Source organism: Amycolatopsis heterodermiae (assembly GCF_034929455.1).
Classification (GTDB): Bacteria; Actinomycetota; Actinomycetes; order Mycobacteriales; family Pseudonocardiaceae; genus Amycolatopsis; species Amycolatopsis heterodermiae.
This window is the reverse complement of record NZ_JAYFSI010000001.1, coordinates 1,799,314-1,912,099: the sequence shown is the minus strand read 5'-3', so window position 1 is coordinate 1,912,099 and position 112,786 is coordinate 1,799,314. Positions and strand designations below refer to the sequence as shown.

General features: G+C 69.8%; 111 protein-coding genes and 1 tRNA gene (2 of these 112 running past the window's edge). 57 read left to right on the top strand and 55 right to left on the bottom strand.

What is annotated here, in order from left to right; translation table 11 throughout:
• From VA596_RS09420 to VA596_RS09410, 3 genes are all read left to right on the top strand, one after another.
• Positions 1-66, top strand: partial view of a PhoX family protein gene (locus VA596_RS09420; protein ID WP_323325100.1) — the end only. It extends 2,004 nt beyond the left edge of the window; the window shows 66 of its 2,070 coding nt (coding positions 2,005-2,070); its start codon lies beyond the left edge, outside the window; its stop codon occupies positions 64-66.
• Between the two features lie 87 nt (positions 67-153).
• Positions 154-1,761, top strand: coding sequence for a DUF7850 domain-containing protein (locus tag VA596_RS09415; RefSeq protein ID WP_323325098.1), 1,608 nt, complete (start codon positions 154-156; stop codon positions 1,759-1,761).
• Positions 1,758-2,435: an SDR family oxidoreductase gene (locus VA596_RS09410; protein WP_323325096.1), complete on the top strand. Its 678-nt coding sequence runs from the start codon at positions 1,758-1,760 to the stop codon at positions 2,433-2,435. Before VA596_RS09415 ends, VA596_RS09410 begins: the two co-directional genes overlap by 4 nt.
• Here VA596_RS09410 and VA596_RS09405 read toward each other — a convergent pair.
• From VA596_RS09405 to VA596_RS09395, 3 genes are read right to left on the bottom strand one after another with little or no spacing between them, the layout of a single operon-like run.
• Positions 2,432-3,739 (bottom strand): amidohydrolase family protein, encoded by a 1,308-nt coding sequence (locus tag VA596_RS09405; protein ID WP_323325094.1) that lies wholly within the window; start codon positions 3,737-3,739, stop codon positions 2,432-2,434. The two genes, VA596_RS09410 and VA596_RS09405, sit on opposite strands and share 4 nt — an antisense overlap.
• A gap of 23 nt (positions 3,740-3,762) precedes the next feature.
• On the bottom strand, positions 3,763-4,416 hold the full coding sequence (locus VA596_RS09400) for a response regulator transcription factor (protein ID WP_323325092.1): 654 nt from the start codon (positions 4,414-4,416) through the stop codon (positions 3,763-3,765).
• A complete protein-coding gene (locus VA596_RS09395; RefSeq protein WP_323325090.1) occupies positions 4,413-6,212 on the bottom strand; it encodes a sensor histidine kinase in 1,800 nt (599 codons plus the stop codon). Before VA596_RS09395 ends, VA596_RS09400 begins: the two co-directional genes overlap by 4 nt.
• A 174-nt stretch (positions 6,213-6,386) precedes the next feature.
• Here VA596_RS09395 and VA596_RS09390 point away from each other — a divergent pair, with 174 nt between their 5' ends.
• Together VA596_RS09390 and VA596_RS09385 are read left to right on the top strand one after the other, a co-directional pair.
• On the top strand, positions 6,387-7,088 hold the full coding sequence (locus tag VA596_RS09390; RefSeq protein ID WP_247059524.1) for an ABC transporter ATP-binding protein: 702 nt from the start codon (positions 6,387-6,389) through the stop codon (positions 7,086-7,088).
• Complete coding sequence (locus VA596_RS09385) at positions 7,085-9,334, top strand: FtsX-like permease family protein (RefSeq protein ID WP_323325088.1); 2,250 nt, start codon at positions 7,085-7,087, stop codon at positions 9,332-9,334. The genes VA596_RS09390 and VA596_RS09385 overlap by 4 nt, the downstream gene beginning before the upstream one ends.
• Positions 9,335-9,426: 92 nt before the next feature.
• Here the strand turns inward: VA596_RS09385 and trmB are convergent, their stop codons facing one another.
• The 6 genes from trmB to VA596_RS09355 form a co-directional block, all read right to left on the bottom strand.
• Entirely contained in the window at positions 9,427-10,068 is a 642-nt protein-coding gene (gene trmB, locus VA596_RS09380) for a tRNA (guanosine(46)-N7)-methyltransferase TrmB (RefSeq protein WP_458364008.1), read from the bottom strand.
• Positions 10,069-10,140: 72 nt separating this feature from the next.
• Complete coding sequence (locus VA596_RS09375; protein ID WP_323325752.1) at positions 10,141-10,692, bottom strand: hypothetical protein; 552 nt, start codon at positions 10,690-10,692, stop codon at positions 10,141-10,143.
• Positions 10,693-10,868: 176 nt separating this feature from the next.
• Positions 10,869-11,627, bottom strand: coding sequence for a hypothetical protein (locus tag VA596_RS09370; protein ID WP_323325084.1), 759 nt, complete (start codon positions 11,625-11,627; stop codon positions 10,869-10,871).
• Entirely contained in the window at positions 11,624-12,535 is a 912-nt protein-coding gene (locus VA596_RS09365; RefSeq protein WP_323325082.1) for an ABC transporter ATP-binding protein, read from the bottom strand. The genes VA596_RS09370 and VA596_RS09365 overlap by 4 nt, the downstream gene beginning before the upstream one ends.
• A 99-nt stretch (positions 12,536-12,634) precedes the next feature.
• Positions 12,635-13,387, bottom strand: coding sequence for an ABC transporter permease (locus tag VA596_RS09360; protein WP_323325080.1), 753 nt, complete (start codon positions 13,385-13,387; stop codon positions 12,635-12,637).
• Positions 13,388-13,415: 28 nt separating this feature from the next.
• Positions 13,416-14,354, bottom strand: coding sequence for an ABC transporter ATP-binding protein (locus tag VA596_RS09355; protein WP_323325078.1), 939 nt, complete (start codon positions 14,352-14,354; stop codon positions 13,416-13,418).
• 208 nt (positions 14,355-14,562) lie between these two features.
• On the opposite strand from VA596_RS09355, the gene VA596_RS09350 reads away from it, so the two are divergent.
• Together VA596_RS09350 and VA596_RS09345 are read left to right on the top strand one after the other, a co-directional pair.
• Entirely contained in the window at positions 14,563-15,150 is a 588-nt protein-coding gene (locus tag VA596_RS09350) for a TetR/AcrR family transcriptional regulator (protein ID WP_323325076.1), read from the top strand.
• Positions 15,147-16,058, top strand: coding sequence for an SDR family NAD(P)-dependent oxidoreductase (locus tag VA596_RS09345; RefSeq protein ID WP_323325074.1), 912 nt, complete (start codon positions 15,147-15,149; stop codon positions 16,056-16,058). Before VA596_RS09350 ends, VA596_RS09345 begins: the two co-directional genes overlap by 4 nt.
• Here the strand turns inward: VA596_RS09345 and VA596_RS09340 are convergent.
• Together VA596_RS09340 and VA596_RS09335 are read right to left on the bottom strand one after the other, a co-directional pair.
• On the bottom strand, positions 16,055-16,711 hold the full coding sequence (locus tag VA596_RS09340; protein ID WP_323325072.1) for a response regulator transcription factor: 657 nt from the start codon (positions 16,709-16,711) through the stop codon (positions 16,055-16,057). The genes VA596_RS09345 and VA596_RS09340 overlap by 4 nt on opposite strands.
• Positions 16,708-17,877, bottom strand: a complete 1,170-nt coding sequence (locus tag VA596_RS09335; RefSeq protein WP_458364007.1) for a sensor histidine kinase — start codon at positions 17,875-17,877, stop codon at positions 16,708-16,710. The genes VA596_RS09340 and VA596_RS09335 overlap by 4 nt, the downstream gene beginning before the upstream one ends.
• A 194-nt stretch (positions 17,878-18,071) precedes the next feature.
• Between VA596_RS09335 and VA596_RS09330 the strand changes: the two genes are divergently transcribed.
• The 13 genes from VA596_RS09330 to VA596_RS09270 all read left to right on the top strand — a co-directional run bounded on the left by VA596_RS09330 (position 18,072) and on the right by VA596_RS09270 (position 31,048).
• The gene (locus VA596_RS09330; protein WP_323325747.1) at positions 18,072-19,586 is read left to right on the top strand and encodes a dynamin family protein; all 1,515 of its coding nucleotides are present in this window, start codon (positions 18,072-18,074) and stop codon (positions 19,584-19,586) included.
• A gap of 61 nt (positions 19,587-19,647) precedes the next feature.
• Positions 19,648-20,295, top strand: a complete 648-nt coding sequence (locus VA596_RS09325) for a hypothetical protein (RefSeq protein ID WP_323325070.1) — start codon at positions 19,648-19,650, stop codon at positions 20,293-20,295.
• A gap of 43 nt (positions 20,296-20,338) precedes the next feature.
• Positions 20,339-20,818, top strand: coding sequence for a YqeB family protein (locus VA596_RS09320; protein WP_323325068.1), 480 nt, complete (start codon positions 20,339-20,341; stop codon positions 20,816-20,818).
• A complete protein-coding gene (locus tag VA596_RS09315) occupies positions 20,815-21,429 on the top strand; it encodes a TetR/AcrR family transcriptional regulator (RefSeq protein WP_323325066.1) in 615 nt (204 codons plus the stop codon). The genes VA596_RS09320 and VA596_RS09315 overlap by 4 nt, the downstream gene beginning before the upstream one ends.
• Before the next feature lie 47 nt (positions 21,430-21,476).
• A complete protein-coding gene (locus VA596_RS09310) occupies positions 21,477-21,950 on the top strand; it encodes a nucleotide exchange factor GrpE (protein WP_410171853.1) in 474 nt (157 codons plus the stop codon).
• Positions 21,947-23,785: a dynamin family protein gene (locus VA596_RS09305; RefSeq protein ID WP_323325064.1), complete on the top strand. Its 1,839-nt coding sequence runs from the start codon at positions 21,947-21,949 to the stop codon at positions 23,783-23,785. Before VA596_RS09310 ends, VA596_RS09305 begins: the two co-directional genes overlap by 4 nt.
• Positions 23,786-23,888: 103 nt before the next feature.
• Positions 23,889-24,602: a hypothetical protein gene (locus VA596_RS09300; protein WP_323325062.1), complete on the top strand. Its 714-nt coding sequence runs from the start codon at positions 23,889-23,891 to the stop codon at positions 24,600-24,602.
• 350 nt (positions 24,603-24,952) lie between these two features.
• The gene (locus VA596_RS09295) at positions 24,953-26,776 is read left to right on the top strand and encodes a phosphoenolpyruvate carboxykinase (GTP) (RefSeq protein ID WP_323325060.1); all 1,824 of its coding nucleotides are present in this window, start codon (positions 24,953-24,955) and stop codon (positions 26,774-26,776) included.
• 58 nt (positions 26,777-26,834) lie between these two features.
• Positions 26,835-27,677, top strand: coding sequence for a TIGR03621 family F420-dependent LLM class oxidoreductase (locus VA596_RS09290; protein WP_323325058.1), 843 nt, complete (start codon positions 26,835-26,837; stop codon positions 27,675-27,677).
• Between the two features lie 13 nt (positions 27,678-27,690).
• Positions 27,691-28,566, top strand: coding sequence for a TIGR03621 family F420-dependent LLM class oxidoreductase (locus tag VA596_RS09285; protein ID WP_323325056.1), 876 nt, complete (start codon positions 27,691-27,693; stop codon positions 28,564-28,566).
• Positions 28,563-29,168: an ABC transporter ATP-binding protein gene (locus VA596_RS09280; protein WP_323325054.1), complete on the top strand. Its 606-nt coding sequence runs from the start codon at positions 28,563-28,565 to the stop codon at positions 29,166-29,168. The genes VA596_RS09285 and VA596_RS09280 overlap by 4 nt, the downstream gene beginning before the upstream one ends.
• Positions 29,162-30,442, top strand: coding sequence for a DUF6297 family protein (locus VA596_RS09275; RefSeq protein ID WP_323325052.1), 1,281 nt, complete (start codon positions 29,162-29,164; stop codon positions 30,440-30,442). Before VA596_RS09280 ends, VA596_RS09275 begins: the two co-directional genes overlap by 7 nt.
• Before the next feature lie 30 nt (positions 30,443-30,472).
• Positions 30,473-31,048, top strand: coding sequence for an EndoU domain-containing protein (locus VA596_RS09270; protein WP_323325050.1), 576 nt, complete (start codon positions 30,473-30,475; stop codon positions 31,046-31,048).
• Here VA596_RS09270 and VA596_RS09265 read toward each other — a convergent pair.
• The 3 genes from VA596_RS09265 to VA596_RS09255 form a co-directional block, all read right to left on the bottom strand.
• Entirely contained in the window at positions 31,045-31,845 is an 801-nt protein-coding gene (locus tag VA596_RS09265; protein ID WP_323325048.1) for a GNAT family N-acetyltransferase, read from the bottom strand. The genes VA596_RS09270 and VA596_RS09265 overlap by 4 nt on opposite strands.
• Positions 31,846-32,118 carry a helix-turn-helix domain-containing protein gene (locus VA596_RS09260; RefSeq protein ID WP_323325046.1) on the bottom strand — a complete coding sequence of 91 codons (273 nt, stop codon included), beginning with the start codon at positions 32,116-32,118 and terminating at the stop codon, positions 31,846-31,848.
• Positions 32,119-32,232: 114 nt separating this feature from the next.
• Positions 32,233-33,852 carry an alpha/beta hydrolase gene (locus tag VA596_RS09255; RefSeq protein ID WP_323325044.1) on the bottom strand — a complete coding sequence of 540 codons (1,620 nt, stop codon included), beginning with the start codon at positions 33,850-33,852 and terminating at the stop codon, positions 32,233-32,235.
• Between the two features lie 188 nt (positions 33,853-34,040).
• Between VA596_RS09255 and VA596_RS09250 the strand changes: the two genes are divergently transcribed.
• Complete coding sequence (locus VA596_RS09250; RefSeq protein WP_323325042.1) at positions 34,041-34,322, top strand: DUF3311 domain-containing protein; 282 nt, start codon at positions 34,041-34,043, stop codon at positions 34,320-34,322.
• A complete protein-coding gene (gene mctP / locus VA596_RS09245; RefSeq protein WP_323325040.1) occupies positions 34,319-35,977 on the top strand; it encodes a monocarboxylate uptake permease MctP in 1,659 nt (552 codons plus the stop codon). The genes VA596_RS09250 and mctP overlap by 4 nt, the downstream gene beginning before the upstream one ends.
• On the opposite strand, the gene VA596_RS09240 is transcribed toward mctP, so the two are convergent.
• Positions 35,971-36,576, bottom strand: a complete 606-nt coding sequence (locus VA596_RS09240; RefSeq protein WP_323325038.1) for a hypothetical protein — start codon at positions 36,574-36,576, stop codon at positions 35,971-35,973. The two genes, mctP and VA596_RS09240, sit on opposite strands and share 7 nt — an antisense overlap.
• A 32-nt stretch (positions 36,577-36,608) precedes the next feature.
• Here VA596_RS09240 and VA596_RS09235 point away from each other — a divergent pair, with 32 nt between their 5' ends.
• Complete coding sequence (locus VA596_RS09235; protein WP_323325036.1) at positions 36,609-37,184, top strand: peroxidase-related enzyme; 576 nt, start codon at positions 36,609-36,611, stop codon at positions 37,182-37,184.
• On the opposite strand, the gene VA596_RS09230 is transcribed toward VA596_RS09235, so the two are convergent.
• The 3 genes from VA596_RS09230 to VA596_RS09220 form a co-directional block, all read right to left on the bottom strand.
• Complete coding sequence (locus VA596_RS09230; RefSeq protein ID WP_323325034.1) at positions 37,181-38,107, bottom strand: bifunctional helix-turn-helix transcriptional regulator/GNAT family N-acetyltransferase; 927 nt, start codon at positions 38,105-38,107, stop codon at positions 37,181-37,183. The genes VA596_RS09235 and VA596_RS09230 overlap by 4 nt on opposite strands.
• Before the next feature lie 220 nt (positions 38,108-38,327).
• Positions 38,328-38,477: a hypothetical protein gene (locus VA596_RS09225; RefSeq protein ID WP_323325032.1), complete on the bottom strand. Its 150-nt coding sequence runs from the start codon at positions 38,475-38,477 to the stop codon at positions 38,328-38,330.
• A 236-nt stretch (positions 38,478-38,713) separates the two neighbouring features.
• Complete coding sequence (locus VA596_RS09220) at positions 38,714-39,904, bottom strand: ATP-binding protein (RefSeq protein WP_323325030.1); 1,191 nt, start codon at positions 39,902-39,904, stop codon at positions 38,714-38,716.
• 246 nt (positions 39,905-40,150) lie between these two features.
• Here VA596_RS09220 and VA596_RS09215 point away from each other — a divergent pair, with 246 nt between their 5' ends.
• The gene (locus VA596_RS09215) at positions 40,151-40,693 is read left to right on the top strand and encodes a hypothetical protein (protein ID WP_323325028.1); all 543 of its coding nucleotides are present in this window, start codon (positions 40,151-40,153) and stop codon (positions 40,691-40,693) included.
• Between the two features lie 59 nt (positions 40,694-40,752).
• Here the strand turns inward: VA596_RS09215 and VA596_RS09210 are convergent, their stop codons facing one another.
• On the bottom strand, positions 40,753-41,487 hold the full coding sequence (locus VA596_RS09210; RefSeq protein WP_323325026.1) for a MerR family transcriptional regulator: 735 nt from the start codon (positions 41,485-41,487) through the stop codon (positions 40,753-40,755).
• 176 nt (positions 41,488-41,663) lie between these two features.
• On the opposite strand from VA596_RS09210, the gene VA596_RS09205 reads away from it, so the two are divergent.
• Complete coding sequence (locus tag VA596_RS09205) at positions 41,664-42,203, top strand: DoxX family protein (protein ID WP_323325024.1); 540 nt, start codon at positions 41,664-41,666, stop codon at positions 42,201-42,203.
• Positions 42,204-42,252: 49 nt separating this feature from the next.
• Here VA596_RS09205 and VA596_RS09200 read toward each other — a convergent pair whose 3' ends face one another.
• A complete protein-coding gene (locus VA596_RS09200; protein WP_323325022.1) occupies positions 42,253-43,542 on the bottom strand; it encodes an acetyl-CoA C-acetyltransferase in 1,290 nt (429 codons plus the stop codon).
• Between the two features lie 93 nt (positions 43,543-43,635).
• Between VA596_RS09200 and VA596_RS09195 the strand changes: the two genes are divergently transcribed.
• Both VA596_RS09195 and VA596_RS09190 read left to right on the top strand, forming a co-directional pair.
• Positions 43,636-44,970 carry a 3-oxoacyl-ACP reductase gene (locus VA596_RS09195; RefSeq protein ID WP_323325020.1) on the top strand — a complete coding sequence of 445 codons (1,335 nt, stop codon included), beginning with the start codon at positions 43,636-43,638 and terminating at the stop codon, positions 44,968-44,970.
• A 1-nt stretch (position 44,971) separates the two neighbouring features.
• On the top strand, positions 44,972-45,805 hold the full coding sequence (locus VA596_RS09190; RefSeq protein WP_323325018.1) for a MaoC family dehydratase: 834 nt from the start codon (positions 44,972-44,974) through the stop codon (positions 45,803-45,805).
• Here the strand turns inward: VA596_RS09190 and VA596_RS09185 are convergent.
• Positions 45,797-46,453 carry a TetR/AcrR family transcriptional regulator gene (locus tag VA596_RS09185; RefSeq protein WP_285477575.1) on the bottom strand — a complete coding sequence of 219 codons (657 nt, stop codon included), beginning with the start codon at positions 46,451-46,453 and terminating at the stop codon, positions 45,797-45,799. The two genes, VA596_RS09190 and VA596_RS09185, sit on opposite strands and share 9 nt — an antisense overlap.
• A 127-nt stretch (positions 46,454-46,580) precedes the next feature.
• Here VA596_RS09185 and VA596_RS09180 point away from each other — a divergent pair, with 127 nt between their 5' ends.
• Positions 46,581-47,243: an SCP2 sterol-binding domain-containing protein gene (locus tag VA596_RS09180; RefSeq protein ID WP_323325016.1), complete on the top strand. Its 663-nt coding sequence runs from the start codon at positions 46,581-46,583 to the stop codon at positions 47,241-47,243.
• Between the two features lie 93 nt (positions 47,244-47,336).
• Positions 47,337-47,888, top strand: coding sequence for an SCP2 sterol-binding domain-containing protein (locus tag VA596_RS09175; protein WP_323325743.1), 552 nt, complete (start codon positions 47,337-47,339; stop codon positions 47,886-47,888).
• Positions 47,889-47,913: 25 nt separating this feature from the next.
• Here the strand turns inward: VA596_RS09175 and VA596_RS09170 are convergent, their stop codons facing one another.
• The 7 genes from VA596_RS09170 to VA596_RS09140 form a co-directional block, all read right to left on the bottom strand.
• Positions 47,914-49,050, bottom strand: coding sequence for a DNA cytosine methyltransferase (locus VA596_RS09170; protein ID WP_323325014.1), 1,137 nt, complete (start codon positions 49,048-49,050; stop codon positions 47,914-47,916).
• A gap of 46 nt (positions 49,051-49,096) precedes the next feature.
• Positions 49,097-50,113: a DNA cytosine methyltransferase gene (locus tag VA596_RS09165; RefSeq protein ID WP_323325012.1), complete on the bottom strand. Its 1,017-nt coding sequence runs from the start codon at positions 50,111-50,113 to the stop codon at positions 49,097-49,099.
• Positions 50,114-50,152: 39 nt separating this feature from the next.
• The gene (locus VA596_RS09160; protein WP_323325010.1) at positions 50,153-51,037 is read right to left on the bottom strand and encodes a DUF6339 family protein; all 885 of its coding nucleotides are present in this window, start codon (positions 51,035-51,037) and stop codon (positions 50,153-50,155) included.
• A complete protein-coding gene (locus VA596_RS09155) occupies positions 51,034-52,014 on the bottom strand; it encodes a hypothetical protein (protein WP_323325008.1) in 981 nt (326 codons plus the stop codon). The genes VA596_RS09160 and VA596_RS09155 overlap by 4 nt, the downstream gene beginning before the upstream one ends.
• Positions 52,011-54,104, bottom strand: a complete 2,094-nt coding sequence (locus tag VA596_RS09150; RefSeq protein WP_323325006.1) for a helix-turn-helix transcriptional regulator — start codon at positions 54,102-54,104, stop codon at positions 52,011-52,013. The genes VA596_RS09155 and VA596_RS09150 overlap by 4 nt, the downstream gene beginning before the upstream one ends.
• Before the next feature lie 122 nt (positions 54,105-54,226).
• Positions 54,227-54,607, bottom strand: a complete 381-nt coding sequence (locus VA596_RS09145) for a very short patch repair endonuclease (RefSeq protein WP_323325741.1) — start codon at positions 54,605-54,607, stop codon at positions 54,227-54,229.
• A 143-nt stretch (positions 54,608-54,750) separates the two neighbouring features.
• On the bottom strand, positions 54,751-55,221 hold the full coding sequence (locus VA596_RS09140; protein WP_323325739.1) for an FxsA family protein: 471 nt from the start codon (positions 55,219-55,221) through the stop codon (positions 54,751-54,753).
• 68 nt (positions 55,222-55,289) lie between these two features.
• Here VA596_RS09140 and VA596_RS09135 point away from each other — a divergent pair, with 68 nt between their 5' ends.
• Positions 55,290-56,597, top strand: a complete 1,308-nt coding sequence (locus VA596_RS09135; RefSeq protein WP_323325004.1) for a pentapeptide repeat-containing protein — start codon at positions 55,290-55,292, stop codon at positions 56,595-56,597.
• Here the strand turns inward: VA596_RS09135 and VA596_RS09130 are convergent.
• Positions 56,571-57,122 carry a TetR/AcrR family transcriptional regulator gene (locus VA596_RS09130; protein ID WP_323325002.1) on the bottom strand — a complete coding sequence of 184 codons (552 nt, stop codon included), beginning with the start codon at positions 57,120-57,122 and terminating at the stop codon, positions 56,571-56,573. The two genes, VA596_RS09135 and VA596_RS09130, sit on opposite strands and share 27 nt — an antisense overlap.
• Positions 57,123-57,202: 80 nt before the next feature.
• On the opposite strand from VA596_RS09130, the gene VA596_RS09125 reads away from it, so the two are divergent.
• Entirely contained in the window at positions 57,203-58,111 is a 909-nt protein-coding gene (locus tag VA596_RS09125; protein WP_323325000.1) for a quinone oxidoreductase family protein, read from the top strand.
• On the opposite strand, the gene VA596_RS09120 is transcribed toward VA596_RS09125, so the two are convergent.
• The 5 genes from VA596_RS09120 to pdhA all read right to left on the bottom strand — a co-directional run bounded on the left by VA596_RS09120 (position 58,108) and on the right by pdhA (position 64,360).
• Positions 58,108-60,054, bottom strand: coding sequence for an ABC transporter ATP-binding protein (locus VA596_RS09120; protein ID WP_323325737.1), 1,947 nt, complete (start codon positions 60,052-60,054; stop codon positions 58,108-58,110). The genes VA596_RS09125 and VA596_RS09120 overlap by 4 nt on opposite strands.
• Before the next feature lie 20 nt (positions 60,055-60,074).
• On the bottom strand, positions 60,075-60,656 hold the full coding sequence (locus VA596_RS09115; protein ID WP_323324998.1) for a TetR/AcrR family transcriptional regulator: 582 nt from the start codon (positions 60,654-60,656) through the stop codon (positions 60,075-60,077).
• Positions 60,657-60,817: 161 nt separating this feature from the next.
• Positions 60,818-62,146: a dihydrolipoamide acetyltransferase family protein gene (locus VA596_RS09110; RefSeq protein ID WP_323324996.1), complete on the bottom strand. Its 1,329-nt coding sequence runs from the start codon at positions 62,144-62,146 to the stop codon at positions 60,818-60,820.
• 16 nt (positions 62,147-62,162) lie between these two features.
• Positions 62,163-63,155 (bottom strand): alpha-ketoacid dehydrogenase subunit beta, encoded by a 993-nt coding sequence (locus VA596_RS09105; protein WP_323324994.1) that lies wholly within the window; start codon positions 63,153-63,155, stop codon positions 62,163-62,165.
• Entirely contained in the window at positions 63,155-64,360 is a 1,206-nt protein-coding gene (gene pdhA, locus VA596_RS09100; RefSeq protein WP_323324992.1) for a pyruvate dehydrogenase (acetyl-transferring) E1 component subunit alpha, read from the bottom strand. Before pdhA ends, VA596_RS09105 begins: the two co-directional genes overlap by 1 nt.
• 373 nt (positions 64,361-64,733) lie before the next feature.
• Between pdhA and VA596_RS09095 the strand changes: the two genes are divergently transcribed.
• Positions 64,734-66,155, top strand: a complete 1,422-nt coding sequence (locus tag VA596_RS09095) for a M20/M25/M40 family metallo-hydrolase (protein WP_323324990.1) — start codon at positions 64,734-64,736, stop codon at positions 66,153-66,155.
• A 446-nt stretch (positions 66,156-66,601) separates the two neighbouring features.
• Complete coding sequence (locus tag VA596_RS09090) at positions 66,602-66,940, top strand: hypothetical protein (RefSeq protein ID WP_323324988.1); 339 nt, start codon at positions 66,602-66,604, stop codon at positions 66,938-66,940.
• Here the strand turns inward: VA596_RS09090 and VA596_RS09085 are convergent.
• The 3 genes from VA596_RS09085 to VA596_RS09075 are packed head-to-tail and all read right to left on the bottom strand — an operon-like array spanning position 66,937 to position 70,394.
• On the bottom strand, positions 66,937-67,779 hold the full coding sequence (locus VA596_RS09085; protein WP_323324987.1) for a transglutaminase family protein: 843 nt from the start codon (positions 67,777-67,779) through the stop codon (positions 66,937-66,939). The two genes, VA596_RS09090 and VA596_RS09085, sit on opposite strands and share 4 nt — an antisense overlap.
• The gene (locus VA596_RS09080) at positions 67,776-68,723 is read right to left on the bottom strand and encodes an alpha-E domain-containing protein (protein ID WP_323324985.1); all 948 of its coding nucleotides are present in this window, start codon (positions 68,721-68,723) and stop codon (positions 67,776-67,778) included. Before VA596_RS09080 ends, VA596_RS09085 begins: the two co-directional genes overlap by 4 nt.
• 12 nt (positions 68,724-68,735) lie before the next feature.
• Positions 68,736-70,394, bottom strand: a complete 1,659-nt coding sequence (locus VA596_RS09075) for a circularly permuted type 2 ATP-grasp protein (RefSeq protein ID WP_323324983.1) — start codon at positions 70,392-70,394, stop codon at positions 68,736-68,738.
• 148 nt (positions 70,395-70,542) lie between these two features.
• Between VA596_RS09075 and VA596_RS09070 the strand changes: the two genes are divergently transcribed.
• The 5 genes from VA596_RS09070 (at position 70,543) to VA596_RS09050 (ending at position 76,364) form a co-directional block, all read left to right on the top strand.
• Positions 70,543-71,478, top strand: coding sequence for an ABC transporter substrate-binding protein (locus VA596_RS09070; protein ID WP_323324981.1), 936 nt, complete (start codon positions 70,543-70,545; stop codon positions 71,476-71,478).
• A gap of 17 nt (positions 71,479-71,495) precedes the next feature.
• Positions 71,496-72,431, top strand: a complete 936-nt coding sequence (locus VA596_RS09065; protein ID WP_323324979.1) for an amino acid ABC transporter permease — start codon at positions 71,496-71,498, stop codon at positions 72,429-72,431.
• Positions 72,428-73,201, top strand: a complete 774-nt coding sequence (locus VA596_RS09060) for an amino acid ABC transporter ATP-binding protein (protein ID WP_323324977.1) — start codon at positions 72,428-72,430, stop codon at positions 73,199-73,201. Before VA596_RS09065 ends, VA596_RS09060 begins: the two co-directional genes overlap by 4 nt.
• A gap of 82 nt (positions 73,202-73,283) precedes the next feature.
• A complete protein-coding gene (locus tag VA596_RS09055) occupies positions 73,284-75,599 on the top strand; it encodes an oxidoreductase (protein ID WP_323324975.1) in 2,316 nt (771 codons plus the stop codon).
• Positions 75,600-75,896: 297 nt separating this feature from the next.
• The gene (locus tag VA596_RS09050; protein WP_323324973.1) at positions 75,897-76,364 is read left to right on the top strand and encodes an SRPBCC family protein; all 468 of its coding nucleotides are present in this window, start codon (positions 75,897-75,899) and stop codon (positions 76,362-76,364) included.
• Here the strand turns inward: VA596_RS09050 and VA596_RS09045 are convergent.
• A complete protein-coding gene (locus VA596_RS09045; protein WP_323324970.1) occupies positions 76,354-76,929 on the bottom strand; it encodes a hypothetical protein in 576 nt (191 codons plus the stop codon). The genes VA596_RS09050 and VA596_RS09045 overlap by 11 nt on opposite strands.
• A gap of 177 nt (positions 76,930-77,106) precedes the next feature.
• Between VA596_RS09045 and VA596_RS09040 the strand changes: the two genes are divergently transcribed.
• The 3 genes from VA596_RS09040 (at position 77,107) to VA596_RS09030 (ending at position 82,025) form a co-directional block, all read left to right on the top strand.
• Positions 77,107-78,924, top strand: a complete 1,818-nt coding sequence (locus tag VA596_RS09040; protein WP_323325735.1) for an NHL domain-containing thioredoxin family protein — start codon at positions 77,107-77,109, stop codon at positions 78,922-78,924.
• Position 78,925: 1 nt separating this feature from the next.
• Positions 78,926-79,258 (top strand): GroES family chaperonin, encoded by a 333-nt coding sequence (locus tag VA596_RS09035; RefSeq protein ID WP_323324968.1) that lies wholly within the window; start codon positions 78,926-78,928, stop codon positions 79,256-79,258.
• Between the two features lie 1,003 nt (positions 79,259-80,261).
• Positions 80,262-82,025: a VanW family protein gene (locus VA596_RS09030; RefSeq protein WP_323325733.1), complete on the top strand. Its 1,764-nt coding sequence runs from the start codon at positions 80,262-80,264 to the stop codon at positions 82,023-82,025.
• A gap of 4 nt (positions 82,026-82,029) precedes the next feature.
• Here VA596_RS09030 and VA596_RS09025 read toward each other — a convergent pair whose 3' ends face one another.
• Both VA596_RS09025 and VA596_RS09020 read right to left on the bottom strand, forming a co-directional pair.
• Positions 82,030-82,794 carry a leucine-rich repeat domain-containing protein gene (locus VA596_RS09025; RefSeq protein ID WP_323324966.1) on the bottom strand — a complete coding sequence of 255 codons (765 nt, stop codon included), beginning with the start codon at positions 82,792-82,794 and terminating at the stop codon, positions 82,030-82,032.
• Positions 82,791-83,633 (bottom strand): helix-turn-helix transcriptional regulator, encoded by an 843-nt coding sequence (locus tag VA596_RS09020; protein ID WP_323324964.1) that lies wholly within the window; start codon positions 83,631-83,633, stop codon positions 82,791-82,793. The genes VA596_RS09025 and VA596_RS09020 overlap by 4 nt, the downstream gene beginning before the upstream one ends.
• Positions 83,634-83,743: 110 nt before the next feature.
• Here VA596_RS09020 and VA596_RS09015 point away from each other — a divergent pair, with 110 nt between their 5' ends.
• Positions 83,744-85,147 (top strand): MFS transporter, encoded by a 1,404-nt coding sequence (locus tag VA596_RS09015; protein ID WP_323324962.1) that lies wholly within the window; start codon positions 83,744-83,746, stop codon positions 85,145-85,147.
• Here the strand turns inward: VA596_RS09015 and VA596_RS09010 are convergent.
• From VA596_RS09010 to mug, 5 genes are all read right to left on the bottom strand, one after another.
• The gene (locus tag VA596_RS09010) at positions 85,137-85,430 is read right to left on the bottom strand and encodes a GlsB/YeaQ/YmgE family stress response membrane protein (protein WP_323324960.1); all 294 of its coding nucleotides are present in this window, start codon (positions 85,428-85,430) and stop codon (positions 85,137-85,139) included. The genes VA596_RS09015 and VA596_RS09010 overlap by 11 nt on opposite strands.
• Positions 85,431-85,577: 147 nt before the next feature.
• On the bottom strand, positions 85,578-85,853 hold the full coding sequence (locus tag VA596_RS09005; protein ID WP_323324958.1) for a GlsB/YeaQ/YmgE family stress response membrane protein: 276 nt from the start codon (positions 85,851-85,853) through the stop codon (positions 85,578-85,580).
• A 195-nt stretch (positions 85,854-86,048) separates the two neighbouring features.
• Entirely contained in the window at positions 86,049-87,884 is a 1,836-nt protein-coding gene (locus VA596_RS09000; protein WP_323324956.1) for an acyl-CoA dehydrogenase, read from the bottom strand.
• Positions 87,885-88,043: 159 nt separating this feature from the next.
• A complete protein-coding gene (locus VA596_RS08995) occupies positions 88,044-88,829 on the bottom strand; it encodes a response regulator transcription factor (protein ID WP_323324954.1) in 786 nt (261 codons plus the stop codon).
• A 369-nt stretch (positions 88,830-89,198) separates the two neighbouring features.
• On the bottom strand, positions 89,199-89,750 hold the full coding sequence (gene mug, locus VA596_RS08990) for a G/U mismatch-specific DNA glycosylase (protein WP_323324952.1): 552 nt from the start codon (positions 89,748-89,750) through the stop codon (positions 89,199-89,201).
• Positions 89,751-89,918: 168 nt separating this feature from the next.
• Here mug and VA596_RS08985 point away from each other — a divergent pair, with 168 nt between their 5' ends.
• Entirely contained in the window at positions 89,919-90,095 is a 177-nt protein-coding gene (locus VA596_RS08985; RefSeq protein WP_003058066.1) for a hypothetical protein, read from the top strand.
• On the opposite strand, the gene VA596_RS08980 is transcribed toward VA596_RS08985, so the two are convergent.
• Together VA596_RS08980 and VA596_RS08975 are read right to left on the bottom strand one after the other, a co-directional pair.
• A complete protein-coding gene (locus VA596_RS08980; RefSeq protein WP_323324950.1) occupies positions 90,036-90,680 on the bottom strand; it encodes a VanZ family protein in 645 nt (214 codons plus the stop codon). The genes VA596_RS08985 and VA596_RS08980 overlap by 60 nt on opposite strands.
• A gap of 118 nt (positions 90,681-90,798) precedes the next feature.
• Positions 90,799-90,948: a hypothetical protein gene (locus VA596_RS08975; RefSeq protein ID WP_323324948.1), complete on the bottom strand. Its 150-nt coding sequence runs from the start codon at positions 90,946-90,948 to the stop codon at positions 90,799-90,801.
• Between the two features lie 86 nt (positions 90,949-91,034).
• Here VA596_RS08975 and VA596_RS08970 point away from each other — a divergent pair, with 86 nt between their 5' ends.
• From VA596_RS08970 to VA596_RS08950, 5 genes are all read left to right on the top strand, one after another.
• The gene (locus VA596_RS08970) at positions 91,035-91,508 is read left to right on the top strand and encodes a GNAT family N-acetyltransferase (RefSeq protein WP_323324946.1); all 474 of its coding nucleotides are present in this window, start codon (positions 91,035-91,037) and stop codon (positions 91,506-91,508) included.
• A gap of 49 nt (positions 91,509-91,557) precedes the next feature.
• The gene (locus tag VA596_RS08965) at positions 91,558-92,637 is read left to right on the top strand and encodes a Gfo/Idh/MocA family protein (protein WP_323324944.1); all 1,080 of its coding nucleotides are present in this window, start codon (positions 91,558-91,560) and stop codon (positions 92,635-92,637) included.
• A 51-nt stretch (positions 92,638-92,688) separates the two neighbouring features.
• Entirely contained in the window at positions 92,689-93,468 is a 780-nt protein-coding gene (locus VA596_RS08960) for an alpha/beta fold hydrolase (RefSeq protein WP_323324942.1), read from the top strand.
• A gap of 113 nt (positions 93,469-93,581) precedes the next feature.
• Positions 93,582-95,276, top strand: coding sequence for a bifunctional metallophosphatase/5'-nucleotidase (locus tag VA596_RS08955; RefSeq protein ID WP_323324940.1), 1,695 nt, complete (start codon positions 93,582-93,584; stop codon positions 95,274-95,276).
• A 38-nt stretch (positions 95,277-95,314) separates the two neighbouring features.
• Positions 95,315-95,641, top strand: coding sequence for an MmcQ/YjbR family DNA-binding protein (locus VA596_RS08950; protein ID WP_323324938.1), 327 nt, complete (start codon positions 95,315-95,317; stop codon positions 95,639-95,641).
• Here the strand turns inward: VA596_RS08950 and VA596_RS08945 are convergent.
• Together VA596_RS08945 and VA596_RS08940 are read right to left on the bottom strand one after the other, a co-directional pair.
• A complete protein-coding gene (locus VA596_RS08945) occupies positions 95,631-96,164 on the bottom strand; it encodes a GNAT family N-acetyltransferase (protein WP_323324936.1) in 534 nt (177 codons plus the stop codon). The two genes, VA596_RS08950 and VA596_RS08945, sit on opposite strands and share 11 nt — an antisense overlap.
• 8 nt (positions 96,165-96,172) lie before the next feature.
• Entirely contained in the window at positions 96,173-96,550 is a 378-nt protein-coding gene (locus VA596_RS08940; protein ID WP_323324934.1) for a nitroreductase family deazaflavin-dependent oxidoreductase, read from the bottom strand.
• A gap of 88 nt (positions 96,551-96,638) precedes the next feature.
• Between VA596_RS08940 and VA596_RS08935 the strand changes: the two genes are divergently transcribed.
• The 4 genes from VA596_RS08935 to VA596_RS08920 all read left to right on the top strand — a co-directional run bounded on the left by VA596_RS08935 (position 96,639) and on the right by VA596_RS08920 (position 99,209).
• Entirely contained in the window at positions 96,639-97,289 is a 651-nt protein-coding gene (locus VA596_RS08935; RefSeq protein ID WP_323324932.1) for a hypothetical protein, read from the top strand.
• 98 nt (positions 97,290-97,387) lie between these two features.
• Entirely contained in the window at positions 97,388-97,738 is a 351-nt protein-coding gene (locus tag VA596_RS08930; RefSeq protein ID WP_323324930.1) for a YciI family protein, read from the top strand.
• On the top strand, positions 97,735-98,952 hold the full coding sequence (locus VA596_RS08925; protein ID WP_323324928.1) for an RNA polymerase sigma factor: 1,218 nt from the start codon (positions 97,735-97,737) through the stop codon (positions 98,950-98,952). Before VA596_RS08930 ends, VA596_RS08925 begins: the two co-directional genes overlap by 4 nt.
• Positions 98,943-99,209 carry a hypothetical protein gene (locus VA596_RS08920; RefSeq protein ID WP_323324926.1) on the top strand — a complete coding sequence of 89 codons (267 nt, stop codon included), beginning with the start codon at positions 98,943-98,945 and terminating at the stop codon, positions 99,207-99,209. Before VA596_RS08925 ends, VA596_RS08920 begins: the two co-directional genes overlap by 10 nt.
• A 21-nt stretch (positions 99,210-99,230) precedes the next feature.
• On the opposite strand, the gene VA596_RS08915 is transcribed toward VA596_RS08920, so the two are convergent.
• Positions 99,231-99,301 (bottom strand) — tRNA-Gly (locus tag VA596_RS08915).
• 110 nt (positions 99,302-99,411) lie between these two features.
• On the opposite strand from VA596_RS08915, the gene VA596_RS08910 reads away from it, so the two are divergent.
• Together VA596_RS08910 and dcd are read left to right on the top strand one after the other, a co-directional pair.
• A complete protein-coding gene (locus VA596_RS08910) occupies positions 99,412-100,605 on the top strand; it encodes an oxygenase MpaB family protein (protein WP_323324924.1) in 1,194 nt (397 codons plus the stop codon).
• A gap of 23 nt (positions 100,606-100,628) precedes the next feature.
• A complete protein-coding gene (gene dcd, locus VA596_RS08905) occupies positions 100,629-101,210 on the top strand; it encodes a dCTP deaminase (RefSeq protein ID WP_323324922.1) in 582 nt (193 codons plus the stop codon).
• Here dcd and VA596_RS08900 read toward each other — a convergent pair.
• The gene (locus VA596_RS08900) at positions 101,207-102,400 is read right to left on the bottom strand and encodes an FAD-dependent oxidoreductase (RefSeq protein ID WP_323324920.1); all 1,194 of its coding nucleotides are present in this window, start codon (positions 102,398-102,400) and stop codon (positions 101,207-101,209) included. The genes dcd and VA596_RS08900 overlap by 4 nt on opposite strands.
• A 73-nt stretch (positions 102,401-102,473) precedes the next feature.
• On the opposite strand from VA596_RS08900, the gene VA596_RS08895 reads away from it, so the two are divergent.
• From VA596_RS08895 to VA596_RS08885, 3 genes are all read left to right on the top strand, one after another.
• Positions 102,474-102,944, top strand: a complete 471-nt coding sequence (locus tag VA596_RS08895; RefSeq protein WP_323324918.1) for a MarR family winged helix-turn-helix transcriptional regulator — start codon at positions 102,474-102,476, stop codon at positions 102,942-102,944.
• Between the two features lie 78 nt (positions 102,945-103,022).
• Positions 103,023-108,875, top strand: coding sequence for a DUF7507 domain-containing protein (locus tag VA596_RS08890; RefSeq protein WP_323324916.1), 5,853 nt, complete (start codon positions 103,023-103,025; stop codon positions 108,873-108,875).
• Between the two features lie 127 nt (positions 108,876-109,002).
• A complete protein-coding gene (locus VA596_RS08885; protein ID WP_323324914.1) occupies positions 109,003-109,695 on the top strand; it encodes a CAP domain-containing protein in 693 nt (230 codons plus the stop codon).
• A gap of 1 nt (position 109,696) precedes the next feature.
• Here VA596_RS08885 and VA596_RS08880 read toward each other — a convergent pair whose 3' ends face one another.
• From VA596_RS08880 to VA596_RS08865, 4 genes are all read right to left on the bottom strand, one after another.
• Entirely contained in the window at positions 109,697-110,701 is a 1,005-nt protein-coding gene (locus tag VA596_RS08880) for a cation diffusion facilitator family transporter (RefSeq protein WP_323324912.1), read from the bottom strand.
• 17 nt (positions 110,702-110,718) lie between these two features.
• Positions 110,719-111,339, bottom strand: coding sequence for a DUF742 domain-containing protein (locus VA596_RS08875; protein ID WP_323324910.1), 621 nt, complete (start codon positions 111,337-111,339; stop codon positions 110,719-110,721).
• Between the two features lie 217 nt (positions 111,340-111,556).
• Positions 111,557-112,492: a hypothetical protein gene (locus VA596_RS08870; protein WP_323324908.1), complete on the bottom strand. Its 936-nt coding sequence runs from the start codon at positions 112,490-112,492 to the stop codon at positions 111,557-111,559.
• 90 nt (positions 112,493-112,582) lie between these two features.
• Positions 112,583-112,786: the final stretch of a (Fe-S)-binding protein gene (locus tag VA596_RS08865; protein WP_323324906.1), read on the bottom strand. Its footprint extends 2,022 nt past the window's final position; only the last 204 of its 2,226 coding nucleotides appear in the window; the start codon falls outside the window, past its right edge — the gene reads right to left on this strand; its stop codon occupies positions 112,583-112,585.

Here is a 112,786-nt window from a genome sequence, read left to right as displayed (position 1 = left end):
CCGTCGATCGTCTCGGTGTGGAAGAAGGGCCGCTTCGGGCTGCCCGGCCGCATCGGCGAGCGTTGACGCGGCGGGCCCCCACCGGCGGAGGTTCACCCTGAAGGGGACCGCTCTCGGCCGGTGCGGGCCCGGGCCGCGCGCCATAGTCGGGGGGTGATCACTTCGGCGCGCGCGATGGCAGTGGCGGTGGTGGCGGCATCCGGGGTGGTGGTGCCCGGTGCGGCCGCCGCAGATCCGCCTCCGGCTTGCGGCGGCGTCGCGGCGAACCCGAGCGTCGAGCAGGCGGCGGCGAACGGCGCGCCGGACGGGTACGTCTTCACCCCGGCCGCGCCGGTGCCACCCGGCACGCCGCCGGCGAAGCAGCCGAAGCTGCTGACCGAGCAGGCGTACGCCGTCGACGGGCAGCGCTCCGCCGTGATCCAGACCCCGGACGGCAAGACCAGCACCGCCTACCAGACCGAGAAGTTCGTGCCCGGCGGCGTTTACACGCTCAGCGTGTCCACCGGCTCCGCGCTGCCGAGTGGGAATCCGGCCACCGGCCTGCGGTTCTACGACGCGAACGGCGCCCAGGTGCAGGAGACCAAGCTGGTCGCCGACCACAACGTGGCCGACGGGCACCTGGTCAAGCAGGACTTCCCCGCGGCGACGGCCCCGGCGAAGGCGACCACGGTCAAGTTCTTCGCCACGACCGCCGCGGAGCGGCTCCGCTGGGACTGCGTCGGCCTGCAGCTCGCGGCGTACTCGGTGAAGGAGGAAGTGCAGAACCCGGCGACCGGCGCGTGGGGCCCGTTCGCGACGGTCACGGCGGGCGAGACCGCGCACTACCGCGTCACCGTGACGAACGAGGGCACGCAGGACCTGACCGGGATCACCGTCCAGGACCCGTGGTGCGCCGCGCCGTTCGCGCCGTTCACGCTGGCCGCGGCCGCGAGCAAGCAGCTGACCTGCGACCACCCGAACCTCACGGTGGCCGACACCGGGCACGTCGACACGGCGAAGGTCACCGGCGTCCACTACGCGGGCGGCACGCTGGGCGACAAGACGTCGTCCGCGACGATCACCGTCGTCCCGCCGCCCGCGATCGCCAAGATCGGCGACTTCGTCTGGGCCGACCGCAACCGCGACGGGCTGCAGGACCCGGGTGAGCCCGGCGTCGCGGACGTCAAGGTGACGCTGAAGGACGGCGCGGGCGGCACGGTCGGCACCGCGACGACGGACGCGAGCGGCAAGTACGGCTTCGAGAAGCTGAAGGACGGCACCTACCAGCTCTGTTTCGCCGTTCCGGCGGACTTCACGGTGACGCGCAAGGACGCCGGCGCCGACGACAAGGACTCCGACGCGGACCCGGACGGCTGCACCGCACCGCGCACCCTCGGCGGCTCGAACCGCGAGGACTTCACGGTGGACCTCGGCCTCGCCCCGCCGACCAACCGGATCGGCGACTTCGCCTGGACCGACACCGACGGCAACGGCCTGCAGGACGCGGGCGAGCCGGGCCTCGCCGGGGTGAAGGTGACGCTGAACAACGGTCCGAGCGTCGTCACCGGCCCGGACGGCGCGTACGCCTTCACCGGCCTCGAAGACGGCAGCTACCAGGTCTGCTTCACCGCGGACGGCCGCAAGCCGACCAAGAAGGACGCCGGTGACGACGCCCGCGACTCGGACGTGGACCCGTCAGGCTGCGCTTCGACCACGCTCGGGCCGGGCCAGCGCGACGACCGCACGGTGGACGCCGGGTTCGCCGTTACGGTGGGGGCATGACGGATCTCCCCCTCGCCCTCGTCACCGGTGCTTCGCGCGGAATCGGCGCGGCGGTCGCCCACCAGCTCGCCCCGACGCACCGCCTGCTCCTCGGCGGCCGCGACGCGGACGCGCTGGCCGCACTGGCGAAGGAACTGCCGGGCGCGCAGCCGTGGCCGGTGGACCTGACCGACCCGGCCTCCCTCGAACGCGCCGCCGCGGACATCGCGTCCCTGGACGTCCTGGTCCACTCGGCCGGCGTGGCCCGCCTCGGCCGGATCGAGGAGGCTTCGGCCGCAGCCTGGCGGGAGAACTTCGAGGTCAACACCCTCGCGGTGGTCGAGCTGACCCGCCTCCTGCTCCCGGCCCTGCGCACGGCCCACGGCCACGTCGTGGTGATCAACTCAGGCGCGGGCCTGAACGCCCGCCCCGGCTGGTCCCCGTACGCGGCGAGCAAGTTCGCCGTCCGAGCCTTCGCCGACGCCCTCCGCGAGGAGGAACCGGCCATCCGCGTGACGTCGATCTACCCGGGCCGCACGGACACGGAGATGCAGCAGACGATCTTCAAGGGCGAAGGCCGCGAGTACGACACGACCCACCTGCTGAAGGCGGACTCGGTGGCCACCGCGGTGGTGACGGCGGTGTCAGCCACCCCGGACGCCCACCTGACCGAGCTGATGCTGAAGCCCCGTTAAGCCCGCAGCCGGGCCGCGGTCTCCGCCACCCCGGCCTGGACCTTCGCCCGGTCCACCTTGACCGACTCGCCGTCCGCGACCACCTGCTCGCCCGCGACCCACACGTCCCGGACCCGCCGGGAACCCGCGGCCCAGACCAGGTTCGACAGCAGCTGGACGTCCGGGACGTCCAAACCGCACGCGAACGCCGGGTCGTCCAGATCCACGTGCACCAGATCCGCCCAGCGGCCCGGCTCCAACGCACCGATGTCCGAGCGGCCCAGCGCGGCCGCGCCGCCTCGGGTGGCCAGCAGGAAGGCGTCCGCCGCGGTCAGTACCGTCGAGTCGCCCGTGGAGAGGCGGGCGACCATCGCCGAGAGCTGCAGCTCTTCCCAGAGGTCGATGTCGTCGTTGGACGCCGGGCCGTCGGTGCCGAGGCCGACCGCGACGCCGGCCGCGCGCAGCTCGGCGATCCGCGCGATGCCCGAAGCCAGCTTCGCGTTCGAGCCCGGGCAGTGCCCGACGCCCACACCGTGGGCGGCGAACAGCGCGATGTCGGAATCCGACAGGTGGATCGCGTGCGCGGCGAGCACCCGGCCGTCGAGCATGCCGAGCTCGGCCAGCAGCGCGGGCACCGAACCGTGCGACGAACGAACGTCGGTGTCCTCCGCGGCCGCCTCGGCCACGTGGATCTGGATCAGTGCACCCCGCGAAGCCGCCGACTCGGCCGTCGCGCGCAGGCCCGCTTCGGACAGCATGTACGCCGAGTGCGGGCCGTAGCCGAGCTCGACGCGGTCGCCGTGGCCGAAGCGCAGGCCGTCCGTGTCGATCCAGCGCTCGATCGCGGCCAGCTGCGCGCGCCAGTCGAGGCCCGGCAGCTCCATCACCGGCGGCGCGACCAGCACGCGGCCGCCCGTCGTGAGGACCGCGTCGACCAGCTGCTCGCCTTCGAAGTACATCTCCGCGCTGGTCGTGACGCCGTGGCGCAGCATCTCGACCGAGCCCAGCAGCATGCCGGTGCGGACGTCCTCGGGCCGCAGCTTCGCTTCGGCGGGCCAGATGATCTCGTTGAGCCACGGCAGCAGCGGCAGGTCGCCGCCCATGCCGCGCAGCAGCGTCATCGGGCTGTGCGCGTGCGTGTTGATCAGGCCGGGCAGCAGGATGCCGGTCAGGGTGGTGACCGGAGCAGTGGACTCGGGGGCGGTGGCCGCCGGTCCGCAGTACGAAATTCGCCCATCGGTGTCGACATCGACGACCGCGTCGCGCAGGAGTGAACAGGACGGGTCGGCGGGGAGAACGACAGGAGCGTGGAAACGGCGTTGCATGTCGGGATACTACGCACCCGGAATTACGAGACGACTCCACTCCGCCACGCCCAGGCCGCGATTTCGACGCGGTTGCGGGCGCCGATCTTGCCCTGCACCGACGCGAGGTGCGTTTTCACCGTCGAGAGCGACAGGTAGAGCTCGGACCCGATCTCGGTGTTCGTCAGCCCGCGCGCGGCCGCCTTCACGACGTCCATCTCGCGTGCGGTCAGCGGCTCGGAAGGCGGTTTGACCTGTGGTTTTGCCGGGCCGCTGCCGTCGAAGTGCTTGAGCAGCCGGACGGTGATCTGCGGCGACACCAGCGCGTCGCCGCGGTCGGCCGCGCGGACCGCTTCGATCAGCAACGCTGGTCCGGCGTCCTTCAGCAGGAAGCCGGACGCGCCGTTGCGCAACGCCGTGTGCACGTACTCGTCGAGGTCGAAGGTGGTGACCACCACCACCTTCAGCGGGTCGGTGACGTCCGGGCCGGCCAGCTGCCGGGTGACCTCGAGGCCGTCGAGGCCGGGCATGCGGATGTCGAGCAGGCAGACGTCCGGGCGCAGTTCGCGGGCCTTCGCGACCGCCGAGACGCCGTCCGCGACGTCGGCGACGACCTCGATGTCGTCCTGCGCGTCCAGGATCATGCGGAACCCCATCCGCACCATCTCCTGGTCGTCGGCGATCAGTACCCGGATCACTCGTCCCCTTCCGCTTCTTCCGTGGCCGCCAGCGGCAGCCAAGCTTCGACGCGCCAGCCGCCGTCCGGGCCGCGCCCGGCCGAGAGCCGGCCCTTCAGCAGCGCGACGCGTTCACGCATGCCGACCAGACCGTAACCGCCCGATCCCCCGGCGGGCCGCTGCGTGCGCTCGCGCCCGTTGTCGGTCACCCGCAGGTGCAGTTCGGGGCCGCTCACCTCGGCGAGCACGAACGCGTCGGTCGCGCCCGAGGCGTGCTTGCCGACGTTCGTCAGCGACTCCTGCACCAGCCGCAGCGCCGAGCGGCCGACCTCGTGCGGCAGGTCCGGCGGCAGGTCGAGGTGCATGGACGTCGGTACGCCGTGGTTGGCGCCGTCGACCAGCTTCCGCAGGTCGGCGCCGAGATCCGTGGTGGCCTGCTCGCTGAACTCGCTCGACCCGGCGGGCGCGTCACCGCGCATCGAGCGGACCAGCCGCCGCATCGCCGCGAGGGCCTCGACGCCGGCGTTCTCGATCCGGCCCATCGCCTCGACCGCGATCTGCGGGTCCCGCTCGGCCATCATCCGCGCGGCCTGCGCCTGCACCACGATCCCGGTCACGTGGTGGGCGACGATGTCGTGCAGCTCGCGGGCCAGCGCCATCCGTTCGGCGGTCTGCGCCTCGGACACCGCGGACTGGACGACCGTCGTGCGCTCGGAGTCCCGCGACCGCAGCATCAGGCCGACGGCGATCGAGATGCCCAGCATCAGTGCCGCGGCGAAGGCCAGTATCGAAAGCGTTTGCGGGTCGGTCTGCAGGTTGCCGGCGGGCTGGTTCGAGTTGACGATCGCCCCGAGCGCGACGACGGCCGACAGCACGGCCACCCGTGGCCACGAGGCGCTCAACCCCCGGGCGCGGGTCAGGTTCACCACCACGCCCATCCCGGCGATGACCTGCACGAACGGCACCCCGCCGGGCATCGGGTAGGAGCTGCGCAGCTGCAGCAACGGCGTGATGACCGCGGAGAGCAGCAGGACCCCGGCGAGGGCGAGGACCGCGTCCGCGGGCCGCCGCGGCGACAGCACCGCGATGACGGACGCGACGAGCGAGAAGAACAGGATCGGGAAGCCGCGGGCGGTGCTCGAGTACGTGTAGCCGAACTCGAAGATGAGCGCGAACCCGAGCAGCCCGATCAGCGGCCACTGCCCCATCGCCAGCTCGTTGACCCGGCGCAGCTTGCGCGTCCGCGGATCGGCCTTCGGGCCGCGGTCGCGGATCGCGATGGCGGGCACCACCGCCCCGGCGAGCAGCAGCACGCCGAACAGCAGGGCCTGGTAGAGCGATCCGCCGTCCAGGTCGCCGACGCCCCGGTAGCGGCCGAAGACGGCGACGAGGCACCCCACGACCAGGGCGCTGACCACGCAGAACGCCACGCCCGCCCGCGCCCGGCGGGTCACGTAGTAGAGCATCAGCTCCCCCGCCACGATCTCGGTGATCGTCACCTTCGGCAGCACGCTCGAGTACGGCGGGATGTGGAACGCGTGGATGAAGAGGGTGGAGAACACCAGCACGGCGGCACCGGCCGCACCGGCGACGGCGGCCCGCTTCTGGGCCCAGAGGGCGCAGGCCACCATCGCGAACATGCCGGGTAGCAGCCCGAAGTCGACGAAGCGCGGACCGGCGTCGTCGAGCGCGGCCTGCGTCGTGTAAACGAGGTCGAACAGCAGCGCGGCGAACAGCACGGCCGCGGGCACGCCGATGCGCCGCACCAGGGCGGCGGTGCGGGTGTAGAGCGTGTTCGGTGGAGACGCGGCGGGCACAACGTGACGTTAGAGGATCCGCGGGCGTCCGCACCTTGGCCGAGTGGCTCGCGCTCCCTCGGCCGATCGGCCGATGCGGGTGGCCCCGTGACTGGCCGTCTGCCCGAAGTGGACACCCCCTGCCCTCGGCGAAGCTCATCGGCATCAAGATCCCGACCGACAGGGGAGAACCTCGTGGACCCGAACACTCCACAGTGGACCGATGGGCCGGTGCTGTCCGGCCGTGGGCTCGTGAAGCGCTACGGCGCGCAGTACGCCCTGGCCGGCATCGACATCGACATCCAGCCGCGTGACGCCGTCGCCATCGTCGGGCCGTCCGGCTCGGGCAAGACGTCGCTGCTGCACGTGCTGGCCGGCATCCTCCGCGCCGACGACGGGCAGATCTTCCTGGCTGGGCAGCGGATCGACCACCTCGGCGAGAAGAAGCGCAGCGAGCTGCGCCGCACCGAGTTCGGTTTCGTCTTCCAGTCCGGGATGCTCGTCGCCGAGCTGTCGGCGGAGGAGAACGTCGCGCTGCCGTCGCTGCTGGCCGGCCTCGGCCGCAAGGAAGCCATCGACGCCGGGCGCCAGTGGCTTTCGCGCCTCGGCCTGGCCGGCAAGGAGCGCCGCCGTCCCGGTGAGCTCTCCGGCGGCGAGGCCCAGCGCGTCGCGATCGCCCGGGCGCTGACCCACCGGCCGAAGGTGATCTTCGCCGACGAGCCGACCGGCGCGCTCGACACCCGCACCGGCCGCGACACGATGGACGCCCTGCTCGGCGCCGCCCACGAGACGGGCGCCGCGGTGATCGTCGTGACGCACGACCGCGAACTGGCCGAGTCGATGCCGAAGACCGTCGCCATCCGCGACGGCCTGATCGCCACGAGGCTCGCGGCATGAACTCGCTCCAGATCGCCCTGCGGGTGCTGAAGGTCGACCGGCGGACCCGGACGTCGGCGATCCTCACCGCGGTCGGGGTGGCCGTCGCGACCGGGCTGGTGCTGCTGCTGGCGACGCTGCCGTTCGCCACGCAGAACCGCGAGCAGCGCGCCATCTGGCAGGGGGAACACTTCTACAGCCGCGGCGCCGACACCCCGGCCAAGCTGGTGTTCGCCGAGTCGAAGGACTACTTCGACGGCAAGCAGATCATGCGGGTCGACGTCGCGCTGGCGCCCGGCGCCACCGCCGCCGACGTCCGGCTGCCGGCGGGGGTGCCGCAGCTGCCCGGACCCGGCGAGACCGTCGTTTCGCCCGCGCTCGGCCGCCTGCTGCAGGGCAATCCCGCCGCGCAGCTCGGCGACCGGTTCGGCAAGCCCGTCGGCGCGCTCGGCGACGACGCCCTGCGCTTCCCGGAGCAGCTCGTCGCGCTGAGCGGGCACACCCCGGACGCGATGCCGGAGTCGTCGTCGGCGATCGCGGGCTTCCCGAGCGGGCGAGCCAGCGCGGACGCTCTGCTGGTGCTGCTGTCCTGGGTCGGGATCGTCGTGCTGCTGGTGCCGAGCCTGGTGCTGGTCGCGTCGTCGGCGCGGCTGACGGCGGCCCGGCGCGAGCGGCGGCTGGCCGCGCTCCGGCTGGCCGGCGCGACACCGGGGCAGGTCACGAACATGGTGGCCGCCGAGACGACGCTGTCCGCGGGCATCGGCGCCCTGCTCGGCCTGCTGCTCAGCCCGGCACTGCACGGCCTCGCGTCGTTCGTGCCCTGGGCCGGCGGCACCTGGCAGGCGGCCGACTTCACGCTGCCGGTCGGCCTGACGGTGTTCATCGTCGTGGCGATCCCGGTGCTCGTGGTCCTGGCCGGTGTCCTCGGCCTGCGGCGGGTGCTGAAGAACCCGCTGTTCGCCACCGGCGGTCACACGAAGAAGCCGTTGCGCTGGTGGCGCCTGCTCGCGCTCCCCGCGGCCGGCCTGTTCTTCCTCTACGCGGTGTCGACCTCGGGCGACTCCGGCGGCATCGGCATGGTCATGGTGGGGCTGTTCCTGCTGGTCGGCTCGGCCGCGATCGTCGGGCCGTGGGTGACGTCGGCGGTGGGCGGCACGTTCGTCCGGATCTGGCGGCGGCCGTCGTCGCTGCTCGCCGGGCGCCGTCTGCGTGACGACCCGAAGAGCGCCTACCGCGCGTCCGCCGGGATCGTGCTCGCGGTGTTCGCCGGGTCGATGGCCCTGACGCTGCTGCCGACGTTCGAGTCGATGGCCGGTGGCGGGCGGTCCTTCCAGGACTCCGTGCTCTACGTCGACACCGACGGGCAGCATGCGAGCAAGATCGTCGAGCAGGCCAACGCCTCGCTGCGGAAGTACGGCCAGTCCGAGAAGGCCGTCGCGGTCGGCGAGGTCTACCTGGTCCAGGGCGACGGCTCGCACCGCACCGGCCACCGCGCGCTGGTCATGAGCTGTGCGGACGCGGTCAAGCTGACCCGGTTCGGGCTCACCGCGGAGAACTGCACGGGCGGGCCGGCCGTCTTCGGCGACTCGGCGCTCGACCTGGCGCAGTACAAGATCGCCGACAACTGGGAAGGGCCGGCTGTGGCCGTCAAGTCGGGGACGCGGGCGGAAGCCGTCCGCCTGCCGGACTCCGACCTGTCCGGCACGTCGATCATCGACCCGGCCGCGCTGCCGGACGGCCTGGCGCCGAAGTACGTCACCGTGGTCGCGCCGAGCACCGACGCGAACCGCGAGATCGTCCGGACGGCGCTGGCCGGCCCGGCCGCCGGTGAGGAGATCGGCAGCCGCGACCAGTACCTGTTCAACCAGCAGACCGAGCTCGGCGACCTGCGCCGGGTCACGGTGATCGGGCTGATCGCGGCCGGGGTCCTGGCCGGCTGCAGCGCCGCCGTCGCGACCGCGGGCTCGGTGATGGACCGCCGCCGGACGTTCGGGGCGCTGATGGCCGCCGGCACGCCGGTGCGGGTGCTCGCGAGGGCGCTGCGGATGGAGGCCGCGCTGCCCGCGCTGGTCGCCACCATCGGTGCGGGAATCGTCGGGGTACTGGTCGGTGTTGGGCTCTACAGCATGGTCGACCCACGCGGAATCGTGGTGAGTCCGTGGCTCCTGGCGCCGGTGGTGCTGGGGGTCGGCGTGGCCCTGCTCGGCGCGTCGGTCTGCACGCCCGCCCTCAAGCGGGTCCAGGCCGAGCCGCTGGCCGAGGAATAGGACGTTCGCCCCTCTGTCGGGGGAGGGGCGAGCACCGGGGGTAGTGAGCTGAAGGGGACCTTTCTCCGCGGGGATCCGGGGAGAGGTCCCCTTCAGCGTTTCTGGCGCTTCTCGAAGATCAGGTCGTGCGAGACGCGGCCGTCGACGTCGGCGCGCTGCTCGAACTTGGTCACCGGCCGCCACTCCGGCCGCGGCGCCCAGCCGTCGTACCGGTTCTTCAACGCCGGCTCGGCGGAGCAGACCTCGAGCATCTGCTCGGCGTAGTTCTCCCAGTCGGTCGCCATGTGGAACGTCCCGCCGGGCGCGAGCCGCGACGCCACGAGCGCGGCGAACGACGGCGACACGATCCGCCGCTTGTGGTGCTTCTTCTTCGGCCACGGGTCCGGGAAGAACAGCCGGACGCCGTGCAGCGTCCCGGGCTCGACGTGCTCGGTGAGCAGCACGACGGCGTCACCGTGCAGCAGCCGGAGGTTCTCGACGCCCAGCTTTTCGGCGCGCAGCATCAGCTGCCCGAGACCCGGGTCGTAGACCTCGACCGCCACGTAGTTCAGCTCCGGCGCCGCGGCGGCCAGCTGCGACGTCGTCTCGCCCATGCCGGAGCCGATCTCGACCAGCACCGGCGCCTCGCGGCCGAACCACGCGCCGAAGTCCAGCTTCCCGTCGGGCAGCTCGCCGACCGTGCGGCCGAGGTCCGGCCAGAGTTCGTCCCACGCGCGCTGCTGCCCGACGGTCATCCGGCCACCGCGTTTGACGTAACTGACCACGCTGCGCAGCCGTCGACTGTCCTCGTTTTCCACTCAGCGAGGTTAACGACCGGCTTCGAACTCTCCGAGCCGGGACCGCAGCCCGGCCAGTCCGGCGACCGGGATCGGGTCCGGCGTCGCCCCGGTGTGCGCCGGGAGGACGTCGATCCAGCCGTCGTGCCGGTCGGTGTTCATCACGGTCGTGGGAATCGCGTGTCCCGATTTCCCGCGTTCGGACGGCATGAACTCCCAGTAGCCCGATTCGCCGTCCGCCGCCCACGGGACGAATTCCCAGCCCGGCCGCCGGCCGAGCAGTTGCGCGATGCGGTCCTCGACGCGGAAACCCTGTTCCCGGGAATCGAGCCTGCCGTCCGCGACCGCGCGCAGCCACCAGGGCGCGGGGATCGGCCCGGCCATCCCGGCCGACGCGCGGAACAGGGCCAGGACGCTGTCTTCGGGCGCGCGATGCACCCAAGCACGGCGAAGTTCGGCCGGCGTCGCCGCCGCCATGGCGTTCTGCGGGAGTTCGATGGCCCGCGACCATTCAAGATCCAACATGGGTTCGAGCCGTGGTGCGTCGTCTTCGACGCGGGCTCGGGGAATCGTGCTGCCCAATTCTTGACCGGTGTCCACCGCCAAGGATCACCTCCAGGGGAGCTCAGACGGGTCCGGTTCGCTCTCTTACGAATATTGCCTGGTCATAACATTATGTCCGGCGCCTGTGAGAGAAGCCACAACGTTTTCATCTTCTCTTAACACAGTTTTGTGGAGTAGTGAGACCGCGATCACGCTCAGGCGTCACGCCTCGCCGTGACGAGCACGCCGGCCACGAACAGGGCAACGCTGATCGCCGCGAAGTAACCGAGGTAGCCCCACGGGCTCAGCGGCGCGGGCGGCAGCTGCACCGGCGCGCCGGCCAGCCCGCCGGCACCGACGAACGAGTCGGCGGCGTGGAACGGCATCCACTGGTAGATGTGCTTCCCGGCGCCCGGGATGAACACAACCAGCCCCTCCAGCAGCTGCGTCCAGACGAGCACCGCGGTCAGCGCGAACGCCACGCTGCGCAGCAGCAGCGCGACGCCGACCCCGGCGACCGCGGTGAGCAGGAAGACCAGGCTCTGGCCGAGCACCGAGCGCCACTCGGCGCCCGAGTGCAGCGCGAGGTCGGCGTCCGACTGCACCAGCGTCGCCATCCCCCACGAGCCGAAGCCGACGACCAGGCCGAGCCCGGCACCCACCGCGCCGAGGACCGTCACCTTCGCCAGCAGCGCGGGCACCCGGCTCGGGACCGCCTGGAAGGTCAGCCGCATCGTGCCCCAGCCGAACTCCGACGCGGTCGCGAGCACGGCGAGCACGAGCAGCACGGTCCGGCCGTTGCCGCTCGCAAGTTGCGTGTTGCCGACGGTCGCCGGGATCTCCGGCCCGGCGAGTGCGAAGAACAACGCGGTGAAGCCGAGCGGCGCGACGAAGGCGAGCGCCAGGCACCACCACGGCGCCCGGGTGCTGAAGAGCTTGATGCGCTCGGCCCGGAGCAGGTTCGACGTCGTCATCGCGCGACCTCCGGAGCGGCACCGAACTCGACGGCCTCGCGGGTGAGGTCGAGGTAGGACTGCTCGAGCGAGCCGGCGATCGGGCTCAGCTCGTGCAGCGTCGCGCCGGCGTCGAAGGCGAGCTGCCCGATCCGGTCACTGTCCACTCCGGACACCACGAAGGCCCCGTCCTCCTCGGTGAACTCCACCTGCCCGGTGAGGGCGGTGCGCAGCTCGTCGGCGTGCGGGGTGCGCACGCGCACGCCGTGGCGGCTCGTGCGCGCCACGAACTCGTCCATCGTGCCCTGGTAGATCAGCCGGCCCCGGCCGATCACCACCAGGTCCTGCGCGGTCTGCGCCATCTCCGGCAGCAGGTGGCTCGAGACGAACACGGTCCGGCCCTCGGCGGCCAGCGAGTGCAGCAGCTGCCGGATCCAGGCCATGCCCTCGGGGTCGAGGCCGTTCACCGGCTCGTCGAACAGCAGCACGCGCGGGTCGCCGAGCAGCGCGGCGGCGATCCCCAGCCGCTGCAGCATGCCGAGCGAGTACCGCCCGGCCCGCGTCTTCCCGACGCTCGTCAGTCCGACCAGCGCCAGCACCTCGTCGACGCGCTTGTCGGGGATGCCGTTGGTCGCGGCCAGCCAGCGCAGGTGGTCGCGCCCGCCGCGGCCGGGGTGGCGCCAGGCGGCGTCCAGCATCGTGCCGACCGTCCTCAGTGGATCTTCGAGCTCCCGGTACGGGACGCCGTCGACGAGCACGGTGCCCGCGTCCGGGGTGTCGAGGCCGACGACGAGCCGCATCGTCGTGGACTTGCCGGCGCCGTTCGGCCCCAGGAAGCCGGTGACGCGCCCGGAGCGCGCGGTGAAGGTCAGCTCGTTCACCGCGGTCGTGTCGCCGTACGCCTTGGTCAGTGCCGTCGCTTCGATCATCTGCCCACCCGTCCCATCCCGGTGAGCCTAGCGAGAACGAGAAATCCGGGTCGCCCCCCGACAGCGCGACCCGGATTTCCCGTTTTCCCCTGTTTCCCCTCAGGCGTCCCGCTTCTTCGCGACCCCGAGCGCGACGAGCAGGAACACGATCGAAATCCCGGCGAAGTACGCCAGGGCCCAGCCGGGGCTCAGCGGCGAGTCCGACGGCGGCGGGCCGTTCTGCGCCGGCGCCGAGCCGACGAGGAACTTGTTGACCACGTTGAACGGCATCCACTGGTGGATGTTGTCGCCGATCTTCGGGATCAGCTGCACCAGGCTCTCGACGGCCAGCGTGTAGATCAGCAGCAGGGCGATCGCGCCCGCGCTGTGCCGGATCAGGATGCCGACGGCGACGGCGAGCACCGCGCTGAAGGCGAAGACCAGGCCGAGGCCGGCGACGTTCGCCCAGTCCTGGCCGGTGGCCAGCGCGAGGTTGTCGTTCGGCCGCATCAGCTTCGCGAGGCCCCACGAGCCGAACCCGGCGATCTCGCCGAGGACCAGCGACATCAGGCCGACGACGACGGCCTTGGCGACCAGCGCCGGCGAGCGGTGCGGCACCGCCTGGAACGTGGTGCGGATGGTGTTGAAGCGGTATTCGGTGGTCACCGCGAGCGCGGCGAGCACCATGACGACGGCGATGCCGAACTGCGAGCCACCGAACTGGGTGGCCGAGACGGTCAGCGAGTCGTTGGCGTCGGTGGCGCCGGCCAGGATGGCGGCGAAGCCGACGGACAGGCCGATGGTGATGAGCGCGCACCACCACGGCGATCGGGTGGTGAACAGCTTGATGCGTTCGACCGCGAGCAGGTTCATGACTGTGGTTTCCCCGTGTGGTGTGCGGTTACTTGGCTGACTCGAGGACGTGCTGCGCCTCGGCTTCGAGACCGGTGTGGTACTCGACGGAGTCGCCGGTGATCTGCATGAAGGCCTGCTCGAGCGAGCCGGTCTGCGGGCTCAGCTCGTGCAGCACGATCCGGTGCTCGGCGGCGATCTCACCGATCTTGTCGCTGTCCATCCCGGACACGATGAGGGCCTTCTCGTCACCGGTGACGCCGGCGCTCGCGCGCTGGAGGGCGTCACGCAGCTCGGTCAGCTGCGGCGAGCGGACCTTGACCGTGTTCTCCGCGGCGCGGGAGACGAAGTCTTCGGTCGACGACTGCGAGATCAGCTGCCCGCGGCCGATCACCACGAGGTTGCTGGCGGTCAGCGCCATCTCCGAGAGCAGGTGGCTCGACACGAAGACCGTGCGGCCCTCCTCGGCCAGCCGGTGCATGAACTTCCGGATCCAGAGGATGCCCTCCGGGTCGAGGCCGTTCACCGGCTCGTCGAACAGCAGCACCTCGGGGTCGCCCAGCAGGGCGGCGGCGATGCCGAGCCGCTGCGACATGCCGAGCGAGAACCCGCCGGCGCGCTTGTTCGCGACGTTGCTCAGGCCGACGGTGTCGAGCACCTCGTCGACGCGGGAGTTCGGGATCTTGTTGGACTTCGCCATCCACTGCAGGTGGGCGCGCGCCGAGCGGTTGGGGTGCACCCACTTCGCGTCGAGGAGGGCCCCGACGGTGCGCAGCGGCTGCTTGAGGTCGTGGTACTTCTTGCCCCCGATGGTGACCTGGCCCCCGGTGGGGTTGTCCAGGCCCAGGATCATGCGCATGGTGGTGGACTTGCCCGCCCCGTTGGGGCCGAGGAAGCCGGTGACCTGACCCGCGGCCACGGAGAACGACAGGTTGTTCACCGCCAGCGTCTTTCCGTACCGTTTGGTGAGGCCCGTTGCCTCGATCATGGCTTGCTCCTCTTGTCCCCTCGCTTACGACGCACTCATCGTCGCGGGTGGAGGCCTGTTCGCGCGTCACCCTGTAGACCGAACCGGTCCCCCCTACCTGAGTAGTACCTTCCTGGCTTTTCGGCCGATGCGCGATCGGTGAAGACCCTGACCCGACCCTGATCCGGCCCCGGGTGACAGCATTAATGAACTATGGTTCAATAATGCTGTGGCCCGGCCGAGGAGCATCACCGACGAGCGGCTGCTGGCCGCCGCGGAGACCGTCATCGGCCGCTGCGGCCCGGGGTTCACCCTGGCCCAGGTGGCCGCCGAGGCCGGCGTGGCGGTCGGCACGGCCGGCCAGCGGTTCGGCTCGAAGGCCGGGTTGCTGCAGGCGCTGAGCCGGCGCGCGACCGCCCACGCGATCGAGCAGATGCGGGCGTGCGCGGACTCCTCGGATGACCCGATCGTGGGACTGCGTTCCGCGGCAGTGACGGTCTACGCGTCGCTCGGCGACGCCGAAGAGGCGGCCAACCACCTCGGTCAGCTCGGCGTGGACATCGGTGACCCGGTGCTGCGGTCGCTGCTGGGCGAGCACTACGCGGCGGTGGAAGCGGAGCTGGCCCGGCTGGTCGCCGTGGCGGCGAGCGAGCTGCCGCACGCACCGAGTGTGCCCCGCGCGGCGCGGGCCCTGGTGGCGGTGCTCAACGGGGCGTCGCTGGACTGGTCGATCCGGCCGGAGGGGCGGCTGGCCGACCGGCTGGCCGAAGACGTCGACGCGGTGCTGACCGCGTGGCGGGGACGGGAGGGTTCATGAGCTTGCAGGGCAAGGTCGCGGTGGTCACGGGAGCGACCAGGGGATGCGGCCGCGCGATCGCGGTGGAACTGGGCCGTGCGGGGGCGAAGGTGTACGTCACGGGCCGGTCGACGCGCGAAACGGCGTCACCGATGAAGCGCCCGGAGACGATCGAAGACACGGCGGAGCTGGTCGAGGCGGCGGGCGGCCAGGCCGTCGCGGTGCGCTGCGACTTCACATCGGTGTCCGATGTGGACGCTCTGAAAGCGCGTATCGAGTCCGAAGTGGACGGAGTCGACATCCTGGTCGACGACGTCTGGGGCGGCGACATGTACTTCCACTTCGACGCCCCGTTCTGGGAGACGCCGCTGGAGGACGCGCTGACGCTGACGCACAACGCACTCGACACGCACCTCATCGCGCTGCACCGGCTGCTGCCGCTGGTGGTCGCCCGCCGCGGCCTGGTGCTGGAGGTGACCGACGGCGACAACGACGACTACGTCGGCGCGGGCCTGCCCTACTACCTGGCCAAGTGCGGTATCCGCGCCCTCGGCCGCGCGCTGGGCGTCGAGCTGAAGAAGAACGACTGCGTCGGCCTGGCCGTGACCCCGGGCTTCCTGCGCTCGGAGTCGATGCTGGACCACTTCGAGGTCACCGAGGAGAACTGGCGCGACGCGGTCGGCAAGCTCGCCCCAGTCGATTTCAAGATCTCCGAGACGCCGTACCTGCTGGCCCGCGGCGTCACGGCCCTGGCCCAAGACCCGGACGTCGCCCGCTTCGCCGGCCAAACCCTGGCGTCCTGGACCCTGATGAAGGAGTACGACTACACGGACACCGACGGCGACCGCCCGGACTTCGGCCGCTGGCTCACCGAAGTCCGCCACGCCGGCAAGGACCCGGCCACCACCCCGCCCGACGACTACCGCTAAGCGAGGCCGGGGCGGGCGAGGCCGGTTTCGTAGGCCAGCACCACCGCCTGCACCCGGTCTCGCAGGTCCAGCTTCGCGAGGATCCGGCCGACGTGCGTCTTCACCGTCGCCTCCGAGAGGAACAGGGCCTCCGCGATCTCCAGGTTCGACATGCCCTTGGCGATCAGCACGAGCACCTCGCGCTCGCGGTCGGTGAGGACGTCCAGCTCGGCCGTGTCCCGCATCGGCGAGCCGCCCGCGCCGACGAAGCGGTCCAGCAGCCGGCGCGTCACCGAGGGCGACACCACCGCGTCGCCGGAAGCGACCGCGCGCAGCGCCGAGACCAGGTGGCCGGGCTGGGTGTCCTTCAGCAGGAACCCGCTCGCGCCGCCCTGCAACGCCGCGTAGACGTACTCGTCGAGGTCGAACGTCGTCATCACGAGGACCCGCGCGGTGCCGTCGGCGACGATCTTCTTCGTCGCCTCCACCCCGTCGAGCACCGGCATCCGGACGTCCATCAGCACGACGTCGGGGCGCAGCTCCTCGGCCATCCGGATGGCCTGGGCGCCGTCGCCCGCCTCGCCGACGACGTCGATGTCCTCCTGCGCGCCCAGCACCATCCGGAACCCGACACGCATCAGTTCCTGGTCGTCGACGACCACCACACGGATCACTGCGCCAACCTAACCGGCAGGGCCGCGCGGACCTGCCACCCACCACCCGGAGCCGGGCCGACCTCGAGGGTCCCGCCGTAGACGTGCGCGCGCTCGCGCATCCCGATCAGCCCGTTGCCGCCCGGGACGGACAGCCGGCCGCCGGCCGGGGTCAGCTGGGGCAGTCGGCCCGCGCCGTCGTCCGAGACCAGGACCTCGACCAGGTCGCCGGTCCGGTGCACCCGCACGGACGCGGTCGCGCCGCGCCCGGCGTGCTTGAGCGTGTTGGTCAGCGACTCCTGCACGATCCGGTACACCCCGAGCGAAACGCCGGCGGGCAGGTCGCCGAGCTCGTCGGCCTCCAGCTCCACCGGCACGCCCGCCGCGCGCATCCGCTCGGCGAGGTCGGCGATCGCGTGCGCGTCCGGCTGCGGGACGCGCGGCTCGCCCTCGGCGCGTTCGTTGCGCAGGACGTCGAGCAGCGCGCGCAGCTCGCCGAGCGCGCCGCGGCCGGTCTCGGAAATCGTTTGCAGGGCCCGCTGGGCGAGCTCGGGGTTGCTGCGGATCGCGTACGACGCGCCGTCGGCCTGCACCACCATCACGCTGACCGCGTGTGCGACGACGTCGTGCAGCTCGCGCGCGATGCGGCCGCGTTCCTCCGCCACCGCGATCCGGGTGGCCTGGTCGCGTTCCGTTTCGAGCAGGTGCAACCTCGCCTCCACTTCCACGTCGTAGGCGCGGCGCGCCCCGACGAACTCGCCGAGCGTCCAGCAGAGTGCGATGCCGAACGCCAGGAACAGCACCGAGACCAGCAGGCCGCCCGGGGTGTCGACCAGCATTTCCACCGCCGACGCGGCGACCACCGCGACGACGTAGACCAGCCCCTGCCGCCGTCCGGCGTAGACGACGACGGAGTAGATGCTCATCGCCAGCCCGGCCACGCTGCCGATGCCGAGCAGCAGCGTCGCGTGGATGATGCTGATGACCAGCACGACGTAAGCCGACCAGAGCGGTGCCTTCCGCCGGAAGACCAGCGGCGCCACCATCGCGATGATCACCGGCACGCCGACGTACCAGGGCGGCAGCTCGGGCACCTCGGCGAAACCGTCGGCGGCGAAGAGCAACAGGTCGATCAGGCCGAGCAGGACGGCGAGCACCGAGTCGCCCGCCATGGGGTGGGCACGCATCCAGAGACTCAGCCGTCGCACCACACAACACTAGGTCCCGGTCCGGGGCCCGCGCGTCGGTCGCCGGTACCACCTTCGGTGCGACCCGAGGATGACGGACATGGCACGATTCACCGGGTCGTGTCCGTTCGACCGGGGAGGGACTGGGGGTCGTGACGTCACCCGAGCAGCACCGGCTCGCGGGACCGCTGTCGATGTCGGTGGCCAACCTGTGCCACCGCCTGCAGTCGCAGGTGTCCGCGCGGACCGCCGCCGGGTTCGCCGAGGTGCTGCGCCGGCTCGGTGCGCCGCTTCAGGTGGCCGTCGCCGGGCGGATCAAGTCGGGCAAGTCGACGCTGGTCAACGCGCTGATCGGGCGCCGGGTCGCACCGACCGACATCGGTGAGTGCACCCGGCTGGTGACCCGCTTCCAGTACGGCACGGTCGACCGCGTCGAGATCGTCTTCACCGACGGCCGCAAGCAGGTGCTCCCGTTCGCCTCGGACGGGATGATCCCGGCCGAGCTCGGCGTCGACATCACCAAGGTCTCGCACATCGAGGCCTACCTGACCAACGCCGTGTTGCAGGGCATGACGGTGATCGACACCCCCGGCCTCGGCTCGCTCGACGCCGCGTCGGTGTCCCGCACCGAGCTGCTCCTCGGCGCGGCGAAGCAGAGCAAGGACGAAGAAGGCTCGGACGAGCTCGACGACACCTCGCGCAACGCCGTCGCCGGCGCCGAAGCCGTCCTCTACGTCGTCACGCAGGGCGTCCGCGCCGACGACCAGCAGGCCCTCGCCGCCTTCACCGCCGCGACCGCGAGCCGCGAGGCCGGCCCGGTCAACGCCATCGCCGTGCTGAACAAGGCGGACACCATCGCACCCGAGTCGGTCGACGGCTCGGACGGCGACATCTGGAAGGCCGCGACGATCCTGTCGGAGAAGCAGGCCTCGACGCTCAAGCCGCGCGTCGCCGATGTGCTGCCGGTGATCGGGCTGATCGCCGAGTCCGCCGAGTCGGGCGGCTTCACCTCCGCCGACGCCGAGGCGCTGCGGCAGCTGGCCGAGCTCGACGACGACGTCCTGCAGACCATGCTGATCTCGGCAGACATCTTCACGAGCTGGGAGTGCGACGTCCCGGCCGGCACCCGGCTGCGGCTGCTGGAGAAGCTCGACCTGTTCGGCATCTCGCACGCCGTCGACGCCGTCCGCAAGGAACCGGAGATCACCGCGGGCGCGCTGCGGCGCTCCCTGCTGGACGCGTCCGGCCTGGAAGCCGTGCGGCACCGGCTGTCGATCGTGTTCGCCGCCCGTGCCGACGGGATCAAGGCGGCCGCCGCGCTCGCGTCGGTCACCGCGCTGGCCCACGCCTCCGGTGACCCGGGCGAGCGCCAGCGCGTCCACGACGCCATCGAGGTGCTGCTCGCCAAGCCCGAGGCCCACCAGCTGCGGCTGCTCGAAGCGTTGACGCTGGTCGCCTCCGGCGCCGTCGACATGCCCGAGGACCTCTCCGAAGAGGTGCTGCGGGTGGGCAGCAACGCCGACATCGGCGCCCAGCTCGGCAAACCGGGTGCGAACCGGCCGGAACTGGCCGCGCACGCCCTGGAACGTGCGGGCTGGTGGCGGTCCTTCGCGTCCTTCGGCGCGACACCCGCGCAGAGCCGCGTCGCGCACGTCGTGCACCGCGCGTACTTCCTGATCTGGCAGCAGCTGCGCGAGCAACCGGCCTGAGGCTTGTTTCGGGTTGCCGACTTTCCCGGAGCGAGCGGGTTTCCCGCGTACTGTGGGAAACGTGCAGCTGGAGAACACGACATCCTGGCGAGCGAGGTGGAGCAGCGAGGCCGAGATCGACGTCGCGCTGTTCATCCGTGACGCCCTGGCGCTGTCCGTTTCCGAAGGACAGGTCCTGCCGCCGGTGGAGCCGCAGGTTCCGGTGCACATCCCGCCGGAGGTTGACCGCACCGCCGTCCAGGCGCAGTGGGCCGACTGGTGGAACGACCTGCTCGCGTTCCTCCGCAGCCGCGAGGACCCGGATCCACGCAGCCCGCGCAACCGCTACGGCCGGCCCGCGCTCGCCCACGACTCGGCGATGCGGCAGGCGATCGAGTACTTCACGCCGGCCGCCGCCCGGCACTTCGCCAACGCGCGCGGCCCGGCGCTGCGCGGCGCGGGCGTCCCGGCGGGCGGAACGCCGTGGGCTCCCGGCTTCTACCGGCGCCAGATCGTCGCCGGTGAACGGCTCGGCCAGCTGGTGCGCGAGGCCGAGGTGCGGCAGGGGCGCCGCGCGTACCCGTTCCGGCTGACCGTCATCGAGATCTCCGTGGCCGGCTCGATCTGCCTGCGCACGGCCGACGACCAGCTGCTGGTCTCCTCCCGGCTCGCCGAAGACGGCCCGGGGCTGGAGGCCAAGCTGCGCGAGGTGATCACCGAGCTGGTCTGACCCGGCTTTCATAAACCGAGCGCGCGGTCTGATAATGGGCGGTATGGAGACGACCGTCGACGAGCCGCCGTGGCTGCGCACCGGGTCCTGGATCGGCTGCCCGCTGGTCGGCGGCGCCCTGGGGGTCGGGGTGTGGGCCATCGCCGCGTGGGTCACCGACCTGCCCGCCTTCCCGTTCCAGGGTGTGTTCAAGGTGCTCACGAAGCTGCCGCAGCCCTGGGCGACGCTCGCCGCCGTCGCCGGCGGCCTGGTGCTCGGGTTCGTGTTCGCGGTGATCTGGGCGCACGACCGGCTGGTCGTCACGGTGGCGCCGGACCGCGTCACGCTGGTCCGCGGCGAAAAGACCCGCCGCATCGAGGCCGAGCTCGACGCCGTCTACCTCGACGGCAAGGAGCTCGTCCTGCACACCGCCGACGGCCGCGAGATCGCCCGCGAGAAGACCGATCTCGGCGGCCCCGAGCTGGCCAGGGCGTTCGCCGAGCACGGGTACCCCTGGCGCGACGAGCCGCCGGTCGAGCGATGAGGACCGTCGACCCCGCCAAGTACGCGGCCAAGCGCCGCGCGATCGTCGACGCCGCGGCCGGGTGCTTCGCCGAGAAGGGCTTCGAGCGGACGACGACCGCGGACCTCTGCCGCGCCGCGGGCATCAGCTCCGGCAGCCTCTTCCACTACTTCCCGAACAAGCGCGCGGTGTTCATGGCGATCTTCACCGACGACGCCCGCGACACGGCCGAGCGGCTCGCCGCGGCCGCCGACGCCGCCGACCCGTGGACCGCGCTGCTCGACGTCGTCACGGACCTGGCCGCCGAGGTCGCCCACCCCGCCATCGCCCGGCTGGTGCTGGAGGCCGCCGCGCAGGCCGCGCGCGACGACGAGTTCGCCGAGCTGATCCGGCGCAACGAACGCGCGCTGGCCGACGGCCTGGCCGTGCTGATCGAGCGGGCCGCCGACGCCGGCCTGATCGACCCCGGCGTCCCGTCGCACGCCGCGGCCGGCTGGGTCGCCGCCCTCGCCGACGCGCTGATCACCCGGGCGGCCTTCGACCCGGACGTGGATACCGCGGCCGAGCTGGCGATCCTCCGGACGATCCTGATCCGGTTCCTTCGCCCGGTTTCGGCCCCGGATGGCGCTTGAGTGCTCCAAACTGGTGGAATCTCTGCGAGCCGGACGGGGTGGTGCGGGTGGCGTGGTTTCGGAAGGACGGCGTGGTGGATGCCGATGAGACGCCCACCGGCCAGATCCCGGCGCAGATCATCCAGGAAGCCGACGCCGGGAGGGGAACCGACGGCGGCAAACCCACGTCGGACACCGATGTGCACCCCTTGCAGCCGGTCACCACGATGCCTGTCGGCCTCGAGCGCGCACTCGCCGACCGCGAGGCGCTGATCCAGATGTGCCTGTACGCACTGGATCGCGCCCGCAGCGGCGGTGTTGTCGAACGACTCGAAGAGGGGCTGGCCGCGATCGGCGTCCAGGCTCTGCGGCCGGACGGCGAGCGGTTCGACCCGGCCCGCCACGAAGCCGGCGGCGCGGTCCCGACCGAGGACCCGGCGCTGGACGGTGTGGTCGCGGAAACCGAGGTCACCGGTTTCGCCGACCACGACCGCCTGCTGCGCGCCCCGATCGTCATGGTCTACGCGAAGAAGACACCGTGAGCGCACCCACCGCGCCGAGCCTGCCCGCGCAGGTCCAGGCGGCCCGCGACCAGCTGCTGACGGTCGTCCGCGACGCCGATCCGGACGCCGCCCGGTGGGTCGACGACATCCGGAAGGCGCGGCCGAAGAAACCCGCCGTCGTGGTCGTCGGCGAGACGAACCGCGGCAAGAGCTCCCTGGTCAACGCGCTGCTCGCGCGACCGGGACTGTCCCCTGTGGACGCCGACGTCGCCACCGCCACCTACCTCGTGTTCGACCACGCGGAGACCTGGGGCGCGCAGGCCTGCTACCCCGGCCAGCTGGCGCCGGTGCCGATCGACCTCGGCCAGCTGATCAACTGGGTGTCGGCCGCGCACGAGCTGCCGCCGGGCCAGATCCCGCCGCGCTACGTCGAGGTCACCGGGCCGGTGCCGCTGCTCGAACGCATTTCCCTGGTCGACACCCCCGGCGTCGGCGGACTCGACTCGATGCACGGCGAGCTGGCCAAGGAGGCGGCCGCGGGCGCGACGGCGCTGCTGTTCGTCGTCGACGCGTCGGCGCCGTTCACCTCGACCGAGCTGCAGTTCCTGCGTGACGTCGGCGAGCGCGTCGAGACCGTGGTGTTCGCGCTGACCAAGGTGGACATGTTCCGCGGCTGGCGTGAGGTGCTCGAGGCCGACCGGCGGCTGCTGGCCGAGCACGCGCCCCGCTTCGCCGACGCGGTGTTCCACCCGGTGTCGGCGCGGATGTTCGAGACCGCGTCCAAGGCGCCCAACGAGCAGATGGCCGCGATGCTGCGGGAGAAGTCCGGCGTCGCCGCGATCCAGACCGCGTTGCAGGAACTGCTGGTCGGCCGCTCGGCGATGCTCGGCGAGGCCAACACGCTGCGCGCGCTGTCCACCGCGCTCGGCGGGCTCAAGGCGAAGCTGCAGGCCGAGAGCCGCGCGCTGTCCGCGGGCGAAGCCGAGGCCGAGCAGCTGCGCGAACGCCGTGACCAGCTCACCGCCGAGCGCCGGACGTCCACCCGCGGCTGGCAGCTGAAGCTGCGCGGCGAGGTCCAGCGCACCCGCGTCGAGGTGCTGCACGAGAGCAGCCGCCAGATGCGGGACGCCCAGACGCACTTCCGCCAGCTCATCGACGGCGCGAAGCGGGACGCGCTGGCCGCGCTGCCGCAGCAGGTCGACATCGCGTTGCAGACGACGTCGCAGCGGATCTCGATGCTGCTGTCCCAGCGGCTCAACCACGTCACGAACGTCTCGCTGTCCGAGCTGTTCTCGCCGGAAGAGCTGGACGTCATCCGCGCGCAGTTCGCGCGGGCCGGCGGCCCGCCGGTGGTGCTGCGCCCGCCGGACAAGAAACCGCCGACGGCCGAGGACAAACTGCTCGTCTTCATGGGCATCTCGGGTGGCGTCGGGGCGGGCAAGGTGGCCGCGCTGCCGCTGGCCGGTGTCGCGATCCTCAACCCGGTCGTGCTGCCGGCGACGATCATCATCGGCCTCGGCGCCGGCTGGTGGATGGCCCGCACGCGCAAGCACGCGGCCGACAAGCAGCACATGAAGCAGTGGCTCGTCGAAGCCATCGCGGACGCCCGCTCGACGCTCGACCAGCTCGTCGCCGAACAGCTCATCGAGGCCGAGCAGCAGCTGTCGATGGCCCTCGACGAGGCACTCGGCCGCCGCATCGACGCGATCGAGGCCGAGCTCAAGGAAGTCGACAAGACGATCAAGATGGGCGCCCAGGAGCGGGCCAAGAAGATCGCCATCGTCTCGAAGCGCCTGAAAGAGGTCAGCGACGGCCGCGACCGGGCCGAAGCCTTCCTGACCCGGATCCGGGCATTGCGGGACAAGACGGCCTGAGCGCGCGTCCGGTTGTGGTGGGGAACCGAACCGGCCTACGGTGAGTCATACCCTCAGACAGCAGGTCGGAGACGGCGTTACCCGGTTCGAAGGGGGAAGTCCCATGTGGGTCGACGAGAGTGGCGGCAGCGACACCGACGCCAACGGTGCCGAGGCGATGACCGTGCACGTCGACGGCCAGGAGTACCAGGCCGAGGTCAACTACGACGTGAACGACGACGGGGTCAACGACACCGCGATCGTCGAGCACGACGACGGCACGGCCCAGGCCTTCATCGACTCGAACCACGACGGCCAGGCCGACCAGTACGCCGTCCTGGACGAGACGGGACACGTCGTCGAGCAGGCCGTCTACGACGAGGCCAGCGGTGAGTGGGTCCAGTCGGGCGGCGGCGGCCACGACGGCTCGGACACCGGCCCCGGCCACGAGGACAGCTCCGGCGGCCACATCCACGCGGACATGCCGGACGGCGAGGTCGACGCGGGTGTCGCGACCATCGACACCGACCACGACGGGCACAACGACACCGCCGTCGTCGAGACGAAGAGCGGCGGCACCATCGCCTTCACCGACAAGGACGGCGACGGCGAAGCGGACGTCGCGGTGCAGGTCGAGGCGGACGGCACGACCACGACGTTCGAGCACAGCGGCCCCGGCCAGTGGACCGAGGTCTCGAGTGGACTGATGGATTCGGGGAGTGACCAGCAGCTCGGCGACCCGGCGGCGGACGCGGAGTGGGGCGGCGCCGGCACGCAGACGCTCGAGGGTGTCGCGCACATCGATTCCGGCACCGGGCAGTGGATCTCGCCCAACTGAAACGTAACCCAGGTCACAGTTTGAAAGCCCGGCGCACCCGTGCCGGGCTTTTTTCATGTCGCAAATGAAAACGGCCAGGTCACAGGTGTGACACCGGGCACCGCAAGATTTACTGCGAATGCACCGATCCGGTGACGTCTGAATCGATTCCCTTATCGTTCTTGTGAGAGAACGTACACGTCAGCTCTCGGTTACCTGCCGGTCATGCGGCTACTCTCGGGGAATCCCAAAAAACGCACACCGGCTTCGCCAGCCGGTGTGCGAAGCCATTCGGTCGCCGGCAACGAAGCCCGCCCGGAACACCGTCGTTCCGAGCGGGCTCGTTTTGTCGTCGGAAGTCAGGAGTAGAGATGACCGCAGTCGCCATCCCCGGACTGGACACCGCGCCGACGACGCACAGTGGCGTGCTGTCCTTCGTCCGGGAGGTCGCCGAACTGACCACCCCGGACCGCGTGGTGTGGGTCGACGGGTCTGACGAAGAAGCCGCCCGGATCAACCAGGAGCTCGTCGAAGCCGGCACGTTCGTGCAGCTCAAGTCGAAGCCGAACTCCTTCTGGGCCACCTCCGACCCCAACGACGTCGCCCGCGTCGAAGACCGGACCTTCATCTGTTCGGAGCGTCCCGAGGACGCCGGTCCGACCAACAACTGGACCGACCCGGCCGAGATGAAGGCCACCATGACCGAGCTCTTCCGGGGCTCGATGCGCGGCCGCACGATGTACGTCATCCCCTTCTGCATGGGCCCGCTCGCCGACGAGAATCCCAAGCTGGGTATCGAAATCACCGATTTCGCCTACGTTGTCGCATCGATGCGCGTGATGACCCGCGCGGGTCGCGCCGCGCTCGACAAGTTCGTCGGACCGGACGGCAGCGAGCGCGAATTCGTGCCCGCGCTCCACTCCGTCGGTGCGCCGCTCGAGCCCGGCCAGAAGGACGTTTCCTGGCCGTGCAACGAAACCAAGTACATTTCGCACTTCCCCGAAGAGCGCGCGATCTGGAGCTACGGCTCGGGGTACGGCGGCAACTCGCTGCTCGGCAAGAAGTGCTACTCGCTGCGCATCGCCTCGGTGATGGCGCGCGACGAGGGCTGGCTCGCCGAGCACATGCTGATCCTCAAGCTGATCTCGCCCGAGGACAAGGTCCACTACGTCGCGGCGGCGTTCCCGAGCGCCTGCGGCAAGACCAACCTCGCGATGCTGCAGCCGACCATCCCGGGCTGGCGCGCCGAGACCCTCGGCGACGACATCGCCTGGATGCGCTTCGGTGAGGACGGCCGTCTCTACGCCGTGAACCCGGAGTTCGGCTTCTTCGGCGTCGCGCCGGGCACCGACTGGCACACCAACCCGAACGCCATGCGCACCATCGAGCAGGGCAACACGGTCTTCACGAACGTCGCCCTGACCGACGACGGCGACATCTGGTGGGAGGGCATGGAGAACCAGCCCGAGCACGCCACCTCCTGGAAGGGCCAGGAGTGGACGCCGGAGTCGAGCGAGAAGGCCGCGCACCCGAACTCGCGCTACTGCACGCCGATGTCGCAGTGCCCGATCCTCGCCGACGAGTGGGACGACCCGAAGGGCGTGCCGATCTCGGCGATCCTGTTCGGCGGCCGCCGCAAGACGACGGTGCCGCTGGTCAACGAGGCCCGCGACTGGCAGCACGGCGTGTTCATGGGCGCCACGATGTCGTCGGAGACGACGGCCGCGGCCGCCGGCGCGGTCGGCAACGTGCGCCGCGACCCGATGGCGATGCTGCCGTTCCTCGGCTACCACGCCGCCGACTACTTCAAGCACTGGCTGACGCTGGGCAAGAACGCCGACGCGAACAAGCTGCCGAAGATCTTCTACGTCAACTGGTTCCGCCGCGGCGACGACGGCCGCTTCCTGTGGCCGGGCTTCGGCGAGAACTCGCGGATCCTGAAGTGGGTCGTCGAGCGCGTCGAGGGCAAGGGCAACGCCGTCGAGACGCCGATCGGCTTCGTGCCGCGCGCCGAGGACCTCGACACCGAGGGCCTCACCGAGCCGCTCGCGGACATCCAGGCCGCCCTGGACGTCAAGCCCGAGGAGTGGCGCGCGGAGCTGCCGCTGATCGAGGAGTGGTTCGACAAGATCGGCGAGACGGTGCCGACGTCGCTGCGTGACGAGCTGGACGCGCTGGCCCAGCGCCTCGCCTGAGTTCTGCACCGAGAAGGGGACGTCCCGTGTGGACGTCCCCTTCTTGTAGGTTCGGCCCATGAGACCGTTCCGCTTCGGCGTGGCGCTGGTGGCACCCGGCTCACGGGCCGAGTGGGCGGCGAAGTGCCGCCGGGCCGAGGACCTCGGTTACGACGTCGTCGGCGTGGTCGACCACCTCGGGCGGGTCGCGCCGCTGACGGCGCTGCTGCTGGCGGCCGAAGCGACCGAGCGCATCAAGCTGAACACCTACGTGCTCAACGCGAGCTTCCACAACCCGGTGCTGCTGGCCCGTGACCTCACCGGCCTCGACGAGTTCACCGGCGGCCGCCTCGAGATCGGGATCGGCGCGGGGTACGTCCGCGCGGAGTTCGAGGCCGCCGGGATCGAGTGGGGCACCCCCGGGCAGCGGTTCGCGCGGCTGAAGGGCGTGGTCGCCGAGATCGAGCGCGCGTACGCGGGTCGTCCCCGGCCGCCGCTGCTGCTCGGCGGCCGCGGCGACCGGATGCTGACGTTCGCCGCCGAGCACGCCGACACCATCGCCTTCACCGGCACCGCGCCCGGCGCGGCGGAGGGACGGCTGGCGCTGGCCGGGCCAGCCGCCGTCGCCGAACGCGTCGACTTCGTGAAACGGGCGCTCGGCGATCGGGACACCGAGCTCAACCTGATGGTCCACCTCGTCCGGATCACCGACGACCGGCAGACGGCGCTCGAAGCGGCCCACCAGCTCGTGCCGCACCTCGGCGTCGACGAGCTGGCCGAGCTGCCCACCGTCCTCATCGGCTCGGCGGAAGCGGCGGCCGAGCAGCTGCTGCGCACCCGGGAGACCCTCGGCGTCAGCTACTTCACGGTGATCGAAGAGGACCTGACCAGGCTGGCCTCGGTGATCGAGAAGCTCCGCTGAGTACCTTGTCGGTATGACTGGGGATTTCCGCTTCGGCGTGAACATGGTCGTGCCGGACAGCCGTGCCGCGTGGGTCGGGAAGTGCCGCCAAGCCGAGGACCTCGGCTACGACGTCGTGTCCGCGGCCGACCACCTGGGGATGGCGCCGCCGTTCCCGGCGCTCGTGCTGGCCGGCGAGGTCACTTCGCGCGTCAAGCTGAACACCTTCGTGCTCAACGCGCCGTTCTACAACCCGGTGCTGCTAGCCCGCGACGTCACGGGCACCGACCAGTTCACCGAAGGACGGCTCGAGCTGGGGCTGGGCGCGGGGTACGTCAAGGAGGAGTTCGAGGCCGCCGGGATGCCGTTCCCGGCCGCCCGCGAGCGGGTCGACCACCTCGAACGCACCATTCTCGAACTCAAGCGCCTGTACGCCGACCCGGAGCACAAGCCCGCGCCGGTGCGCCCGGAAGGTCCGCCGCTGCTGCTCGCCGGCCGCGGCGACCGGATCCTGACGCTGGCCGCCGAGCACGCCGACATCATCGGCTTCACCGGCACGGCCAAGTCGCCGGACGGCGGCGCGCCGATCCCGGCGAGCGCCGAGGACATCGAGGAACGCGTCGCGTTCGTCCGGTCGAAGCTCGGTGACCGGAGCGCGGAGTTCAACCTGCTCTGCCACTTCGTGAACATCACCGAAGACCGCGCGGGCGCGCTCGAAGACCTCGCGAAGCTGACGCAGGGGGTGCTGAGCGCCGCCCAGCTCGCCGAGGTCCCGACGGCGCTGATCGGCTCCCCCGCCGAGGTCGCCGAGCAGCTCCACGCGCACCGCGAGCGGTTCGGGCTGACCTACTACACCGTCCTGGAGCACAACATGGCCCAGTTCGCGCCGGTGCTCGAAGCCCTCCGATGATCGACGCGAAGGGGATCGGCGTCCGCGCCGGCGACATCTGGCTGTTCGACGATCTTGACTTCAGCGTCGACCCCGGTGAGGTCGCCGCGATCGTCGGGCCGAACGGCGTCGGCAAGTCGACGTTGATGCGCTGCTTCTACGGCATGCAGACCCCGCACCGGGGTCGCGTGCTGGTGGACCGCAAGGTGCCCGACGAACGGGACGTCGAGTTCCGCCGGAAGGTGTCGGTGCTGTTCGACGACTCCGACTTCTTCGCCGAGCTGACCCCGCTGCAGCACCTCGACCTGCTCTCCGGCACGTTCGGCGCCGACCTCGGTGACCACAAGGAACTGCTGCGCGACGCCGGCCTCGGCGAACGCATGCACGTCACGTCCGGGCACTTCTCCGCCGGCCAGCGCCGCCGGTTGCTGCTGCTCGGCGTCACCGTGCGGCCGCACCGCGTCCTGCTGCTCGACGAGCCGGAGCGCGCGCTGGACACCGCGGGCAAGGAGTGGCTGGTCGAGCTGATCGCCCGCTCGACGGCGGCCGGCGCGGCGGTCGTGGTGGCCACCCACCACCCGCCGCTGCTGGAGGCCGCGGACAGCGTGCTCGAACTGTGGTGACACTCGCGCCGCGGCGGATGAAGGTCCCGGGCCGCAAGCGGTTCGGCGGGATCTTCAGCGGCGACACGGCGTCGTTCGTCTTCCTGTTCGGCTTCGGGTTCCTCTTCACCGCGTTCTTCCACGTCGACGGCTGGCGCCCGGCGGTCTACGGCTCGTCGCAAGTGGACTTCCCGGCGGTGCTCGGGCTGCTGACGCTCTGCTGCGCGGTCGGCTGGCGCGGCCTGCTGCGCCGCGGGTTCGCCTGGGTCGAGCCGGCCGAGCTGACCTGGCTGGACTTCGCGCCGGTCGACCGCGGCCGGGTCGTCGTGCTGCGGCTGCTCGGCGCGTGGACCGGTGTCGTGGTCGTGACCGGTTACCTGGTCGCGTTGCTGCTCGCGGTCGGCGGCGCCGGGCTCGACGAGTGGCGCGCGGGGATCGCCGTCGTCGCCGCGACCGCCGTGATCGCGTACGTGACCGCCCGGCGGACGGCGTTGTGGTTCGACGCGGCCGGCCCGCTGGTGCTGGCCGTGCTCGGGCTGGCGATCGCCGCGTTCCACCTCGGCCCCGCCACGGTGGAGTTCGTCGCGGCCGGCGTGGTCGTCCTGGCGCTGCCCCTGGCGTTCGGCGGCGAGCCGGTGACCCGCGCGGGCCGCTCGGCGCTGCTCTCCGGCTGGGAAGGCCGCGTGCTGCGCTCGGTCGCCGTGACCTTCCTCGACCCGATGATGCTGCTCCCGCCGTCGGCGCCGGTCGGGCGGATCTCCGTGCGCCGTCCGACGCCGCTGCGCCTGGCCTGGGCGGGCACGATCGGCCGGTCCAAGTACGCGGGTGCGGGCGTGCTGGTCGGCTTCGCGATCGTGGTCGCGCACATCGCGCTCCCGACGTTGCCGGGCCCGGTCCTGATCGGCCTCGGCGGGTACCTCGCGTTGATGCCGTTCAGCGCCGGCCTCGGTGAGCTGTGGCGCAATCCGGGACGCCGCCGCTGGCTGGGCTCGCCCAACCGCGACCTGGTGCTGGCGAACGGCCTGGTGCTCGCGGTCGTCGGCCTGCTGTGGGCGGCGGTGCTGCTCGGCGTCACGCTGGCGGCCGGGACGTCGTTCGCCGGACCGGCCTGGCTCGCCGTGCCGCTGTCGGTGCTCTCGATCCTGCGCACGGTCACCCGCAAGGCCGTCGACTACGGCAACCCGGCGTTCGTCGACACCCCGATGGGCCCGATGCCCGCCAACCTCGTCCGCCAGCTCTTCCGCGGCCTCGACCTGCAGGTTCTCGGGATCGTGCTGCTATCGCTGCGCATCTGACCTACCCTCGATGCGACGAACGGAGCAGTCATGGGTGGCGGACACGCGTCGGGGGCAGGGCGTCGGGCGACCAGCGAGTTCCCGCCGGGCTGGAGCGGCGAGCACATCATCTCGGTGATCAAGGACGTCGCCAACGACCCAGGTGAGGCCCGCCGGCAGCAGTACAACGGCCGCTGGCGCTGCGCCGGCGAGCGGTTCAACGTCCACCTCGTCGTGCTGGTCGAGGAAAACGGGCACGTCCACACCGCCTACCCGGTGGCCGGCCCCGGCGTCACCCGCAACCCGGACGCGGCCCGCGACCCGGCGAACCCCACGGTCGCCGACCTGCGCGAGAACCGCATCAGCTTCTTCGCCGAGAGCGTCCTGTCCACCCTCGGCGACCGCCTGTCCCCCGAGGACTTCACGCACTACCGCACGCTGCTGTGGTCAGGCGAGTGGGAGGAACTGGCCGACGTCCTGGCCGCCCACGCGACGAAGACGGATCTGAAGTTCTCGGCGGACGAGCTGTCGGACTTCGAGAAGCTCCTGAACAGCTACGACCTCCCGGTGGCCGGCTGCGCCTTCCTCAACGACCGCGACCACATCCTGACCCAGCTGCGCGCCTAGCCGAAGTCGTACCCCGTGAAGTCGGCGATCGGGACGTAGCCGATCCGCCGGTAGAGGGCGTTGCTGGTGGCGTTGTCGGGATTCGTGTACAGCACGACGTCGGTGGCACCCGCGGCCAAGGCGGCCCGGCTGACCGCCATCGTGACGGCGCCCGCGTAACCCCGCCCTCGCAGGTGGGCCGGGGTGTAGACGGGATCCACCCGGACCATCCCGGCGACCATCGACGTCGAACCCGCCATGGCGACGGGGCCGTCGGTCTCCCAGAAGACGTAGTGCTTGTCCCCGAACCGCGACGCGTCCCAAGCGTCGGGTTCGAGAGCCTCTCCGACGGTGGCGGCGAAGTCGACGCACCAGCGGACGATCTCCGCGCGGTCCGACGTACCCAGAACGCGCGCCCGTCCCTCCGGCACGGGCTCCGGTGGGGTGAGCGTGCCGAGGCGGTGCAGGCGGACCCGCACGCCGGGGACCCCCGACGCGCCGGTGCGCTGCTGCCACGCCTCGGCGAACGCGGTGGCGGTGTCGTGGTCCGCGATGACCCCGGAGAGCGGGCGCCCGAGACCGGCCCAGAGAGCGACGACGGTGGCGACCTGCTCGGGCGCGAGGGAGGTGAGGGTCAGCCGACCGGACGGCCGGAGGTAGCAGAAGGCGTCCTCCAGCCACCCGAACACCGTGCCGTCGGACCCGTGGGTGCGTAGCTTCTCGAGCGTCGTCAGCGGAGTCGTGTGGAGCGCGGGACGTGAGCGCAAGAAGTCCCCGGCCCGGGCGAGGAAGTCGTCGACGTCCTCGGTCAGCTGCACCTAGCTGGCCTGCGACAGCGGTGGTGACGCGGCTGGCGTCACCACCGCCCGCAGCTCGTCCAGTGGCAGCCCGACCGCGTCCGCGATGGCCGTGACCGTGAAGAACGTCGGTGTCGGGATCCGGCCCGTCTCGATCTTCCGGAGCGTCTCCACGGAGATCCCGGCCTCCGCCGCGACGTCGACCATGCTCCGGCCGGCCCGTGCCGTTCGCAGCGCCTGGCCGAGGCGTTCGCCTCGCTCGCGCTCTTCGTCCGTCAGCGGTACCCGCACCATGAACCCGATTCTAATACCAGTAGTTGTCCACTGCCTGTGGACAACTCTGTGCACAGGTGTGGAAAAGGCCCCGCCGAGCCGAAGCTCGACGGGGCCCCACAACACCTAGTGGCGTCAGGCTCCCGGCGGTACCGGAAGTGCCACACCCGGCAGGCTCTGGTCGTTCGGCACCACGCCGTCGATCAGGTAGGCCTCCACGACCTTGTCCACACCCGCGTTGCCGCCGGCGTAGATCCCGTGGTCACCCTCACCGGTGATCGTCAGCATCCGCGAGTTCGCGAACGCCTTGTGCGCGCGCCGCGCGCCCTCGATCGGCGTCGCCGGGTCGTGCTCCGACTCGACGATCAGCACCGGCGGGACACCCTTGCCGTCCAGCACGGGCAGCGGCGCCGGGGTCTTCTTCCAGAACAGGCACGGCTGGATGAACCAGCCGGCGCCCAGCAGCGGCTGCTGCTTGTCGATCAGCTTCTGCGAGTCCTTGATGGCACTGTTCGTCGTGCCGGTCCACGGACCCTCGTTGCAGGGGATGCTCCAGAAGCTGGCGTCGTAGGCGTCGCCGTCCGACGGCACCATCAGCGGCTGCGCGCCGTAGGTCGTGGTGCTCGTGTCGGCGGCCTTGACCTTCTGCGCGGCCGAGGACTTGGCCTGCGCCGAAGCGGTGCCCTGGGTCAGCGTGCGGACGCTGACCAGGTAGTTGGCCAGGCCCGGGAACGCGGACTTCGAGTAGATGCTCGACGCGATGAAGGCGTCCAGGCCGTTGGCCGACACGCTCGAACCGTCGGGCAGGGTGACCGCGCCCTGGGTCAGGACGTAGCGGACCTGCTCGTAGGTCTGGCGAGCCGCCTCACCGGTGGTGCCGAAGTGGTAGAGCTTGTCGTACTTCGCCATCCACGGGAGGAAGTCCTGCCGCCAGCGGCGCTCGAAGCCGAGCGGCTGCCAGTCGAACGACTTCTGCCAGGTGGTCGTGAACTCCGTCGAGGAGTCGAGCACGAACCGGCCGGTGCGCGTGGGGTAGGCCTGGGCGTAGTGCGCGCCCATCCAGGTGCCCGCCGAGTAGCCGACCCAGTTGATCTTGTCGCGGCCGAGCAGCACGCGCAGCAGGTCGATGTCCTTGACCGTCTGGTCGGTGTTGATCAGCGGGCCGAGCTCGCCGGACTTCACCTGGCACGACTGCGCGGCGTACTTCGTCGCCTGCAGGATCAGGTTCAGGTTCGCGCGGTCGCGGTCACGCGGGTCCAGGTCCGAGCCGGTGCCGATGGCGCCGCCGCACGTGATGTTCGTGCTCTTGCCGGTGCCGCGCGGGTCGAAGCCGACGATCTCTTGGTGCTCACGCAGCTTCGCCTGGTTGCGCAGGCGGGCCGGGAAGTTCCGGCCGGGCGCGCCGGGGCCGCCGGGGTTGGTGACGACGCTGGCCGTCGCGTCCCCGGTCGCCTTCAGGCGGCTGACGGCGATGGTCAGGTCGATCTGGGCGTTCGCCTGGTACCAGTTGCGCGGCGTCTTGTAGGTCGCGCACTCCATGTCCTGGGCGCCCGCGGGCGGGGCCGTCGGCAGCTCGGAGGGGACGGCGCACTTGTGCCAGTCCAGCTTCTGGTTCGCGTACTGCGCCGGGATGTTCGTGGAGTTCAGCGGCTGCTTGCCGGCCGCTGCCTCCTGACCTGCGAACGCAGGCGTGAACCCGGCCAGCAGGGTGCCGGCGACGGCCGGGATCACCACCGCGTAGCGAAGTCGTGTCATACGGTTGCCCCTTTGGGTTTTCACATAGTGGAGTCGCGCTATTGATATAGGGCGGGTAACGGCGGGGCAACCGACGTTGGTCGGCAACGCGGTGCGTGGCGATCAAATCGATATCGGACAGACGTGACGTCCCGTCAGCCAGGTTCTAAGGTCGGACGGTCGGTTACGGGAGTGTTAGGTGAGGTCCGATGTCGACTGTGAAGCAAGGCAGGAAGGTGCCCCGGAAGCCGTTCAACCCGTGGTACCTGCTCCTGATCGTTCCGCTGCTCGTCCTGGTCACGCCACTGTTCAACATGGACGGTCCGCGGTTGTTCGGGATGCCGTTCTTCTACTGGTTCCAGCTCCTCTTCGTCGCGGTCGGCGTCCTCAGCACCTGGATCGTCTACCTGATGACGCGGGACAAGGAGCCGGCCGGTGACGCCCCGGACAAGCTGAGCGTCGACGACCTGGACGAGGGGGACGCTCGATGAGCAACCTGCAGTGGCCGGAACTGATCATCTTCACGGTCCTGTTCCTGCTGGTCACCGTGCTCGGGTTCATGGCGGCGCGCTGGCAGCGCGGCGGTGGGCTGGACCACCTGGACGAATGGGGCCTCGGCGGCCGCAAGTTCGGCTCGTGGATCACCTGGTTCCTGCTCGGCGGTGACCTCTACACGGCGTACACGTTCGTCGCGGTGCCCGCGCTGGTGTTCAGCGCCGGCGCCCTCGGCCTCTACGCGCTGCCGTACACGATCGTCGTCTACCCGATCGTCCTGCTCCCGGCGCTGCGGATGTGGTCGGTGTCGCGGGTGCGCGGTTACGTCACCCCGGCCGACTTCGTGCGCGGCCGCTTCGGCTCGCCGATCCTCGCGCTGCTGATCGCGATCACCGGCATCGTCGCGACCATGCCGTACATCGCGCTGCAGCTGGTCGGCCTCGAAGCCGTGCTGCGGACGATGGGCATCAACGGCTCCGGCATCGTCGGGCACCTGCCGCTGCTGATCGCCTTCATCATCCTGGCGGTCTACACCTACCAGTCCGGCCTGCGGGCGCCCGCGCTGATCGCGTTCGTCAAGGACATCCTGATCTACATCGTCATCCTCGTGGCGATCATCTACCTGCCCTCGAAGCTGGGCGGCTGGTCGCACATCTTCGACACGGCGGCCGCGAAGCTCGGCACGCCGAGCCCGGCCACCGGCAAGCCGGCCGGCTCGATCCTGCTGAACGCGAACAACCAGCTGCAGTACGCGACGCTGGCCCTGGGTTCGGCGCTCGCGCTGTTCCTGTACCCGCACTCGCTGACCAGCGTGCTGGCCTCGCGCGGCCGCAGCGTCATCAAGAAGAACATGGTCGCGCTGCCGGCGTACTCGCTGGTGCTGGGCCTGCTGGCGCTGCTCGGGTACGTCGCGATCACGGCGGGCGTCAAGCCGCTGACGAACGCGGCCACCGGCAAGCCGGACGGCAACACGATCGTCCCGGTGCTGTTCGACAACCAGTTCTCGTCGTGGTTCGCCGGCATCGCGTTCGCCGCGATCGGCATCGGCGCGCTGGTGCCGGCTGCGATCATGTCGATCGCCGCGGCCAACCTGTGGACGCGCAACATCTACAAGGAGTACATCCGCAAGAACGCGACCCCGCAGGACGAGGCGAAGCAGGCGAAGCTCGCTTCGCTGGTCGTGAAGCTCGGCGCGGTCGCGGTGATCATCCTGATCGACCCGCAGTTCTCGATCGACCTCCAGCTCATCGGCGGCGTGCTGATCCTGCAGACGCTGCCGGCGGTCGCGCTCGCGCTGTACACGCGCTGGTTCCACCGCTGGGGCCTGATCGCGGGCTGGATCGTCGGCATCGGCTGGGGCCTGATCATGCTGTACGGCATCCCCAACCCGGCCAACGGCAAGCTCCACTTCGGCGGCTCGGCGCTCGCGCTCGGCAACCTGTCGATCTTCGGCTGGCACCCGTTCTCGGGTTCGCTGGTCCAGATCTACGTCGGCTTCGTGGCGCTGGTCGCCAACCTGGTGGTCGCCGCGATCGTCACGGTGATCGCGCGGCAGATGAAGGTGTTCAACGGCACCGACGACACCAACCCCGAGGACTACCTGGCCGACGAGCACGACAAGGACCTGCGCCCGATCGGCGCGGCTCACTGAGCCGTGCGCCGGAGGATCAGCGTGCGGGAAACGAGGTAGAGCACCACGCCGTTGAGCAGGTGCCAGAGGAAGTGCGTGCCGACCGGGACGTAGTCGCAGACGTCCCGGTCGAGCGTGCGCAAGCTCAGTGACAGCGCGAAAATCGCGCCCGCCACGGCGAAGTACGTCCAAGAGGCGTCGCGCGAGAAGACGAGAAGCGCGACGACGACGCCGAACGCGATGAGCGCGGAGAGGTAGAGCCCGCCCCCGAGCAACGCCGTGACGGCGGTGAGCACGAGGAACGCGGGCGCGGCGAGCCACGACAGCCGCCAGCCGTAGAACACGCGCGCGAACAACACGACGTACACCAGCACGAAAACGAGGATGCTCACCGAGTCCGCGACGCCGGCCCAGCGCGTCGCGAGCAGGTGGAACACCGTGCTGGCCGCGAAAACCAGCCCGATCAACCCGGCCAGCACCCGCCCGGCCCGGTCCCCCGCGGCCAGCCGCCACACCAGTACGGCGGCCACGAGGAACGCGAGATTGCTGAGACTGTCGAGCGGCTCTCCCCAGAGGCCGGGCGCGACCCGTTCGCAGTACCCGTCGACGTAGTCCGTCACGGTGACAGCCAACCATGACTAGCGTGAGGTCCATGAGCGACGCGGTGAGCCGGTTCCCGGTGACGGAACTCGAAGACCTGCCCGACGACCTGCGCGAGCGCGTCGGCGTGATCGCGGAGAAGTCCGGGTTCACGCCGAACATCTTCCGCGCGCTCGGCCACCGGCCGGCCGAGCTGCGCGCGTTCCTCGACTACCACGACGCGCTGATGGAACGGTCCGGCGGACTCAGCAAAGCCGAGCGCGAGCTGGTCGTCGTCGCGACGTCGGGTGCCAACCACTGCACCTACTGCGTCGTCGCGCACGGGGCGATCCTGCGCATCCGCGCCAAGGACCCGGAGCTCGCCGACCGGGTGTCGAGCAACCCGTGGCAGGTGGAGCTGGACGAGCGCGGCCGCGCGATCGTCGACCTGGCGCTCGCGCTGGCCCAGGACTCGGCGCTGTTCGGCGAGGGTGATCTCGAAGCCGCGCGCGACGCGGGCTTGACCGACGACGAAATCTGGGACGTCGGCGCGATCACGGCGTTGTTCGCGATGTCGAACCGGCTCGCGCACCTGACGGCGCTGCGGCCGAACCCGGAGTTCTTCCTGCTCGGCCGGACGCCACGCTAGAACTCCCGGCGCCAGGTCTCCTCGGTCAGCTTCGGACCCCAGTCGTCGAAGTCCTCTTCGCCGACGACCTCGAACCCGGCCGCGCGGTAGAGCGCGCGGGCGGCGCCGAGGATCGACACCGTCGACAGCTCCATCGCGCGGTAGCCGTGGGCCCGGGCGAACTCGACGCACTCGGTGACCAGCCGCCGGCCCACGCCGTGACCCCGGGCCGACGGCTCCAGCAGCAACAGCCGCAGCTTCGCGGTGTCCGCGTCCTGCCCGCGGGCGCACGCGATGCTGCCGACGCGCTCCCCGTCGAGTTCGGCGATCCAGAACGCCTGGCGTGGGTCGTCCTGAGCGGCGAAGTCCGCGACGATGCGGGCGACGAGCCCTTCGAACCGGCTGGTGAAGCCGTACTCACGGCCGTACAGCGCGCCGTGCCGTTCCACCACCCATCCGAGGTCCCCCGGTCGTGGCGGGCGGAGGACGAGCACCGGGTCGTGACGGCGCTCGCCGACGACGTCGCCGATGGTGCGCATGGCGGTCAGCAGCCGCTGCTGGTCCTCGTCGGCGAAGCGCCGGAGCAGCCCGCCGATCCGGTCGGTGGACCGGCGGTTGAGCAGGGCGAACGCGTCCCGGCCCGCCGACGTCGGCCGCACGAGCTGGCGGCGGGCGTCCTCGTCGGAACGCTCACGGGAGATCAGGCCGCGGGACTCGAGGCGGGCGAGCAGCCTGCTGGCGTACCCGGCGTCCAGATCGAGGCGTTTCCGCAGGTCGGTGACGGCCAGCGGGTCCTGCTGGGCGAGCTCGAACAGCACCCGGGCTTCGGGGAGGGAGTACTCGGCGTCGGCCGGGCCTTCGTCGAGCACCCCGATGACTCCGGTGTACAGCCGGTTGAAGGCGCGGACCGCGGCGACCCGTTCGGCCAGCTCGGCGTCGTTCATTGACCACCTCAACAAAGTCGTTGACGAAGTCAATGATTACCCGACGCGGCGGCCCGGGCAAGAAGTTTTCGGCAATGGGAAACCCCGTGATGCTGCCAGGTCGGGGGTCCGCCAGCATCACGGGGTCGTAGGGGGTATCGACGCGGATTTGCGCGGCGTTACACCTTCACTAGTTTGTGGCATAGGTCACTCGAATGGGCGACCGCCACGGGGTGAGAGATCAGCGCATGTAGCCCTGTCGAGCCTGCGCGATCGCGATGAGTTCCTGACGAACCGTCGCGGTCGCGGCGGTGTCGATCGCCCGGTTCAGCGCCCGGCGAGTGCGAACCTCGGCGCGACGGGCACGGAGCTTGGCGGCGATGTTGTTCATCGGTGTCTGCATCCCCTTCAAGGGTCTTGGTTGGCTTGTAGCTCTAGTATGCACCTTTTTTCACAAGGAATCCAACGAATGTCCGGTGATGTGGCGCACTTGCCGATGAATCATCGGCAAATTTGGGAAAGATCCGAAGAGATGAGGGTGGCGGCGGTCACGGCGAGACAACCCACTAGACGCTTATAGCGCTGTCTAGCGTTGAGCCTAGATATTCGTAGCGAGCGGGATAGCCGTCAGTCGCGGCCGAGCAGGTAGTGCCCGAAGTGCGGGACGGTGAAGGCGATCTGGCCCCGCTCGGCGGAGTACACCAGGCCCTTCTTCATCAGGCTGTCGCGCGCCGGCGACAGGGACGACGGCTTCCGCCCCAGGAAGACGGCGACGTCGGCGGTGCCGGCGGCCTCGTCCCGCCCCTGCGTCAGCTCGGCCATCGCGAGCAGGTACTCGCGCTCGGCGGGGGTCGCGCGCTCGTAGCGCGAGCCGAAGAACCCCACGGCCAGCTCCGACTCCGCCTCGGGCGCTGCGACCTGGACGTCCTTGAGCGTGATCGGGTCGGCCGGCGCCGCGTCCCAGGCGGCCTTGCCGTAGGCCTGGATGAAGTACGGGTAGCCGCCGGACGCGTCGAAGAGGGCGTCGAGGGCCTCCGGCTCGATGCTGGCGTCCTCGCGTTCGATCGGCGCCATCACGGCGAAATCGGCGTCCGCGCGGTCGAGCCGGTCGATGCGCGCGTAGCGGAAGAGCCGCTCGGAGTACGACTTGGACGCCGACAGCACCGCGGGCACGTGCGGCAGCCCGGCGCCGACGACGACCAAAGGCGCCCCGGACTGCGAGAGCTCGTGGCAGGCGGCGCAGAGCGCGGAGACGTCGTCGGGCTGCAGGTCCTGGATCTCGTCGATGAGCAGCGCGACCCCGGTGCCGACGTCCGCGGCCAGCTCGGCGACGTCGGTGAACAGCTCGACGAGGTCGATCTCGATGTCCCCGGAGTCGGCGCGCCCCTGCGCGGCGGGCACGTCGATGCCCGGCTGCCACCGGTCGCGCAGCTTCGCGTCGGCCTTGTTGGCCCGCAGCGCAAACGCTTTCAGCACCCCGAGGACCTCTTCGACCCGATCGGGCGCCCGGTGCCGCACGGCGAGGTCCCGGATGGCCCGGTGCAGCGCGGCGGAGAGAGGCCGCCGCAGCTCGGCGTCCGGCCGCGCCTCGATCTTCCCGGCACCCCACTTGTGCCGCACGGCCATCGCCCGCAGCTCACCGAGCAGCACGGTCTTCCCGACCCCGCGCAGCCCGGTCAGCACCAGACTGCGTTCGGGTCTCCCCCGCGCAACGCGCTCCAGCACCACTTCGAATGCCTTGAGCTCACGCTCACGCCCGGCCAGCTCGGGAGGCCGTTGCCCGGCGCCCGGCGCGAAGGGGTTGCGGATGGGGTCCACTCTGCCAAGCTATCGACGTATCTAGCGCGAGCCCGATATTCCGCCATAGACAGCTAGCGCGTGTCGCCGATGTTCGACCGGATGGCCGAGCGGATCACGGCGGTGCCACCCATCTCGCCGCCTCGACCTACCGGCGGCCCCCACCCATCCCTGGGGGGCTGCCCCGTGTCCAGCGTATCGGCGGCCACCGACAAATCGGCTCTCCCGCCGCGATTCCGGCCCAGTTGTCCACAACTGAGCCGCCCTGTGGACAACCACGAGCGAAAGCCGGAAGGCAACGTATTGATGTGGCACCGTGGTGTGGTGACCGAATTGGACGTGGGCTCGGTGGTGGCAGGCATCGTGTCGAGCATTCCGCGGCCCGGCGCCGTCGGGCTGTTCGTGGACCTGGGCCGCGAGCCGCAGGGCTTCGTCGATCTCCTGAGCCTGCCGGGTCAAGCCGCAGACTGGCCGCCCGTCGGCACGACGACCACGTTCGAGGTGCTCACCCGCAGCCCGGACCAGATCCGCTTGTGGCCGCTCGATCCGCGATTCCGATCTGGACCGTTCGACCCCCGTGTGCCCGACGACGAATGGCTGGCCCGCAAGGCGCGTTACCCGGTCGGCACGATGCTCACCGCAGAGGTCAGCGGAGCCTTCATTTCGCACGGCTCGTACTTCGTCCGGTACGAAGGCGGCTGGGCGTACCTCGAGGGGCGACCGCCCGAGGTGGGCAGCCGCGCCGAATACGAGGTGGTCCGCCACCTCGACACGACCCGGCGCACGCTCCTGCGCCCAGCCGGTACATAGAGACGAACAGGTCTGCAGCCCTGCTCGTCTCTACCCCCAGCGCGCACTACGACGCAGCGCTAGTCGCTCAGGTTCCGCTCCGCGTAGATCTTCATCGCGTCGCGGACGAACTCCGCCGTCGCGCCTTCGAAGCCGTAGCGCGGCTCGTCCACGTACAGCTGGCCCAGGCCCGCGAAATAGCCCGCGGACACCGACGAAACCGCTGGTCGGAGCCATGAGTGCAGCCGGCGCGTGATCCCTTGGACCTCGGCCGAGTCCGGGAGCAGGCCGGCGTCGCGAGCGAAACCGAACGCGGCGGCGATGTCCACCTGCTCCTGCTGATGGGCCTTCTTCTCCTCGGCCGACAGGGAGCTCCACCACCGGTCCCCCGTCTCGTACGCCTTGGCGCCCCAGCGCCGGGTGACCTCTTCCTGGTACTGCGTGTGGTCGAAGCCGTCGAAAACCTCTTCTGCCATCAGTCGTTCACCTCCCTTCAGTTTCCGTAGCGTCGTGCGGACCGAGGCGATCTGCCGCTCGATCCGCCGCTGCTCCTGTTCGAGCAGGTCCAGGTGGGTCTCCAGGGCGGCCGCACTGTCGCGCTGCCCGTCGAGGACCTCGGCGATCGCCGGGAGTCCGAGGCCGAGCTCGCGCAGCAGCAGGATCCGCTGCAGCCGGACGAGCGCCTGCTCGTCGTAGTAGCGGTAGCCGTTGCCGCCGATCCGGCTGGGCTCGAGCAGGCCGACCGCGCCGTAGTGGCGCAGCGTCCGGCTCGTGGTCCCGGCCGAGCGGGCGATGTCCTGGATCGACCACTCCATGTCGTCGACGATAGAAGTTGACGCAACGTCAAGGTCAACCGCTAAAGCTTTCTACGACTGTCTAGTGATAACCGGATATTTGTCCAGACAGGGCTAGCAGGGTTCGGCGCCGAGCCGAGCGGGCACTCAAGTTGTAGGTTGACCAGGAAGAAGCCCGGACCAGGAAGGCAACGACCGTGATACTCCGTCGTGTGGCTCGCCCACTGCTCGCCGCGACATTCGTGTACGGCGGGATCAACGTGCTCCGGAACACGCAGTCGCACGCGAAGACCGCCGAGCCGTTCCTCACGGATGCCTTCGACAAGCTCGAGGGCGTCATTCCCGAGCAGGTGCCGCGTGACCCGGCCACGCTCGTCCGGATCGACGCCGCCGTGAAGATCGGCGCGGGCCTGGCGTTCGCGGCCGGCAAGGCGCCGCGGCTGACGTCCGCGCTGCTGCTCGGCAGCCTGGTCCCGACGACGCTGGCGGCCCACAGCTTCTGGACGTTCCAGGACCCGGCCGACAAGAAGAAGCACCAGATCCAGTTCCTGAAGAACGCCGGCCTGGCCGGTGGCCTGATGCTGGCCGTCGCCGACACCGCGGGCAAGCCGTCGGTCGGCTGGCGGGCGCGTCGCGCGGCGAAGGACGCCGGTCACGGCGTCGAGAAGCTGGGCCGCAAGGCCGAGAAGCGCGCCAAGAAGCTGGCGAAGAAGGCCGAGAAGGCCCTCCCCAACTGACGAACGCGAAAAGGGCCGCCCCTCGCGAGGGGCGGCCCTTTTGCGTGCCTTACTTCTCCAGGATCGCGGTGACGCCCTGGCCGCCGGCCGCGCAGATGGAGATCAGGCCGCGGCCGGATCCCTTCTCGTGCAGCAGCTTCGCCAGCGTCGCGACGATGCGGCCGCCGGTCGCGGCGAACGGGTGCCCGGCCGCCAGCGACGAGCCGTTGACGTTCAGCTTCGCCCGGTCGATCGAGCCCAGCGGCTCGTCCAGCTCCAGCTTCTCCTTGGCGAACGCCGGGTCCTCCCACGCCTTGAGCGTGGCCAGCACCTGCGACGCGAACGCCTCGTGGATCTCGTAGTAGTCGAAGTCCTGCAGCGAAAGCCCGGCGCGCGCGAGCATGCGCGGCACGGCGTAGGCGGGCGCCATCAGCAGGCCCTCGTCGCCGTGCACGTAGTCGACGGCCGCGGTCTGGGAGAACGTCAGGTACGCCTGCACCGGCAGGTTGTGCGCCTTCGCCCACTCCTCGGTGGCCAGCAGCACGGTCGACGCGCCGTCGGTCAGCGGCGTCGAGTTGCCCGCGGTCATCGTGCCGCCCGGGCCGCCGAAGGCCGGCTTGAGCTTGGCAAGCTTCTCCGCCGTCGAGTCCGCGCGCAGGTTCTGGTCGCGCGCCAGCTTGAGGAACGGCGTCACGAGGTCGTCGAAGAACCCGCGGTCGTAGGCCGCGGCGAGGTGCTGGTGACTGGCGGCGGCCAGCTCGTCCTGCGCCTCGCGCGTGACCTCCCAGACCTTCGCGGTCAGCGCCGCGTGCTCACCCATCGACAGTCCGGTGCGCGGCTCGGAGTTGCGCGGGATCGCCGGGACGATGTGGCCCGGGCGGATCTTCGCGACGAGCTTCAGCCGGTCGGCGAGCGTCTTCGCGGCGTTGAGCTGGATGAGGATCTGGCGCAGGTCCTCGTTCACGGCCAGCGGCGCGTCGCTGGTGGTGTCGACCCCGCCGGCGATGGCCGAGTCGATCTGGCCGAGTGCGATCTTGTTCGCGACGTTGACGATGGCCTGCAGGCCTGTGCCGCAAGCCATCTGGACGTCGGACGCGGGCGTCGCGGGCGAGAGCCTGCTGCCCAGCACGCTTTCGCGGGCCAGGTTGAAGTCCTTCGAGTGCTTGAGGACCGCGCCGGCGGCAACCTCGCCGATGACCTCGTCCTGCAGCGAGAAGCGGCTGACCAGGCCGTCGAGCGCGGCGGTGAACATGTCCTGGTTCGACGCCTTCGCGTACGGGCCGTTCGACCGCGCGAAGGGGATCCGGTTGCCGCCGATGATCGCGACCTTGCGGACGGCTGGTGTCTTCTTGGGCGGCATGAACGTCACCTCTCTGGTCGGCTCTCTCACACTGTAACCTACTCGCAAGTAGGTTAGACTGCGACGTGACGCAGACTGCACGGGAGGCAACCGATGGCTGACAGGTACCAGCAGTTCACGAAAACCCCGTTGGGGAAGTTCGTGGTGCCGAAGCTCGGCCTGCCCAACCCCGCCACGCTGCGCCGGTACCAGCCCGGGCAACCCGCCCTCGAGGGTCCCGCACTTCTCGGTGCCGCGCCCGGTGGACGACTCGAGAAAAAGGTCCGTGACCAGCTCGCGGACGCGGGCATCGACGTCGTCACCACTTCGGGTGACAGGCACGCGGCGCTCGTGTTCGACGCCACCGGCGTCACCGAGCCGGGCGGCCTGCGCGCGGTCTACGACTTCTTCCACCCGGTGATCCGCAGCGTCGGACCGTCCGGCCGGGTGGTCATCCTGGGCACGCCGCCGGAGCAGGTCAAGGGCCGTGAGCGGATCGCGCAGCGCGCGCTCGAGGGCTTCGTGCGTTCCGTCGGCAAGGAGCTGAAGCGCGGCGCGACGGCTCAGCTCGTCTACGTCGCCGAAGGCGCCGAAGACGCGACGGAGTCGACCCTGCGCTTCCTGCTCTCCGCGAAGTCGGCCTTCGTCGACGCGCAGGTGATCCGGATCGGCGCCGAAGGCAAGACGGCGGTCGCGCCCGCGAACTGGGAGAAGCCCCTCGACGGCAAGGTCGCACTGGTCACCGGCGCGTCCCGCGGCATCGGCGCGGCGATCGCCGACGTCCTGGCCCGCGACGGCGCGCACGTCGTCGCCCTCGACATCCCGGCCCAGGGCGCCGACCTGTCGAAGGTCGCCAACAAGATCGGCGGCTCGGCGCTGCAGCTCGACATCACGTCGCCGAGCGCGCCCGCGAAGCTCGCGGAGTACCTGAAGGAGCGGCACGGCGGCGTCGACGTCGTCGTGCACAACGCGGGCATCACGCGCGACAAGACGCTGGGCAACATGAGCGAAAGCGCGTGGGACTCGGTGATCGCGGTGAACCTCGCGTCCCAGCTCGCGGTGAACGACAAGCTGCTCGGCGACCGCGTGCTGAACGAAAACGGCCGCATCGTCGGCGTCTCGTCGATCGCGGGCATCGCCGGCAACGTCGGGCAGGCGAACTACGCGACGTCGAAGGCGGGCGTCATCGGCATGGTGAACGTCGGCGCGCCGCAGCTCGCGGAGTACGGCGGCACGATCAACGCCGTGGCGCCGGGCTTCATCGAGACGAAGATGACGGCGGCGGTCCCGCTGTTCATCCGCGAAGCCGGCCGGCGGCTGTCCAGCCTCGGCCAGGGCGGGCTCCCGGTGGACGTCGCCGAGACGATCGCCTGGTACGCGAACCCGGGCTCGGCCGCGGTGAACGGCAACGTGGTCCGCGTCTGCGGCCAGGCCCTGCTGGGGGCCTGACGTGGCGATCCGCGAACTCGACAGCACGCCCAGCCTGGCGACGCTGTACCCGAAGGCGCTGCTCGGCCTGCGCCGAACCGGCTCTTCGCTGCCGGACACGGAGCTGGTGCGCACCGGCATCGTCGTCGACCCGGCGCACCTCGCGGCGTACAACACGGTGTGCGGCTTCCGGCTGAGCGACGAGCTGCCCGCGACGTACCCGCACATGCTGGCGTTCCCGCTGCAGATGGCGCTGATGACCGAGCAGGGCTTCCCGTTCCCGCTGCTGGGGATGGTGCACGTGGCGAACCGCATCACCCAGCACCGCGCGCTGCGGCTGGGCGAGGCGCTGACGGTGCGCGTCCGCGCGGAGAACCTGCGCCCGCACGAGAAGGGGCAGCAGTTCGACGTCATCAGCGAAGCCCAGGTCGGCGACGAGACGGTGTGGACGGACGTCAGCACGTACCTGCGCCGCGGCGGTTCGTCCGGCTCGTCCGCTCGCCGTCAGCAGCTGGCACCCCCGACCCCGGACGCGATCTGGCGAATCCCGGGCGACATCGGACGGCGCTACGCGGAGGTCTCGGGCGACCGCAACCCGATCCACCTGCACCCGCTGACGGCGCGTCTCTTCGGCTTCCCCCGCGCGATAGCGCACGGGATGTGGACCAAGGCCCACGCGCTGGCGGCGTTCGAAGGCCGCCTACCGGAGGCGTTCACGGTGGACGTCCACTTCAAGCAGCCGGTGCTGCTGCCGGCCAAGGCGGGCTTCACGTCGTGGTCCACCCCGGATGGCTGGGCATTCGAGCTGTGGAGCAAGTCGAAGCCCCACCTGGACGGCTCGATCACCTCACTCTGACGGCTTCCAGACCTCGCCCTCGATGAGGTCGTTGAAGCCCAGCCAGACAAGGTTCATCAGCCAGGACGCCAGGACGCCGTCCGAGATGTCGGGGTGGTCCAGGGCCCAGTCGGCCAGCGACTCGGCCGCCCCGACCAGGGCCGCGGACAGGCCTTCGCCGGAGAACTCGGCCTGCTCGCCGACGCCCTTGCGGGTGCCGGCGGAAACGACGAGCGCCGCGACCAGCTGGATCGCGCGCGCCCGCATGTCGGTGATCTCGGCGGCGAACGCGCCGCCGACGGTCAGGGCCTGGCGGTGCAGGACCGTCCACGACTCGCGGTACTCCGCGACGAACCGGTAGAACGACCGGAGGCCGTGCCACAGCTGCATGTCCGGCGGCAGGTCCGGCTTCACCCCGGCCTGGATGGCCTCGAGCAGCCGCGTCGCCTCGCGGCGGATGCACGCGCCGAACAGGTCCTCCTTGGAGCCGAGGTAGGTGTAGATCATCGGCTTCGAGACGCCGGCGACGTCGGAGATCTCGTCCATCGACGCCGCGTGGTACCCGTGGCGCGAGAAGACCTGGACGGCCGCGTCCAGGATCTGGCGCTCGCGCACCGCACGGGGCAGCCGCCGAGCCCGTTCGGGCGGACGCTGATCATCCTCTGACACGCTGGACCTCCCTGTTGCTGACCGGAGACGGTACCGGGCGTTGACCCGGAGGGGTGATTTCGGCACGCTTGCCCACCTACCTACTGGCGGGTAGCCTTACGCTCGGGTAACTGGAGAGGGAGTGACCATGGCCGACAATGCCGGGATGACCAGCGCCGATCAGGTCGTCGGCCTCCGCGGCGCGGCGCTGCTCGACGCGCTGGAGCGGCTCGACCCGCTGGGTCCCGAGGCGCACGCCCTCGACGTCAACGCGCTCGCCGACGCGGTCGACCCGCGCGACCTCGGCAAGGACGATTTCCGCCGGCTCCTGAACGCTCTCCTTCGCCTGGCTGAGCGCGCCCCCGCGTTCGACCTGAGCAAGGTCGACCCGACGCGCTTCGCGTCGCTGGTGTCTTCGGCGTCCCGGGCGCAGCTCGAGAGCGTCGTCGCCGAGCGGCCGTTGCGTGAGCGCGTACTGGACGAGATCTTCGCCCGGATGGGCGCCCACATCCGGTCCGATCGAGCCCGCGACCTGCACGCGGTCGTCCACTGGCGCATGGCCGGCGGAACCGGCGACGGCGGCTACGACCGCTACGAGACGGTGATCGCGAAGGGTTCGTGCACGGTCAGCCGCGAGATGCGCGAACGCCCGCGCGTCACGATCACGATCGCCCCGGCCGACTTCTTCCGGCTCATCACCCACCAGGCGACGCCGGCCGTGTTGTTCGTCACGGGAAAAATCAAAGTCAAAGGTGACCTCGCCTTTGCCGCCGGCCTGATCGGTTTCTTCGACCTCCCGAAACCCGTATAGTTCGTCGCCGTGCCCCGAAATGCGGACGACCGCCCCTGGCGATCCCGCCTGCGCACTTCCCGCCGCCCGGTCCGCATCCGCGCGAGCCACGCGATCAACGGCTTCGCCGAGAAGCTGGTGATCGGCAACCTGACGGCCGACCAGTTCATCCAGGTCCTGGAAACCCTGCACATGCTGGGAAACGCGGGCGCCGGCATCGAGCTGAGTTCACTGTCGACAGACGTCTTGGTGGACGTCGTCCGCCGCGCTTCCCGCGACCAGTTGAAGGCCATCGCCGACCACCCGGAACTCCGCTCGGTCTTCCTGGACGAGATATTCCGCAGAATGTCGGAACACTTCCTTCCCGCCCGAGCCCGCCACGTGGACTTCGTCGTTTCCTGGCGCTTTTCCGACGGCAACGGAGAGGACGGCTACGACCGCTTCCAGACGGTGATCGAGGACGGAGTCTGCGTTTCCAGCTCCGACCTAGCCCGCACCCCGGACACGACGATCACCCTGTCAGTGGACGACTTCATCCGCATGGCCACGGGCAACGCAGCGGTAGCGGCAATGTTCGTAACGGGCAGAGTGAAGGTCAAGGGCGAGTACGCCCCGGCGGTCAGGTTCTCGAGCTACTTCGACATCCCCAAGCCCACGGTGGACTGACCGCGATCGCAGGTGGACTTGTCCGTCAGAACAGAGTTGCCGTCGCCACCGGGGCGGGAGTCTGGGGCTGAGGCGGCTGCCCACAAAGGAGTGGCTTGCTGTCCTTCGTCACCGCCCAGTCGCCGTTTACGGCGGCGTCGAGCGCCTTCTCTTCGAGCTTGATTCCCAGGGCCGCAGCCAGGACGTGCGCAGCAAGCCTGGGTGGAATCGCGTTGCCGATCTGCTGGGAAATGTCCTTCCCCGCCCACGGGTAATCGATCGGGAACGTCTGCAACCGCCCTGCTTCGGCAAGTCCGAACCGCGGGAGGTCCTGTTCGCCGTGCGTGACGAGACGGTTGCGCGAAACCTTGCCGGTCACGGTCGCTGCGGGCTCATCGGAGGTGCGTCGCCCCCGGAGCTTGGGATCTCCGCCCGTGCCGTAGTTGGAGATGACCACGTACGGTGTCTCACGCTTGACCGCCTTCCCCATGGCCACCCATGGGAGCAGGCCTGGCTCTCCCTCGGATGCGGGTACGCCCTTCCGATAGAGACGGTGGGTCGGCGCGGGAAGGCTCGGCTTGCGGTCGCGACGAGCGATCAGGATCGCCCGACGGCGCGTCTGCGGCACCCCGTACATCTCGGTGTGCAGGATGCCGCAGTCCGCCTTGTAACCAACACCTTCCAAAGCCTCCTGCATCGCCTCCCAGACAGGCAGCACCGCAGGAACCTGTTCGAGCACGATGGCGTCGTAAGGGCGCCCGTCTTTGACGGCTTCCAAAGCCCACCTGAGGGGTTCCAGGACCAGTCCTGTTCGGTCGTCGTCCAGGTCGGCCAGGTCGTCCTTTACGTCTTCGCCTGCGGCCATCCGCTTGACAAAGTCGAGAACCTGGTCGAGCGCTCGTCGTCCGGCTCCGCCGCCTGCCACCGTGTACGTCTGGCACGGCGGACCGCCGGCGAGGATCGTGGCTGTCGGAAAGTCCGACGGCTTGTGGTCGCGAACGTCAGCGTGTTGGGTCCGAAGTTCGGCTTTCCGGCGGGTGGTACAGGCATTGTCGTCCCACTCGACTCCGTCCACGTCGATCCCCAGCCAATGGGCGGCGACGTCCAGTCCTCCCGGGCCGGCGAAGAGATCCACCATGTGGATCCGCCCTGCGGAAGGCGAGGTGGATGGTTCAGGAGCCATGGGCGAGAGCTTAGCTCGTGCGACCATCCGAACGGCGCAGGCGCGATCAGGAGCGTTCCAGGACCCCGCGGATTGCCTGCCCGAGTGCGCGTCCCACCGGCGGTGGCGTGGCGTTTCCCACCTGGCGGTACTGGTTGGTCTTGCGGCCCGAGAGCTGCCAGTCCGACGGGAATCCCTGGAGCAGGGCGACCTGCGGAACGGTCAACCGGACCATCCCCGCGGGACCGAGGTTCGGGTCCCAGCGGAAGTCCGGATCAGGTGGCAGGTCGGCGACCGTGCCGCCGTTCACGCCCATTTTCGCCCACAAGTGCTTCGACCCGGTCGGTCCAAGGTCCGCTCCACCTCGATCCCAGGAACCGCCGACCAGCGTAGGAGCGAGCTGATCGGCCTGCGCGGCCCACTCGTCGACCTGCGACCATCCCCGGGAGGCCATGGACTCACGCAACACGGCGCCCACCGAAGGCGGCGGAGGCTGCACCTGCGGCAGGCGGAACGTGTCCCCGGCCCCGCCCTTGAACGCAACCATGATGCCGTGCCTGCGCACCTGGGACACGCCGTAGTCCGCTGCGTTCACCACGAACCACCGCACGTCGTAGCCGAGGTGCTCGAGTTCCTTCTCGGCGTGCTCCCGATCGTTGGCGTACCTGTCCTTGGTGACCAGATCCGGCACGTTTTCGATCAGCAACGCACGCGGCTGGATTCCCGGCACGAGCCAGACGGCGGCCCTGAGAAGCTCCAACTCGACGTCACTGCCTCGACCACGATTGACCGTGGCGGAGGCTTGCACTCGCGGCAGGCCTGCAGAGAGCAGGTCCACGTCGTACAACCGCTCGTCATCCTCCGCTGGATCGAACTCTCGCAAGTCCATTTTCTGGATGTCCCACTGTGGTCGATTGAGACTCAGCGTCTTGCAGGGCAGATCGACGTTGTCGAGCAGCAGGACGGGATCGAAGCCGGCCTGCTCCAGCCCCAGTGCGAGCCCCCCTGCGCCCGCGCACAGTTCAAGTGACCGGTAGCGTTTACCCGGCGAGTCATAGTGCTTGGAATCGTGTTCTCGTGGCATTTCATCCCCTCACTCAAGTGATGTCGGCTCGATGCGTTGTCACGCGGATTCGGTCTTCTCCTTGGACCTGTCCCGGAGAGGTGCCTCCGCAAGGAACTTCTCGAAGAGCGGCACGAGTTCTTCGACGGAACGCCTGTTCACCACACCGTCATCGGGACCGTCCGGAAGGTGGTTCAACTGCACCGCGGCCGCGTGCGCCGACTCGGCGATCCAGCCGCGGTGCGCGTCACTGTCGGTCGGCGTGTCCGGCGCCAGGACGTCGAACATCAACGTGCTGCCTGCCGCATTGGCTGCTCTGGACAGTGCGTTTACGTGATCCGAGACTCGGGCGACCTTCTCGTCGACAAGTCGCTGGATCACACGGAGCATCGCCGCCGCGGCCGGACGATGATCGATCACGCCGGACCGCATGACGCTGTTCACAATGTCCTGGTACGCGAAGACGGTTGCCACCGGTCCGTAGTCGGCGCCGTCGCGGAACAGTTCCGCGGCCCACCACAGGCGAGCGAAAGCCTGCACATCGCTCCGGCCGCTGAACCGTGTGGTCTCCGCGACCTCGCTACCCTTGTGGCGCCACACTACGTAGTCCGGCGCAACGAGCATGGCGAGGTAGTTCCACAGCCCTCTTTCGGCGGCTTCGGCACGAGTCATCCGTATTGTCGCGTGCAACCGCGGGGCCAGCCAAGCATCGGCGTGGACCCGCCGATCTTCGAAGCGACGCATCGCCTCCTCGCAGAGCTCGCGTACAGGCTCCGTGTGCCACCGGCTCCCGTTCTCGGGCAGGGGCACGGCGGCCTTCAGAAGTGCTGCCCGTGGTGGATTTTCCTGCCCCGCCTGCATACCGCGGCTCAGGTACTTGGCAACGACGGCGTCGGGCAGGATGCCAAGGGTGGTGGGAACGTCCACAATGGATGTGGGACTCATTGGTCGTCGTTCCTTTCCGAGCGCTGGAAGGTTCGCACGGCGCTCGTCAGCTTCCTGGTCAATTGACTGCGTTTGCCGGCCGCATACTGGATGTTCGTCTGGAGTTCCGACCAGCCGGAGCCGCTCTTGCGACGGTCGCCGATGTCGTAAAGCGCGTCGGTGAGCTGCCTGCCCGGCAGCACGTCCGGCAACATCATGCGCAGCACGGCTTCGCGCCAGCCGCCCGGCATGATCGGGGTGCCGTCGTCGTCGACGTCGAGTTCGCTGATCGAGGCGTTGAACATCGCCGTCCACGCGTCCTGGGCGATCTGGCTCGACGTCAGGTCTCGAAGGGTCTTTTCCGTCGATGAGCCGCCCTTACCGTTGATGATCTCGGTCAGGCCCTCGACTGCGGTCGTGTTCAAGTACACGGTCGGCAGGTCACCGGCGGTCTCGACGATCCACGACGAATCTTTGAAGGGGCGCAGCCACTCGTGAGGCCCTTCGCGGAAGTCCGTCTGCTCGATCCTGATCTCTTCCTGACGGCGGGGCGTCCCTGCCTTGAGGTCGACGTACCAGACACTTTCGGGAGCACCGATCATCCGACCCGGCACATCGTCGACCTTGGCGACGATGGCCAGGGTCAAAGTGGCCCGGGCGCGGTGGTGGTCGTGGACCAGGTCGATCGTCCCCTGCCAGGTACCGTCGGAGTCGCGGGTCAGTGGCGAGGTGCTGCGCGCGTTGGTGACTGCCTCGGAAAGAATTGCCAAGCACGAGACGTCGGACCACGTCTCTTCGTCGATCTCGGGTGTCGGCAGTATTGCCTTGATCCGGATTCGGGCGGTGTCCCACTCGTCGCGTCCGGCGTGGTGGAGCGCCACCACGCGCTCCGGCTTGGAAATCCGGGAGTACGGCAGATCCCTACCGTCGACATCGACGGAGACAACCTCGAAGTCGACGCCGCCGAACAGGGTCGGATAGGGGAAGACCGATTTCAAGCCACACCTCCACGGGCCTTGTGAATGTCGACGACGAGCTTGGCGAGCGTGGCCGAAACAGGATGGCTCGAAGGATCGGTGACACCGGAGAACGTCGCCGAACGCACTCCCGGCTCGACCACGATGTTGCCGTCCTCTTCGCGGCAGTTCTCGGCCGCGACGAGAGTGCTCCACGTGACCGCGGGGCGGCCACCTGCCCGGACGTCGAACTTCGCGACCGGTGTGAGCAGCCACAGGTCGTCGGCATCGGGGAGTTTCAGGTCGACCCGGACGTTCCAGGCGCCGGCACTGTCGACATGTCCCTTGATGTTGCGCACCGTCGGGACGCCCTGTGCTCGATGGGTCCCGGTGGTGAATCCGTCGAGTTTGAGCAACTCCCGCAGCGTCGTAGGACCCTCACTCGGCCCGGTGGGCCGTCGGCCGACAAGTCGTCGGATCGTCCCGTCGATCTCGCTGCGGAACTCGTTGATCCTGCTGAGCGCACCCCTGGCGTAGACCGACGTCAGCTCCTCGGTCGCCCCCCAGCGATTGTGCTCAGGTGGTTCGGATGCTCGGAGGAACTGTTCGGCCAGGTCGACATCGTGGCCGGATTCCTCGGTGGCGCCCCCGGCGAGCAGCACCGCGTGGAATCGGGTTGCGCCAAGCGGAAGATCACGCGGGCGCCGCCTCATGATCGTCATGCGCGTACCTCGCATGCACACGACGTGGTTCGCCTCCTCGTCCCCTTCGACAGCAGGAGTCAGAAGCAGTACGGCGTCGTGGTCGATGGTCTTTTTCCGGGCGCCCGTTTCTCCGCGGCGCGGCGGGACCACGAGTCGAACCGTGGCGCGAGCCACCTGGTTGCTCGATGTCAGCTCGTCGACTGTTTCGTCGTCCAGGTGTGCTTGGAATGCGCGGCTCAACGCAGCGTGCGAGGTGCGCGGGTCGACCCGCTCTTCCTCGATGAAGACGCGGCCGTTTCGCAGGGTGACGACACTGGCTTCCAGCAGCGGGCCTGCCTTCTTGCCACCGACCATCGCCGCCCAGAAGCCATCGGCCAGTGACTTGACGAGCTTCTCGTGCATCTCCTGCAAGGACTCGGTGTCGCCGGAGGCGTCGTGGGCCCCGACGATGAGGAAAGAGGTGCCCGCCTCGTCGGTCGGCCGCTCCAAGTGAAGGTCGCGCACGTCCTGCGGGTCCGCCCACCATGATCGGGACACGTCCTTGTGGCTCGGCTCCCTGTCGGGTTGGCCGAACCAACCGGGACCCGCGTATGCCTCTCCGTCGACCTGTCGCCAGGGCAGGTCGAGTCTGCCGATGACGCGCCGTTCGGTACGCCCCTCGTGCGGCTCGGACAACGTCGAATTCATCAGGACCAGGCTGAACCGACTCGTTGCCCAGAGGACGACCTTGCCGATGCCGTAGGAGCCGCCCGCCCTCTTCTCCGACTCCTTGTGGCTGTCGAGCTGACGTCGGACCACCGCGGCGAATCGTCCGTCGTCGTACTCGTCGCCGGTCAGACCGGATGCATTGAAGTCGTCGATCCGCAGCAGGGTGAGCGTCTTCTTGTCGTCGAGATCGTCGAGGGCGGCCTGCAGGCTGCGGGAAACTTTCTGGTGCGCAGCGGCGGCCTGGTCGTAGTGCTTCCGAAGTTCGGGCCAGTGGATCGCTTCGAGAAACGCGTCGAGGGACTCGCCGCTGAGCTCCTCCAGGATGCAACGGACACGGACCGGTCGGCCGTTTTTCTGCCGCTCGTCCAGGGAGTTCTGGGTGGCTTCTCGTGCGAGAACCGAGAGATCCGCTTTGAACGCGAACGCTGCCGCGTTGCCGTACTCGCGCCCGCCGTCGATGTGTGCCGGCCGATGATGCCACTGAAGGCGTGTCTTCGGCGCGACATCGGTGCGGTTGTAGATCGATGCCGAATCCGTGCCGAGGATCTCGGCGATCTTGCGCTGGGTGTCCGGACGGGGTTCGGCACGGTTGTTGATCCAGGCCGAGACCGCGGCGCGGGTTATCGGGATCTTCTCCGCGAGTTGCGCCTGGCTCAGGTCGGCCTGCCGGAGCTGGCGCGCCAACCAGGAACCAAACAGCTCCTCCTGCTGTGGGCTCATCTCGGCGGCCCCTTTCGTGACTGGTGTCCGGCGACAGTAACAGATCGACCGGCAGTCACGCTATATGCTGAATTTTGACTCGATCGACACTGTCAAAATTCTCTGACTGGCAACGATGCCTGCTACCCGGCCCGTCGGCCGTCGACAGCTGCTCGAACACGGTGAGCAGCGATGTCGGCCGCTTCGTGCTCCCACACTCGGACAGGCAGCCAGCCGGCTTCGGCAAGTCGGGTGTCCGTGTCGACGTCGCGCTGCCGGTTGCCTTCGATCTTGGTTCGCCAGAACTCGGCGTTGTTTTTCGGCCAGGTCGCGTGTTCGGGACATCCGTGCCAGAAGCAGCCGTCCACGAATACGGCGACCTTGGCGCCGACGAAGACGATGTCCGCTTCCCGGCGCACACCTTGGATCGGGCGGCGATGGACGCGATAGCGCAGCCCGGCCGCGTAGAGGGCCTTGCGCAGGGCGATCTCGACCTTGGTATCCCGCGACTTCTGTCGGCTCATGCGGGCGCGAGTTCCGGGCGTGGTCTCGAGGGGCTTCACGCCGACATTGTGGCGGGCCCACCTGCTGACCGTGAGTTCTCGTGAAGGCTTGTGTCGGTGCGCAACGGCGCACCGACGATGTTCGAGGCGACGGCGTGGGGCGATCAGCCCTCGATGATGCGCCCCTCGATCACCGGGTGTGACTTCTCCTCCGAAGTCGGCGATGGCGGCACCACTTCGCTGTCCACCACCATCACCGGGCCGCGGCGTTGGTTCGCGAACCGCACCGCCCGCTTCTCCATCCGTTTCAGCCACAGGCGACGGGCCACCGCACGCGACGGCGGCAGCATCAACAGCAGACCCAGGACGTCGCTGACAAAACCCGGGACCAGGATCAGTACCCCGCCCAGGCCGACCAGCATGCCGTCGGTCAGTTCCTTCTCTGCCGAACGTCCTGATCGGGACGTCTCGATGAACGCGCGCATCGCCTTGGCGCCTTCGCGGCGGGCGAGCCAGGAGCCGATGAACGCGCCGGCCAGCAGGAGGCCCAGCGTGCCGAGCACGCCGACGGCCGAGCCGACCGCCCAGATCGCGGCGATCTCGGCGATGACGTAGAGCAGGAACGCGACAGCCATACCGGGACAACGAACGACCTGTCCGATTTGCTCCCGGGCCCGCTGACCACCGGCTAGTCTCACCGATCGTGTCCGACTGGCTCCGCTGGCTCCTGATCGCACTCGCGGTGCTTGCCGCGGTCGCGGTCACCGTCGGGCGGCGTCGGCCCCGGCTCACGTTGCCGCAGGTCAGGGCGCGTGGCGGGATCGCCGCCTCGGTGCTGGTGTGGCTGGTCATCGCGATCGTCGTCGCCGGGGGGACGGCCGGTGGGCTGCTGTGGTTCTTCGGCTGGCCGCACCTGCCGACCGCCGCTGTCTTCGACGTCACCCAGTTGCTCGACCTGCTGAAGATCGCCCTGTCCGTGGTCGCCGGGTTCGGTGGGGTCGTGCTGCTGGCCGTCAACTACCGCAAGCAGCGGGTCACCGAGAACGAGCACGCGCTCGCCGTCGAGAAGGCCGAGCGCGAGACCGTCCAGGGCTTCAACGAACGTCTCGGCACCGCTGCCGAACAGCTTGCTCACGACAGCCCTGCGGTGCGCCTCACCGGCGTCTACGCGCTCGCCGGCCTCGCCGACGACTGGGAAGACAAGCGCCAGGTCTGCGTCGACGTCCTGTGCGGCTACCTGCGCATCGCGCCGGAGGTGGTGTCGCCCGGTGAGGCCGAGGTGCGGCAAGCCGTCCTGCGGATGTTCCGCGACCGCCTCGGTTCCGGCGGCCGATGGTGGCAGCCGGTCGACTTCGACTTCACCGGTGTCGTGTTCGAGAACGCCGACTTCTCCCGCCTCCGGTTCCCGGGGGCGGTGATCTTCGACCGAGCCGACTTCACCGGCGAGCTGACCTCGTTCGAACGCACCTCGTTCGCGGGGGCGCTCAGCTGCCACGGGACGCACTTCGCCGCGAGCCGGACGACCTTCGCGCGTGCCCGCTTCAAGGGCAGTGCCGAATTTGTCGGGGCCGAGTTCGCCGGCGGCGACCTCGATTGCCCCGGGTGGGACGTCGACGGCCGGATTGCCTTCTACCGGTGCGAGATCCGGTGCACCCGGATCGATTTCTCCTTGCTGACCATCAAACGGGGCGAGGTTCGGTTCGAACGGATCGAGTTCGCCGACGCCGAGGTGACGTTCGACGTCTCCGGCGACTGGGAAAACAAGAACTTCTCGCGGCTGATTTTCGACGAAGCGCGGTTCACGAGCTGCCGGTTGCGGCTCCAGCTCGACCAAGACCGGGAACGCATGATCTGGTTCATCGACTGCCTGCTGGACTCGGTGACCGTCCAACTCCCCGAACTCGACTGGCTGTCGCCCTGGCTGAACCTTCGCGACGTCGAACTCCGTGGTGGCACCGAAATCCCGGACGGGATCATCCGGCGGTCAGCGCAGGAGCGTCTCGATCATTGACCGCAACCCCGCCGCCAGGCGGTGGGAATCGCCGGTGCGCAACAGGTGGATCATCAGGTCGCTGTGCAGCGAGCCCAGCAGCAGGTGGGCGGTCAAGTCCGCGTCCAGCGTCGGGGACGCCGAAGCCAGCAGGCCCGCCACGTGCGCGTGCCACGACAGGTAGATCGGGCTGTTCAGGCGGTCCGTCGAGGCCTGCTCGAACGCCGCCATCACCGTGACATTCTTCGTCGCCAGCGCGACCACCGCGTCGAAGAACGCCGCCAGCCGCTCCGCCGGTGGGGCGCCCGGGCCCAGCGGCGGCGGTCCCGATTCGAGCGCGGACGACAACGCCCGCACGCGTTCCTCCACCACCGCGCGCATCAGGCCTTCGCGGTTGCCGAAGCGGTGGAACACCGTCCCCTTGCCGACGCCCGCCGCCTGCGCGACGCGGTCCATCGACACGTGCTCCAAGCCGTGCGTGGCCAGTAGTTCCTCGGTCGCGCGCAGGATCGCCCGGCGGTTACGGGCCGCGTCGGCGCGTTCCATGGAGGCTCCTCGACAAGTTGACTGACGGTCCATATAGTAGGCGACCGTAAGTTGACCGTCAGTCCACTTGGGGAGAGCAGATGCGAGCAGTGGTGCAGCACGGAACGGGTGGTCCCGAGGTGCTGAAGGTGGAGGAACGCCCTGTGCCGGAACGCGGCGAAGGCGAGGTCCTGATCCGGGTCGAGGCGATCTCGGTGCCGTTCTACGAAACCCAGCTGCGGTCCGGGATGCTGCCCGGTGGGGAGCCCTCGTTGTTCGGGCACGAGGCAGTCGGCGTTGTTGTCGAAGCCGATGACGAAAACCTGGTCGGACGTCGGGTCGCCAGCATGTCCTACGTCGGCGGTGCGTACGCCGAGTTCGTCGCCGCGAGCCAGTACACGGTGGTGCCTGAGCAGGTGTCCGCCGAGAACGCCGTCGCCGCGGCCGTTCCGGCGGCGGTCGCGGTCGCCCTGGTGCGCACCGCCGGGATCGTCGACGGCGAGACCGTGCTGGTCGAAGCCGCATCCGGGTCGATCGGTGGTTATCTGACGCGGCTGGCGAAGGATCGCGGGGCCCGCGTCGTCGCGACCGCCGGCCACGGGAAGGCCGCCGCCGACGTGGTGCTCGATCACCGCGACCCCGACTGGCGCGCCAAGGCACCCGACGGGATCAACGTCGTCTTCGAGTCGATCGGCGGACTGCGCGCCGCCGAGCTCGTGCCGAAGCTCGCGCCGCGCGGGCGGATCCTCGCGTACGGCCTGCTCAGCGGCGAGTTCCCGGTGATCACGGTCGCCGATCTCATCTCGCGGGGACTCACCCTGATCGGCTTCGGCGGCCCCGATGCCTACGGCAAGGACGTCGCCGCCGCCCGCGACGAAGCACTGAGCCTCGTCGCGGACGGCACGCTCACGCCGGTGATCGACCGGACGTACGCGCTCGAGGACGTCGTCGAGGCGCACGCCCGGGCCGAGAGCCGCGAAGGCGTCGGCAAGGTCCTTCTCGTCCCCTAGCTCGGGATCTCGTCCAGGTACGCCTGCGCCTGGAGCGTGAACAGCTCCGCGTAGCCCGCCTTCGCCGCCATCAGCTGCTCGTGCGTGCCGTACTCGGCGACCTTTCCGTGCTCCAGCAGGAGAATCCGCTCCGCCTGGCGCACGGTCGAGAACCGGTGCGAGATGTACAGCGTCGTGCGGCCCTCGGACAGTTCGCGCAGGCGCGAGAACAGGTCGTGCTCCGCCTGCGCGTCCAGGGCCGACGTCGGCTCGTCGAGGATCAGGATCGGGGCCTCCCGCTGGAACGCCCTGGCCAGCGCCACCTTCTGCCACTCGCCACCGGACAGGCTCACGCCCTGGTCAAACCAGCGTCCCAACGGCGTTTCGTACCCCTGGGGCAGGCGTTCGATGCGCTCGTCCGCGCCGGCCCGGCGGGCCGAGTCCTCGATGTGCGGGCGGTCTTCGAGCCGGGTCAGGTCGCCGAGGCCGATGTTCTCCGCCGCCGTACCTTGATACGTCACGTAGTCCTGGAACATCGCGCTGATCCGCGTCCGCAGCTCGTCCGGGTCGTACTCGCGGATGTCGACGCCGTCGAGGCGGATCCGGCCGCCGGTCGGGTCGTAGAGCCGGCAGAGCAGCTTGAACAGCGTCGACTTGCCCGCGCCGTTGCGGCCCACGACAGCGACCGTTTCGCCCGGCCGGATCTCGAAGCTCACGCCGTCGAGGGCCGGTTCTTCCGCGCCCGGGTAGGCGAACGTCACCGAGTCGAACTCGATGTGACCCTCCACAGTGGACGGCATCGGCCGCGGCTTCTCGGGCGCGGTGATCTCCGGTTTCGTGCCCAGGAAGCGGTAGAGCGTGTCGAGGTAGAGGTTGTTCTCGTACATCCCGGAAAACGCCGTGAACAGCCCGGACACCGACGTCTGCACGGACGCCGCCGCGGCCGTGTACAGCGCCAGGTCGCCCAGCGTGAGCCGCCCGCCGACCGCCTCCAGCGCGATGTACAGCGCGATCGCCGATCCCACGAGCGTGCTCAGCAGCCCCCAGGACGTCGAGCTGATGTTGCGGTTGATCGTCAGCTTCCGCTGCCGCTCGTAGGAGACGACGCCGAGCCGGCGGAACCGGTCGACGAAGTACGGGCCGAGCCCGAACAGCTTCGTCTCCTTGGCGTAAGTGTCTGTGGTGACCAGCGAGGACAGGTAGTCCATCCGCCGCTTGATCGGCGACATCAGGAAGGTGAGCCAGAACGCGCGCGAGCCGTACTTCGACTGCGAGATGAACGCCGGGATCGGCGCGAGCAGCGCGACCAGCGCCAGCAGCGGGCTGACGGCCACCAGCAGCGCGATCATGCTGCCGAACGTGATCAGCGTCCGCACGAGCCCCAGCGCGGAGTTCATCATCGACAGCGGCCGGGTCGGCGCCTCCTGCGCGGCCTGGCGCAGCATGTCGTACGACGCCGAGCCTTCGAAGTACGCCAGGTGCAGCTCGCTGGAGTGCGCCATCACCTGGTGGCGGATGGTCAGCGTCATCCGCTCCTGCAGCAGCGTCTGCGCGATCGACGTCGCCGCGCTGCTGATCGCGGTCGCGGCGAGCACGCCGAACTGGAACAGCGCGACGTTGACGATGTCCATCGTCGTGCCGCGGTGCTGGATCGCCGCGACGACCGAGTCGAGCAGCAGCTTCGCGATGTACGCGGTGACCGTCGGCAGCAGACCCGACAGCAGCGTGATCAGCGCCAGCACGATGGTCAGGACCGGGCTCGCCTGCCAGGTCAGCTTGACGACCTTGGGCAGGCCGCGGACCGTGCCCGAGACCGACGTCTTCGCGCGTTTCAGCCGGGAACGCCAGTCCTTCGGCTGGTCGTCCTGCTTGGGCTCCGGGATGTCGACCGGGCCGGTCAGCCCGCTGTCCGGGACCGTCGAGATGGCTCGCCGACGGCCGCGCCGGGCCATCACGAACTCCATCCCGCCCCCACCGCCCGGGATCATTTGGCCTCCACGGCGCCGTGCAGGAAGACGTCGACCACCTGGCGCGTGGTGGGCGCGTCGTCGTCCGGGGCCATCCGGCGGCCGCCGAACAGCATGGTGAGGAACAGGGCGGCCAGGTGCTCGGGCGACAGCCGCAGGCGGTCCTTCTCGGGTTCGAACAGCTCGGTCACGGCGCCGCGCATGGCGGCCATCGACTCGCGGCGGCCGCCCTTCCAGCCGCCGCGCAGGCGCTGCTCGGGATCGCGGTGCTTGATCCGGCCGGACGCGTGGAGGGCGCCCATCAGCGCGCCCATCCGCTCGAGGTGCGCGCCGAGCGCTTCGGCGGCTTCGACGAGCCGGTCTTCGAGGGGCTGGTCGACGGGGATTTCGGCGATGGCGTCGAGGACGTGGTCGGGACGCAGGGCCTCGGCCGTGCAGGCGTCGAACAGCTCGTCCTTGTCCTTGAACGCGCGGAAGATGGTGCCCTCGCCGATGCCGGCGGCGCGGGCGATCTGGCTCGTGGTGACGGTGGCCCCGTGCTCCATGAGCAGGGGCAGCACCGCGTGCACGATCATGCTGCGCCGGGCTTCGACGCTCATGCCCGGCGCTCTACGCCGGGTTTCGGGTGCTGGTGTCATGCGACCAGTGTGCGGAGTGAGTGCTCACTCCGTCAAGCGAGTATGCCGAGGGCGAAAGCTGTGAAGGCCACCTTGAGGGACTCAGAGTCCCTCAAGGTGGCCTTCACGGACCTTCAGTGGATCTAGTAGGTCATCGCCATGGCCGGGTCGGCCAGCAGGGCGCCGACGTCGGCCAGGAACTCCGAGCCCTGCTGGCCGTCGACCACTCGGTGGTCGAAGCTCAGCGACAGCTGCAGCACCTTGCGGACCTTGATCTCGCCGTCCACCACCCACGGCTGGTCCTTGATCGCGCCGAGGCACAGGATCGCGGACTCGCCCGGGTTGATGATCGGTGTGCCGGTGTCGACGCCGAAGACGCCGACGTTGGTGATCGTGATCGTGCCGTTCGCCATGTCGGCCGGCGACGTCTTGCCCTCGCGGGCGACGTCCGTCAAGGCGGTCAGCGCGCTCGCCAGCTCCTTCAGCGACAGCGAGTCGGCGTCGCGGACCTTCGGCACGATCAGGCCGCGGGGCGTGGCCGCCGCGATCCCGAGGTGGACGTAGTCCTTGTAGACGATCTCCTGCGCCGCCTCGTCCCACACCGCGTTGATGTCCGGGGTGCGCTTCGCCGCCAGGCACACGGCCTTCGCCGCGAACGTCAGCGGCGTGACCTTCACCCCGGCGAACTCCCGCGACTTCTTCAGCTTCTCGCGGAACTCCATCATCGGCGTGACGTCGATGGTCAGGAACTCCGTGACGTGCGGAGCGGTGTACGCGCTCTGCACCATCGCCGCCGCGGTCATCTTGCGGACGCCCTTGATCGGGACGCGCCGCTCGCGGGTGGCCGGGTCGTAACCGGTGTCCACAGTGGACGTCGCGGCCGGCGCCGCCGAGCCGTTGGCCGCGCGTTCGACGTCGTCACGCGTGATGACGCCGCCCGAAGCGGTGCCGGTCAGCGCGTGCAGGTCGACGCCCAGGTCCTTCGCCAGCTTCCGCACCGGCGGCTTGGCCAGCGGCACGTACCCACCCCGAGGAGCAGGAGCAGCGGGAGCAGGCGGCGCGACGACAGCAGCCGCAGGAGCGGGAGCAGGCGCCGACCCCTTCCGGGCCCGCCGCTGCGTGACGACGGCCTTGGAGCCGTAGCCGACCAGCGGCTTCATCTCCTCTTCCTCGGCCGGAGCCGCGGCCGCGGCGGGAGGGGCAGCGGCCGGAGCCGCAGCGCCGCCCGGGTCGACGTCGATGGTGAGGATCGGCGTGCCGACCTCCACCGTCTGACCCGGCTCGACGTGCAGCTCGGTGACCACACCGGCCCACGGGATCGGCAGCTCGACGGCCGCCTTCGCCGTCTCGATCTCGACCACGATCTGGTTGACCGTCACCGTGTCGCCCGGCTTGACGTGCCAGCTGAGGATGTCGGCTTCGGTCAGCCCCTCCGCCGTGTCGGCGAGGGGGAACTGCTTGAACGTTGGCATGACGCGGAAATCCCCCTTACCAGGCGAGCGAGCGGTCGACGGCGTGCAGCACCCGGTCCAGGTCGGGGAGGTAGTGCTCCTCGAGCTTGGCTGGCGGGTACGGCGTGTCGAACCCGGTCACCCGGAGGACGGGCGCCTCCAGCGAGTAGAAGCACTCCTGCTGGACGCGCGCGGCGATCTCCGACGTCAGCGACGACTCGGACGGCGCCTCCGAGAGCGCGATCAGCCGTCCGGTCTTGCGCACCGACTCGAACACCGGGCCGAGGTCCAGCGGCGAGAGCGTGCGCAGGTCGATGACCTCGAGGGACTTGCCCTCGTCGGCGGCCGCGGCGGCCGCGTCGAGCGCGACCTTCACCGACGGGCCGTACGCGACGACCGTCGCCGTCGTGCCCTCGCGCACGACCTGCGAGGAGAACACCGGCGCCGGCGTGCCGGCGACGTCGATCTCCGCGCGCAGCGCGCCCGAGTGGTAGAGCCGCTTGGGCTCGAAGAACAGGATCGGGTCGTCCGACTTGATCGCTTCCTGGATGCCCCAGTAGGCGTCGACGGCGTTCGAGATCGAGACGACCTTCAGGCCCGGGATGTGCGCGAACAGCGACTCCGGGGACTCGGAGTGGTGCTCGACCGCGCCGATCCCGCCGCCGAACGGCACCCGGATCACGACGGGCATCTTGATCTTGCCCTGCGTCCGGTAGTGCAGCTTCGCCAGCTGGGACGAGATCTGGTCGAACCCGGGGAAGATGAAGCCCTCGAACTGGATCTCGCACACCGGCCGGAACCCGCGCACGGCCAGGCCGACCGCGGTGCCGATGATGCCCGACTCGGACAGCGGCGTGTCCAGCACGCGCTGCTCGCCGAAGTCCTTCTGCAGGCCGTCGGTGATCCGGAAGACACCGCCGAGCTTGCCGACGTCCTCGCCCATGATCAGGACCTTGGGGTCCTCTTCCATGGCGCGGCGCAGGCCGAGGTTGAGCGCCTTGCCGATGGTGAGTTTCTGGAGGTCGGTCATCAGTGCTCACCCGCCGATACGAAGCCGTCGAGGTAGGACAGGAACTCTTCGCGCTGCGCCTCGAGGACGGGGTTGCCCTCGGCGTAGACGTTGCTGAAGATCCGGTCCGGCGGCGGCTCCGGCATGTTGAAGGTGTACTCGCGCAGGTCGGCGGCGAAGGCGTCGGCCTCGGCCTGGACCTGGTCGAAGAAGTCGTGGTCGGCGCCGCCCTTGCGGGCCAGGAACGCCCGGACGCGCTCGATCGGGTCCTTGAGCTTCCACTCTTCGAGCTCGTCGGACAGCCGGTAGCGCGACGGGTCGTCGGTCGTCGTGTGCGCGTCCATCCGGTAGGTGAACGCCTCGATCAGCACCGGGCCGTTGCCGTGGCGGCACTCGTCGAGCGCCCAGCGGGACACCGCGAGGCAGGCCAGGACGTCGTTGCCGTCGACGCGGATGCCGGGGAAGCCGTAGCCACGGGCGCGCTGGTAGAGCGGCAGGCGCGACTGGCGCTCGGTCGGCTCGGAGATCGCCCACTGGTTGTTCTGGCAGAAGAACACGAGCGGCGCGTCGTAGACCGCGGCCCAGACGAAGCCCTCGTGGACGTCGCCCTGCGAGGTCGCGCCGTCACCGAAGTAGCAGATCGTGGCTTCACCGTCGTCGTCACCGACCTTGCCCTCGAACCGCTGCCCCATCGCGTACCCGGCGGCGTTGAGCACCTGGTTGCCGATGACGATGCAGTACGGGTGGAAGCCGTGGGCCTTGTAGTCCCAGCCGCTGTGGTCGGTGCAGCGGAAGATGCCGAGCAGGTCCTTCATGTCGACCCCGCGCGCGTACGCGACGCCGTGCTCACGGTAGCTGGGGAACGCCATGTCGTTCTTCTTCAGCGCGCGGCCCGACCCGATCTGCGCGGCCTCCTGGCCGAGCAGCGGGACCCAGATGCCGAGCTGGCCCTGGCGCTGCATCGCGTTGGCCTCGCGGTCCGCGCGGCGGACGAGCACCATGTCGCGGTACAGGTTGCGCAGGGCTTCGTCATCGATGTCGTCGACGTACTTGTCGAACTGCGGCGACGGGACCCGTTCGCCTTCGGGGGTGAGCAGCTGAGTCAGCTCAGCGCCACCTTCGCTGGTCGCTCGCAATCCGGCGATCACCTGCTCGGGGGAAGGCTGGGCCGCTACGGCGGCCGGCCCGTCTCCAGGCTCCGGGTGCGTCCACTGTTCGGACGGCATGGGCGTTGCTCCTCGGTGTCGGTGCCTCTGGCGGCCGCTTGTGGCGACCACAGCGACTGCACCGGCGGCGACCAGCGTTTCGGGTCTCCGAAGCGCTCGGTCACCGTCGGCGTTGACGGTTCACGCCGTCATCCTGGCACGAAGGCCCGCTCCTTGGTCAGACGCGGTTGCTGATTTGTTGCTGAGAAACCGGCCCTGAACAGGCAAAACGCTAGGAAGACCGAGCATTGGACCTACGAGAGTAGGTCGTCGGTCCGCGCGTTCACCAGGCGCGCTCGCGCGGGTGCGTACCTCTGCGTGTGCGCGCGGGTGCACCCCGGAGACGACCTTGTGACGTGCCGCACGCCGGGACCCCCGTGGCACGATGGGCGTCGTGGAGCCGAAAACCGTGCGTGAATCCGTCGTGTCCGGCTGGACCGACGACGTCATCCCGAGCCTGTCCGGACTGGTGGCCATCCCCGCCCTGTCCCCGGCCTTCGACGCCGACTGGGCGAAGACCGGGCACCTGGCCGCCGCCGTCGAGCACGTCCGCGCGTGGATCGCCGCGCGCGACCTGCCCGGCGCGACCCTCGACGTCGTCGAGCTGCCGGACCGGACCCCCCTGCTGCTCGTCGACGTCCCGGCGACCCCGGGCGCGGCGGCGGAGGGCACCGTCCTGATGTACGGCCACCTCGACAAGCAGCCCCCGGTGGGCGGCTGGTCGGAGGGCCTCGACCCGTGGACCCCGGTGATCCGCGACGGCCGGCTGTACGGCCGCGGCTCCGTCGACGACGGCTACTCCGGCTACGCGGCGACGACGTCCATCGAGGCCGTGCACGCCGCCGGCGGTGAGCACGCGCGCATCGTCGTGCTGCTGGAGACCGGCGAGGAGTCCGGCAGCCCGGACCTGCCCGCCTACGTCGAGCACCTGGCCGACCGGATCGGCGAGGTCTCGCTGGTCGTCTGCCTCGACGCCGGCGGCAGCGACTACGAGCGGTTGTGGCTGGTCACGAGCCTGCGCGGGATGCTGCACCTGGACGTCACCGTCCAGCTGCTGGGCTCGGCGCAGCACTCCGGCGTCGCTTCGGGCGTCGTCGCGAGCTCGTTCCGCGTCCTGCGGAGCCTGATCGAGCGTCTCGAGGACAGCGCGACCGGTGAACTGCTGCTCGACGAGCTGAAGGTCGAGGTCCCGGCCGACCGGCTGGCCGAGCTGAAGGCCGTCTCGAAGGACTTCCCGGAGGCACTGTCGAAGGCGTTCCCGCTGGTCGAGGGCGGTCGGGTGATCACGGAGGACGCGCTGGAGCTGATGCTCAACAACGCGTGGCGCCCGACGCTGTCGATCATCGGCGCCGACGGCTTCCCGAAGCCGGCCGACGCGGGCAACGTCCTGCGCGAGAGCACGACGTTGACCCTGAGCTTCCGCCTCCCGCCGACGGCCGACGCCGCGAAGGCGCTCGAAGCTGTGAAGCGCACCCTGACCACGGACGTCCCGTACGGCGCGAAGGTGACCTTCGGCGACAACCCGCAGTCGGAGGACGGCTGGAACGCGCCTTCGGAGGCCCCCTGGCTGACGGCGGCCCTGCAGAAGGTCAGCGACGGCGTCTTCGGCCAGCCCCACCGCGCGACCGGCATGGGCGGCTCGATCCCGTTCATGGGCCTGCTCTCCCGCAAGTACCCGGAGGCCCAGTTCCTGGTCACGGGCGCGTGCGGCTCGGACTCGAACATCCACGTACCGGACGAGTGGCTGCACCTGGAGTACGCACAGCAGGTCACGGAGGCCGTCGCCCACATCCTGGACGCCCACGCCCGCGGCTGACCTCGTCGAGCCGGCGCGTTCCGATCTCGGAACGCGCCGGGTTCGGTGTTGCCCGGATCGAGTGTGCGTATTACGGTGTAATACGTTACTTGCGTGAGAGGTGAACTGTACGACGGAATTCCTCTGAGACTCCTGCCCTTCGAGGAGGTGCGAGTACCCGATCCGTCGCACCTGCGGCGATCGCTGCGTTACCCGGGTGCTCTGGACATAGAGCCCGAGCACGCGGTGGAGGCGGTGTTCGATCCGGAGCGCTTGGTCGGCCGTGACGCCTCGTCGCGTACTGGTGAGTCACTCCGGGTGGTCGGGCACTCGGTGGGTTTGGGGCGTGTGCTGGTGGTAGTCCTGCTGCCTGACCGTCACCCGCCGGAAGGGACGTGGCTCGTGGCCACAGCTTGGCCGGCCGGCAAACGTACCCGCCAGGAATATCTGGGAATATGGGAGGTTTCATGATCACGGACGAAGAACTTCTCCGCCGCGTCGCTGAAGCTGCTGAGGCTGATCCCGAAGCCGAGGCTGACTGGGTGCGGCATCAGCGGCCGTCCAAGAATCCCACCGCCGTCTACAGCGTGCGCATCCCCGTGGACCGGATCGAGGAGCTGCGGCAGCTCGCCGTGGCGCGGAACGTGCAGCCGACCGCGTTGATCCGGACCTGGGTGCTCGCGCAGCTCGACGCCGCGAAGAGTGGCGACGAGGACGCGCGGCAGTGGGAAACCGAAGTCCGCGCGACCATCGATCATCTGCGCAACCTGCTCGACGGACGAGGGTCGCGAGCCGAAACCGCCTAGGCCAGCCGGGTCAGGTGGACCGAGACGTCCAAAGTGGACTGCCCACCCCCCGTGAAGATGCCCTTCAACGGCGCCACGTCCGCGTAGTCGCGGCCGTACGCCACCCACACGTGCCGCGGCCCGACCGGGATCGCGTTGGTCGGGTCGTACGCCCACCAGCCGCCCGTCCAGACGTCGACCCAGGCGTGGGACTCGCCCGCGACGACCTCGCCCAGCTTCGCCTCCTTCTTCGTGTGCAGGTAGCCCGAGACGTAGCGGGCCGGGACGCCGATCGCGCGCAGCATCACCAGCGTGACGTGCGCGAAGTCCTGGCAGACGCCCTCGCGCGCCTTCCACGCGTCGGTCGCCGTCGAGTGGACGCCCGTCGTGCCCGGTTGGTACTTCAGCTGCTTGTTCACCCACTCGCACACCGCCAGCACCGCGTCCGCCGGGTCGAGGCCGGTGCGCAGGGCACGGGCCTCGCGCGCCAGCTCGACGTCGCGCGGGGTGTAGTCGGTCGGGGACAGGTACTCCGTGCGGTGGTCGATCACCGTCTCGCTGCGCAGGTCGCGCCACGACGCCTTACGGATCGGCTCGGCCTCGTCCGCCGTCTCGACCACCGACGTCGCCAGCACCGTGAACTCCGTGTGCGGCGCGTGGAGGTCGAACGACGTGACCACCGTGCCCCAGTAGTCGGTGTAGCGGTACGCGCGGGTCGCGGGCGTCGTCTCGATGCGCGTCGCCACCGTCGTCTGACGGCGGTCCGAGCGCGGGGTCAGCCGCGCTTCGTTGTACGACTGCGTCGCCGGCGTCGCGTACCGGTACCCCGTCCGGTGGGCCACCCGAAGCTGCCAGGTCACAGCGAAACCTCCGCACCGCTCCACGCCACCCACGGCGACGTGCTGAAGTACTGCATCGACACGGACTCGCCGATCTCCTTGATCGACGTCTGCAGCGTCCCGAGCCGCCGCGGCAGGTCGGTCAGCAGGTCCGACGGGCGCAGGAACTCCAGCTCGCTGCGGGCCCGGCCGAGTTCGCGCAGCGCCTCGGACTTCTCGTTGTTGCGCGCCGCGCCGCCGGGGTCGAGCCGCTGCAGGCACTCCTCCGCCTGCCGCAGCGCGTGGAACACCGACCGCGGGAACAGCGTGTCCCGCAACAGGAACTGCACGACCCGGCCCGCGTCGAGCGCGCCGCGGTAGGTGCGCAGGTAGGTGTCCTGCGCGCCGGCCGAGCGGAGCACCGTGATCCAGCCCGGGGACGACGCGCGGTCCGAAACCCGCGACAGCAGCAGCCGCACCACCATGTCGGCGCGTTCGATCGAGCGGCCGAGCACCATGAACAGCCAGCCGTCGTCGCGGCTCATCGTCGAGTCGGCGAGCCCGGCGAACATCGCCGCACGCTCCTCGACGAACGACAGGAACGCGTGCGGCCCGGCGCGCCGGGCGTACCGCTGCCGGTCCGGCACCGCGTTCCACGTCGCGTTCAGGCACTCCCACAGCTCGGTCGAGACGACCTCGCGGGCGCCGCGCGTGTTCTCGCGGGCCGAGTTGATCGAGCCGACGATCGACGCCGGGTTGTCCTTCGCGTACGCCACCAGCTCGGTCAGCTTCCAGACGTCGAGGGACTCGGTGCCCTCCGACTCGATGCCCAGCACCGCCAGCAGCTGGCGGCTCGCGTGGTCCGGGTCGACGCTCGCGTCCTCCAGCAGCTGGTGGACCGAGACGTTGAGGATGCGGGAGGTGTCGTCGGCGCGTTCGACGTACCGGCCGATCCAGTACAGCGACTCCGCGTTGCGTGCCAGCATTGAGAAACCTCCCTAGCTCTGCTGTTGCTGCTGCTGTTGCTGGGTGGCGGACAGCTCGGGCCCCTGCTCCGCGACCAGGCCGTCCACAGTGGACACACTGCCGAGCGCGGGCTGCTCCAGCTCCCGCTCCGCCGTCGACGCCCGCGACGCCAGCACCCAGGTGTCCTTCGAACCGCCGCCCTGCGACGAGTTGACGACCAGGCTGCCCTCCGGCAGCGCCACCCGGGTCAGCCCGCCGGGCAGCACGAAGATGTCCTTGCCGTCGTTGACCGCGAACGGGCGCAGGTCGACGTGCCGCGGCGCCAGCCGGTCCTCCACCTTCGACGGCACGGTCGACAACTGCACCACCGGCTGCGCGATCCAGCCACGCCGGTTCGCCCGCACCTTCCGCCGCAGCACGTCCAGTTCCTTCTTGGTGGCTTCGGGCCCGAAGACGATGCCGTACCCGCCGGAGCCTTCGACCGGCTTGACGACCAGCTCGTCGAGGTGCGCCATCACGTGGTCGAACTCGTCCGGCAGCCAGCAGCGGAACGTGTCCACGTTGGGCAGCAGCGGCTTCTCGCCGAGGTAGTACTTCACCATCTCCGGCACGTAGGTGTAGACGAGCTTGTCGTCCCCGACGCCGTTGCCGATGGCGTTCGCGACGACGACGTTGCCCGCGCGCGCCGCGTTGAGCACGCCGGCGACGCCGAGCACCGAGTCCGGCCGGTAGTGCACCGGGTCGAGGAACTCGTCGTCGATCCGCCGGTAGATGACGTCGACCTGGCGCTCCCCCTCGGTCGTGCGCAGGTAGACGACGTTGTCACGGCAGAACATGTCACGGCCTTCGACGAGTTCGACGCCCATCAGCCGCGCCAGCAGCGAGTGCTCGAAGTACGCCGAGTTGTAGACGCCGGGGGTGAGCACCACGACCATCGGGTCGGCGACGTTCGCCGCGGCCGCCGCGCGCAGCGCCCGCAGCAGGTGTGACGCGTAGTCGCCGACCGGGCGCACCCGGTGCTGGGCGAACAGGTCGGGGAAGACCCGCGCCATCGTCCGCCGGTTCTCCATCACGTACGACACCCCGGACGGATTGCGGAGGTTGTCCTCCAATACCCGGAACGTGCCCTCCTCGTCGCGCACCAGGTCCACACCGGACACGTGGATGCGCACGCCGTTCGGCGGGTTGATGCCGAAGGCCTCCCGCTGGAAGTGCTCGCACGACGTGATCAGCCGCCGCGGGAACACGCCGTCACGCAGGATCTGCCGGTCGCCGTAGATGTCGGCGAGGAACGCCTCGAGCGCGCGGACCCGCTGCGCCACCCCGCGTTCGAGCTTCGACCACTCGGCCGCCTGGATCACCCGCGGCACCAGGTCCAGCGGGAACGGCCGCTCCTGCCCGGACAGCGAGAACGTGATGCCCTGGTCGACCATCGCCCGGTCCAGCGCGAGCGAGCGCGAGTTCAGGTCGTGCGCGTCGAGCGCCGCGATCGAGTCGTACAGCGCCCGGTACGGGCCGCGGACCGTGCCGTCGGCCGCGAACATCTCGTCGTAGGCGTCCGCGTGCGGCCGTTCCGGGGAGAGGTACCCGTCGAACCTCGCGCCCGGCCGGGTGATCCGGCGGGTCGTCGCCTTCCTCGCACGTCGACCGGAGGGGGGCAGCCGGGGCGGGATCGCGTTCATGAACGACATCCTCACCTACGTGCCCACCAACGCGCGACACTCCCACGCAGGTGGGCGCGGTGCGAAACGTCGCTGTAACTCGACAGTGCTGTGCTTTGGTATGGATGAGTGGCAATATGCGTGCTCTCACGAACTGAGAACTACGAGGAGTGACGACGTGGCCCGAGGACCCCAACTCAAGGCGCTCGCCCTGTTGCCGGCATTCGCCCTGGTCGGACTGACCATGGCCTGTGGCGCGGGCGGTAGCGGTGCCGGCGACGTCGGCTCGAGCAGTGCCGCTCCGGCGGCCACTGGTTCGGGTGACGCAGGCACGGTCGCGAAGGACGACGCGCTCGCCGCGCTGGTGCCCGCCGACGTCAAGGCGGACGGCAAGATCCTCGTCGGGCAGGACCAGAGCTACCCGCCGAACGAGTTCCAGGACAACGGCAAGGCGGCCGGCTTCGACGTCGACCTCGGCACCGCCATCGGGCAGGTGCTCGGCGTGCAGATGGAGTTCCAGAACGCCTCGTTCGACGGCATCATCCCCGGCATCGGCTCGAAGAAGTACGAGCTGGCGATGTCCTCGTTCAGCATCACGAGCGAGCGGCTGCAGACGGTCGACATGATCTCGTACTACAAGGCCGGCACCTCGCTGGGCGTGCTGAAGGGCAACCCGGACGGCATCAAGGTCGACGACCTCTGCGGCAAGAAGGTCGCCGTGCAGAAGGGCACCACGCAGGTCGAGGACCTCGACAAGAAGAACGCCGCATGCACCGGTGGCGGGAAGCCGGCCATCGAGGTCACGCAGCTGCAGGCCCAGACCGACGTCAACCTGGCCCTCACCGCCAAGCGCGTGCAGGCCGAGCTGGCCGACTCGCCGGTCATCGACTACGCGGTGAAGCAGACGAACGGCGCGCTCGAGGTCGTCGGCGAGCCCTACGACACCGCGCCGTACGGCATCGTGCTCGCCAAGAACAGCGGCGACTACGGCAAGGCCGTGCAGGGCGCCGTCCAGAAGCTCATCGACAGCGGGGCATACAAGAAGATCCTCGACAAGTGGGGTCTGTCCTCGGCCGGTGCGGTCACCAAGTCGGAGATCAACCCGGCCAGCTGAGTTAGGACGTAGTTCGCGTGTCCAGTTCTTCCGAAGCGCCTCCGAGCGAGGCGCCGGCCGACGCCGAGCCCATCAAGGCCGTCCCGGTGCGCCACTACGGGCGCTGGGTGGCCGGAGTGATCATCCTGTTCGTCGCGTTCATCGTGGCGCGCAGCGTGATCACGAACGACGCCCTGCAATGGCCGGTCGTCGGTGACTACCTGTTCGACGACCGGATCCTGCGTGGCCTGCAGAACACGCTGATCCTGACGGTGATCTCGATGCTGATCGGGATCGTCGGCGGGATCCTGCTGGCCGTCATGCGGCTGTCGCCGAACCCGCTCACGTCGGGGGCCGCGGCCGTCTACATCTGGTTGTTCCGCGGCACGCCGCTGATCACCCAGCTGATCATCTGGAACTTCCTCGGCCTCGCGTACTCCCGGATCGGGCTCGGCATCCCGTTCGGACCGACGTTCGTCAGCTGGGACACGAACCTGCTGATCACGCAGTTCACGGCGTCACTGCTGGGCCTCGGCCTCAACGAAGCCGCTTACATGGCGGAAATCGTGCGAGGCGGGATCCAGTCGGTCGACGACGGCCAGCTGGAAGCGGCGGGCGCGCTCGGTATGAGCCGCACCAAGACGTTGCGGCGGATCATCCTCCCGCAAGCCATGCGGGTGATCATCCCGCCGACCGGCAACGAGACGATCTCCATGCTCAAGACGACGTCACTGGTCGTCGCGATCGGGTACTTCGAGCTGATGGTCGCGGCACAGACCATCTACTCGCAGAACCTGAAGACCGTGCCGCTGCTGATCGTCGCCGCGCTCTGGTACCTGTTCATGACGTCCGTGCTGACACTGGTGCAGATGCAGATCGAGAAGCGGTTCTCGCGCGGCACTTCGCGTGGCGTGGCGCAGCGGCCCGCCTGGCGGTCGAAGTTGTTCAGCCGGGGTGGAGGGAACGTCACATGACCCCCGTCGTGTCCGCGCAGAGGATCTGCAAGAGCTTCGGCAGCGTCGACGTCCTCAAGGGCATCGACCTCGAGGTCAACGAGCGCGAGGTGCTCTGCCTGATCGGGCCGTCCGGCTCGGGCAAGTCGACGTTGCTGCGCTGCATCAACCACCTCGAGAAGATCGACGCCGGCCGGCTCTACGTCGACGGCGTGCTCGTCGGCTACCGGGAGCGCGGCGACAAGCTGCACGAGCTGCGCGAGAAGGAGGTCGCGTTCCAGCGCAAGGACATCGGCATGGTGTTCCAGCGGTTCAACCTCTTCCCGCACATGACCGCGCTGGAAAACGTGATGGAGGCGCCGATCCAGGTGCGCCGCGAGCCGAAGTCCCAGGTGCGGCAACGCGCGTTGGAGCTGCTGGACCGCGTCGGCCTCGGTGACAAGGCGAAGAACTACCCGGCGCAGCTGTCCGGCGGGCAGCAGCAGCGCGTCGCGATCGCCCGGGCGCTCGCGATGAAGCCGAAGCTGATGCTGTTCGACGAGCCGACGTCCGCGCTGGACCCGGAGCTCGTCGGCGACGTCCTGGGCGTGATGAAGCAGCTCGCCAAGGACGGCATGACCATGGTCGTCGTCACGCACGAGATGCAGTTCGCGCGTGAGGTGGCGGACAAGGTGCTCTTCATGGACGGCGGCGTCGTCGTCGAAGAGGGCCCGCCCGACCAGGTCATCGGGGACCCGCGGGAGGAGCGGACCAAGTCGTTCCTCGCCCGGGTGCTCAACCCCAACGCCTGAGGTGCCGCGGCGGAAACGGTGTTCCGGCACCGTTTCCGCCGCGTTTTCGCTACCGTGATGGCGGGGTGAGGGGAGATCCGCCATGTCGACCGAAAGTGCGCTGCCGCCGTTGGACCCCTTTGCCGGGATTCCCGACAAGCGCTACGAGGTCAAGGCCTCCGAGCTGCTGAAACCCGGCAACGCCGGCCTGATGCGCTGGCGGCGTCAGGCCACGAACGCGCCGACCGTCTACGTCGAGGACGCCTACATCACCGGCACGCTGGACCTGCGGGCCGCGGACCTGAAGTACCTGTTCCGGTTCGAGCGCTGCCGGTTCGAGCAGCCGCCGGACGTGCGTGAGGCGAACCTGCTCGGCCTGGTCTTCCGCAAGTGCTGGCTGCCCGGCCTCAAGGCCCGCAACATGCGCAGCCGCAACGACGTCCGGCTGATCCGCTGCGTCGTCCAGGTTGACGGCGACGACCGCGAGATCGAGGAGACGACCGTCCAGCGCGGCGACGACCGCGAGCGCGGCATGCCGAACGCCGCCGTCAACCTGACGGACGCGGTGATCGAGGGCTCGATGGTGCTGACCCGCACCGTGATCTCGCACCCGCGCGGCAAGGCGATCCAGGCCGACCGGCTGGTGCTCACCGGCGCGCTGCTGGCGTACCGGATGGTCGCGAACGGCGAAGTCCGGCTCCCGGGCCTGCACACCGGCGGTAACGTCAACTTCTCCGGCGCCACGCTGAACAACCCGGACGGCTTCGCGCTCAACGGCAACGGCATCCACATCGGCGGCAGCCTGCTGTGCGAGGTCGACAACTACGGCCCGGCCAGCCAGCGGAAACGCTTCTCCGCCACCGGGATCATGTACCTGCCGAGCGCCACCGTGGACAGCGACATCATCATGCGCGAGGCGAAGCTGACCGTGTCCCAGCAGGGGCCGATCGCCGTCGACGCGTGGAAGTCGAACGACCCGTACCTCGACCCGCGCCCGGCGCTGGTCGCCGACCGGCTGAGCGTCGACGGCAACCTGGAGCTGTCCGACGGCCTGCAGGCGCTGGGCACGTTGCGGATGGTCAACGCGCGGATCGGCGGCTCGCTGCGGCTGGCCGGCGCCGAGGTCAGCGTCGTGCGCGGCAAGACCCCGCCGTACTACGACCGGGCGCTGCACCTGGACGGCACCGAGATCGGCGGCGACATCGAGGCGACCAGCCTGCGCGTGCCGGCCGGGCAGCTGCGGCTGGCCGACGTCACCGTCGGCGGCAACTTCCTGGCCTGGAACTCGATGTTCCGCCACCCCGGCCGGGACGTGTTCTCCGCACGCCGGTCGAAGATCGCCGGCAACTTCCAGCTCACCGACGCCACGATCCACGGCACACTGCGGCTGCAGGGCGTCGAGGTCGGCGGCAGCATCAACCTCGCCGGCACCCGGCTGACGGACCCGGGACACCGCGCGACCAGCAGTTTTTCGCTGGACGTCCGCACCGGCCGGATCGGGCGCGACCTCCTGCTGCGCGACGACAACAACCGCGCGTTCGTCGCCGAGGGCGGCATCAACCTGGACGGCGCCCAGGTCGCGCGGCGGGTGGAGATCCGCGGCGCGCAGCTCGGGTCGTTCCCGCCGTTCAACGTCGCCCTCGACGCCGGCGACGTCGCGGCCGACGAGTTCACGTTCACCCCGAGCAGCCCGCCCGTCGGCCGGGTGGTGCTGCGCCGGGCGCACTGCGGAACGCTGACGGACAACGAGGCGTTCTGGGCCGCGACCGAGGGCATCGAGCTGGAGGACTTCCGGTACGACGCGCTGAAGGACGGCATCCCCCTCGACGACGACAAGACCCTCGACCACCGCATCGAGTTGCTGCGCAAGGCCATGCGCGGCTACCGCCCGGGCCCGTACGACCAGCTCGCGCACATGCTCCGCGCGGCGGGGAACGAGGAGCACGCGTCAACGGTGGCGCTGCGCAAGCAGCAGTTCCGCTACGAGGCGCTGGCCCGCGGTTTCAAGTTCTTCGGCCCCGGAGTCCGGTTGTGGAGCTGGCTCCAGCGTTCGATGGTCGGCTACGGCTACCGCCCGGTCCGCGCGCTGGGCTGGCTGTTCACCCTGCTGGTGCTGGGCAGCCTGTGGTTCGGCTTGGGCTCGGACGACTGCGTCAACTGGGCTACCACCGATCAGGCCCACCAGATCATCGCCAACGGCCCCCGCTGCGTGGTGAACCAGCAGGACACGGGCCTGCAGTGGAACCCGGTGATCTACACGGCGGACCTGCTGGTCCCGATCGTCGACTTCGGCAACAAGTCCCGCTGGTACATGCACGGAGCGGACAACTGGGTGGCGGCGGGCTTCACGGCCTCCGGCTGGATCCTGGCGACGACGGTGGCCGCGGGCGTGAGCCGGATGCTGCGCCGGGAGAGCTGAGTCTCTGCCACTTTATCGGGATATCTAGCGCGAATCCGATAGTCCACCAGAAACCCCAAGCAAGTCCCGTCAGGCAGGCTCCCGCTCGGGCCGAGGCCCACTCCAGCCCCCAACCAAGCCCCCGCCCTCTCCGGGGGGCGTCCCCAGGTCCAGTTTATCGGCGGCCACTGACGACCCTGGCCGATCGGCGGGTTGGGGGCTGGGTTGTCCACATCGCCCGAACGGCATCCACAGGCTCTTCACCTGACCGCGGTTTCTGACATACCCTCGGTATGCCATCTTGACGTGGAGGTCACCGTGAGCGAACCCGATGCCAGCGGCCGGATCGAGGTCAGTGCGGCTCCGGAAGCCGTGTACGACCTGGTCAGCGATCTGGGCAGGCTGGCCGACCTCGCCGAGGAGTACGCCGGGCACCGGTGGGTCGGGCCAACGCGCGGGGCCGTCGTGGGGGCCCGGTTCCGCGGGCACAACCGGCGTGGCCTGAGGCGGTGGAGCACCTTGTCGACCATCACCGACGCTGACCCAGGGCGACGGTTCGGCTTCGAGGTCACCTCGATCGGGGTGCCCGTCGCTCGGTGGCAGTACGACTTCGAAGCCGCCGGTGACGGCTGTGTGGTCGTCGAAAGCATGTGGGAGCGGCGGCCGGCGTGGTTCCGGGTGCCGTCGTCGACCGTCACCGGGGTCTGGAATCGGCGGGAGGCCAACACCGCCAACATCGCCGCCACGCTCGCGCGGCTCAAAACCGCCGTCGAAGCTAGTCGATGAAGCGGGACCAGAAGGGTATGTAGCGCGGGCCGTCCGGCGGGGCCGTGCTGATGCCGCCGGTCGCGAACTCGCGGTTCAGATAATCCCGCAGGTCGGAGCCGTAGACGATGATGTCCGTCTGGTACACCGACAGCACCGGGTAACCGGACGTGCCGGCGAGACCGGGCAGGTAGCGGTGGCCGCAGACCGGCACCAGCTGCGGCACGCCGGCCAGGCGTTGCCGGGCTTCGCGGACGGCGTCCTCGGGGCCGACCGGGCGCGTGCCCCAGTCAGGTAGCCAGAAGCCGTTGTGCTCGACGTCGTACAGCACGCCGTCGACCGGCCATGCCAAACGTTTGCGCAGCTGCTCGGGGTTGCCGCAGCGCCAGTCCGGCCAGCGGTCGCCGATCGGGACGCCCGCGGCGAGGAACGTGCGGTGGTCCGCGGCAAAGGAGAAGCCGAACCGGCTCTCGACGTCGTCGAGCTCGGCCTCGCTCAGCCCGGGACGCACCGGTTCCCGGAGGTTCTCCTGCAGGTGCCGTGCCTCCTCCGGCGAGAGGGCACCGGCCGGCTGGACGGGTGTCATACCTGGAGAGCGTAAGTGGCGCCCGACCCCGCCGCGCGTTCTTTTCCGCCCCCTTGACGCCTGGCCAGGGGTGACCCCGGCCGGGTGAGTTTGTTCTCTCATCGGCTGGACTCCGGAACAGAGCGTGAATGCGTGTAGTTCACTCTTTCCGTGACTTCTCCCCGACCGCAGGCCCGCGTGCGCGCTCCCGAGCTGCGCGGCGACGTCTGGCTGAACACCGGCGGCCGCCCGATCACCCTCGCCGAACTGCGCGGCCGCATCGTGCTGCTGGACTTCTGGACCAGCGGCTGCGTCAACTGCCTGCACGTCCTCGACGAGCTGCGCCCGCTCGAGGCGGAGTTCGCGGACGTGCTGGTCACGATCGGCGTCCACTCCCCGAAGTTCCTGCACGAGGGCGAGCGCGCGTCCATCGAGGCCGCGGTCCGCCGGTACGAGGTGCACCACCCGGTCGTCAACGACCCGAAGATGGAACTGTGGTCGCAGTACGCGGTCCGCGCGTGGCCGACGTTGGCGGTCGTCGATCCCGAGGGTTACGTCGTGCACGTCGCCGCCGGTGAAGGGCACGAAGAGGCGCTACGCCGTGTCATCGCCGACCTCGTGAAGAAGCACGAGGCGAAGGGGACGCTCCGCCGCGGCGGCAGCCCGTACGTGCCGGTCGAGGAGCAGTACAGCGAGCTGCGGTTCCCGAGCAAGGCCGTCGCCACCGCCGAAGGCCGCATCCTGGTCGCCGACACCGGGCACCACTCGGTCGTCGAGTTCGCCTCGGACGGCGAGACCGTCATCCGCCGCTTCGGCAGCGGTGAGCGCGGCGGGCAGGACGGGCCGTTCGACATCGCCACCTTCACCGAGCCGTCGGGCATCGCGCTGCTGCCTTACGACGTCGCGGAGCGCGCCGGCTACCACGCCGTCGTCGCGGACACCGCCGGTCACCGGCTGCGCGGCCTCGACCTGATCACCGGCGAGGTGACCACGGTCGCCGGCACCGGCGCGCAGTGGCGCAACGGGCCGGACGCCGGCAAGGGCGTCGAGGTCGACCTGACGAGCCCGTGGGACGTCGCCTGGTGGGGCCCGGCCGGCGGGGTCGTCGTCGCGATGGCCGGCAACCACACGCTGAGCGTGTTCGACCCGGTGTCGGGCCGCATCCGCCGCTTCGCCGGGACGACCGTCGAAGGCCTTCGTGACGGCGATGTCACCGAGGCGTTCTTCGCGCAGACGTCCGGCCTCGCCGCGGACGGCGACAAGCTGTGGCTCGCCGACGCCGAGACGTCCGCCCTGCGCTGGATCGAGCCCGCGGGCGACTCGTTCACCGTGCACACCGCGATCGGCGTCGACCTCTTCTCCTTCGGCCACACCGACGGCCCGGCCGACAAGGCGCTGCTGCAGCACCCGCTCGGCCTCGCCGTGCTGCCCGGCGAGCGGATCGCGATCGCCGACACCTACAACGGCGCCGTCCGCCGCTTCGACTTCTTCACCCGCGAAGTGACGACGCTCGCCACCGGCCTCGCCGAGCCGCAGGGCCTGCTGCTGACCGACGGCCGGCTGCTGGTCGTCGAGTCCGCGGGCAACCGGATCGGCCCGGTGCCGAGCGGCGAGCCGTCGGTGGTCACCGGTGACGCGCACGCCGTCCGCCGCCCGCCGACGGTGCTCGCGCCGGGTGAGGTCGACTTTTCGGTAATCTTCACCGCGCCGCCCGGCGAGAAGCTGGACGACCGGTTCGGCCCGTCGACGCGGCTGGAGATCAGCGCGTCACCGCCGGAGCTGCTGGCGGACGGCGTGGGTGCCGGGACCGACCTGACCCGCAAGATCCGGTTCGCGCCGGGGGTGACCGAGGGCGTGCTGCAGGTGGTCGCCCAGGCCGCGAGCTGCGACGACGGCGGTGAGCACCCCGCGTGCCGGATCACCCGGCAGGACTGGGGCGTCCCGGTGCGGTTCGAGGAGGGCGGGGCGAGCGAGCTGAGCCTGGTCATGGCCGGGGAGCCGCGGGACGCCGAGTAGCATGCAAGCCGTGTCCGACGGGCCGAAACTCGAGATCCAGATGCTGCACGACCGCGTGCTGGTGCGGCTGTCCCCGGAAGAGGGCGAGCGGCGCAGCAGCGGCGGCATCGTGATCCCCGCTACGGCGCAGGTCGCGCGCCGGCTCTCCTGGGGTGATGTACTGGGCATCGGGAACAGCGTGCGAAACGTCAACGTCGGCGACCGCGTGCTCTTCAACCCGGAGGACCAGCTCGAGGTCGAAATCCGCGGCGAAGGGCACCTGGTGATGCGCGAACGCGACATCCACGCCGTAGCAACCGAGCGAACCGAACACGGCACCGGGCTCTACCTCTAGAGGGCCCGCGGAGGTCATGGGCGTGGCAGACGACGAGGTGCGCGAGCGCACCAAAGCGCCGAACGCCGACGCTGCAACCGGGTCGACAGCCGCGAAGTCGGTCGCCGCGGACTCGCCGACGGAAGAACCCACGGCCGAGATGCAGCCCGCCACCGAATCCGGTACGGCCGGTGCCGAGGTGCCGATCGTCGCGAAGTCCGAGGCGTTGGGCGACGGTCCCGCGAGTGAGGTGCGGCCTGTCGCCGAGTCTGGCTCCGTTGTGGCGGCCGGTTCGGCTGGTGCTGAAGTGTCGGTTGCTGCCGAGGGAGCGTTGCGCGACGGTCCCGCGGGTGAGGTCTGGCCTGTCGCCGATTCTGGCTCTGTTGTGGCGGCCGGTTCGACTGGTGGTGGGGTGCCGGTTGTCGCCGAGGGGGCGTTGCGCAACGGACCTTCGGGTGAGGTGCAGCCTGCTGCCGAGTCCGGGTCTGTTGTGGCGGCCGGTGCCGAGGCTCCGATTGTTGCGGACTTCGGGGCGTTGCGAGACGAGTTTTCGGGTGAGGTGCAGTCTGCCGCTGAGTCCGGGTCTGTTGTGGCGGCCGGTGCCGAGGTGCCGACTGTTGCCGAGTCGGAGGCGTTGGGAAGCGGGCCTGCGGATGCGGTGCAGTTCGCTGCTGAATCCGGGGTTGTGGTGGCGATCGGTTCGGCCACTGCTGAGGTGCTGACCGCCGGAGACCCCGCATTGTCGCCGGAAGTGCCTGCGGTCGAGACGTCGTCAGCCGGGGGAACCGAGATTCCGGTGGTGAGCGGGGCGGCTGATACGGAGGTCCTGCCCGCAGCGGGTTCGGCGCCCGCGTTGCAGCCGGATGAGTCTGCGGCACCGGGCGTCGATGGCGGCGAATCTGTGCAGTCGCTGGATTTACCGGCTGCCGGGAGTGCGGTGTGGCCGGATGAGCGTGCTGCCGCTGAGGCGGAGACCGCCGTCGTTGGGGATTCTGCTGTTACCGCTGATCTCTTTGCTGATGATCTGCTCGGTGAACTCCTCGAAAACCCCGCGGCTCCTCCAGTACCGGAAACGCCTGCGAAGAAGCTGCGCAAGGGTGTTGCCCGGGCGATGATGATCATCGGGCTCGCACTCGGGCTCTTCGTCATCCTCTACGCTGTCGACCTGCTGGCCAGCGCCGGTGATGTGCCGCGTGGGGTGACCGTGGCCGGGATCGATGTCGGGGGCATGACCCATGCCGACGCGGAAGCCAAGCTGCGCAAGGAACTCGAGCCGCGGCTTACCCGGCCCGTTGTCGTGCACGGTGGGGATGTGCAGGCGGAACTCGTCCCGTCGAAGTCCGGGCTCGGGCTCGACTGGCCGAACACCCTCGGGCTCGCCGGGCACCAGCCGCTCAGTCCGATCACCCGGATCATGTCCTTCTTCAGCAGTCGCGAGGTCGGCGTCGCGACCCGGACCGATCCGCAGCAGATCAGTCAGGCCGTCCGTGAACTCGCCGACGGCAAGCTCGACCACGCGGCCACCGAGGGCGCGGTCGGGTTCATGCCGCTGCAGGGCAGTGACGGTGGCGTCACGCCCTATCCGATCCTGCCGCGCCAGGGCCAGCAGCTGACCGACCTCGACGGCGCCGTCCGGGCCGTCACCGAGCACTGGCTCGACCGGGGCGGGGTGACGCTGCCGATGGCCGTCGCGCCGGTGCGGGCCACCGCGGCCGGCGTTGAGGCCGTGTTCCGGCAGATCGTCGTGCCCGCCGTCGCCAAGCCGGTCGTCGTGCACGGGCAGGGCAAGGACGTGCCGCTCAAGCCGGACGCCATCGCCTCCTCGTTCCAGTTCGCGCCCGTCGAGGGCGGTGCCGTCGAGGTGCGGATCGACCAGGGCAAGCTGCAGGCCGCGCTCAAGGACGGCCTCGCGAGCACCGAGACCGACGGCAAGGACGCGCAGATCGTCTTCGCCGGCGACCAGCCGGCCGTGGAGCCGTCCGAGGACGCCCGGAAGATCAACTGGGAGAAGACCTTCCTCCCGCTGATTGACGTCCTCAAGAAGACCGACGGCCGCGATCTCCCCGTCGCCTACAACGCGTCGACGCCCAGCGTGACGACCGAGGCGGCGGGCGCGCTCGGCATCAAGGAGGTCATCGGCGAGTTCACCACCGGTGGGCTCACCGGCCCGGCGGCGACGAACAACCGCACGTTGGCCGACCGCGTGTCCGGCACGATCGTCAAGCCCGGCGAGACCTTCAGCCTCAGCGGCCGCTCCGGCCCGCGCACGGCCGACAACGGCTACGTCCCGGCCCCGGCCGACGAGGACGGCACCGGCGCGACCGTGGTCGGCGGCGGCGTCTCGCAGCTGGCGTCCACTTTGTACAACGCGGGTTACCTCGCCGGCCTGGCCGACGGCGGTCACCTCGAGCACGACACCTACCTCGACCGCTACCCCGTCGGCCGCGACGCCAAGGCGATCAACGCCGACGGCAGCCCCGTCGAGCTCAAGATCACCAACGACGCGCCGACCGGCATCGCGCTGCAGGCCGTGGTGTCCGGCGACTCCGTGACGGTCCGGATCTGGGGCACCCGGCGCTACCGCGTCGAGGGCTCCACCGGCGGGCAGACACCCGGCGACCCGCCGCCGGTCCAGTTCGGGGGCACCACCCCGTGTCAGCCGTCGATCGGCACGCCCGGCTTCAGCGTCACCGACACGCGCGTGCTCTACGACGTCACCAGCGGCGCCGAGGTCCGCCGGACGTCGCACACGGCGACCTACGGTCCGCATCCGACGATCCTGTGTTGAGTTGTCAGCGAAGGACCATGCAACCAGCCTCCTCGAACTCACGCAGCCACGACGGCTCCCGGAAGTGCTTGTTCCACCGCAGATCCAGCTTGTCCAATTTGGACAGCCGGGCCACTGAAGCGGGTAACGTCTCCAGCGCGTTCTCCCGCAGGTCCAGCTGACGCAACTCGCTCAACGACCCGATCGACGACGGCAGCTCGCGCAGCCGGTTACCCCGCAGGTGCAGCTCCCGCAGCGAACCGAGCGCGCCGATCGACTCCGGCAGCGCGGCCAGTTCGTTGTGGTACAGCCGGAGTTCGCGCAACGCCGTCAGCCCGGACAGGTCGGGCAGCGACGCGATCCGGTTGTCCGTGCACCCGAGGTACCGCAGCTTTCCCAGTCGGCACAAGGCCGACGGGAACTCCGTGAGCCGGTTGTCGCTGAGGTACAGGTACTCGGTGAGGCCCGCCAGATCACCCAGCTCGCCGGGCAACGACGTGAACCGGTTGTGCCCCAGGTCGAGCGTGTGCACCGACGACAGAGCGGAGATACCCGGCGGCAGCTCGGTCAGCCGGTTCGTGGCCAGGTTGAGCACCCGCAACCGGACCAGCCGCCACAGCGACGGTGGAACGGAGGCGATCTCGTTCGAGTACAGGCTCAGGTGTTCCAGCGCAGGACCCAGAACCGGCACCGACGTCAGCCGGTTCCGATCCAGGTCCAGCCGCGTGACGTCGTCCGGTACGGAAGGCACCGAAGTCAGCCCCTGGCCACTCAGGTCGAGCCACGTCATGAGCCAGCCCGCCGTGTCGCGGGTAGCCGGGCCCAGGTCTGCGCGTCGTCCGGGGTCGACACCTGGATGCGCAGGCCCGGTGCCTCGGACACGGCCAGCTCGGTCAGCCGGAAGTCCAGCCGCCCCGCCCGCGGGTGGTCGAACCGCCGCAGCCGCGCCTGCGGCTCCGTGACCTCGTGGCGCGCCCACAGCTCGGCGAATTCCGGGCTCAGTGCCGAGAGCCGCCGGATGTCCTCTTCCCACGCCGGGTCACCGAGGTGCCTGGCGTAGTCGGCGCGCATGCGCGCGACCATGTGCCGCACCTCCTCGTCGTAGTTCAGCAGGAAGGCCCGCGCGTTCGGCTCGGTCACGCAGCACCAGAGCAGGTTCTTGTGCAGGCACGGCAGGCTGTGCCACTCCCAGAACATCTCCTCCTGCGCCGCGTTCGACTCGATGACGTCGTACCGGCCGTTGACGACCGTGGCCGGCAACGGGTCGAGGGCGCGCAGCACCTCCAGCACCGCGTCCGGCAGGACCTCGACCGTCGACGGCAGCCGCGAAGGGGTCAGCTCCGCGAGCCGGTAGAGGTGCTCCCGCTCGGTGGGGTCCAGCCGCAGCGTGCGGGCCACGGCGTCGAGCACCTGCGCGCTCGCGTTGATCGGCCGGCCCTGCTCCAGCCACGTGTACCAGGTGACGCCGACGCCGGCTAGCAGCGCGACCTCCTCCCGCCGCAACCCGCTCGTGCGACGGCGCAGGCCGGGCGCCAGCCCGACCTCCTCGGGGCCGATCCGCGCCCGGCACGCCTTGAGGAACCGGCCGAGTTCCTCTCGGTGGCTCGCGTGGACCTGCGTCTGGGTCATGCGGACATGGTGCCCGAGGGGTACGACAGTTTTTGGAAAACCAGGTGCTGTGAGTACCAGCATCCCCAGGCTCTCGGTGTCTCCGAAGGAAAAGCCGCAGGGTCAGGGGCATGACTCTCACCACCCCGGCCCCGGCCGTCCCGGGCCGGACCACACGGCCGTGGTTCATGCTCGGCGTCCTGCTGCTCGGCCAGTTCATGGCGCTGCTGGACGTCACCGTCGTCAACGTCGCCATGACCGGCATCCGCGCCGACCTGCACACGTCCGGCGCCGCGCTGCAGCTCGTCGTCTCCGGGTACACCGTGGGCTACGCGATGCTGCTGATCACCGGTGCCCGCCTCGGCGAACTGTTCGGGCGGCGCCGGATGTTCGTCACCGGCGTCGTCGCTTTCACGGTCTTCTCGTTGCTGTGCGGCCTGGCGCCGGGCGCGGGAACGCTGATCGTCGCCCGGATCGCCCAGGGGGCCGGCGCGGCGTTGATGATGCCGCAGGTCATCAGCGTCATCCAGGCGCAGTTCACCGGCGCCGCCCGGGCCAAGGCGCTGAGCGCGTACACCGCGGTCATCTCGGTCGCGTTCGTCGCCGGTCAGGTGGCCGGCGGGGTGCTGGTCGGCGCGGACCTGTTCGGCCAGGGCTGGCGGCCGATCTTCCTGGTGAACGTGCCGATCGGCGTGCTCGTCGCGGTGCTCGCGGCCAGGCTGGTGCCCGGCGGCGCCGCGCGGAACGGCCGTCGGCTGGACCTCGCCGGGCTCGCGATCGCCGTGCCCGCCGTCGTGCTGGTCGTGCTACCGCTGGTGCTCGGGCACGAAACCGGTTGGCCCGCTTGGACGTTCGCCTCGCTGGTCGTCGGCGCCCTGCTCGTCGTGCTGTTCGTGGTGGTGGAACGCCGGGTGCCCGATCCGCTCGTGAACCTCGAGGTGCTGCGGATCCGCGGTGTCGCACCGGGTCTGGCCGCGTTGGCCGCGGGTGTCGCGTCCTACGGCGGGTTCCTGTTCTGCGTCGGGCTGCACCTGCAGGCCGGACTCGGCGACACGCCCCTCGCGGCCGGGCTCGCGACGGCACCCGGCGGGGTAGTCTTCGGCCTGTGCGGGTTCTTCTGGAACCGACTGCCCGCGAGGATTCACGCGGCGCTGACGCCGATCGGTTACGTCGGCTCGGCGGCGGCGTACGCCCTGCTTGCGTTGAGCCTGCACGACGGCGGCCACGGCGGCGTGCTGTTCTTCGTGGCCCTGGTGCTGTTCGGGCTCTCGATGGGCCCGGCGTTCGGCTCGCTGATGACGCAGTCGCTCACGCACGTCCCGCTCACCCGGGCCGCGGACGTCAGCGGCCTGCTGACCACGACGTTGCAGCTGGGTCAGGTCATCGGGGTGGCGACGTTCGGGAGCGTCTTCCTGACGCTGGCGGCGGCTTCGTCCGCGCACGCCATCACCACGACGATGACCTGGGCGGCCGTGCTGCTGCTGGCCGGGACCGGGTTCGCCGTGGTGCTGGCGCGCGCGTCGGTCAGGCGTTAGTGCGGCTGCCGCCCTTGATCCGCGCGTAGATCGCCGAAGCCGCGATGACCCCGACGACGGCGGCGACGATCTGGAAGATGTGCCGGATCCAGTCGATGCCGTTGGTGTCCCGGACGCCGAACACGCCGGCGAGCCAGTTGCCGATGAACGCGGCCACGATGCCGACCACGATCGTCAGCCAGATCGGGATCTTCTGGTCGCCGGGCGCGAACAGCCTGCCGAGCACGCCCAGGATCAGGCCCACGATGATCGTCGAGATGATGCCCCAAAGTCCGCCGAGCACGGTGCCTCCTCCGATAGCCCAATAAGAGCAACGGTGACACCTATTCGGACGCCCCGCCTCTCTGAACCCCTGATGGGGTGAGACACGAAAAGGCCCGGTCCGGTTCGCCCCCGACGGCGAACCGGACCGGGCCGGGGTTCTGGGGTGTTACCTCGATACGCCGCGGCGGCCGTAGGCACCGGCGGCGATCGACACACCGATGGCCGCGAGGACGACCTGGGTGAGGATCTCCAGCCAGTCGATTCCGTTCGTGTCGGCGTAGCCGATGCCACGCGCGATCGCCGTGCCGATGAAGGCGGCGACGATACCGATCACGATGGTCAGCCAGATCGGGATGCTCTGCTTGCCAGGTGCGACCAAGCGCCCGAGCACACCGATGATCAGGCCGATGATGATGGCGCCGAGAACACTGGCGATAGTCATCGCTTCTCCTCTCAAGGGATCCGCGGTCCCGGTGTTCCGGGGCTCCGCGGCTCGATGCTCGGAATGCCCCGGGTGGGTGACGGCGAAACACCGTGTACCGGGAATTACCCCCGTCGCCACCGCATCGTTACGACGTCCGGCCGGACACGGCGAAGGGGCCCTCCCCGGGATGGGAAGGGCCCCTTCGGGCGTGGCTCAGAACGCGGCTTCGTCGAGCTCCATGAGCGCGTTGTCCGCGGCCTCGACGATCGCGCGGCGAGCGGTCAGCTCCGGCAGGACGCTCTTCGAGAAGAACGACGCCACGGCGATCTTGCCCTCGTAGAACGGGACGTCCTTGGCGGACGCGCCCGCGTCGAGCTTGGCGATGGCGACCTCGGCGTGCTTGAGCAGCTGCCAGCCGATGAGCAGGTCGCCGACCGACATCAGCAGGCGGACCGTGTGCTGGCCGACCTTGTTGATGTTCTGCGGGTCCTCCTGCGACGTGGTCAGGTAGCCGATCAGCGAACCCAGCATGCCCTGGGTGTCCTCGAGGGCCTGCTTGAGCAGCCCGCGCTCGTTCTTGAGCCGGCCGTTGCCCGCCTCGGACTCGATGAACTTCGTGATCTCGCCGGCGACGAAGGCCAGGGACGCACCCTTGTCGCGGACGATCTTGCGGAAGAAGAAGTCCAGCGACTGGATCGCCGTGGTGCCTTCGTACAGCGAGTCGATCTTGGCGTCGCGGATGTACTGCTCGATCGGGTAGTCCTGCAGGAAGCCGGACCCGCCGAGGGTCTGCAGCGACTGCACGAGCTGCTCGGTGGCGCGCTCGGAGCCGACGCCCTTGACGATCGGCAGCAGCAGGTCGTTGACGCCGTGTGCGACCTTCTGGTCACCCTCGCCGGTCCACAGCTGGTCCTGGAACGACGCCGTGTACAGGTACACCGCGCGCAGGCCCTCCGCGTACGCCTTCTGCAGCATCAGCGAACGGCGGACGTCCGGGTGGTGCGTGATGGTGACGCGCGGCGCGGCCTTGTTCAGCATGTTCGGCAGGTCGGCGCCCTGGACGCGCTCCTTGGCGTACTCGAGCGCGTTGAGATAACCGGTGGACAGCGTGGCGATCGCCTTGGTGCCGACCATCATCCGGGCGTACTCGATGACCTGGAACATCTGCGCGATGCCGTCGTGCACCTCGCCGAGCAGCCAGCCCTTGGCCGGGGTGCCGTGCTGGCCGAAGGTCAGCTCGCACGTCGTCGAGGCCTTGATGCCCATTTTGTGCTCGACGTTCGTGACGAAGGCGCCGTTGCGCTCGCCCAGCTCGCCGGTCTTGGTGTCGAAGTGGAACTTCGGCACGAGGAACAGCGAAAGGCCCTTGGTGCCGGCCTTGGTCTCGATGCCGGGACCCTCGGGGCGCGCCAGCACGAGGTGCATGATGTTTTCGCTCATGTCGTGCTCGGCGGAGGTGATGAACCGCTTCACGCCGTCGATGTGCCAGGAGCCGTCCTCCTGCTGGACGGCCTTGGTGCGGCCCGCGCCGACGTCGGAGCCGGCGTCCGGCTCGGTCAGCACCATCGTGGCGCCCCAGGCCCGGTCGATCATCAGCTGGGCCCAGTGCTTCTGCTCTTCGGTGCCGTTCTTGTTCACGATCATCGCGAAGTTGGGGCCCGCGAGGTACATGAACAGCGGGGCGTTGGCGCCGAGGATCAGCTCGGACGCGGCCCACTGGACGGTCGGGGGCAGCCCGAAGCCGCCGAGGTCGTCGGTCAGGCCGAGGCGCCACCACTCGCCGTCGAGGAGCTGCTTGTAGCTCTTCTTGAACGACTCGGGGATCTTGACGCTGAAGGTCTTCGGGTCGTACACGGGCGGGTTGCGGTCGGCGTCGGCGAAGGACTCGGCCAGCGGGCCGGTCGCGAGCTTGTTCAGCTCGGCCAGCACCCCGCGCGCGGTCTCCTCGTCCGACTCGGCGAGCACACCCTTGCCCAGGCGTTCCTGGACGCCGAGTACCTCGAAGAGGTTGAACTCCAGGTCTCGGACGTTGCTCTTGTAGTGGCCCATGTCGTCACTCCAATGTGTTCGGCTCCCCGGCCGGGCACATACTCGCCTTACTCGCCGGTAACTTCAGGATATTACCTGCGGGTAACTGGAGCAAGCAGATCCGCACTTCCGAGTACCGGAAATCCACCGAAAAGTGGGCCTCGAGCAGCGTGACCCGGGTCAGCGGTGGCCGGGGATGGCCGTTGTGTCGGCCGTCACCGGCACGTGGCCGTCGTCCGCTCGGACGATCAGTATCCCGCCGCGGAAGGCGATCGTCACGGCGTGTGTCCGGTCCCGTGCCGAGAGCTTCCGCAGGATGCTCTTCACGTGGGTCCGCACGGTCTCGACGGACAGGAAGAGCAGCTTCGCGATCGCCGAGTTCTCCAGCCCTTCGGCGACCAGCTGCAGCACCTGGTATTCGCGTCTGGACAGCGGCATCCCGCCGCGCGGCGCCGGCGGGCTGTCGTGGGCGAGGTCGCCCTTCGGCACGGTCGAACGCTTCGGCCGGGCGGTGAGCGCGGCCAGCCCGGGGTCGATGTACCGGCGTTCGGTGTGGGCCCGCCGGATCGCTTCGGCAAGACGTCGTGAATCGATCGACCGCGGCACGATCGCGTGCGTCCCGGCGGCGATCGCGGCCGCCAGGTACTGCTGCGTGCGATTCGCGTCACGGATGAGCGTGACGATGATGAGCGCCGGGTCGCCGGAGTTGAGCAGCTTCGTCAGGTGGCAGTTCGGATCCAGCGCCGAATCGAGCACGACGACGTCCGGTTTCACCTGCTCGCACAGCTGCAACGCGGCGTGGTGGCTGGCCGCCTGGCCGGCCCAGTGCAGCCCCTGACTGCGGTGGACCAGCGCGGCGAGGCCGTCGCGGTAGATCGGGATCGGATCGACGACCGCCACGCCGAGACTGCGCCCGCCGGGTCCTGGCGGCCCAGTGGGCCTGCGGGTGGGCTCGATGCCGTGCATCGTGGGCCTCCGTCTCTGCGCCGTCGCTCCTGGGACGCCGGACGTGTCCCCTCGGTTCACGCGATCCGGCACCACCCGGTCCCCCCTGCGGGACCGGCCAGAAGTGACTCCTCCTGCTTGGTACGAGTCGCAAGTGCGCAGCTCATGACGCCAATTCCCCCTCATGGCCCAACCCGCCGGTTACAGCAAACTCTGGGTAGAAAACCCCCTCGGGAGTGCTGCTCGACCGGGAGCAGAACGACCTGATGGAGCGGCGGGTGCTACTGAGGGTGGCCCGTGTCGTTGCGCTACCTCCCGGCTCGTCCCCCTCTAACGCCCCACGGCGCCGTTGGATGCGGGTTGTTACTGGTCAGCACGCTGCGGGAGGGGCTAGCGAGTCACGACCGCGGCCCGCAGCGCGGCGAACTCCGCCGCCAGCCCGGCCGGTGTCCAGTGGGCGTTCAGGCCGCTCGGATTGGGCAGCACCCACACGTGTGTCCCCCCGATGCGCTGCTCCTGCCGCCCGACGCTCGCCTTCGGGAAGCCGAACGCGGTCCGATACGCGGTGATCCCGACTACCGCCAGCCACCGCGGCCGGTGTTCGAGCACCTTCGCGGCCAGCAGCTTCCCGCCCTCGCGCAGCTCGTCACCGGTCAGCTCGTCGGCCCGCGCGGTGGCCCTGGCGACGACGTTCGTGACGCCGAGCTTCAGGTCGAGCAGCTGCGCCTGCTCGGACGGGTCGAACCGCCGCGGCGTGAAGCCACCGCCGTGCAACGCCGGCCAGAAACGGTTCCCGGGCCGCGCGAAGTGCTGCTTGAGGGCACCGGAGTAGAGGCCGGGGTTGATCCCGCAGAAGAGGACGTCGAGGCCGGGGGCCAGGACGTCCGGGATGGTGGTGCCGTAGGCCGCGGCCAGCTGGTCCTTGGTGGGTCTGGTGCTCACCCGTCCAGTCTCCGGTACGACTTTCGGCTGGGCACGGCACAACTGCCCGCGCGTTTCCGCTGATCACGCCTGGTTCGCCGCACGCGCTGTCGCTGGGGGTAGCGAATTCACCACTGACCTGCGTAACCTGTGTGATCTCCCGCACAGCGTCGTACCGAGGAGGATTTCGTGCAGCTTCCGATCGTCCTCGGGCTGGTCGCGCTGGTCCTGGCCGTGGCCGCCCTCGTAGTCGTGCTCGAGGACCGCCGCGCCGCGAAGCGGGCCGCCTTGCAGCGCAAGGCTCGGCTAGCGCGTCTGGGCGAGGTGGATCCGCTCGCTCCGGGCCGGCTGCACGTCGACCGTTGAACGCTTGGCCCGCAGCAGGGCCAGCAGGAGCGCCCCGAACACCCAGCCGACGCCGGCGCCGAACGTGTTGTTCATGAGGTCGTCGACGTCGAAGATGCGGTAGGCGTACGGCGCGGTGCCGAAGTTCGCGGTGAGCTGCGTGATCTCGATGAGCAGCGAAGCGGTGAAGCCGATCAGCGTGGTCCCGATCAGGCCGCGGCGCCACTGGATCCGGGCGAACACGCCGAGCGGGACGAACAGCAGGACGTTCATGCAGGCCTGCTGGAACGTCTGCGTCATGAACCACTGCGACAGCGGCTCCCCGTGCTTGAGCAGCTCGGTGTGGATGTCGGTGATCCACTGGAACGGGTGCAGCTGCACGGTCTGGCTCAGCCGGCGGGTGCCGGGCCCGGGCAGCGGCAGGAAGACGACGGCGAGGGTCATGCACCCGTAGAGCAGCACGGCCGCGGTGGTGACGATGCCGCGCAGCCGGAGTCCGCCGTGCCGCGCGAGCTGGGTGAGCAGCTGCGGCACCAGCACCACGGTCCACAGCGCGAGGAAGCCGATTAGTCCGTACTGCAGGGCGGTGACCTGTGCGTTCGTCATGCCACCGACGTTATGGATCTTGACCGGGGTGCCGCTTCGGTCGATGAGCCGGACGCCGAACGGCCCCCTCGGCCACTTGGCCGATCCGGCGACGGGCCGATCGGTCAGGGCTGATCGGTCAGGGCTGATCGGGCAGCGGCTGGTCGGGCAGCGGATCGGCATCGTCCTCGCGCTCCTCGGCGCGCTCGGCGCGCCAGGCGCTGAACACCGTGCCGCCGATCAGCAGCACGACGACGGCCAGAACCACGAGGACGACCTCGATGCCCATGCTTCCCCCACACGCCGGAACGTTCGCCTCATCGCGGCGGTGTTATCCGGTGTTACCGGACCCGTTCCGCGTGCGAATCTGCGTAGATGATCCACGTGCGGCGGCTCACCCCCGACGACGCCTTGGTGCTGCGCGAAATCCGGCTCCGCGCGCTGGCGGACACGCCGGAGAACTTCGGCTCGCTCCTCGCCGTCGAACGCACGAAGTCCGACGACGACTGGCGCGCCTGGCTGGCCGAGCGCGCGTGGTTCGCGGCGTTCGACGGCGACACCGCCGTCGCGCTCGTCTGCGGCTGGGCGGGTGCGGCCGAATGGCTGGTCTTCTCGATGTGGGTTGCGCCACAGCTGCGTGGCCACGGCTTGGCCGCGCGGCTCGTCGACGCGGTCCGCGTGGCGGCCGGAGAATCCGGGGCGCAGGCCATCGCCCTGCACGTCTTCGAGGGGAACGACCGTGCGAGACGCGTTTACGAGCGGCTCGGTTTCGTGCCCACCGGCGACAGCGAGGACGTTCCGGGCAAAGGGCGCCGCCAGCTGATGCGGCTTGCGCTCACGCGGGAATGACCGCGACGCTCGGCACGTAAGTCCTGTGGGGGAAACGAAAGGAACGCTCATGGCACCGGTCCGGGTCGGCATCGTCGGGCTCAGCGCGAACGGCGGCTGGGCCGCGACCGCGCACGTGCCCGCGCTGGCCGCGGTGGAGGGCTACGAGCTCCGCGCGCTGAGCGCGAGCAGCGCCGAGTCGGCGCGCGTGGCCGGCGAGAAGTACGGCGTGCCGCTGACCTTCGGCGACGCCGGGGAGCTGGCGCGGCACCCGGAGGTCGACCTGGTCGTGGTCGCCGTGAAGGTGCCCGAGCACCGGGCCCTCATCGAGCCCGCGCTGGCCGCGGGCAAGCAGGTGCTGAGCGAGTGGCCGCTGGGCGTCAGCCTCGCGGAGACCCGGGCACTGGCCGAAGCCGCGAAGGACGGTCAGACGGCCGTCGGGCTGCAGGGCCGCTCCGCGCCCGCGTTGCGCTACCTGCGTGACCTCATCAAGGACGGCTACGTCGGCCGCGTGCTGTCGACGTCGCTGATCGCGTCCGGTGGGAACTGGGGCTCCAGCGTGCGCGCCGGCCGCGACTACCAGCTGCACCCCGAGGGCGGGGCGACGCTGCTGACCATCCCGTTCGCGCACACCGCCGACACGCTGCACATGGTGCTCGGCGGGTTCGCCGAGCTGTCGGCCACGATGGCGACCGTCCGGCCGCGGGTGCGCGACGAGGTCACCGGCGACGCCGTCCCGATGACCGTGCCCGACCAGATCGCCGTCTCCGGCGTGCTGAACGGCGGCGCGATCGCGTCGCTGCACCTGCGCGGCGGGACGTCGCCGGCCACGGACTTCCTCTGGGAGATCAACGGCACCGAGGGCACGCTGGTCGTCAACGCGGCGGACCCGCTGTTCTGGATCTCCAAGCTGACGTTGCGCGGCAGCCGCACCGGGACGCTCGAGCGGCTGGCCGTGCCGACGCGGTACGAGCTGCCGCAGCTGGCCGGGCGCGCGTCCGAACCGTCGTACAACGTCGCGCACGCGTACGCGCGCCACCTCAAGGGCGACCTGCCGGACTTCGGGCACGCGCTGCGCGTGCACCGGGTGCTGGACGCCGTCCAGCGGTCGGCCGACACCGGCACCCGGGTTCACCCGGACGCAGAGTAACTGTTACCGGCGGTTGTAGCTTTTCCGTCAACCCGGACTTACGCTCGGATCATGGACGACGTTGTCTACGACCGCGCGGGCCGGGGCGAACCGCTGGTGCTGATCCACGGCATCGGGCACCGCCGCCAGGCTTGGTCACCGGTGTTTCCGCTGCTCACGCCGTATCGTGACGTCATCGCCGTCGACCTGCCCGGCTTCGGCGAGTCGCCCGAGCCGTCCGGCGGTTACGGCGTCGAGCCCGCGCTGGTGATGTTCAAGGAGCTCTTCACCGAACTCGGCCTCGACCGGCCGCACGTCGCCGGCAACTCGCTCGGCGGCCTGCTCTCGCTGGAGCTCGGCCGGGCCGGGCTCGTCCGCAGCGTCACGGCGTTGTCCCCGGCCGGGCTGTGGAACCGGCGGCAGAAGCTCTACGCGATCGCGACGCTCAAGGCCCACCGCGCGCTTGCTCAGCGCACACCACCGCACGTCGTGCGCCGGATCGCCGCGACGGCGGCCGGGCGGCGGGCGCTCACCGGCATGATCGTCGGACGGCCCGAGCTGCAGAGCCCCGAGACGGTCGTCGAGGACGCCCACGCGCTCGCGACCGCGCCGGGCTTCGAGCCGACCGCCGCGCAGTCCCGTGGCAGCTTCCGGTTCACCGGCCCCGTCACCGGCATCCCGGTGACGATCGCCTGGGCCCAGCACGACCGGATCCTCGCCCGGCCGCGCGTCGCCGAGCTGCGGAAGATCGCGCCGAACGGGACGTTCACGCTGCTCCCGGGCTGCGGGCACGTGCCGATGAACGACGACCCGGGCCTGGTCGCGAAGACGCTGCTCGAAGGAAGCCGTTAGGTGACATTCGCTTTACGTCCGTCTTTTGACCCTGTTCGCTGACCCCTCAGCGAGGCAGAATCCTCCGCCGTGCGCCCGCAAGGGGATCTGGGCGCGAATCGGAGGAAACACGCATGAGGCTTTCAACCCGGCTCGTGGTGCTCGCCGCGGCCGCGCTGGCGACGACGGCGGTGACCACCGCACCCGCGTCCGCGGGCCAGCGCCCGGACCCGACCACCGACGTCCGGATCATCGCGTTCAACGACCTGCACGGGAACCTCGAGCCGCCGTCCGGCTCCAGCGGCCGCGTCACGCAGTCGGACGGGACCACTGTGGACGCCGGTGGCGCCGCTTATCTGGCCACGCACGTGAAGCAGCTCCGCTCGCAGGTGCGCAACTCGCTCGTGCTGTCCGCCGGTGACAACGTCGGCGCGTCGCCGGTGATCTCGGCGCTGTTCCACGACGAGCCGACCATCGACCTGCTGAACCAGCTCGGCGTGAGTGCGTCCGTCGTCGGCAACCACGAGTTCGACGAGGGGTACAAGGAACTGCAGCGCATGCAGTTCGGCGGCTGCCACCCGACCGACGGTTGCCAGTTCGACAAGAAGTTCAAGGGTGCGGACTTCCCGTTCCTCGGGTCCAATGTGTACTTCACCAACGGCCTGCCCGCGCTGCTGCCGTTCACCGTCAAGTTCGAGGGTGGCGTGCCGATCGGCGTCATCGGCGCGACGCTGAAGGACCTGCCGACCGTCGTCACGCCGGAGGCCATCAAGGGCCTGAAGTTCGGTGACGAGGTCGAGGCGATCAACCGCACCGCGAACCTGCTCGACTTCCTCGGCGTCAAGTCCCAGGTCGTGCTGCTGCACCAGGGCGACAGCACCGAGATCGAGGGCCCGAACGACTGCCGCGTCCTGCCCGGCCCGGCCACCGCGATCGCGAAGGCCGTGACCCCGAAGGTCGACGCGATCTTCACCGGCCACAGCCACCAGCAGTACAACTGCGTGATCAACGACCCGGCCGGCCAGCCGCGCACGGTCATCCAGGGCGCGTCGTTCGGCCGCCTGCTGTCCGTCGTGGACCTGAAGATCAACCTGAAGACGCGCGACGTCGTCCGGTCGGCCACGCAGGCGCACAACGAGATCGTCACGCGCACGGTCACCCCGGACCCGGCCGTGGCGGCGCTGGTCGCCGACGCCAAGGCGAAGTCCGGCCCGATCGCGAACAAGCCGGTCGGCTCCATCACCGCGGACCTGCCGGCGGCGGGCAACGCGGCGGGCGAGTCCTCGCTCGGCGACGTCATCGCCGACGCGCAGCTCGCGGGCACGCAGGGCAACAACGCGGTCATCGCGATGACCAACCCGGGCGGCATCCGCGCCGACCTGACGTACAAGTCGTCCGCGAACAACGAGGGTGACGGCGTGGTGACCTACGGCGAGGCGTTCACCGTCCAGCCGTTCGCGAACATCATGCAGACGATCACGCTGACCGGCGCGAACCTCAAGAACGTGCTGGAGCAGCAATGGGCGCCGGGGGTGAACCCGAAGTTCCTGCAGATCTCGAGCTCGCTGCACTACAGCTACTCGGCGTCCGCGCCGCAGGGCTCGCGGGTCTCGAACATCACGGTGAACGGCACGCCGGTCGACCCGGCGGCGACGTTCCGCGTGTCGGTGAACAACTTCCTCGCCGCCGGCGGTGACGGCTTCACCGAGTTCACCAAGGGCACGAACCTGGCGGGCGGGCCGGTCGACCTGGACGCGCTGATCGCGTACCTGGGCGCCCACCCGAACCTGGCCCCGCCCGCGGCGGACCGGATCACCCTGCTGCCTTAGGTCCCGTTCTTCCAAGACGCCGGGTCGACAATGGACCCATGACGACTTGGGAAGACGTCGTCCGCCTGGCCTCGGAACTGCCCGAGGTCGAGGCGGCGACCTGGTACCGCACGCCCGCGCTGAAGGTGGCGGGCAAGGGGTTCGCGCGGCTGCGCACGGAGGCCGAAGGCGGCCTGGTCGTGATGTGCGGGCTCGACGAGAAGGCGGCGTTGCTGGAATCCGGCGACGCCGCCTTCTTCACGACACCGCACTACGACGGCTACGGCTCGATCATCGTCGACCTGGACAAGGTCGACGTCGGTCAGCTGCGTGAGCTGCTCGAAGAAGCGTGGCGGCTGAAGGCGCCTCGCCGGCTCACGACCTGAGTTCGCCCTTGAGCATGCTCATCAGGATCATGTCGTGGCGCTTGCCGTCCATCGCGACGAACGCCTCGCGGTGGCGGCCGTCCTCGGTGAAGCCGACCTTGCGGTAGACGTGCCGGGCGCGCTCGTTCTCGGCGACCACCCAGAGCGTGATCATGTGCAGCCGCATCGAGTTGAAGCCGTAGCGGCACATCAGGCGCAGCGCTTCGGTGCCGTAACCGCCGCCGCCCCGGTACTCGGCCTCGCCGATGTAGATGTCCAGTTCGGCGTTGCCGACCTCGGGCTCGGCGTCCCGCAGGTCGATGATGCCGATGAGCTGGCCGTCGGCCTTGGCCTCGATCCCGAGCACGACCAGTTCGTAGCTGTTGACCGGGCGCTCCTCGGCGCGCTTGCGCAGCTGCGCGAGCGACCGCGGGTAGCTGTGGTTCATCCACCGGCCGACGTCGGGATCGTGCACCCAGCCGTGGATCCGGTCGGACTCCTCCGGTTCGAGCGCGCGCAGCCGGACGAGCTCCCCCTCGAGCATCTCTCCCCCTAGTCCCGCTTGAGCAGCAGGAAGTCGTGGACGTTCAGCAGGCCGAGGAACTGCCGCACGGGGGTCGGCATGGCCTGGCGCGACTCATCATGCACGAGCCGCGCGCCGTGCACGTGCTGGTTTTTCCGGCGCGTGACGATCGTGCAGCCGTCCGCGGCCAGCACGTTCTTCACCCAGTCGGCGTCGGGCCCGTAGGTCAGCGCGACGACGTAGCCCTCCGCCGTGCGGAAGACGTTCACCGGCGTCCGGTACTCCTTACCCGACTTCCGTCCCTTGTGGACGATCATGCCGAAGCCGGGGGCCCAGTTGACGACGTACTTGTTGACGCGGTTGGTGGCGACCCGGTTGAACCGGGCGAGACCCTTCGGAAGCACCATGCGGGACATAATATCAACGCGCGATGAATTCAGCGAGCGGACGACCCCGGGTCTCGGCCCGCGGTCGCCCGATGGTGGGATATGGCCCATGTCGACCGAGTGGCCCTTGCGCCAGGATCCGGAAGCACCGGTCATCATCGCCATGGCTCTGGTTTCCGACGCGGACGCACTGGGCTTCGTCGTGCTGGACGACGAAGACGACTGGTTCATCAGCGACGGCACCGAGCTGTCCGAAGACGTGCTGGTCAACCGCGAGAACTTCGGCAAGTTGTCGGTCCGCGAGGCCCTCGAGCTGCTCCCGCAGCTGGCGGCGCTGGCCGAGCTGCCGACGGGCATGGCCGCCGACTGGGACCCGGACCACCGCACGTGGCTGCTCTCGTCGGTCACCGGCTCCGACGACGAGGACGAGGACATCCGGCTGCTCGCTCAGCGCCGCGCCGCCTGGGAGTTCGAAGGCTCGCCGGACGACGAAGCGCAGATCAGCAGCGGCCTGACCGAGATCCCGACCGGCCCGCAGCGTCCGGTCCGCGCGGTCCGCCAGGTCGTCCGCGAGCAGGACGGCACGTGGCTGTTCGTCGGCTTCGAGGTCCCGGAAGCGGAGGACTTCGAGGTCGAGGGCCTGGAGCTGGAGCACGTCGCGAAGCTGTACCCGGACGTCAGCACCGTCCTGAAGGCCGCGCCGGGCCAGGTCTACGACCGCGCGACCCCGGACAGCGACTGGGAGCTCGTCGAAGGCTAGAGAGAAAGTCCGGCGCGGTTGTCCCGGAGCGGTCCGCGCCGTTCGTCCTTACAGTGAGAGCCGGCGATCGGCGCCGGTCGACCCTGTGAGGAGCTGTCATGCCCCAGTACGCCGCCATCATCTACGCCTCCGACGTCGATCCGACCCGGCCCGAGGCCACCGAGATGATGCAGGACTACAACGAGTTCGGGGCGGCCGCGGAGGCCGTGATCCGCGGTGGCGCGGCCCTCTACCCGACCGCGACCGCGACGACCGTGCGCGTCACCGGCGGCAAGGGCGGCGACATCGTCACCACCGACGGCCCGTACGCCGAGACGAAGGAAGCCCTCACCGGCTTCTACCTCATCGAGTGCGCCGACCTCGACGAAGCCGTCAAGGTCGCGGCCCAGATCCCGGGCGCCTGGGACGGCGCGATCGAGGTCCGGCCGGTCGTCGAATTCGGCAAGTGACCTTCGCCGGTGACGCGGTCGCGCGGCTGGTCCGGGACGAGGGCACCCGGGTACTGGCCACGCTGGTCCGCGTCACCGGCAGCGTCGACCTGGCCGAGGACGCGGTCCAGGACGCGGTGGTCCGCGCCCTCGAGACGTGGCCGCGCGACGGCGTCCCCGACAACCCGCGCGGCTGGCTGCTGGTCGCGGCCCGCCGGCGTGCGGTCGACGTCGTCCGCCGCGAAGCGAAGCGGCTCGGGAAGGAGGCGGACGCGATGCCCGCCGTCGACCCGTTCCCCGATCCGCTCGCGGTCCGCGACGATTTGCTGAGGCTGGTCTTCACGTGCTGCCACCCGGCGTTGTCGCTGGACGCGTCCGTGGCGCTGGCCCTCCGCACGCTGGGCGGTCTGTCGACGGCGGAGGTGGCGCGCGCACTGCTGCTCCCCGAAGCGACGCTGGCGAAACGCTTGACGCGCGCGAAGCAGAAGATCGCCCAGGCGCACATTCCCTACCGGGTGCCGTCCGCCGAAGAACTGCCTGAGCGGCTGTCCGGGGTGGCGTCGACGATCTACCTGATCTTCAACGAGGGCTACACGGGGCGCCTTTCGATGACCGCTGAAGGTGTCCGCCTGGCACGGTTGCTGGCGGAACTGATGCCGGACGAGCCGACGGCCCTCGGCCTCCTGGCGCTGGTCCTCCTGCAGGACGCCCGCCGTACGGCCCGTACCTCCGAGGGTGTGCCGGTCTTGCTGTCCCTGCAGGATCGCTCGTTGTGGGACCCCGACCTGATCAAGGAGGGCGTCTCGCTGGTGGGCGTGGGACTCCGCCGAACCCCGTCGGTGCCCAACCCGTACGTGGTCCAGGCAGCAATCGCAGCCTGCCACGACCTGGCCCCGTCGTACACCGAAACGAACTGGGACGCGGTGATCTCCTGGTACGACGTGCTGTTGTCCGTCCAGGACACGGCGGTGGTCCGCCTGAACCGCGCGGCAGCAGTAGCAGAACGCGACGGCCCGGCGGCAGCTTTGGCTTTGGTGGACGCACTGCCTGGTTTGGAGAACTACCCGTGGTGGCACGCCTCACGCGCGGAGTTGTTGCACCGCACGGGTTCTCCCGACGCCGCCGACGCCTTGGCTCGCGCGGAGGCGACCGGTCTCCCGGCTGCCCACGCGGCGCACCTGCGCCGACGGATAAATCAGTTGCCCCCGACTCGGACAATGGACTCGTGGCATTGAAAGAGCGGTTGGCCGACTGGGTCGACTTGGAGAGCGCGGAGTACTACCTGGCGATCGAACTCGGCGTATTCAGCGGTGACGAAGAGTGGGTCGGGATCAAGTGGATCTTCTGGTCCGAGAACAAGCTGGGCAGCGGCCTCTACAAGGCATTGCTCGGGCTGATCGACGCCGGCGTACTCGAACACCGCGACGAACCCGACCATCAGGTGCGCTGGTGTCACACACCCGATCCGGAAAGCGAAAAGCCCCGGAGGTGAATTCCGGGGCTTTCGGCTGAGAGCGGATGACGGGAATCGAACCCGCGTATTCAGCTTGGGAAGCTGATGTTCTACCATTGAACTACATCCGCAGTGCGTGGCAAGCATACACGGCGTGGTGATCCTCCTGTCCAGACCCTCCCCCTCCTTGACGTTGGCGCGTCAAGTGACAACACTTGTTGTCGACGTTGGAGGTAGGCCGATGGAGGATCCCGAGCTGTTCCGGGAGGGTGGGTTCCGGCTTGCTTCGCGCCTGTTCATCGAAGGGGACATCCGGGGTGACGCGCGGCAGGTCGCGCGGCTTCGGGAGTTTGCCCAGGTCGAGGACCGGCTGGCCGATGACGTCGTCGCCTGGATGGCGCGGCAGCCGCGGGGGCAGGGGCACCGGCTCTTCGAGGACGCCCTCAAGAACGGCGTCGAGGCCGAGGGGCCGCTGAAGGTCTTCTTCGACGCTGTCGAGGCGAAGCCGTACTGGGTTGACGACGAGCGGCTCGAGCGGGGGGCCAAGGCCATCACCCGGGCCGGGTTGCTGGGGCTCTTTCCGCTCGGGGACATGTCGCTCATGGGCGGCTATCTCGCGTCGCGCGCGACGAAGTCGCTGGTCGGGACCGGGGAAATCGAGTACAAGGCGACTCGGCGGCTCGTCGAGACCGCGGCCTGGTGGATCGACGTCACCACGCCCGGCGCCCTTAAACACGGGCGAACCGGGTACGCGTCCGCGCTGCGGATCCGGGTGGTGCACGCCCACGTGCGCGCCGCGATGAACCGGCGGGACGACTGGGACTACGCCGCCTGGGACAAGCCCGTCAACCAGGTGCAGACCGCCGGGACGCTGCTGCTCTTCTCGCTCGTCTACGTCTTCGGCACGCAGCTGCTCGGCCTGCGCTACTCCGCCCGCGAGCGCGGCGACATCCTGCACCTCTGGCGCTACATCGGCTGGCTCATGGGCGTCGACGACGAGCTGCTGCCCAGCGGCGAAGAGGACGCGTGGCGGCTGCTCTGGCTGCTCGCCGCCACCGAGTTCATCCCGGACGACGACTCCAAGCGGCTCGCGAAGGCGCTGGTCGAGGCCAACGCCGCCGTTGGCGAGGGGCGCGGGGCCGTCGGGAAGGTGCTGTCCCACGTCTCCGTCGCCGTGCACTCCTCGATCTCGCGGCTGGTGCTCGGGAAGACCAACGCCGACTTCCTCGAGCTGCCGAACGACCCCGTCGCGCAGGCCGTGATCGTCGGGGTCGCGGGTGTCAACTTCGCCGCCGAGACGGTGCGGCGGTTCATTCCGGGGGCCACCGCGCTGCAGGAACGGATCGGCGAGGCCGGACGCCGCGGGTACGTGAAGCGGCTCGAGAAGATCTTCTCGCCCGACACCACGTACGCGCAGCACATGCGGGCGGCCTGAACCCACCGGATAGGCTTCCCGGCGTGCTGCTCAGTGACCGTGACCTCCGCAAAGAGCTCGACGCCGGCCGGCTCGGCATCGACCCCTTCGATGCCGGCATGGTCCAGCCGTCCAGCGTCGACGTCCGGCTCGACCGGTTCTTCCGCGTCTTCAACAACAGCAAGTACACCCACATCGACCCGCAGCTGCAGCAGGACGAGCTGACCTCCATGGTCGAGAAGGAGGGCGACGAGCCCTTCGTACTGCACCCGGGCGAGTTCGTGCTCGGCTCGACGTTCGAGCTCGTCACCCTGGCCGACGACCTGGCCGGCCGCCTCGAGGGCAAGTCGTCGCTCGGCCGGCTCGGGCTGCTGACCCACTCGACCGCCGGGTTCATCGACCCCGGCTTCTCCGGGCACATCACGCTCGAACTGTCGAACGTCGCGAACCTGCCGATCACGCTCTGGCCGGGCATGAAGATCGGCCAGCTCTGCATCTTCCGGCTGTCCAGCTCGGCCGAGCACCCGTACGGCTCCAGCGAAGCCGGGTCCCGCTACCAGGGGCAGCGCGGCCCGACGCCGAGCCGGGCGTACAAGAACTTCCACCGCGTCGACACCTGGCGCTAAGCGCTCACCTTCGCCGCCCAGTCGATGTGGTGGTTCCACATGAAGGCGTTCGGGTCCTCGGTCTGCGGCTTCGCGAACGCGCGCTTGATGAAGAAGTCGCGGATCACCCGGCCGACCGGGCCGATCACCTTGTCGTCGCCGTTGCGCTTGCCCTGGGCCACGACCGCTTCGACGCGCTCGCGCCGCAGGCCTTCGTAGGTGGCCAGCGCCTGCCCGACGTCCGGCACGTCGCGGAGGCATTTGCCCAGCGTGACGGCGTCTTCGATGGCCATCGACGCGCCCTGGCCCGCCGCCGGTGACGTCGCGTGGGCCGCGTCACCGATGATCACCATGCGGCCGCGGTGCCAGACCGGGACCGTCGGGAAGTCGTACGTCGGCCACGCCGGGTAGACGTCGCGGGTCGCGCGGATGACCTCGGCCGCCGGGGTCCGGTCGCGCGCCACCAGATCCAGCAGTTCGGCCCGCAGCTTCTCGCCGGCCAGCGTGGCCAGCTCGGACGCGGTCGGCTCGGTCTTGCGGGCCGGGTTCGCGAACCACCAGACGCGCCCGTCCGGGGCGACGACGTGGCAGAAGAACAGCTTCCTGCCGAAGACCATGTTCAGCACGCCCGGCTCGTCCGGCAGCGTCAGGCCTTCGGCGAACCCGCCGGTGTTGAGCGTCGGCACGTACCGCGGTGCCGGCGCGTCCGGGTCGATGATCGTCCGGACCCGGGAGCGGAGGCCGTCGGCGCCGATCAGGAGGTCGCCGGTGGCCTTGGAGCCGTCCGAGAAGTCGGCCGTGACCTGCGAAGACGTCTGGCTCGCGCCGATCAGGCGCTTGCCGTATTCGGCGTGGATCCCGCGCCGCGCGGCCTCGTCGCGCAGGGCGACGTACAGGTCGGAGCGCAGCACGGTCTGGCTGACGGTGCCGTCCGGCAGCGCGCCGCCGAGGGAGAACTCGGCCAGCCGCGTGCCGTCGCCGAGGCCGATCGACATCCGCGGCGAGTCGAAGCCCGTGCTCTTGACCACGTCCTTCAGGCCGAGCGGCAGCAGCGCGTCCAGGCCGTTCACGGCCAGGGTCAGGAACGCGCCGACTCCCTCGGCGCCCCGGTCGTAGGCCTCGAACAGCAGCGGTTCGTGGCCGGCTTCGTGCAGTGCGATGGCCGTGATCGTCCCCGCGATCCCGCCCCCGATGATCAGTGCCCGTGTCATCTCGTTCGTCCCCTCGAAACTCTTACAAACTAATTCGTTCTGTCGAACTAAAGAGTGGGCTACGCTGGTCGCCGTGTCAAGCGAGCGAGCGAAGCTGGTCGAAGAGGTCCTGCTCGGGGCCCGTGAGCTGTCGACGGAGACGGTGATGTTCCACACCGCGATCGCCGAGACGCGCGGGCTGTCGCCGGTCGAAAGCAAGGTGCTGGACTACCTCGCCCGGCTCGGCCCGCAGATGCCGAAGGAGCTGGCGCGGCTGTCCGGGCTCGCGCCCGCGTCGGTGACGGCGCTGATCGACCGGCTCGAGCGCAAGGGCTTCGTCGGCCGCGAGCCGCACCCGGACGACCGGCGCAAGGTCCTCATCGCGCTCGACCCGGGGGCGATCGAGCGCAGCGTGCACCTCTGGGACCACCTGGTCGCCAAGGTCGTGGAGCTGTGCGAGCGCTACTCCGACGACGAGCTCCGCACGGTGATCGGGTTCGTCGCCGCGGCGGCGGCCATCACCCACGAGTCGACGGTGCGGCTGACGGATTCCCCGGGCGGGTGATCACCGGGGCCAAAAAGGGCGGGACGGACGGGCGCGTGCCAGGCTCCGGAAGTCGCCTCGGCCCCCGGGAGTGCTCGTATGCCGCTGTCCAGAAAACCGCTTCGGCTCCTGCTGGTCCTGGCCCTGGTTTTCGCGGCTTCCGCAATCACTCCATGGGCTGAAGCGACGGTCGTCAAGCCGTTCAAACTGAACTACAACGACGTCGTCTACGGCGATTTCCTCTACGCGAGCAACGGCGTGGTGCGGTGCCCGGTGAACGCCGACAACGCGCCGACCACCGGCAGCGGCAACACGCCCGCGACCTGCGCGAACACCGCCGACCGGCGCGACACCCTCGTCAACGACAACTTCTTCATGCAGTGGGCCGACGTCGACGCCGACCGCGGCACCTTCGATTCCGCCAAGGCGACGGTCACCATTCCGCCGGGCGCGAAAATCGTCTTCGCGCGGCTGAACTGGGCGGGCAACACCGGCGCCTACACGACGTCGCCGGGTGTGTTGTCGCCGACGAAGATGTGCCAGTCGCGCAACAACAACACCGCAGCGATCGTGCCGCCGGAAACGCCGGCGAAACAGGACGTCCGGCTCACCATCGGCGGCGGGAAATCCGTCGACGTGCCGCCCGCGTCCTACACCGAGGACCCGCTCGACACCTTCAGCGGCGGCCAGTACTACTCCGCCTACGCTGACGTCACCCAGCAGTTCGCCGCCGCGCCGACCGGGTCCGCGCTGGACCTGACCGTCGGCAACGTCTGGGCGCCGAAGGGCTTCAACTGCATGGGCGGCTGGTCGGTCGCCCTGGTCTACGCCTACCCGGAACGCAACGCCGACTACGCGCCGAACAAGCGCGAGGTGTTCGTCTACGACGGGCACGTCCGGCAGAACAGCAGCGACAAACCCACGAACACGACGATCACCGGGTTCCGCGCCGCCGCCCCGGACGCGCACGTCGGCGTCACCGCCTACGAAGGCGACTGGGGCATCTCCGGCGACCAGTTCCTGATCAACGACAAACCGGCCGCCGAACCGTCGGCCGGCGGGACGACGAACTTCTTCATCTCCAACGCCGACAACGCCAGCGATCCCGCGGTGAAGAACAACTTCAGCGTGGACGCCAAGTCGTTCAACGTCGACACGATCCCGGCCGGCGCGACCAGCGCCAAGCTCGGTTTCGCCACCAGCGGCGACTCCTACCTCGCGCAGAACCTCGCCTTCTCGACGCCGGTGCCCGAGCTCCAGATCAGCAAGCGCGCGGAACCGGCCCGGGTGCACCCGGGTGAGCAGGTCACGTTCACCATCGTCGTGACCAACCCGAGCGGCGCCCCGGCGTCCGGGGTGAAGGTCGCCGACGACGCGTTCCCGGCGTGCAGCAAGGACATCGGCACGCTCAAGGGCGGGCAGACGGTCAGCTACACCTGCACCGCGACCGCGCCGGACCAGGACTTCACGAACACCGCGAAGGCCACCGGCACCAGCGCGCTCGGTGATGCGCTGGACGGCACGGCGACTACTTCGGTGAACGTCATCCACCCGGCCATCGGCATCACGAAGTCCGCCGACAAGGCCGCGTACCGCGCCGGCGACACCGTGACCTTCACGCTCAAGGTCACCAACACCGGCGACGCCAACCTCACCGCGCTGCAGGTCACCGACCCGAAGACGCCGTCGTGCGCGCAACGGCTCGCGGGCGTGCTGAAGCCCGGCGAGACCCGCACCCTCACCTGCACGGCGAAGGCGCCGGTCGCCGACGGCGTCAACACCGCGACCGCCAGTGGCGTCGACGGCCTCGGCAAGCAGGTCACGGCCACCGCCGACGCACCCGCGCCGACGATCGCCCCGGCCATCGACGTCACCAAGACCGCCACCCCGCCGGTGATCCACGCCGGTGAGGCCGTCACGTGGACGATCACCGTCAAGAACACCGGCGACAGCCCGCTGGCCCCGGTGAAGCTCACCGACGACACGACGACGTCGTGCTCGCGCGCGTTCGACAGCCTCGCCGCGGGCGCGTCGCAGACCTACACCTGCACCGCGAACCCGTCGAAGACCACGACGAACACGGTCACCGTCACCGGCACCGATCGCTCCGGCCAGCCGGTCACTGACACGGCCAAGGCGACCGTCACGGTGATCAGCCCGGCGCTGACCATCACGAAGGACGCCTCACCGGCGACCGTCCGCACCGGCGACCAGATCACGTTCACGATCACCGTCACGAACTCCGGTGACGTGCCGCTGACCGGCGTCGCCGTCACCGACGACCGGACCCCGGCGTGCGCGAAGACGTTCGGCACCCTGGCACCGCAGGCGAAGCAGACCTACACCTGCACCGCCCCGGCACCGGCCGACGACTTCACGAACACCGCGACCGCCACCGGCAAGGACCAGCTCGGCCGCGAGGTGAAGGTCACCGACGACGCCGTCGTCGACGTGATCCACCCGGCGATCGCGATCGCCAAGGACGCCGCTCCCGCGCAGGTCCGCGAGGGCGACACCGTGACCTGGACGATCACCGTGACCAACACCGGCGACGTGCCGCTCACCGGCGTCGCCGTCGCCGACGACAAGGTCGCCCCGTGCGCGAAGCCGCTCGGAACCCTGGCGCCGCAGGCGAAGCAGACCTACACCTGCACCACCGTCGCGGGCACGACCGGCTTCACGAACACCGCGAAGGCCACCGGCACCGACCCGACGAAGCGGCCTGCGGACGCGTCCGACGACGCCTCGTTCACCGTGCAGCACCCGGCCGTCACGATCACCAAGGACGTCACCGGCGGACCCTTCCGCCCGGGCGACACCGTGCCGTTCCGGATCACCGTCCGCAACACCGGTGACGTGCCGCTGACCGGTGTCCGGGTCGCGGACGCGCTCGTCGCAGGTTGTGCGCAAACCTTCGACGGCGCGCTCGAACCCGGTGGCACGTGGGGCTTCGGCTGCACCGGCACCGCGCCGGCCGACGACTTCACGAACACCGTGCAGGTCACCGGCACCCCGCCGGTCGGTCCCACGGTGACCGCCTCCGACGACGCGCCCGTCGACGTGATCCACCCGGGCATCGCGATCACCAAGGCCGCCGACCCGAAGGTCGTCCGTGCCGGCGACACCGTGACGTTCACGATCACCGTGACGAACACCGGTGACAGCCCGCTGAGGGACGTCTTCGTGGCCGACCGGCAAGCTCCGGAGTGCGCTCAGCGTCTCGGCACGCTGGCACCCCAGGCGAAGCAGGCCTACACCTGCAAGCTCGTGGCCGGCGAAGCGGACTTCACCAACACCGCCACCGCCAACGGAACCGACGGCACGAACCGCCCGGTGACGTCGACCGCCGAGGCCGCGGTGGACGTGATCCACCCGGCGATCGGCATCACCAAGGACGCCGCGCCCGCCCAGGTCCGTGAGGGCGACACAGTGACGTTCACGATCGTCGTGAAGAACACGGGCGACGTACCGCTGACAGATGTGTCCGTTGTGGACAGCCGGACGCCGTCGTGCGCTCAGACCATCGGCTCCCTCCCTCCCGGTGCCGAACAGCACCACTCCTGCACCGTAACCGCGGGCACCGACAGTTTTACGAACACGGCGACCGCGACCGGCACGGATCCGACCGATCGCCAGGTCACGGCCACCGACGACGCGTCGTACACCGTGCTGCACCCGGGGCTGTCCCTCGCGAAGGACGTCAAGGGCGGGCCGTTCCGCGAGGGCGACCCGGTGACGTTCACGATCACCGTCGAGAACACCGGCGACTCCCCGCTCACCGGCGTGACGGTGACCGACGAGACCGCGCCGCAGTGCGCGAAGACGTTCGAAACGCTGGCACCGAAGGAAAAGCAGGCCTACGACTGCACGATGACCGCCCCGGCGGACGACGTCGTCAACACGGCGAAGGTCACCGGGAAACCGCCGGCCGGCCCGCCGCTGGACGCCAACGACGACGCGAAGGTCGACGTCATCCACCCGGGCGTGAAGATCACGAAGGAGGCTTCGCCGAAGACGGTGCGCGAAGGCGACGAAGTCACCTTCACCATCGTCGTGACGAACACCGGCGACGTCCCACTGTCCACCGTGGCCATCAGCGACGACAGGACGCCGAGCTGCGCCAAGACGTTCGACGTCTTGGCGCCCGAAGCCGTCCAGACCTACACCTGCACCACCAAGGCGCCGCGCGACGACTTCACCAACACCGCGGGTGTCACCGGCACCGACCCGACCGGCCGCCCGGTGACGTCCACCGGCACCGCCGCGGTCGACGTCATCCACCCGCGGCTCGCCCTGATGAAGGACGCGACGCCGTACGAGGTCCGTGAAGGCGACACCGTCACCTTCACCATCCTCGTGAAGAACGTCGGTGACGTGCCGCTCACCGACGTGACGGTCGCCGACGACCGCACCCCGGCCTGCGCGCACACCGTCGCGAACCTGGCGCCCGACGGCGAAGAGACGTACACGTGCACCACCGTCGCGGGCCGGGACGGCTTCACCAACACCGCGACGGCCACCGGCCAGGACCCGACGAACCGGCCGGTGACGGCGACCGGCGACGCCACCTTCGTCGTCCAGCACCCCGGCCTGACCATCACCAAGAACGTGCGCGGCGGCCCGTTCCGCACCGGCGACCCGGTGCCGTTCGACATCGTGGTGACCAACACCGGCGACGTCGACCTGCACTCGGTGACGGTCGCCGACTCGATCGCCCCCGAATGCGTGCGCAGCATCGGCGCGCTGCCGGCCAAGGGGGTCGAGCGCTACGCGTGCACGATGACCGCGCCGGCCGACGACGTCACGAACGTCGCGAAGGTGACCGGGACGCCGCCGACGGGTGACCTCGTGACCAGCGAGGCGAAGGCGGACGTCGACGTCATCCACCCGGCGGTGAAGATCGACAAGTCGGTCTCGCCCGAGCAGGTGCGGCCGGGCGACGAGGTCACGTACACGATCACGGTGACCAACACCGGCGACGTGCCGCTGACCACCGTGGCCGTCACCGACGACAAGACGCCGGGCTGTGCCTTCACCGTCGCCAAGCTGGACGTCGGCGGCCAGGAGATGCGCCAGTGCTCGGTCGCGGTGCGCGAGGACGTCACGAACGTCGCGTCGGTGACCGGCGACGACCCGACCGGGCGGCCGGTGACGGCTTCGGACGATGCCAGTGTGAACGTGATCGGCCCGGGCATCACCGTGACGAAGACCGGGCCGGCAAAAGCGGTTCTCCCGGGGCAGGAAGCGGTGTTCACGGTCGTCGCGAAAAACACCGGCGACGTTGCGCTGACCGGCGTAACGTTGAATGACCCGATCGCCCCGAAATGCTCGATCGTGATCGGGACGCTCGCGCCCGGGGAATCGTCGAAACCGGTGACCTGTGCCGTGACGATGGGCAATGACGACCTCACCAATACGGTGACCGCGACCGGAGACGATCCGAACGGAAAACCCGTCACGGCGACCGACGACGCACCGGCGAAGGTGGCAAAACCCGCGATCGACCTGCAGAAGAAGGCCGACCCGACGATCCGTCCCGGTGGGACGGTGACCTTCACGCTCGTGGTGCGCAACACCGGGAACGTCGACCTGGCCGATGTGGACGCCGCGGATCCCGCGTATCCCGTCTGCGCCCGGAAGTTCCCGCGGCTTCCCGTCGCCGGCCACCAGGAATGGACGTGCACGGCGACCGCGCCGGCCCGTGGTGACGTGAGCAACACCGCGACGGCCACCGGGACACCCGACACCGAGCAACCCGGGAAACCGGTGCAGGACAGCGCATCCACCACGGTCCACGTGGTGACGCCGCCCGTTTCTCCTGGTCAGGAGCCCAAGCCGACGCCGCTGCCCAACACCGGCTACGACCCGGTTCCCGCGGGATTGACGGCGTTGTCCCTGCTGGGGTGTGGTGTCCTGCTGCTACTGGCCGTCCGAAGGACGCGTCGAAGCTGACGGAAATCGTTCTCGAAATCGTGTGTTCGCCACAGTGCGAAGAGTGACAGTTCGTTAGGAGGGTTCTCGCTGTAATCGTTCCGTGATACGTTCCTGCGCCGTGTCCCCCATTGGTGAACGAGCTCGCGTGGTGATGGTGTCACTCAGTGTGTTGCTCGGCGTCTTCTCCGCGGCAGCCGGCACCTGGATGGCCACCGCGGAAGGAAACACCGCGGAGGCGGCCGCCGCGGCGCTGGTGCTCCCCAACGAGCCCGGCGGGTCCGGCGGCGCCAGCGGCACCGAGCTGAACGGCCAGGCGAAGGGCACCGGAGGCCGGCCGGCCGCACCCACGACGACCTCGGCGGCGGCGCCGACGACGTCCAGCGAAGCGCCGCCCCCGCCCACGACGTCCGCGGCACCGACGTCGACCGAAGCCCCGCCGACCAGCACGAAGCCCGCGGCCCGCGTCGCGCCCTCGGTCGCCGCCCAGGTCCTCGACCTCGTCAACGACGAGCGCGGGAAGGCCGGCTGCAAGCCGCTGGCCGAGGAATCGCACCTCACCCAGGCCGCGCAGGACTACAGCGACGACATGTCGGCCCGGAACTTCTTCTCCCACACCAACCCCGAGGGCGTCACGTTCGACCAGCGCATCAAGAACGCCGGCAACCCGAAGCCGGGCGCGGAGAACATCGCGAAGGGCCAGACGTCCGCGGCACAGGTCATGGAGTCCTGGATGAACTCCGAGGGCCACCGCGCGAACATCCTGAACTGCTCGCTCACGAAGCTGGGCGTCGGGTTCACCAAGGCCGGCAACTACTGGGTGCAGGACTTCGGCTACTGAGCTACGCCGGGTTGTTCCACCGCTCCGCGACGTCGCCGTAGCGGGCCAGCACGGTCGCGCGCAGGTCGGGGTCGGTCCGCGGCACCGGCTCGATGAACACCTCGGTGACGTCGTTGAACGACTCCGTCAGCTCGGCCGCGATCCGGACGCAGGCGCGTTCGAGGTCCGCGGCGCCGAGGGAGTCGTCGAAGTCGACGCGGGTGCAGACCAGGACCTGGTCGGTGCCCATCAGCATGGTCTGCAGGTCGACGACGGCGTCGATCTCGGGCGCGGCGGACAGGTGGTCGCGGACCCCGCGGACGATCTCCGGGTTGGCCTGGCGGCCGATGAGCAGGCCGCGGTTGGTCCGCCCGAGCAGGTAGGCGACGCAGGCGAGCAGCAGGCCGATGACGATCGACGCGACGCCGTCCCAGACCTCCGAGCCGGTGAGCTGGTGCAGCCCGATGCCGGCGAACGCGACCACCAGGCCGACCAGCGCGGCGGAGTCCTCGAACAGCACGGTCTTCGGCGCCGGGTCGTCGATGAGGCGGAGGTACGCCCAGAACGACCGGTTTTCGGCCTTGGACTCCCGGCGGGTCTGCCGCACGGCCTGCACCCACGAGGTGCCTTCGAGCAGGAACGCCGCGGCCAGCACGAGGTAGCTGAGGATCGAGGTGCTCTGCGCTTCGCCGTGTCCGAAAAGCGTCGAAACGCCCTCGTAGAGCGCGAACATCGAGCCCGACGCGAAGATCGACACCGCGGCCAGCAGCGACCAGAAGTAGCGCTCCTTGCCGTAGCCGAAGGGGTGCACCCGGTCGGCCGGGCGGTCGGAACGTTTCAACGCCGTCAGCAGCAGGGCTTCGGTGAACGTGTCGGCCACGGAGTGCGCGGCCTCGGACAGCATCGCGCCCGAGCCGGTGATGATGCCCGCGACGAGCTTCATGATCGCGATCGCCAGGTTCACCCCACCGGCGAGCAGGACGGTCAGGGTGCTTTCGCCGCCGGAGTTTTCGGGTTCCTCGCTCACCTTGGTGAGCGTAATGGTCAGAGGCGCCGAAGGCCGTGCAGCACGCGTTCCATGAGCGCGGCCGCCGGACGGCCGTCGGAGCTCACGCGGGTGTCGTGGATGGTCACCAGGCCCTGCTCGGCCATGTCGTCGAGCAGCACCCGGGCGACGCCGAGCGGGACGCTGAGCCGGGCCGCGACCTCGGCGACCGAGCGCGGGTGGTGGCACAGGGTCCGGACGGAGCGGAACTCGCCGGTCAGGCGGGCGCCGTTCCAGTGCGCGCCGGCCCGCGTCGAGACCATCGCCTCGATGGCGAGGTACCGCCGCGACTGCGTGCGGCCGCGGGTCAGGACGTACGGGCGCACGAGCGTCCGCGGGCCGTACCCGTGGTCCTGCGCCGGGATGATGCGGGCGGCGAAGTCCTCGTCGATCTCGACGTCGGCCACGTCGACGACGTCGGTGACGGGTTCGGGGACGCGCTTGGGCGGCGGCGCCGGCTCGGGGTCCGGCACGAGCCGATCGGCGGCCGTCGAGGACGGGAACCGGGCACCGACGCGGCCGACCGAGGAGGACGGCTGGGGCAGAGCGATGCGATCGTCGGCGTCTTCCGGGGCGGTGTGGAGAGCGTGCCGACCGGCCGACGGGAAGCGTGCACCCACTCGTCCGGTGGTGGTCCGCCGGTCCTGGCCCATCCTCGCTGCCCCCTGATTCCGCGTAGTCAAAGGTTGTCCCCGCTGGCAGCGGTGGCGGCGGGGAAAGGCCAGGATACGCCGGTTGGCCAGCCCATTGGCCAGTGTTTGTCCTTGACTTGCTGCGCCATTCTGGTGATTTTTGGGTGCGCTATTCAGGTAATCGTTTGCCTTGACGAATTCCCAGCTAGTGGACCTTGAGAACACTCACCGGGGTACGAACTCGTCGAACTGTGACAACCAGTAGTGCCACGGTCACGAGGATGAGCGCGGATTGTTCGAATACCGCCGTGCTGCCGGCTTCGCTCGCCGTTTTCAGGCCCAGCCAGCAATAAGTGATCAGTGCGCCGGCGGCCAGCGGGAACGCCGGCGGGCGCAGACGGGTGACGGCGAACACGGTTGCCAGTTCGATCACCAGCAGCAGTCCGACCATCAGCCACGGCAGGCTGTCCATCAACCGGAAGACGAGCTGGAACGCGGTGCTCGCGCCGAGGCCGAGCGCGAACGCGACCCAGGGGCGGCCCGGCGTCGACGTCCAGGCCGGCGCGCGGAACCGGAACGCCGCGACGGCCAGCGCGACCACGACCAGTGCGGCTCCGGCGAGCTGTGCGACGGGCGCGACGAAGGGAGCGAAGGAGTAGGTGATGGCGAAGGTGGCGACGGCGCCGACGACCAGCGACACGCTCCAGAGGCTCAGGCCGACCTTCTTCAGCCACGGTTCGCGGCCGAAGAGGGTCTCGGCGACCGCGATCGGCGCGCCGATGCTCCACACGACGTGCAGCGTCAGGACGTACAGCGTCCACGGCCCGCCGATGCCGAGCCCGGGAACGTGCCCGAACGACAGCAGGTCCAGGCCCAGGTAGTGCGGGTTGAACAGCGTCTGCGTCAGCAGGCCCTCTTCGAAGACGCCGAAGGCCAGCGCGAGGGTGAGGATGGTCGGCCAGCCGCGTCCGGCGCGTCGGGCGGCTTCGCGGATGAGCAGCGCGGCCGCGCCGTAGAAGGCGACGTAGAGCGCGAACATGCCCAGCTGCCGGCCCAGCTCGGGCGTACCGGCCAGGTACTGGTCGCCGAGCAGGAACTCGGCGGTGAACGGGGCGAGCAACACCAGAGTGAGGATTCGCATGCGCTCATCGTCGGGCGGACGCGGCGCCGGGACCCGGGCCAACGATCACGGCCCGGCCATGACATCCGTCGTGGCCGGGCCGTGAGTGCGTCAGACCTCTTCGGAGGCTTCCGAGAGCGACGGCGTCCCGAGGGGCACCGGCTTCGGCTCCGGCTTGCGCTTGACCGACTCCAGCAGCATCTGCGCGACGTCGACGATCTCGACCTTCTCGCTCGCGCTGCCGTCGGCCTGGCGGGCCGTGAGGCCGTCGTTCAGCATGACCTTGCAGAACGGGCAGCCCGTCGCGATCTTCGA

Coding starts and splice junctions, on each gene's coding strand:
- VA596_RS09405 (WP_323325094.1), bottom strand. CDS start 3,739: ATGCAACGCCGTTTCCACGCTCCTGTCGTTCTCCCCGCCGACCCGTCC.
- VA596_RS09315 (WP_323325066.1), top strand. CDS start 20,815: ATGAGGACCGTCGACCCCGCCAAGTACGCGGCCAAGCGCCGCGCGATC.
- trmB (WP_458364008.1), bottom strand. CDS start 10,068: ATGACCGTCGGGCAGCAGCGCGCGTGGGACGAACTCTGGCCGGACCTC.
- VA596_RS09015 (WP_323324962.1), top strand. CDS start 83,744: ATGACTCTCACCACCCCGGCCCCGGCCGTCCCGGGCCGGACCACACGG.
- VA596_RS09290 (WP_323325058.1), top strand. CDS start 26,835: ATGAGACCGTTCCGCTTCGGCGTGGCGCTGGTGGCACCCGGCTCACGG.
- VA596_RS09235 (WP_323325036.1), top strand. CDS start 36,609: ATGAGCGACGCGGTGAGCCGGTTCCCGGTGACGGAACTCGAAGACCTG.
- VA596_RS09320 (WP_323325068.1), top strand. CDS start 20,339: ATGGAGACGACCGTCGACGAGCCGCCGTGGCTGCGCACCGGGTCCTGG.
- VA596_RS09025 (WP_323324966.1), bottom strand. CDS start 82,794: ATGACGTGGCTCGACCTGAGTGGCCAGGGGCTGACTTCGGTGCCTTCC.
- VA596_RS08900 (WP_323324920.1), bottom strand. CDS start 102,400: ATGACACGGGCACTGATCATCGGGGGCGGGATCGCGGGGACGATCACG.
- VA596_RS09115 (WP_323324998.1), bottom strand. CDS start 60,656: ATGAGCGTCGAAGCCCGGCGCAGCATGATCGTGCACGCGGTGCTGCCC.
- VA596_RS08965 (WP_323324944.1), top strand. CDS start 91,558: ATGGCACCGGTCCGGGTCGGCATCGTCGGGCTCAGCGCGAACGGCGGC.
- VA596_RS09410 (WP_323325096.1), top strand. CDS start 1,758: ATGACGGATCTCCCCCTCGCCCTCGTCACCGGTGCTTCGCGCGGAATC.
- VA596_RS09105 (WP_323324994.1), bottom strand. CDS start 63,155: ATGACCGACCTCCAGAAACTCACCATCGGCAAGGCGCTCAACCTCGGC.
- VA596_RS09295 (WP_323325060.1), top strand. CDS start 24,953: ATGACCGCAGTCGCCATCCCCGGACTGGACACCGCGCCGACGACGCAC.
- VA596_RS08890 (WP_323324916.1), top strand. CDS start 103,023: ATGCCGCTGTCCAGAAAACCGCTTCGGCTCCTGCTGGTCCTGGCCCTG.
- VA596_RS09150 (WP_323325006.1), bottom strand. CDS start 54,104: ATGAGCCCACAGCAGGAGGAGCTGTTTGGTTCCTGGTTGGCGCGCCAG.
- mctP (WP_323325040.1), top strand. CDS start 34,319: ATGAGCAACCTGCAGTGGCCGGAACTGATCATCTTCACGGTCCTGTTC.
- VA596_RS09020 (WP_323324964.1), bottom strand. CDS start 83,633: ATGACCCAGACGCAGGTCCACGCGAGCCACCGAGAGGAACTCGGCCGG.
- VA596_RS09145 (WP_323325741.1), bottom strand. CDS start 54,607: ATGAGCCGACAGAAGTCGCGGGATACCAAGGTCGAGATCGCCCTGCGC.
- VA596_RS09075 (WP_323324983.1), bottom strand. CDS start 70,394: ATGTCGTTCATGAACGCGATCCCGCCCCGGCTGCCCCCCTCCGGTCGA.
- VA596_RS09120 (WP_323325737.1), bottom strand. CDS start 60,054: ATGGAGTTCGTGATGGCCCGGCGCGGCCGTCGGCGAGCCATCTCGACG.
- VA596_RS08940 (WP_323324934.1), bottom strand. CDS start 96,550: ATGGTGCTTCCGAAGGGTCTCGCCCGGTTCAACCGGGTCGCCACCAAC.
- VA596_RS08960 (WP_323324942.1), top strand. CDS start 92,689: ATGGACGACGTTGTCTACGACCGCGCGGGCCGGGGCGAACCGCTGGTG.
- VA596_RS09270 (WP_323325050.1), top strand. CDS start 30,473: ATGGGTGGCGGACACGCGTCGGGGGCAGGGCGTCGGGCGACCAGCGAG.
- VA596_RS09280 (WP_323325054.1), top strand. CDS start 28,563: ATGATCGACGCGAAGGGGATCGGCGTCCGCGCCGGCGACATCTGGCTG.
- VA596_RS09180 (WP_323325016.1), top strand. CDS start 46,581: ATGGCCGACAATGCCGGGATGACCAGCGCCGATCAGGTCGTCGGCCTC.
- VA596_RS09005 (WP_323324958.1), bottom strand. CDS start 85,853: ATGACTATCGCCAGTGTTCTCGGCGCCATCATCATCGGCCTGATCATC.
- VA596_RS08930 (WP_323324930.1), top strand. CDS start 97,388: ATGCCCCAGTACGCCGCCATCATCTACGCCTCCGACGTCGATCCGACC.
- VA596_RS09260 (WP_323325046.1), bottom strand. CDS start 32,118: ATGGTGCGGGTACCGCTGACGGACGAAGAGCGCGAGCGAGGCGAACGC.
- VA596_RS08950 (WP_323324938.1), top strand. CDS start 95,315: ATGACGACTTGGGAAGACGTCGTCCGCCTGGCCTCGGAACTGCCCGAG.
- VA596_RS08945 (WP_323324936.1), bottom strand. CDS start 96,164: ATGCTCGAGGGGGAGCTCGTCCGGCTGCGCGCGCTCGAACCGGAGGAG.
- VA596_RS09090 (WP_323324988.1), top strand. CDS start 66,602: ATGATCACGGACGAAGAACTTCTCCGCCGCGTCGCTGAAGCTGCTGAG.
- VA596_RS09355 (WP_323325078.1), bottom strand. CDS start 14,354: ATGATCGAGGCAACGGGCCTCACCAAACGGTACGGAAAGACGCTGGCG.
- VA596_RS09060 (WP_323324977.1), top strand. CDS start 72,428: ATGACCCCCGTCGTGTCCGCGCAGAGGATCTGCAAGAGCTTCGGCAGC.
- VA596_RS09285 (WP_323325056.1), top strand. CDS start 27,691: ATGACTGGGGATTTCCGCTTCGGCGTGAACATGGTCGTGCCGGACAGC.
- VA596_RS08870 (WP_323324908.1), bottom strand. CDS start 112,492: ATGCGAATCCTCACTCTGGTGTTGCTCGCCCCGTTCACCGCCGAGTTC.
- VA596_RS09045 (WP_323324970.1), bottom strand. CDS start 76,929: ATGACACCCGTCCAGCCGGCCGGTGCCCTCTCGCCGGAGGAGGCACGG.
- VA596_RS09250 (WP_323325042.1), top strand. CDS start 34,041: ATGTCGACTGTGAAGCAAGGCAGGAAGGTGCCCCGGAAGCCGTTCAAC.
- pdhA (WP_323324992.1), bottom strand. CDS start 64,360: ATGCCGTCCGAACAGTGGACGCACCCGGAGCCTGGAGACGGGCCGGCC.
- VA596_RS08980 (WP_323324950.1), bottom strand. CDS start 90,680: ATGACGAACGCACAGGTCACCGCCCTGCAGTACGGACTAATCGGCTTC.
- VA596_RS08935 (WP_323324932.1), top strand. CDS start 96,639: ATGTCGACCGAGTGGCCCTTGCGCCAGGATCCGGAAGCACCGGTCATC.
- VA596_RS09170 (WP_323325014.1), bottom strand. CDS start 49,050: ATGGCTCCTGAACCATCCACCTCGCCTTCCGCAGGGCGGATCCACATG.
- VA596_RS09360 (WP_323325080.1), bottom strand. CDS start 13,387: ATGAACCTGCTCGCGGTCGAACGCATCAAGCTGTTCACCACCCGATCG.
- VA596_RS09165 (WP_323325012.1), bottom strand. CDS start 50,113: ATGCCACGAGAACACGATTCCAAGCACTATGACTCGCCGGGTAAACGC.
- VA596_RS09195 (WP_323325020.1), top strand. CDS start 43,636: ATGGCTGACAGGTACCAGCAGTTCACGAAAACCCCGTTGGGGAAGTTC.
- VA596_RS09080 (WP_323324985.1), bottom strand. CDS start 68,723: ATGCTGGCACGCAACGCGGAGTCGCTGTACTGGATCGGCCGGTACGTC.
- VA596_RS08975 (WP_323324948.1), bottom strand. CDS start 90,948: ATGGGCATCGAGGTCGTCCTCGTGGTTCTGGCCGTCGTCGTGCTGCTG.
- VA596_RS09035 (WP_323324968.1), top strand. CDS start 78,926: ATGCAAGCCGTGTCCGACGGGCCGAAACTCGAGATCCAGATGCTGCAC.
- VA596_RS09225 (WP_323325032.1), bottom strand. CDS start 38,477: ATGAACAACATCGCCGCCAAGCTCCGTGCCCGTCGCGCCGAGGTTCGC.
- VA596_RS09200 (WP_323325022.1), bottom strand. CDS start 43,542: ATGCCGCCCAAGAAGACACCAGCCGTCCGCAAGGTCGCGATCATCGGC.
- VA596_RS09255 (WP_323325044.1), bottom strand. CDS start 33,852: ATGACACGACTTCGCTACGCGGTGGTGATCCCGGCCGTCGCCGGCACC.
- VA596_RS09300 (WP_323325062.1), top strand. CDS start 23,889: ATGTGGGTCGACGAGAGTGGCGGCAGCGACACCGACGCCAACGGTGCC.
- VA596_RS09160 (WP_323325010.1), bottom strand. CDS start 51,037: ATGAGTCCCACATCCATTGTGGACGTTCCCACCACCCTTGGCATCCTG.
- VA596_RS09230 (WP_323325034.1), bottom strand. CDS start 38,107: ATGAACGACGCCGAGCTGGCCGAACGGGTCGCCGCGGTCCGCGCCTTC.
- VA596_RS09210 (WP_323325026.1), bottom strand. CDS start 41,487: ATGGAGTGGTCGATCCAGGACATCGCCCGCTCGGCCGGGACCACGAGC.
- VA596_RS09110 (WP_323324996.1), bottom strand. CDS start 62,146: ATGCCAACGTTCAAGCAGTTCCCCCTCGCCGACACGGCGGAGGGGCTG.
- VA596_RS08995 (WP_323324954.1), bottom strand. CDS start 88,829: ATGCACGGCATCGAGCCCACCCGCAGGCCCACTGGGCCGCCAGGACCC.
- VA596_RS08970 (WP_323324946.1), top strand. CDS start 91,035: ATGATCCACGTGCGGCGGCTCACCCCCGACGACGCCTTGGTGCTGCGC.
- VA596_RS09345 (WP_323325074.1), top strand. CDS start 15,147: ATGAGCTTGCAGGGCAAGGTCGCGGTGGTCACGGGAGCGACCAGGGGA.
- VA596_RS09000 (WP_323324956.1), bottom strand. CDS start 87,884: ATGGGCCACTACAAGAGCAACGTCCGAGACCTGGAGTTCAACCTCTTC.
- VA596_RS09385 (WP_323325088.1), top strand. CDS start 7,085: ATGAACTCGCTCCAGATCGCCCTGCGGGTGCTGAAGGTCGACCGGCGG.
- VA596_RS09335 (WP_458364007.1), bottom strand. CDS start 17,877: ATGCGTGCCCACCCCATGGCGGGCGACTCGGTGCTCGCCGTCCTGCTC.
- VA596_RS09365 (WP_323325082.1), bottom strand. CDS start 12,535: ATGATCGAAGCGACGGCACTGACCAAGGCGTACGGCGACACGACCGCG.
- VA596_RS09140 (WP_323325739.1), bottom strand. CDS start 55,221: ATGGCTGTCGCGTTCCTGCTCTACGTCATCGCCGAGATCGCCGCGATC.
- VA596_RS09370 (WP_323325084.1), bottom strand. CDS start 11,627: ATGACGACGTCGAACCTGCTCCGGGCCGAGCGCATCAAGCTCTTCAGC.
- VA596_RS09055 (WP_323324975.1), top strand. CDS start 73,284: ATGTCGACCGAAAGTGCGCTGCCGCCGTTGGACCCCTTTGCCGGGATT.
- VA596_RS08955 (WP_323324940.1), top strand. CDS start 93,582: ATGAGGCTTTCAACCCGGCTCGTGGTGCTCGCCGCGGCCGCGCTGGCG.
- VA596_RS09130 (WP_323325002.1), bottom strand. CDS start 57,122: ATGGAACGCGCCGACGCGGCCCGTAACCGCCGGGCGATCCTGCGCGCG.
- VA596_RS08910 (WP_323324924.1), top strand. CDS start 99,412: ATGGAGGATCCCGAGCTGTTCCGGGAGGGTGGGTTCCGGCTTGCTTCG.
- VA596_RS09125 (WP_323325000.1), top strand. CDS start 57,203: ATGCGAGCAGTGGTGCAGCACGGAACGGGTGGTCCCGAGGTGCTGAAG.
- VA596_RS09330 (WP_323325747.1), top strand. CDS start 18,072: ATGTCGGTGGCCAACCTGTGCCACCGCCTGCAGTCGCAGGTGTCCGCG.